Annotated in this window: 114 protein-coding genes and 1 riboswitch (1 of these 115 running past the window's edge); of the genes, 18 read left to right on the forward strand and 96 right to left on the reverse strand. The window is 47.2% G+C overall.

What is annotated here, in order from left to right; all coding sequences use genetic code 11:
- Nucleotides 1-94 precede the first annotated feature (94 nt).
- The 9 genes from D2910_RS11935 to D2910_RS11975 all read right to left on the reverse strand — a co-directional run bounded on the left by D2910_RS11935 (nt 95) and on the right by D2910_RS11975 (nt 8729).
- Nucleotides 95-1006, reverse strand: coding sequence for a DMT family transporter (locus D2910_RS11935; protein ID WP_117313655.1), 912 nt, complete (start codon nt 1004-1006; stop codon nt 95-97).
- Nucleotides 1007-1076: 70 nt separating this feature from the next.
- On the reverse strand, nt 1077-2525 hold the full coding sequence (gene panF, locus D2910_RS11940) for a sodium/pantothenate symporter (RefSeq protein ID WP_117313656.1): 1449 nt from the start codon (nt 2523-2525) through the stop codon (nt 1077-1079).
- Nucleotides 2522-2794 (reverse strand): YhdT family protein, encoded by a 273-nt coding sequence (locus D2910_RS11945; RefSeq protein ID WP_117313657.1) that lies wholly within the window; start codon nt 2792-2794, stop codon nt 2522-2524. The genes panF and D2910_RS11945 overlap by 4 nt, the downstream gene beginning before the upstream one ends.
- A 968-nt stretch (nt 2795-3762) precedes the next feature.
- Nucleotides 3763-5061, reverse strand: coding sequence for an efflux RND transporter periplasmic adaptor subunit (locus D2910_RS11950; protein ID WP_117313658.1), 1299 nt, complete (start codon nt 5059-5061; stop codon nt 3763-3765).
- Complete coding sequence (locus tag D2910_RS11955; RefSeq protein ID WP_240633620.1) at nt 5054-5746, reverse strand: hypothetical protein; 693 nt, start codon at nt 5744-5746, stop codon at nt 5054-5056. The genes D2910_RS11950 and D2910_RS11955 overlap by 8 nt, the downstream gene beginning before the upstream one ends.
- Nucleotides 5747-5943: 197 nt before the next feature.
- A complete protein-coding gene (locus tag D2910_RS11960; protein ID WP_084244292.1) occupies nt 5944-6168 on the reverse strand; it encodes a DUF2187 family protein in 225 nt (74 codons plus the stop codon).
- Between the two features lie 176 nt (nt 6169-6344).
- The gene (locus D2910_RS11965; protein WP_117313659.1) at nt 6345-7268 is read right to left on the reverse strand and encodes a S66 peptidase family protein; all 924 of its coding nucleotides are present in this window, start codon (nt 7266-7268) and stop codon (nt 6345-6347) included.
- A 530-nt stretch (nt 7269-7798) separates the two neighbouring features.
- Nucleotides 7799-8269: a transcriptional regulator gene (locus tag D2910_RS11970; protein WP_117313660.1), complete on the reverse strand. Its 471-nt coding sequence runs from the start codon at nt 8267-8269 to the stop codon at nt 7799-7801.
- A gap of 88 nt (nt 8270-8357) precedes the next feature.
- Nucleotides 8358-8729: a hypothetical protein gene (locus D2910_RS11975; protein WP_117313661.1), complete on the reverse strand. Its 372-nt coding sequence runs from the start codon at nt 8727-8729 to the stop codon at nt 8358-8360.
- A gap of 193 nt (nt 8730-8922) precedes the next feature.
- On the opposite strand from D2910_RS11975, the gene D2910_RS11980 reads away from it, so the two are divergent.
- Both D2910_RS11980 and D2910_RS11985 read left to right on the forward strand, forming a co-directional pair.
- A complete protein-coding gene (locus D2910_RS11980) occupies nt 8923-10455 on the forward strand; it encodes a hypothetical protein (protein WP_117313662.1) in 1533 nt (510 codons plus the stop codon).
- A complete protein-coding gene (locus D2910_RS11985; protein ID WP_117313663.1) occupies nt 10452-13175 on the forward strand; it encodes a DEAD/DEAH box helicase in 2724 nt (907 codons plus the stop codon). Before D2910_RS11980 ends, D2910_RS11985 begins: the two co-directional genes overlap by 4 nt.
- A gap of 331 nt (nt 13176-13506) precedes the next feature.
- Here the strand turns inward: D2910_RS11985 and D2910_RS16935 are convergent, their stop codons facing one another.
- Complete coding sequence (locus tag D2910_RS16935) at nt 13507-13650, reverse strand: hypothetical protein (RefSeq protein WP_165850181.1); 144 nt, start codon at nt 13648-13650, stop codon at nt 13507-13509.
- 30 nt (nt 13651-13680) lie between these two features.
- On the reverse strand, nt 13681-14091 hold the full coding sequence (locus tag D2910_RS11990) for a single-stranded DNA-binding protein (RefSeq protein ID WP_117313664.1): 411 nt from the start codon (nt 14089-14091) through the stop codon (nt 13681-13683).
- Between the two features lie 281 nt (nt 14092-14372).
- Here D2910_RS11990 and D2910_RS11995 point away from each other — a divergent pair, with 281 nt between their 5' ends.
- Nucleotides 14373-14810, forward strand: a complete 438-nt coding sequence (locus tag D2910_RS11995; protein ID WP_084244278.1) for a YwpF family protein — start codon at nt 14373-14375, stop codon at nt 14808-14810.
- Nucleotides 14811-14869: 59 nt separating this feature from the next.
- Here D2910_RS11995 and fabZ read toward each other — a convergent pair whose 3' ends face one another.
- From fabZ to D2910_RS12160, 33 genes are all read right to left on the reverse strand, one after another.
- Nucleotides 14870-15307 carry a 3-hydroxyacyl-ACP dehydratase FabZ gene (gene fabZ / locus D2910_RS12000; RefSeq protein ID WP_101801441.1) on the reverse strand — a complete coding sequence of 146 codons (438 nt, stop codon included), beginning with the start codon at nt 15305-15307 and terminating at the stop codon, nt 14870-14872.
- Between the two features lie 39 nt (nt 15308-15346).
- Nucleotides 15347-15616 carry a DNA-directed RNA polymerase subunit beta gene (locus D2910_RS12005; protein WP_101801444.1) on the reverse strand — a complete coding sequence of 90 codons (270 nt, stop codon included), beginning with the start codon at nt 15614-15616 and terminating at the stop codon, nt 15347-15349.
- Between the two features lie 159 nt (nt 15617-15775).
- Nucleotides 15776-16765 carry a rod shape-determining protein gene (gene mreB, locus D2910_RS12010; RefSeq protein ID WP_101801443.1) on the reverse strand — a complete coding sequence of 330 codons (990 nt, stop codon included), beginning with the start codon at nt 16763-16765 and terminating at the stop codon, nt 15776-15778.
- 270 nt (nt 16766-17035) lie between these two features.
- The gene (gene murA, locus D2910_RS12015; protein WP_084244274.1) at nt 17036-18334 is read right to left on the reverse strand and encodes a UDP-N-acetylglucosamine 1-carboxyvinyltransferase; all 1299 of its coding nucleotides are present in this window, start codon (nt 18332-18334) and stop codon (nt 17036-17038) included.
- A 364-nt stretch (nt 18335-18698) separates the two neighbouring features.
- On the reverse strand, nt 18699-18932 hold the full coding sequence (locus D2910_RS12020; RefSeq protein ID WP_084244272.1) for a DUF1146 family protein: 234 nt from the start codon (nt 18930-18932) through the stop codon (nt 18699-18701).
- Between the two features lie 226 nt (nt 18933-19158).
- Complete coding sequence (locus D2910_RS12025) at nt 19159-19563, reverse strand: F0F1 ATP synthase subunit epsilon (protein WP_101801440.1); 405 nt, start codon at nt 19561-19563, stop codon at nt 19159-19161.
- Nucleotides 19564-19586: 23 nt separating this feature from the next.
- Entirely contained in the window at nt 19587-21002 is a 1416-nt protein-coding gene (gene atpD, locus D2910_RS12030; RefSeq protein WP_101801439.1) for a F0F1 ATP synthase subunit beta, read from the reverse strand.
- Nucleotides 21003-21086: 84 nt separating this feature from the next.
- Nucleotides 21087-21944 (reverse strand): ATP synthase F1 subunit gamma, encoded by an 858-nt coding sequence (atpG, locus tag D2910_RS12035; protein WP_117313665.1) that lies wholly within the window; start codon nt 21942-21944, stop codon nt 21087-21089.
- A 48-nt stretch (nt 21945-21992) separates the two neighbouring features.
- Entirely contained in the window at nt 21993-23501 is a 1509-nt protein-coding gene (gene atpA / locus D2910_RS12040; protein ID WP_084244264.1) for a F0F1 ATP synthase subunit alpha, read from the reverse strand.
- 28 nt (nt 23502-23529) lie between these two features.
- Nucleotides 23530-24060: a F0F1 ATP synthase subunit delta gene (locus D2910_RS12045; RefSeq protein ID WP_084244262.1), complete on the reverse strand. Its 531-nt coding sequence runs from the start codon at nt 24058-24060 to the stop codon at nt 23530-23532.
- Entirely contained in the window at nt 24057-24578 is a 522-nt protein-coding gene (gene atpF / locus D2910_RS12050; protein ID WP_084244260.1) for a F0F1 ATP synthase subunit B, read from the reverse strand. The genes D2910_RS12045 and atpF overlap by 4 nt, the downstream gene beginning before the upstream one ends.
- Nucleotides 24579-24865: 287 nt before the next feature.
- On the reverse strand, nt 24866-25078 hold the full coding sequence (atpE, locus tag D2910_RS12055) for a F0F1 ATP synthase subunit C (RefSeq protein ID WP_008433003.1): 213 nt from the start codon (nt 25076-25078) through the stop codon (nt 24866-24868).
- Nucleotides 25079-25143: 65 nt separating this feature from the next.
- Nucleotides 25144-25860, reverse strand: a complete 717-nt coding sequence (atpB, locus tag D2910_RS12060; RefSeq protein WP_084244258.1) for a F0F1 ATP synthase subunit A — start codon at nt 25858-25860, stop codon at nt 25144-25146.
- Between the two features lie 27 nt (nt 25861-25887).
- The gene (locus D2910_RS12065) at nt 25888-26259 is read right to left on the reverse strand and encodes an ATP synthase subunit I (protein WP_084244256.1); all 372 of its coding nucleotides are present in this window, start codon (nt 26257-26259) and stop codon (nt 25888-25890) included.
- 4 nt (nt 26260-26263) lie between these two features.
- The gene (locus D2910_RS12070; protein WP_084244254.1) at nt 26264-26485 is read right to left on the reverse strand and encodes an AtpZ/AtpI family protein; all 222 of its coding nucleotides are present in this window, start codon (nt 26483-26485) and stop codon (nt 26264-26266) included.
- A gap of 213 nt (nt 26486-26698) precedes the next feature.
- Nucleotides 26699-27817: a non-hydrolyzing UDP-N-acetylglucosamine 2-epimerase gene (gene wecB, locus D2910_RS12075; RefSeq protein ID WP_117313666.1), complete on the reverse strand. Its 1119-nt coding sequence runs from the start codon at nt 27815-27817 to the stop codon at nt 26699-26701.
- Nucleotides 27818-28137: 320 nt separating this feature from the next.
- The gene (gene upp, locus D2910_RS12080) at nt 28138-28767 is read right to left on the reverse strand and encodes a uracil phosphoribosyltransferase (RefSeq protein ID WP_117313667.1); all 630 of its coding nucleotides are present in this window, start codon (nt 28765-28767) and stop codon (nt 28138-28140) included.
- A 167-nt stretch (nt 28768-28934) separates the two neighbouring features.
- Nucleotides 28935-31109, reverse strand: coding sequence for a bifunctional diguanylate cyclase/phosphodiesterase (locus D2910_RS12085; protein WP_117313668.1), 2175 nt, complete (start codon nt 31107-31109; stop codon nt 28935-28937).
- Between the two features lie 76 nt (nt 31110-31185).
- Nucleotides 31186-32421 (reverse strand): serine hydroxymethyltransferase, encoded by a 1236-nt coding sequence (locus D2910_RS12090; RefSeq protein ID WP_084244244.1) that lies wholly within the window; start codon nt 32419-32421, stop codon nt 31186-31188.
- On the reverse strand, nt 32408-32992 hold the full coding sequence (locus D2910_RS12095; protein ID WP_117313669.1) for a TIGR01440 family protein: 585 nt from the start codon (nt 32990-32992) through the stop codon (nt 32408-32410). Before D2910_RS12095 ends, D2910_RS12090 begins: the two co-directional genes overlap by 14 nt.
- Nucleotides 32993-33004: 12 nt before the next feature.
- Nucleotides 33005-33442: a ribose 5-phosphate isomerase B gene (gene rpiB, locus D2910_RS12100; RefSeq protein ID WP_117313670.1), complete on the reverse strand. Its 438-nt coding sequence runs from the start codon at nt 33440-33442 to the stop codon at nt 33005-33007.
- 177 nt (nt 33443-33619) lie between these two features.
- Nucleotides 33620-34057 (reverse strand): low molecular weight protein arginine phosphatase, encoded by a 438-nt coding sequence (locus D2910_RS12105; protein ID WP_117313671.1) that lies wholly within the window; start codon nt 34055-34057, stop codon nt 33620-33622.
- A gap of 24 nt (nt 34058-34081) precedes the next feature.
- A complete protein-coding gene (locus D2910_RS12110) occupies nt 34082-35074 on the reverse strand; it encodes an L-threonylcarbamoyladenylate synthase (RefSeq protein ID WP_101801427.1) in 993 nt (330 codons plus the stop codon).
- An 89-nt stretch (nt 35075-35163) separates the two neighbouring features.
- Nucleotides 35164-36021 carry a peptide chain release factor N(5)-glutamine methyltransferase gene (gene prmC / locus D2910_RS12115; RefSeq protein ID WP_117313672.1) on the reverse strand — a complete coding sequence of 286 codons (858 nt, stop codon included), beginning with the start codon at nt 36019-36021 and terminating at the stop codon, nt 35164-35166.
- On the reverse strand, nt 36014-37087 hold the full coding sequence (gene prfA, locus D2910_RS12120) for a peptide chain release factor 1 (RefSeq protein WP_117313673.1): 1074 nt from the start codon (nt 37085-37087) through the stop codon (nt 36014-36016). Before prfA ends, prmC begins: the two co-directional genes overlap by 8 nt.
- A gap of 380 nt (nt 37088-37467) precedes the next feature.
- The gene (locus tag D2910_RS12125) at nt 37468-38061 is read right to left on the reverse strand and encodes a thymidine kinase (protein ID WP_117313674.1); all 594 of its coding nucleotides are present in this window, start codon (nt 38059-38061) and stop codon (nt 37468-37470) included.
- A gap of 228 nt (nt 38062-38289) precedes the next feature.
- Nucleotides 38290-38514: a 50S ribosomal protein L31 gene (gene rpmE, locus D2910_RS12130; RefSeq protein ID WP_101801425.1), complete on the reverse strand. Its 225-nt coding sequence runs from the start codon at nt 38512-38514 to the stop codon at nt 38290-38292.
- A 150-nt stretch (nt 38515-38664) separates the two neighbouring features.
- A complete protein-coding gene (gene rho, locus D2910_RS12135) occupies nt 38665-39948 on the reverse strand; it encodes a transcription termination factor Rho (RefSeq protein ID WP_084244228.1) in 1284 nt (427 codons plus the stop codon).
- Between the two features lie 118 nt (nt 39949-40066).
- Nucleotides 40067-41032 (reverse strand): class II fructose-bisphosphatase, encoded by a 966-nt coding sequence (gene glpX, locus D2910_RS12140; RefSeq protein ID WP_101801424.1) that lies wholly within the window; start codon nt 41030-41032, stop codon nt 40067-40069.
- A 164-nt stretch (nt 41033-41196) separates the two neighbouring features.
- Entirely contained in the window at nt 41197-42495 is a 1299-nt protein-coding gene (locus tag D2910_RS12145) for a UDP-N-acetylglucosamine 1-carboxyvinyltransferase (protein ID WP_084244224.1), read from the reverse strand.
- Between the two features lie 125 nt (nt 42496-42620).
- Nucleotides 42621-43271: a fructose-6-phosphate aldolase gene (gene fsa, locus D2910_RS12150; RefSeq protein ID WP_117313675.1), complete on the reverse strand. Its 651-nt coding sequence runs from the start codon at nt 43269-43271 to the stop codon at nt 42621-42623.
- Between the two features lie 84 nt (nt 43272-43355).
- Nucleotides 43356-44213 carry a class II fructose-bisphosphate aldolase gene (locus D2910_RS12155; protein ID WP_084244220.1) on the reverse strand — a complete coding sequence of 286 codons (858 nt, stop codon included), beginning with the start codon at nt 44211-44213 and terminating at the stop codon, nt 43356-43358.
- An 86-nt stretch (nt 44214-44299) separates the two neighbouring features.
- Nucleotides 44300-44665, reverse strand: a complete 366-nt coding sequence (locus D2910_RS12160) for a response regulator (protein WP_117313676.1) — start codon at nt 44663-44665, stop codon at nt 44300-44302.
- A 70-nt stretch (nt 44666-44735) separates the two neighbouring features.
- On the opposite strand from D2910_RS12160, the gene D2910_RS12165 reads away from it, so the two are divergent.
- Nucleotides 44736-45221: a DUF2529 family protein gene (locus D2910_RS12165; RefSeq protein WP_084244218.1), complete on the forward strand. Its 486-nt coding sequence runs from the start codon at nt 44736-44738 to the stop codon at nt 45219-45221.
- Nucleotides 45222-45268: 47 nt separating this feature from the next.
- Here D2910_RS12165 and D2910_RS12170 read toward each other — a convergent pair whose 3' ends face one another.
- The 28 genes from D2910_RS12170 to D2910_RS12300 all read right to left on the reverse strand — a co-directional run bounded on the left by D2910_RS12170 (nt 45269) and on the right by D2910_RS12300 (nt 75913).
- On the reverse strand, nt 45269-46867 hold the full coding sequence (locus tag D2910_RS12170; RefSeq protein ID WP_117313677.1) for a CTP synthase: 1599 nt from the start codon (nt 46865-46867) through the stop codon (nt 45269-45271).
- A 494-nt stretch (nt 46868-47361) separates the two neighbouring features.
- A complete protein-coding gene (gene rpoE / locus D2910_RS12175; RefSeq protein WP_084244214.1) occupies nt 47362-47934 on the reverse strand; it encodes a DNA-directed RNA polymerase subunit delta in 573 nt (190 codons plus the stop codon).
- Between the two features lie 62 nt (nt 47935-47996).
- Nucleotides 47997-48158 (reverse strand): hypothetical protein, encoded by a 162-nt coding sequence (locus D2910_RS16940; RefSeq protein ID WP_165850182.1) that lies wholly within the window; start codon nt 48156-48158, stop codon nt 47997-47999.
- A gap of 266 nt (nt 48159-48424) precedes the next feature.
- The gene (gene icmF / locus D2910_RS12180) at nt 48425-51676 is read right to left on the reverse strand and encodes a fused isobutyryl-CoA mutase/GTPase IcmF (RefSeq protein ID WP_117313678.1); all 3252 of its coding nucleotides are present in this window, start codon (nt 51674-51676) and stop codon (nt 48425-48427) included.
- A gap of 6 nt (nt 51677-51682) precedes the next feature.
- On the reverse strand, nt 51683-52324 hold the full coding sequence (locus D2910_RS12185) for a TetR/AcrR family transcriptional regulator (RefSeq protein WP_084244210.1): 642 nt from the start codon (nt 52322-52324) through the stop codon (nt 51683-51685).
- A gap of 14 nt (nt 52325-52338) precedes the next feature.
- Nucleotides 52339-53478, reverse strand: a complete 1140-nt coding sequence (locus tag D2910_RS12190; protein ID WP_117313679.1) for an acyl-CoA dehydrogenase — start codon at nt 53476-53478, stop codon at nt 52339-52341.
- A 16-nt stretch (nt 53479-53494) separates the two neighbouring features.
- On the reverse strand, nt 53495-54631 hold the full coding sequence (locus D2910_RS12195; RefSeq protein WP_117313680.1) for an acyl-CoA dehydrogenase: 1137 nt from the start codon (nt 54629-54631) through the stop codon (nt 53495-53497).
- Between the two features lie 17 nt (nt 54632-54648).
- Nucleotides 54649-55500, reverse strand: a complete 852-nt coding sequence (locus D2910_RS12200; protein WP_101801414.1) for a 3-hydroxybutyryl-CoA dehydrogenase — start codon at nt 55498-55500, stop codon at nt 54649-54651.
- A 2-nt stretch (nt 55501-55502) separates the two neighbouring features.
- Nucleotides 55503-56696 (reverse strand): acetyl-CoA C-acetyltransferase, encoded by a 1194-nt coding sequence (locus D2910_RS12205; RefSeq protein WP_117313681.1) that lies wholly within the window; start codon nt 56694-56696, stop codon nt 55503-55505.
- A 471-nt stretch (nt 56697-57167) separates the two neighbouring features.
- Nucleotides 57168-59312 (reverse strand): (Fe-S)-binding protein, encoded by a 2145-nt coding sequence (locus D2910_RS12210; protein WP_117313682.1) that lies wholly within the window; start codon nt 59310-59312, stop codon nt 57168-57170.
- 253 nt (nt 59313-59565) lie between these two features.
- On the reverse strand, nt 59566-60249 hold the full coding sequence (locus tag D2910_RS12215) for an alpha-ribazole-5-phosphate synthase (protein ID WP_199172777.1): 684 nt from the start codon (nt 60247-60249) through the stop codon (nt 59566-59568).
- The gene (locus tag D2910_RS12220; RefSeq protein WP_101801411.1) at nt 60239-60724 is read right to left on the reverse strand and encodes an ECF transporter S component; all 486 of its coding nucleotides are present in this window, start codon (nt 60722-60724) and stop codon (nt 60239-60241) included. The genes D2910_RS12215 and D2910_RS12220 overlap by 11 nt, the downstream gene beginning before the upstream one ends.
- Before the next feature lie 2 nt (nt 60725-60726).
- Nucleotides 60727-61317 (reverse strand): cob(I)yrinic acid a,c-diamide adenosyltransferase, encoded by a 591-nt coding sequence (locus tag D2910_RS12225; RefSeq protein ID WP_101801410.1) that lies wholly within the window; start codon nt 61315-61317, stop codon nt 60727-60729.
- On the reverse strand, nt 61289-61717 hold the full coding sequence (locus tag D2910_RS12230) for a bifunctional adenosylcobinamide kinase/adenosylcobinamide-phosphate guanylyltransferase (protein ID WP_101801442.1): 429 nt from the start codon (nt 61715-61717) through the stop codon (nt 61289-61291). The genes D2910_RS12225 and D2910_RS12230 overlap by 29 nt, the downstream gene beginning before the upstream one ends.
- Nucleotides 61669-62199, reverse strand: coding sequence for a histidine phosphatase family protein (locus tag D2910_RS12235; RefSeq protein ID WP_240633621.1), 531 nt, complete (start codon nt 62197-62199; stop codon nt 61669-61671). Before D2910_RS12235 ends, D2910_RS12230 begins: the two co-directional genes overlap by 49 nt.
- A 26-nt stretch (nt 62200-62225) precedes the next feature.
- A complete protein-coding gene (gene cobS, locus D2910_RS12240) occupies nt 62226-62996 on the reverse strand; it encodes an adenosylcobinamide-GDP ribazoletransferase (RefSeq protein ID WP_117313684.1) in 771 nt (256 codons plus the stop codon).
- A gap of 13 nt (nt 62997-63009) precedes the next feature.
- On the reverse strand, nt 63010-63558 hold the full coding sequence (locus D2910_RS12245) for a bifunctional adenosylcobinamide kinase/adenosylcobinamide-phosphate guanylyltransferase (RefSeq protein ID WP_101801407.1): 549 nt from the start codon (nt 63556-63558) through the stop codon (nt 63010-63012).
- Nucleotides 63540-64619, reverse strand: coding sequence for a pyridoxal phosphate-dependent aminotransferase (locus D2910_RS12250; RefSeq protein ID WP_117313685.1), 1080 nt, complete (start codon nt 64617-64619; stop codon nt 63540-63542). Before D2910_RS12250 ends, D2910_RS12245 begins: the two co-directional genes overlap by 19 nt.
- Complete coding sequence (gene cbiB / locus D2910_RS12255) at nt 64606-65559, reverse strand: adenosylcobinamide-phosphate synthase CbiB (protein ID WP_117313686.1); 954 nt, start codon at nt 65557-65559, stop codon at nt 64606-64608. The genes D2910_RS12250 and cbiB overlap by 14 nt, the downstream gene beginning before the upstream one ends.
- Nucleotides 65556-67016, reverse strand: coding sequence for an adenosylcobinamide amidohydrolase (locus D2910_RS12260; protein ID WP_084244184.1), 1461 nt, complete (start codon nt 67014-67016; stop codon nt 65556-65558). Before D2910_RS12260 ends, cbiB begins: the two co-directional genes overlap by 4 nt.
- Nucleotides 67009-68010 (reverse strand): FecCD family ABC transporter permease, encoded by a 1002-nt coding sequence (locus D2910_RS12265; protein WP_084244182.1) that lies wholly within the window; start codon nt 68008-68010, stop codon nt 67009-67011. The genes D2910_RS12260 and D2910_RS12265 overlap by 8 nt, the downstream gene beginning before the upstream one ends.
- Nucleotides 68003-68980, reverse strand: a complete 978-nt coding sequence (locus D2910_RS12270; protein ID WP_117313687.1) for an ABC transporter substrate-binding protein — start codon at nt 68978-68980, stop codon at nt 68003-68005. Before D2910_RS12270 ends, D2910_RS12265 begins: the two co-directional genes overlap by 8 nt.
- Nucleotides 68981-69140: 160 nt before the next feature.
- Nucleotides 69141-69327, reverse strand: a riboswitch (cobalamin riboswitch).
- A 44-nt stretch (nt 69328-69371) separates the two neighbouring features.
- Nucleotides 69372-71033, reverse strand: coding sequence for an arginine--tRNA ligase (gene argS / locus D2910_RS12275; protein WP_117313688.1), 1662 nt, complete (start codon nt 71031-71033; stop codon nt 69372-69374).
- A complete protein-coding gene (locus D2910_RS12280; protein WP_084244176.1) occupies nt 71030-71440 on the reverse strand; it encodes a YwiB family protein in 411 nt (136 codons plus the stop codon). Before D2910_RS12280 ends, argS begins: the two co-directional genes overlap by 4 nt.
- 162 nt (nt 71441-71602) lie before the next feature.
- Nucleotides 71603-72847 (reverse strand): cation:proton antiporter, encoded by a 1245-nt coding sequence (locus D2910_RS12285; protein ID WP_117313689.1) that lies wholly within the window; start codon nt 72845-72847, stop codon nt 71603-71605.
- A gap of 292 nt (nt 72848-73139) precedes the next feature.
- Nucleotides 73140-74012 (reverse strand): agmatinase, encoded by an 873-nt coding sequence (speB, locus tag D2910_RS12290; protein WP_084244172.1) that lies wholly within the window; start codon nt 74010-74012, stop codon nt 73140-73142.
- A gap of 3 nt (nt 74013-74015) precedes the next feature.
- Nucleotides 74016-74849, reverse strand: a complete 834-nt coding sequence (speE, locus tag D2910_RS12295; protein WP_117313690.1) for a spermidine synthase — start codon at nt 74847-74849, stop codon at nt 74016-74018.
- A 548-nt stretch (nt 74850-75397) separates the two neighbouring features.
- Complete coding sequence (locus D2910_RS12300) at nt 75398-75913, reverse strand: YwhD family protein (protein ID WP_101801397.1); 516 nt, start codon at nt 75911-75913, stop codon at nt 75398-75400.
- 62 nt (nt 75914-75975) lie between these two features.
- On the opposite strand from D2910_RS12300, the gene D2910_RS12305 reads away from it, so the two are divergent.
- Complete coding sequence (locus tag D2910_RS12305) at nt 75976-76161, forward strand: 2-hydroxymuconate tautomerase (protein ID WP_033542009.1); 186 nt, start codon at nt 75976-75978, stop codon at nt 76159-76161.
- Nucleotides 76162-76239: 78 nt separating this feature from the next.
- Here D2910_RS12305 and D2910_RS12310 read toward each other — a convergent pair whose 3' ends face one another.
- The 3 genes from D2910_RS12310 to lipL all read right to left on the reverse strand — a co-directional run bounded on the left by D2910_RS12310 (nt 76240) and on the right by lipL (nt 79251).
- Nucleotides 76240-76734, reverse strand: a complete 495-nt coding sequence (locus tag D2910_RS12310; RefSeq protein WP_117313691.1) for a YwgA family protein — start codon at nt 76732-76734, stop codon at nt 76240-76242.
- Nucleotides 76735-78039 (reverse strand): HD domain-containing protein, encoded by a 1305-nt coding sequence (locus D2910_RS12315; protein ID WP_084244164.1) that lies wholly within the window; start codon nt 78037-78039, stop codon nt 76735-76737.
- Between the two features lie 396 nt (nt 78040-78435).
- Nucleotides 78436-79251: an octanoyl-[GcvH]:protein N-octanoyltransferase gene (gene lipL, locus D2910_RS12320; protein ID WP_084244162.1), complete on the reverse strand. Its 816-nt coding sequence runs from the start codon at nt 79249-79251 to the stop codon at nt 78436-78438.
- A 174-nt stretch (nt 79252-79425) separates the two neighbouring features.
- Between lipL and hemQ the strand changes: the two genes are divergently transcribed.
- Together hemQ and D2910_RS12330 are read left to right on the forward strand one after the other, a co-directional pair.
- Nucleotides 79426-80175, forward strand: coding sequence for a hydrogen peroxide-dependent heme synthase (hemQ, locus tag D2910_RS12325; protein WP_084244160.1), 750 nt, complete (start codon nt 79426-79428; stop codon nt 80173-80175).
- 563 nt (nt 80176-80738) lie between these two features.
- A complete protein-coding gene (locus D2910_RS12330; RefSeq protein ID WP_117313692.1) occupies nt 80739-81770 on the forward strand; it encodes a beta-carotene 15,15'-monooxygenase in 1032 nt (343 codons plus the stop codon).
- Between the two features lie 74 nt (nt 81771-81844).
- On the opposite strand, the gene D2910_RS12335 is transcribed toward D2910_RS12330, so the two are convergent.
- From D2910_RS12335 to D2910_RS12350, 4 genes are read right to left on the reverse strand one after another with little or no spacing between them, the layout of a single operon-like run.
- Nucleotides 81845-82222: a DUF423 domain-containing protein gene (locus D2910_RS12335; protein ID WP_117313693.1), complete on the reverse strand. Its 378-nt coding sequence runs from the start codon at nt 82220-82222 to the stop codon at nt 81845-81847.
- A gap of 19 nt (nt 82223-82241) precedes the next feature.
- A complete protein-coding gene (locus D2910_RS12340; protein ID WP_117313694.1) occupies nt 82242-82505 on the reverse strand; it encodes a YwdI family protein in 264 nt (87 codons plus the stop codon).
- Between the two features lie 60 nt (nt 82506-82565).
- Nucleotides 82566-83240 carry a uracil-DNA glycosylase gene (locus tag D2910_RS12345; RefSeq protein ID WP_117313695.1) on the reverse strand — a complete coding sequence of 225 codons (675 nt, stop codon included), beginning with the start codon at nt 83238-83240 and terminating at the stop codon, nt 82566-82568.
- Between the two features lie 12 nt (nt 83241-83252).
- Nucleotides 83253-83975, reverse strand: coding sequence for a DUF4230 domain-containing protein (locus tag D2910_RS12350; protein WP_117313696.1), 723 nt, complete (start codon nt 83973-83975; stop codon nt 83253-83255).
- Between the two features lie 72 nt (nt 83976-84047).
- Between D2910_RS12350 and D2910_RS12355 the strand changes: the two genes are divergently transcribed.
- On the forward strand, nt 84048-84302 hold the full coding sequence (locus tag D2910_RS12355; RefSeq protein WP_117313697.1) for a hypothetical protein: 255 nt from the start codon (nt 84048-84050) through the stop codon (nt 84300-84302).
- A gap of 63 nt (nt 84303-84365) precedes the next feature.
- Nucleotides 84366-85199 carry a bifunctional hydroxymethylpyrimidine kinase/phosphomethylpyrimidine kinase gene (thiD, locus tag D2910_RS12360; RefSeq protein ID WP_101801388.1) on the forward strand — a complete coding sequence of 278 codons (834 nt, stop codon included), beginning with the start codon at nt 84366-84368 and terminating at the stop codon, nt 85197-85199.
- A 54-nt stretch (nt 85200-85253) separates the two neighbouring features.
- On the opposite strand, the gene D2910_RS12365 is transcribed toward thiD, so the two are convergent.
- Nucleotides 85254-86138 carry a GNAT family N-acetyltransferase gene (locus D2910_RS12365; RefSeq protein WP_165850183.1) on the reverse strand — a complete coding sequence of 295 codons (885 nt, stop codon included), beginning with the start codon at nt 86136-86138 and terminating at the stop codon, nt 85254-85256.
- A 196-nt stretch (nt 86139-86334) separates the two neighbouring features.
- On the opposite strand from D2910_RS12365, the gene D2910_RS12370 reads away from it, so the two are divergent.
- On the forward strand, nt 86335-86658 hold the full coding sequence (locus D2910_RS12370; RefSeq protein ID WP_084244142.1) for a PadR family transcriptional regulator: 324 nt from the start codon (nt 86335-86337) through the stop codon (nt 86656-86658).
- Complete coding sequence (locus D2910_RS12375) at nt 86659-87420, forward strand: HAAS domain-containing protein (RefSeq protein WP_117313699.1); 762 nt, start codon at nt 86659-86661, stop codon at nt 87418-87420.
- A gap of 26 nt (nt 87421-87446) precedes the next feature.
- Here the strand turns inward: D2910_RS12375 and D2910_RS12380 are convergent, their stop codons facing one another.
- Together D2910_RS12380 and D2910_RS12385 are read right to left on the reverse strand one after the other, a co-directional pair.
- On the reverse strand, nt 87447-88466 hold the full coding sequence (locus D2910_RS12380) for an ABC transporter permease (RefSeq protein ID WP_117313700.1): 1020 nt from the start codon (nt 88464-88466) through the stop codon (nt 87447-87449).
- Nucleotides 88467-89330, reverse strand: coding sequence for an ABC transporter permease subunit (locus D2910_RS12385; protein ID WP_144235654.1), 864 nt, complete (start codon nt 89328-89330; stop codon nt 88467-88469).
- A gap of 140 nt (nt 89331-89470) precedes the next feature.
- On the opposite strand from D2910_RS12385, the gene D2910_RS12390 reads away from it, so the two are divergent.
- From D2910_RS12390 to D2910_RS12400, 3 genes are all read left to right on the forward strand, one after another.
- Entirely contained in the window at nt 89471-89821 is a 351-nt protein-coding gene (locus tag D2910_RS12390) for a YojF family protein (protein ID WP_084244136.1), read from the forward strand.
- A gap of 12 nt (nt 89822-89833) precedes the next feature.
- The gene (bshB2, locus tag D2910_RS12395) at nt 89834-90523 is read left to right on the forward strand and encodes a bacillithiol biosynthesis deacetylase BshB2 (protein WP_117313702.1); all 690 of its coding nucleotides are present in this window, start codon (nt 89834-89836) and stop codon (nt 90521-90523) included.
- A 459-nt stretch (nt 90524-90982) separates the two neighbouring features.
- Entirely contained in the window at nt 90983-92350 is a 1368-nt protein-coding gene (locus D2910_RS12400; RefSeq protein WP_117313703.1) for a YjiH family protein, read from the forward strand.
- A 47-nt stretch (nt 92351-92397) separates the two neighbouring features.
- Here the strand turns inward: D2910_RS12400 and D2910_RS12405 are convergent, their stop codons facing one another.
- Nucleotides 92398-93342 carry an L-threonine 3-dehydrogenase gene (locus tag D2910_RS12405; protein WP_117313704.1) on the reverse strand — a complete coding sequence of 315 codons (945 nt, stop codon included), beginning with the start codon at nt 93340-93342 and terminating at the stop codon, nt 92398-92400.
- A 233-nt stretch (nt 93343-93575) separates the two neighbouring features.
- Between D2910_RS12405 and D2910_RS12410 the strand changes: the two genes are divergently transcribed.
- Entirely contained in the window at nt 93576-94208 is a 633-nt protein-coding gene (locus D2910_RS12410) for a hypothetical protein (RefSeq protein WP_117313705.1), read from the forward strand.
- A 39-nt stretch (nt 94209-94247) separates the two neighbouring features.
- Here D2910_RS12410 and D2910_RS12415 read toward each other — a convergent pair whose 3' ends face one another.
- The 10 genes from D2910_RS12415 to D2910_RS12460 form a co-directional block, all read right to left on the reverse strand.
- On the reverse strand, nt 94248-95438 hold the full coding sequence (locus D2910_RS12415; RefSeq protein ID WP_117313706.1) for a glycine C-acetyltransferase: 1191 nt from the start codon (nt 95436-95438) through the stop codon (nt 94248-94250).
- A gap of 94 nt (nt 95439-95532) precedes the next feature.
- A complete protein-coding gene (locus D2910_RS12420; RefSeq protein WP_117313707.1) occupies nt 95533-97653 on the reverse strand; it encodes an immune inhibitor A domain-containing protein in 2121 nt (706 codons plus the stop codon).
- A 395-nt stretch (nt 97654-98048) separates the two neighbouring features.
- On the reverse strand, nt 98049-101219 hold the full coding sequence (locus D2910_RS16945) for a hypothetical protein (protein ID WP_165850184.1): 3171 nt from the start codon (nt 101217-101219) through the stop codon (nt 98049-98051).
- 167 nt (nt 101220-101386) lie between these two features.
- Nucleotides 101387-102520: a bifunctional cystathionine gamma-lyase/homocysteine desulfhydrase gene (locus tag D2910_RS12430; RefSeq protein WP_117313708.1), complete on the reverse strand. Its 1134-nt coding sequence runs from the start codon at nt 102518-102520 to the stop codon at nt 101387-101389.
- Entirely contained in the window at nt 102520-103452 is a 933-nt protein-coding gene (locus D2910_RS12435; protein WP_117313709.1) for a PLP-dependent cysteine synthase family protein, read from the reverse strand. The genes D2910_RS12430 and D2910_RS12435 overlap by 1 nt, the downstream gene beginning before the upstream one ends.
- Nucleotides 103453-103463: 11 nt before the next feature.
- The gene (locus D2910_RS12440; RefSeq protein WP_179135739.1) at nt 103464-103937 is read right to left on the reverse strand and encodes an S-ribosylhomocysteine lyase; all 474 of its coding nucleotides are present in this window, start codon (nt 103935-103937) and stop codon (nt 103464-103466) included.
- Nucleotides 103938-103962: 25 nt separating this feature from the next.
- Nucleotides 103963-104598: a class I SAM-dependent DNA methyltransferase gene (locus tag D2910_RS12445; protein ID WP_117313710.1), complete on the reverse strand. Its 636-nt coding sequence runs from the start codon at nt 104596-104598 to the stop codon at nt 103963-103965.
- Between the two features lie 82 nt (nt 104599-104680).
- Nucleotides 104681-105319, reverse strand: a complete 639-nt coding sequence (locus D2910_RS12450) for a YczE/YyaS/YitT family protein (RefSeq protein WP_452604110.1) — start codon at nt 105317-105319, stop codon at nt 104681-104683.
- Nucleotides 105320-105407: 88 nt separating this feature from the next.
- Nucleotides 105408-105899, reverse strand: a complete 492-nt coding sequence (gene ybaK, locus D2910_RS12455; RefSeq protein ID WP_117313712.1) for a Cys-tRNA(Pro) deacylase — start codon at nt 105897-105899, stop codon at nt 105408-105410.
- A 64-nt stretch (nt 105900-105963) separates the two neighbouring features.
- Complete coding sequence (locus D2910_RS12460; protein ID WP_117313713.1) at nt 105964-108123, reverse strand: DNA topoisomerase III; 2160 nt, start codon at nt 108121-108123, stop codon at nt 105964-105966.
- A gap of 152 nt (nt 108124-108275) precedes the next feature.
- On the opposite strand from D2910_RS12460, the gene D2910_RS12465 reads away from it, so the two are divergent.
- Entirely contained in the window at nt 108276-109241 is a 966-nt protein-coding gene (locus D2910_RS12465; RefSeq protein ID WP_117313714.1) for a nuclease-related domain-containing protein, read from the forward strand.
- Nucleotides 109242-109981: 740 nt separating this feature from the next.
- On the opposite strand, the gene D2910_RS12475 is transcribed toward D2910_RS12465, so the two are convergent.
- Together D2910_RS12475 and D2910_RS12480 are read right to left on the reverse strand one after the other, a co-directional pair.
- Nucleotides 109982-110545 carry an NADPH-dependent FMN reductase gene (locus D2910_RS12475; RefSeq protein WP_084244104.1) on the reverse strand — a complete coding sequence of 188 codons (564 nt, stop codon included), beginning with the start codon at nt 110543-110545 and terminating at the stop codon, nt 109982-109984.
- Nucleotides 110546-110709: 164 nt separating this feature from the next.
- A complete protein-coding gene (locus tag D2910_RS12480; RefSeq protein WP_084244102.1) occupies nt 110710-112536 on the reverse strand; it encodes a cation:proton antiporter in 1827 nt (608 codons plus the stop codon).
- A gap of 158 nt (nt 112537-112694) precedes the next feature.
- On the opposite strand from D2910_RS12480, the gene D2910_RS12485 reads away from it, so the two are divergent.
- Both D2910_RS12485 and D2910_RS12490 read left to right on the forward strand, forming a co-directional pair.
- A complete protein-coding gene (locus tag D2910_RS12485) occupies nt 112695-112877 on the forward strand; it encodes an SE1832 family protein (protein WP_084244100.1) in 183 nt (60 codons plus the stop codon).
- A 117-nt stretch (nt 112878-112994) separates the two neighbouring features.
- A complete protein-coding gene (locus D2910_RS12490; RefSeq protein WP_084244098.1) occupies nt 112995-114560 on the forward strand; it encodes an ABC-F family ATP-binding cassette domain-containing protein in 1566 nt (521 codons plus the stop codon).
- A 43-nt stretch (nt 114561-114603) separates the two neighbouring features.
- Here the strand turns inward: D2910_RS12490 and D2910_RS12495 are convergent, their stop codons facing one another.
- Nucleotides 114604-115343 carry the 3' portion of a phospholipase D family protein gene (locus D2910_RS12495; RefSeq protein WP_117313716.1) on the reverse strand. 712 nt of this gene lie beyond the right edge of the window, so only the last 740 of its 1452 coding nucleotides appear in the window; its start codon lies off the right edge, out of view — the gene reads right to left on this strand; the stop codon is at nt 114604-114606.

The raw sequence follows: 115343 nt of genomic DNA on the forward strand, positions 1-115343 counted from the left end.
TTCCTTAGTGGTTGGTCGATGTGTACCCCCACAGTGGACTTTCACCACCTAGATAGTTGCCATGCCTGGCACACCAAAAAAAAACGATCCAGCATCAGCTGAACCGTCTCCTTCTTTTATTGAGCAGATCATCTGCCGCACCGGAGCCGAACAAGACGCCGATGACAATGAGTACGAAGCCGCCCAGGTGGCCGGGCAGGATGGTTTCATTCAGAATGATGGCCGCGGCGATTAGTGAGAACAGTGTATTGAGATTCATGAAGATGGCCGCTTTCGTCGGGCCGGCCTGTCCGATCGAGTAATTATAGAGCATGTGGCCGATGGACGTGCCGATGACCGCGGAGAAGAAAAAGGCCAGCCAGAACCGCGGCGGAACTTCAGCAAATGCCGCCATGCCGCCCGGCTCCTGCACAAGCGAGATGAGGAACAGCACGATGCTGCCGGTGATGAACATATAGCCGGTCATCAGGCGCGGATCGAGATTCTTCGCCGCGTTGGCGATGACGATATAGCTGAGCACCTGGGTCAGGATCGAGATGAAGACGAACAGGTCGCCGATATTCATGCCGCTCGTCGGACCGCTGCCGACGCGCACCGTGATGACGACACCGGCGAGGCCGATGATGACACCGAGCCATTGCAGGCGCGACGGATAATTACGCATGATCAGCGACACCAGCACCGCCGTCAGCATCGGACCCGTTCCCAGGATCAGGCCTGCGTTTGTGCCGGTGGTCAAAGTCAGTGCATTCGACAGGAAATAATGATGCGAGACGACGTTCAACAACGAGCCGAGCAGGATGTATTTCCAGTCGACGCGTGTTGGCCAGCGTAGCAGCCGGAAGTTCGCAAGGATGACGAAGACTGAAACGCCTGCAAGGAGAATCCGGAAGGCGGTCAACGTGACAGGGCCGACAAATTCGACCATATATTTAACTGTTGCGAGGTTAAATCCCCAAACGATCATGACGCCTGTCAGGATCATGTATACTTTCCATTGCTTCAATCCAGTCATGCCTTCTTTCGGGTTTCGAATAAATATTCATTTTACGCCCTGTCAGCTTGATTGTAAATATCTATCCCGCATAATCATAAGCTTTCCGCCCGACCAGCAGGCTGAATGCGATGAACGCCACCAGCGACAGCAGCACCGGAAACGTCACGGTATGGACGCCGAGCAGATTGCCGTATTCCTGGTTATAGAAATGCAGCGCGACGTAGGTGCCGATCCCTGTAATCATCGAGGCGATGGCCCCGTATTTATTGCCACATTTCCAGTAAAGCCCGAGCACGACCGGCCAGATAAAGGCGGCTTCCAAGCCACCGAACGCGAATAAATTCAGGAAAATCAGCAAGTCCGGCGGGTCGAGGGCCAACAGGAAGACGCCGATTCCGAGCATCGCCGTTACGCCGAACGAAATGCGTTTGATGGTTTTCAATTCCGCTTCCGGTTTTATGTAATTCAAATAGACGTCCCGGACAATCGACGAACTGACGATCAACAGCAGCGAATCGACGGTCGACATGATGGCCGCCATGGGTGCCGCCAGTACGATGCCTGCGAGCCATGCCGGCAGGGTTTCCAGCGCAATCAGCGGAATGACTTTATCACCGACATCGATGCCCGGCAGGATCGGACGCGCAAACACGCCGATCAAATGCATATTAAGCATGATGATGCCGGTGACAAGCGTCCCGATGATCAGCGCGCGGTGCATCGAGCGCGAGTTTTTATAGGACATCGCCCTTACCGCTATCTGCGGCAAGCCGACGACGCCTACTCCGACCAGAATCCAGAAAGACGATACATAAGCCGCAGATAAATTCCCTTCGGCACCATATGGCGTTACGAGATTCGGGTTTTCATTGATTAAGTCCTGGACGATATTCGGAATCCCGCCGCCCGCGACAATGACCGCGACGAGCAGGATCAGTGTACCGATCAGCATGACCGCACCCTGCACGGCATCCGTCAGCGCCACCGCGCGGAATCCGCCGATGGTGACGTAGACCAGCACCGATACCGCAAACAGGAAGAGCGCCGAGTTATACGACAGCCCGGTCAGCGATTCGATCAGCCGCGCACCACCGATCCACTGCGCCGCCATCGCGGAGAACAGGAAAATGATGATGCTGAGCGCAGACAATAAAACCACGGCTTTGCTGTCGTAGCGTGCTTTCAGGAAATCAATCATCGTCACCGCTTTATAACGGCGCGCCATGATGGCGAATTTCTTGCCGAGGATCATCAGCACAAAATAGCCGGTGACCACTTGCGTCATCGCGAGCAGCACCCAGCCAAAGCCCATGGTATAAGCTGTTCCGGGACCACCAAGGAAACTCGACGCGCTGCCGTAAGTCGCAACCATCGTCATCGCCAGCACGAAGCCGCCGAGTTCACGGCCGCCAAGGAAATAGTCAGCAATGAAGTTCGATGACGACGAAAGCTTGCGGCTCGACCAATAGCCGATAAAAAAGATGAGGATTAAAAAGATGATCATCGGAATCAAAACAGCATAATTCATCGTTTCTCCTCCTCTTCCTCGTCAAACGGCACTTCTACAAAAAAGAATTTCACAATGACAATCACGAGTACCGCGATCACCAGGAACCCCACTACACAACTGTAGAAGAACCATGCCGGCAGCCCGAAGACATATGTATATTCTTCCACCGGCGCCGAACCCATGCCATAAGCGAAGCCAAACCACCAAACAAAATTGAACAGCGCCAACCCCACGCCAATCAGCGCTTCCCGGTGGGCAATCTTAAACCGCCAATCCGTTCCGTTCATCTTTCCCACTCCATTTCTGTACCTATCATTTTCTTATCGTACCATTATTTTCTAGAATGAATAATGGTGTGTGGTGATATTTTGTACTTTTACTTTGAATAGTTGTTTTCTTTTGATGAGAGCTTTTCGAAAATTAGATTCGTAAGATAAAATCCCCAAACCGTAAGATAGAAATGCGAAATCATAAGATACCCATCCAAAATCATAAGATAGAACTTCACCTCTATGATTTAACCCACTATCGGCCCAAATCGGGCGGCGGCCGAAGCGCCGCCCACTGGGCAGTCCGCCGGCAGCGGACTGCTTTCCATTCGAATGCACTTTTCTTTTGATGAGAGCCGGATGAAAAGTGCATTTGTAAGGTAAAAAGCTCAAACCGTAAGATAGAAACGCGAAATCATAAGATAGCCATCCAAAATAATCAGATAGAACTTCACCCTAGCATCCCAACCCACTATCGGCCAAAATCGGGCGGCGGCCGAAGCGCCGCCCACTGGGCAGTCCGCCGGCAGCGGACTGCTTTCCATTCGAATGCACTTTTCTTTTGATGAGAGCCGGATGAAAAGTGCATTTGTAAGGTAAAAAGCTCAAACCGTAAGATAGAAACGCGAAATCATAAGATAGCCATCCAAAATAATCAGATAGAACTTCACCCTAGCATCCCAACCCACTATCGGCCAAAATCGGGCGGCGGCCGAAGCGCCGCCCACTGGGCAGTCCGCCGGCAGCGGACTGCTTTCCATTCGAATGCACTTTTCTTTCGATGAAACCCGCACGAAAAATCTGCACGTTAAGTAAAATCTGCTATATGGCAACAAACCGTCGCTATACGTCACCAAAAGCAATCTATACGACACCATCCGCCAGCTATATGACACTAAAACCACACTATCCGACAACGCACCAGACCAACAACACCAAACCCAAAACAAAAAACCCGCAAGCAGCCGCTCACGGGTTCACACTATTCATCTCGCTAACAGATATTCCACATATCTGCGCCAATTGGTATTCTTCGCATGCTCGATGTCCGGCTGGATGCTCGGGAACGGCAGGAATGCCTGTGGCGAAAAGGCGAATTGTCTCAGGATTTCGCTGTCGATCACCGTTGCACCTGGGGCTACCCCTTCACTCAATACGGCTTTGCCGTCGAGGTCAAATGCAATGGTGACTGGCACCGCTTCCGCACGTCCTTCTTCATTCAACATGAAAACATTGCCTGTGCCGTTGTAGCGGTCAAAAATCCAGGCGTCTTTCAAGGCGACGGCATCCGCCGCTTCATTGACGATGATGGACGCATTGGCCGTTTTGCCATAAGGCACGGCGTCCGTAATCGGTTCTTCCGTCATGATGAGGACTTCGTAGATCGCAATCGGATTGTTCTGGTCCACCGGGTCAAGCGCACGGTAGGCGTCGAGCCATTTTGAATTGTCCGCTGGCAGCTGCGATTTGCGCAAAACTTTGCCTGGCATAGCCTGCGCGATGCCGTCGACATGCAGGAAGACCCGGTCGTCGACATTGACTTCAAGCCATTCTTCTTCGATGACATAAGTCATGAACAGTTTTTCGCTCGAGTAGATTTCAATGCTCATCGGCATGCTGCCTGCATCGATTTTGCCTACAACGCCTTCAATCGGGCTGATCAAAGCGGGTTTTGCGGTATTCTGTTCCAACTGGGCTTCGACAACCGCAAGCTGGGTTTCAAGCGCAGCGATGCGCTGTTCGGCTTCCGCAACACCGGCTGCATATGAGCCGTCCTGTGGGACTTCAACTTCCAATTGGACATTCACGTCCAGTTCAACTGTATCCCCGCTGGCAGTCGTTGTGGTGTCACGGTTGGTTGAAGAGCCCGTTGTCGGCCGCGACTGGCGGGACTGCGCGGATTCGAGATCCCTCAGAACCGTGCGGACTTCGCTCAATTCGTCGTTCAGCGCATCTTCTTCCGCTTCCCAGATTGCCCGCTGTTCTTCGCTTTCCGCTTCGTTCAACAGCGCAAGTTCAGTGCCGGCTTCAACATAATCACCTTCGTTGATGATCCATTGTTCGATGGCATCCGAATCCTGGATGAAAATTTCAGTTGCAGCAAGAGGGCCAGTGACTGCTTCTTTAGGCAGTTTTTCCGTGTAGCTGCTGGTGTATGTGCGTTCGTATTCATTTACATAGATTTTTTTCGGCACAATGCTTTTATCGCTGAACAATAAAATCGCGTTGATTGCCAAAAAAGCGGTGATGGCGACGGAGAGGCCGATCATAAAGTATTTATTCACCCGGAACCACCCCTTCCGTAAAGCCTTCGATCATGTCGGCAAGCGGTACAAAACTCAACGCGCCGATAGCCAGTGCGATCAGGACATGCAGCAAGATCAGGCCGAACAAGAGCAATTTCGGTGACATGGTCACGTAATTACGCAGGAAGCGGTACTGGATGGCAATGATGAGTGATGTGAAAATCGTTAATTGATTGAAGAAGAGTATGATAAATGAATGGTTAAAGAGCATGGCCGCTAACGGGCCAAATGAAAACATCGATAAGTATGTAGTGTAGCCAAGCACCGCAAACAGGAAGAACAGCAGCGCCTTTTCAATAATCAGGACAGCTGTTACGTACGTCTGCATGACCAGTGCCGCGCGCCAGGGAACTTTCAGAATGCGGCTGAACAGGAAGGCCGCTCCGTATGTATGGAAAGCTAAGTAGATGCCGGCCCAGATCAATGTGCCCGCGAGTGATGTCCAGCGCGCCAGCGTGTAGGTATCCATATCCCCGGCTACCAGATAAGGCGTCAGGGAAGCACTGTTCATGCCCCAGATCTCCCGCAGCGCAAAAAGAAGGACGCCAAGGGCGAAAATCCACCCGAGCCGCTTATTGAAATGGCGCATTTCCGAATTTTCCAGATTATGTATGAGTTGTCCCTGTCTGGCAAAATAATGCCAGAACTTAAAATCAAATATCATAAGGCTTAATTCCCTTCATGGCGAGTGCGCTTTCGCTTATGTTAATCTTACCTTACTTTACCAAAAAGCGATGGACTTTGGAATGCTCAGACTGGTACAATTTTCAAAAAAATATATTAACAGACTCTTTCTGACAGGTGTCAGCGAAATAAAAACCCATAAAAAAACTCCCGCACAAGGCGGGAGTTTCAGCAAACTTACTCGATCGGTGTATATTTCTTATGTGAGATCACGGTCATATTCGAAGCTGCACCGATTTCTTTTGCATCTTCTGGTGAAATTTCAACAATCACCGAGTTGTCCATGATTTTAAAGATGGTGCCATTGACGTCAACGCCATTGCGGTTAAAGGAAATCCATTCCCCGATGCGGCGAGCCGCTACGAATTCTGATACTTCTTTTTCATGTGGTTGGAATGCCATTGATATCCACGCCTCTCTTTTAGAAACAATATCTATCTATTATATCATAAAAATACGGAAATATCACCTTTTGACCCCGGTCATGTTCCTGCCAAAATGTCATTGCTATTCTTCTATTCCAGGAGAGGCGATGAGCCAATCGCTCACCCATCCATTCGAACGCCAAATTTTCCTTCTCATTCCACTCCCGGCAAGACAGTGAGCGTCATTTCAGTGGCATCAAGTCTTGCCATCACACCAAGCGGCACAGAGAAATGCGGCTCGCAATGGCCGATTTTAAAACCTTTAACCACCGGAATGCCCAGATCTTTGAAATAATGGTCGAATACCTGGTCGAGATTCAATGATTTCTCGGGATCTTCCGGTTCGCAATTCTTGAAGTCGCCGATGACCACTCCAGCAAGCCCTTCGAATTTCCGTGCCATCCGCAGCTGATTCAACATGCCATCGATTTCATAAGGCTGCTTTTCAATATCTTCGATCAATAAAATCTTGTCTTTCGTGTCGATTTCAAATTTCGTGCCGATGCTGCTGCGCAATAAGCCGAGATTGCCGCCGACCAATTCGCCTTGCGCCACCCCTCTGCTGACAGGGGTCAACGTGGAAATGCCTTCGTCGTAATGCAGCTCAAACGGCGCGAATAACTGGCCGAACATGCGCCCGCTCCGTTCGTGGAATTCTTCCTTGCCGACATCGGATGCAAGCATCGGCCCGTGGAAAGTCACCAATTCCGCATACTGGCCGATTGCCGTATGCAAAAACGTGATATCCGAATATCCCCAGAACACTTTCGGGTTTTCCTTGATCATCGCAAAGTCAATTTGATCTGTGATCCGGGCAGCGCCAAATCCGCCTCCCGCACAAATGATGCCCGCGATTTCCGGGTCTTCGAACATTGCGTGCAGATCCGCCAACCGCTCTTCGTCAGTTCCCGCCAGATAGCCTTGCTTCGCTTCCACGGATTTGCCCATCTTCACTTTCAAGCCCATCTCTTCAAGAAAAGGCAGCGCCTGTTTTAAATTCTCCAGGTCCGGCGGGCTGGAAGGCGCGACGATGCCTACAGTATCGCCTTTTTTCAATCGTTTCGGTAATGTCCGCATCTGTATCTACTCCTCTTCGCATTTTCTTTTATTCAATATAGCAATGCCCCCTCTATTCTTCAAGCTGGCGCCATCGTGCATAAATACCCAATACAATTAATACTTATTATATTTGAATTATTTAGAATTTTTAGTAATAAAGTATCATGACAAGAATTTGATTTTTTAATACAATGAAAACAAGTTATAAATCCACTAAGAATTTATAGCTTACACGCAAGATCTTCTGTACAAACTTAGAAAAGACAAAAGGAGTGAATTGGTATGAATTTCGACAAAGTACTTGAAATGGGATGGGAAGATCTTGCACTGGGAATTGGTGGCTCAGCAGTCGTTATGCTGTTCGTCAACTTTTTCACAATGATGTAGAGGTGACTCATGTATACTTACAAACCATAAAACCCCTTTTCCGGATTATCAGGAAACGGGGTTTTTGCTGTTCAAAATTATATGTATGCAAATGAAAACGCCTCCCCTGATTCTTGCCGGGCAGACGCTGTCATTTGAATATGAATTTCACGAGACTGGTATCAGGCTTCACTTGGCAGACCTCCATTAAGCTGTTGTAGCGCCATAAGCTTCTGGAACATCCCTTCGTCCCTCGACTCGAGCGCATAATCGATCATTCGTTCAAAATTCTCGTGTTCTAGGAATTCGATTGCTTCCATTGCTTCGGTCCTTGCTTGATCAGGAATTTCTGCAATACCCGCACTTTCACCTTGCAGGATGGATTGGAGATGCATATGAATATCAGAGACAAGCAGAAGTTGGTACAGCGGCAGACGGATAAACCGGTTCCCTTTCTGGAAAACAAATACTTCAGACAGATTCTCGACCTGGAATGTATTCGTGTTGACTACGATTTCTTTCCCTTCAACCGGGATGAAATGGAATAATTCATCATCTTTCATAATTGAGAGGTACTGGTAGGCAAAGACGAATTTTACAAGATGATCTTCTTTCTTTGTATAGAACGGCTTCATCATTTTGACATGCAACATGACGGTTCCCCCCTCTCTGAATTTAGAATATTCTGTTTAGTTAATCATATCATATATTCCCCATTTCGTAACTAAAAAAACACAAGAATTATCTTCTTGTGCTGAAACCTTTTATTTTTGATTTTCCTGAAGTGGCCAGGAATTGGATCCGATCTTTCTTTACCCGTACGAACAGCTGGGACAGCGCGTCAAACAAGAAACTTTCAAACTCCTTATCGTTGGACACACCTTGGACAAAAATGATTTTTTTGAGATCAAAATCAATTTGGACTGTCGCCAATAAACCATTGCATGCCTCGACATTCCTGAACGTATAGCAGCCTCCGTCACTGGAGACCTGAAAGCGGATTTTTTCGTAGCGTTTTTCAGCAGTCAATAAAAAAAGTTCCCATACCGCAATATCTTCCTGATTCAGAACTTGCTGCAAATCAGGGATTTCCAATACATATACGTTATCCAAGGTTTTGCTCCCGTCTACATTTAGTAGGTATTTTGCCTTACACTTTATCCAGTATAATCTAACTTCCCTCAAAAAAGAACTCTCTCTGAAAATATATTTACAACCGGGTTCCGGCGTCAACTTTTCTTCTTCGTTTACGGACCCGCCTGAAACTAGTATAATAGAAGGAAAGTTTTATTTTGGGGCGATGCAAATGGCTACGGTTCAATCCCTGGCACAACAATATGAAGAGACTATACACAATTATATGGCTGCTATCGAAAGGTCCCTTAATCCCGCTCGTGCGACGGATGAGGAAATGGTTCGAAAAGCAGTCTTTTTAGTGCGCCATGACGGGGTACAAATCCAGTCGTTCAATGAAGAAAGACTGCTTCTTGAAGCGATCGTCAAAGATGCCCATTCCGTTAAAGTCGTGATGAATTTCGAAAAACTGACAGCTGTCTGCGCCTGCCCGCAGGAAGATCTGTGCCGGCACCGGCTGGCGGTGATTTTTGCTTTATACCAAAAAATCGGCTCGCTGTCGCAATGGGTGGCGGATTGGCGCGCACAGGAACAGGAACAGCTGTCCACGATCGGCAATAAACGTTCGCCGCAGCAATGGAGAAAAGTGATCCAAAGTGTCTGGCGGGATCCGATCCCCGACTATACGACAAGAAATTATTTCTATTATGAACAAATGTATGAGGGACGGTTGAAGAATGCATTATCATTTGTGCCTCTTGAACGGGAATGGAAGACGCTTTTCCGCGCCTATGCCCACTTCATCTCATTATCCGAAGTTTGGGGCACCTATATCTCCGGCACCAATGATGTCCACCATTCCTTCTTCAAAACCTGGTTCGAAGATGAACTCCATGACCTCCGTGATTTGCTTGACCAGTTGCACGGCCAGCACCGGACATTCGAATCGGATGCTTTTTTTGACTACCTGCGGGATATGGTGCGGGATTTCGCTTCAATAAAAGACGGTTCTTCGTCGCAGCGTTTTACGGTCTATCAATTGTTCTGGACGAATCTTTTCACGAATGACCGTTTGCGGAAACAGGAGCTTGCAGCTTTCCCGCGGCCGGATGAGCGGATTACCGCCTTTTTTGCCATTCTGCTGAAAGATCCGCTCGAACTGAAAAAAATCACGCCGAACGAAGCCAATGACTGGATCCAGCTGGCGATCCTAGCTGAAGAAGAACAGAACCAACAGGCTCTTGAAGTGATATTGCTGGCAGTCAAGCCGCATGTGAAGACATTCCTGTTTGAAGGCTTGTACACACAATACCGCCATCAATACGTCCGGACATTAAGCCGGCTGTTTTCCCTGATCCATTTGAGTGAAAGGGACTGGGAAGATCTGTTCCGTCAATTCGGCCATTACGGATTGCCCGCCTATTCCACCTATCTAATCGAAAAAGGTTTTTTCAAGCAATGGGCGGAACTTCACCATATGCATAATTCCCCTCTCTACTTCGCAGAAGAATGCGGGTTGAAGGAAGTGCACGAAGCTGCCCCGGATTACGCGCTGCCGCTTTATCACCGCTACGCGATGGCCCATTTGGATGACCGCAGCCGCGCCAGCTACAAACAGGCGGTGCGAATCTGGAAGAAAATGAAATCCGCTTGCAAGAAAAGCGATCAAATGGAATTTTGGAAATCCTATATAAAAGAAATCCGGACACAGAATAAACGTCTCCGCGCCTTGCAGGAAGAGATTGAGAAAGGAAATTTGGTATGACTCAATTCCAGACAGAAGGAAGCCGCATCTATTATTTAAAAGTCACCAAAGGAGAAAGCTTCCGGATTCAAGCCATCAATGAAACCGGCAATCGCATACCTCCAGAAATTTGGACTCCTTTTCTTTATTTCATGGACAAAGAAAGTTTCTTCGGCTTGAAATCTGAAATGGATGGTCTCGACCTGGTGCTGTCACCTGCCGATTTTGTCAGGCTTTTCAACGGCAATGGCCATCATTATGTCACCTTCAAGGGCCAGACAGAAACAGATATCGCCTGGCTGCAGCTTGCCGAAAAAGTATCAGATTCATTGAATGATCCGCGTCTATGGGATCACGTCAGCGTGGACGGCGACGATATCATTATCGACAGTAAGTATGGTGATAACGATATCCAGGCGTTCCTGAGTGATACCATCAGCCAGCAGCTTCGCCAAAAAGGCCTGTCGACTGCACAGCTTCCGTATATCCAGCATTTCATCCAGCAAACGGGCTGGGATGGGCTCGAAGCTGCGGATGATTATGTAATCGCCGTCCAATTGAGTGAACCGGATGAATCACCGGACTGGTCATTTAAAGTAGTCCTCCGCTCCAAACGCGGCAGTGTCTACTGGACGCCTTCCAAACGGCGGATGGATGAGCCGCTTGAAAAGGTGCTGCCTGAGAAATGGCGCAGCCGCCACGCTGAAATAGCGGAAAAACAAGCCCTGATTTTGAGCCTTTGCCCATCTGTTGATGGTTTCGATGAAACGAAACTTTATCACGCTGAATGGACAGATGCCCAAGTTCTTGAATTTTTACGCAGCGATACGGAAATCCTTCAGGCATTCGGCATCGAAGTCTCCATTCCGTCCTGGCTCCAGGCTGTACAGGAATCAAAAGTGCGTGTGAAAGCCAACGTCCATTCACCCGCCAAGAAAGCATCGGTTGTCGGACTCGACCAGATCATCCGCTTTGACTGGCAGTTCTCGCTGAACGGCCACGAACTCAGCATGCAGGATTTTGAAAGGCTCGTTTCCGAGAACAAGGAATTTATCCGCATCGGCAATGAATGGGTACGGGTCGATTCCAACCTCCTGATGCAGCTCCGCAAAATGATCGACGAAGCGGATGATGCCGATTGGACGATCAAGGACATGCTGTTCCAGAACGTACCGGAAATCATGCTGGAAGAAGCCGCAGAAGAAGACGATCCACTTGTCGAATTCAATTTGAATAAATCATTGAAGGTTTTATTGGATAAACTGCTCGATAAACGGGATCTGCCGGAAACAGCGATCCCCGCAAACCTGAACACCGAGCTCCGCCCTTATCAAAAAACAGGCTTCGACTATCTCGTGTTCATGCGGGAGGAAGGATTCGGTCTTTGCCTCGCGGATGACATGGGCCTCGGCAAGACGGTCCAGCTGATTGCCTACCTGCTCCATGTTCATTCGGAAAAACAGGCGCAGCCGTCACTGATCGTCTGCCCGACTTCTGTACTTGGCAACTGGCAAAAAGAACTTGAACGTTTTGCGCCTGATTTGAAAGTCTATATGCATTACGGTCCAGTTCGCCCGAAAGCGGAGGAATTCTCGCAATACCTGGAAGCCGAGCAGCCGGATGTAGTGTTGTCCACATACGGCATCGCTTCGTCCGACGCTGAAGAAATGCAGGACATTCCGTGGACCAGCATTACGCTTGATGAAGCACAGAACATCAAGAATATGTACACGAAACAATCGCGCACCATCCGCCGTTTCAAAGGTCAGCATCATATTGCGCTGACCGGGACGCCGATTGAGAACCGTCTTTCTGAATTATGGTCGATTTTCGACTTCATCAATAAAGGCTATCTGTACCGCATCAAGCAATTCCAGGAAACGTTCATGATTCCGATCGAGCGTGATGATTCGGAAGAAGCGAAGGATAAATTGCGCCAGCGCATCCAGCCTTTCCTGCTGCGCCGCACGAAGAAAGATCCTGAGCTTCAATTGAATCTGCCTGAAAAACAGGAGCAGCTTGAATACTGCCCGCTGACACCTGAACAGGCCGCCCTTTATGAAGGACTGGTTCAGGATACCGTCGAAAAAATGGAAACTTTGACCGGCTTCGAGAAAAAGGGCCTGGTGCTGAAAATGCTCAGCAAGCTGAAGCAATTATGCAACCATCCGTCCCTTTATCTGAAAGAGCCTTATACGACAGCGGAAGAAATTCTGCCCCGCTCTCAGAAACTTGAGCGGATTGTGACCTTGGCCGGCGAAATTGCCGAACGGGGAGAACAATGCCTGATCTTCACCCAATATATTGGAATGGGCCATCTGCTCCAGCAGGCCATCAATGAGCTGTACGGACATGAAGTGCCATTCCTGACAGGCAGCATGCCGAAGAACCAGCGGGATTCACTGGTCAACTCATTCCAGCAAGGTAAATTCCCGATTTTCATCCTGTCTCTGAAAGCCGGCGGAACCGGATTGAACCTGACTGCCGCAACACACGTCCTGCACGCGGACAGATGGTGGAATCCAGCCGTTGAAAATCAGGCCACTGACCGTGCCTACCGGATCGGACAGACACAATTTGTGCATGTCCATAAATTCGTGACAATCGGCACCATCGAAGAAAAAATTGATTCACTGCTGACGCAGAAGCAGACGATGTCTGAACAGTTCATCCAGTCCAGCCAGTGGATGACGGAGCTGTCCGACAACGAGCTGAAAGAGCTGTTCACTTATTCGCTGTAAGTAGAAAAGCGGAAGCGGCCGTTCAGCTCCGACAAGCGTAAGACGATTTGGCGAAGCGGCATCTTTTCAGCCGCACAGCCAAAGTGGCTTACGACTCGAGGAGTTGGCCGCTGGAGTCTGGACAATAAAGAAAAGCGACTGTGCCCGTTCAGCTCCGACAAACTTAAGGCAAGAGATGGACCCATACTTTTTGGGTCCATCTTTTTTTGGATAAGCATGGGATAAAAATTTATTTGGACGTATTATGTAGTTTCTTTTTTATAATTTGAGCATGGTCGGGTCCCCACCCTTCCATGCTCCCCTTTTCTGAACAATGAATGAAACAACTGCTTCAAACTTTTGTAGCGGAACGGAAATGCTCCTTCAGTTCACTTAGCTCCCGTTCCGCCTCTGCCAATCGTCTATGGAGCAAAGCCGTAAGGCGGATCAGCTGCTCCATATGCACTTCCAATTGCTGTTGTACGTCTTTTGGCATGGCTAAGTGCCTCCCATTCATAAATTTGAATTACGCGTTAACCGGTTCCGCATCCGGTACAGGGAAATCAAAATCTGCTTCAGATTGAGGTTCCTTCTGCAATGGGGCGGTTTCTTCCTGCGCTTTTCTTCGGTCCAGAAAACGCACCTGATCACCAAGAATTTCGGTAACGTAGACCCTGGTTCCGTCTTCCCTGTCATAATGGCGGGACTGAAGTCTGCCCGAAATCGCTACAAGCGAGCCTTTCACACAGAACTTCGCGACATTGACTGCCGGCCTTCCCCAAGTCGAACACAGCACAAAATCACTTTCAATCTCGCCTTTCTGGTTCTTGTAATTCCGGGAAACAGCAACGATGAACGTTGTATGTACACGCCCTTCGCTTAATGTCCGTGACGATGGATCTTTGGTCAACCTGCCTACCAGTCCGACTTGATTCATGTTTTTCACCTCCTTTCGGTAAAATCAGCATACTAAATAAACTGAATTTTACGCAAAAGGCGAAAATCTGAATTTGACGAGTTTTCCAGCAGTCATATTTGATTTTTCAATCCCAGTAAAAAATAAATATCTTCTTTATTCCTTACGGATACGGCTTATCCTGCTCCTGGCAAAACAATTGCAAATAAGAATTTTAAAAGCTTTTCAAAACTATTTGAGGATTCGACCGGAAATTCCAGGCTATGCTATACTGGAAAAAAGATTGTTTGGGAGGTAGACAGATGAAGACCTTTAAAATGCTGTCGATGGGGCTTGTCGATGAAGAGGAGATTATCAATTTCCCTCTTGAAGACGGCATTATCATCAACCAGGAGAACAGCCATCGTTCATGGGTTCTCGAAATGCTGATGGACCTGTCACACGAAGAAAGATTCAAGCAAATGATGAATTCGGGGAAAATCTATGATGTAAAAGTCGTCATTTCATATCCGGAAAACGAACCGGCCACGTTTGAAGTCGGCATTTATGCCGTAAAAAAAATCGGCAATCATATTTCCGTCCTGATGAAAGGCACATTAAAACGCGCCCGCCGCAAATATGCGGAAAGCTTGCTGTCGGAACTGTTGGAAGACGGCTTGGAAGGCGAACAATTGCTGACGCGTTTTGAAAGCGATATGCGGTCGCGCCCGGTACTTCGCAAGGATGAAGCCAACAATTAATAATTTGGACATAATAAAAAGCAGCGCAGATAAGAAATTATCTGCGCTGCTTTTATCTTTTATTTTTCAGCAACCGGCCCTAACGCGAATAGGATATCGCATTCACAGGCGATTTCACCGTCCACTGTTGCGATGCCATGCCCTTTGCCCATTGGCCCTCTAAGTTTCGTCAATTCCACTTCCAGGCGCAATTGATCGCCCGGGACAACCTGGCGCTTAAAACGGCAATTGTCGATGCCTGTGAAGAAAGCAAGGCGCCCTTCATTGCCTTCCATTTTTAAAACGGCAGTAGCTCCCACTTGAGCAAGAGCTTCTACGATCAAGACACCCGGCATAACAGGATATCCAGGAAAATGGCCATTAAAGAATTCTTCGTTGGCGGATACATTTTTCAAGCCAACCGCTCTTTTGCCTGCTTCAAGCTCCAGCATCCGGTCCACCATCAAAAATGGATAACGGTGTGGAAGAATCGCTTTTATCTGTTCAGTCGTCAACATGAGTCCAACCCCTTTAAAATGATTAAAGAGCGGCAGCTGTTACTTTTTGCCGCTCATGATATCGATAATATGCTGCCATGTTTCCCACTTCAGCGCATCTTTCGGCTGTCCGTCCCCGATGATGCCATAACCGACCATCGCGCCTAACGCAGCCGCAAGTACGATTAAACCGATGACCAAAATGATGCGAAGCCAAATCGGAAATAATCTGATCTGTACCCACCAGGTCTTTTTCTCCTGCTGTTCACCAGCTGCTTCATCATTTTTATATTCTTTTCTTTTAGATACTTTTTTAGTCGGCTCAGCCATTTCAGTCGTCAACCTTTCCAATGATGCATTCTCTCATATAATCTGTTAAGAGCATTCCGCATCCACAAGTCTATTGCGATTCCGCTAACACGATTTCACTCTGTTGTCATTATACTAAAAAAATGCGGTAGCTGTACATAATTAAAAACGGAAAGACCTTTATCTTCTTTTGCGTGAAAGGCTATCCAGCATGATGCCTGTACCGATAGCTACAGAATTCATCGGGTCTTCTGAAACGAACACAGGAACTTTCAATTCTTCTGCCAGCAATTGCTCGATGCCATGCAGCATAGCACCTCCGCCAGTCAGTATGACGCCTCTATCGATGATATCCGCTGATAATTCCGGCGGCGTTTTTTCCAATACGTTTTTAGCTGAGGCCACAATCATATTGACCGATTCACGTAAAGCCAATTCAATTTCTTCTGAGTGGATGGTAATTACCCGCGGCAGTCCTGTAACCATATCACGTCCGCGTATTTCCATTTCATCTTTGCGGCTGCCTTTAAAGACTGTGCCAATTTCGATTTTGATATTTTCGGCTGTTCGCTCACCAATCAATAATTTATAATGTTTTTTAACATACTGGAGAATATCATTATCGAATACATCCCCCGCCACTTTAATGGATTCACTGGTGACGATATCGCCCATTGAAAGAACAGCCACATCTGTTGTGCCGCCGCCGATATCAACGACCATATTGCCTGTCGGCTGGTAAATGTCCATGCCGGCTCCGATTGCAGCAACCTTCGGCTCTTCTTCGAGGTAGACTTTCTTGCCGCCGGATTTCTCTGCAGCTTCACGGATCGCCTTTTGTTCGACGCTCGTTACATTCGTTGGACAGCAAATAAGAATACGCGGCTTGTTCATGAATCCTCTGACTTTCAATCGTTCGATAAAATACTTCAACATGATTTCTGTTACATCAAAATCCGCGATAACCCCTTCTTTTAAAGGTCTCACAGCAATTATATTCGCCGGAGTGCGGCCGATCATTTTTCTCGCTTCTTCCCCTACAGCAATCACTTGATTGGTTTTCCGATCCATCGCAACGACAGAAGGTTCATTCAGAATAACCCCTTTGCCTTTCACATAAATCAGTACATTTGCCGTTCCTAAGTCAATCCCTATATCTCTTGAAAACAACATCCCTGCTACCCCTTCCGGTAATGGTACTTCTATTATGTATCTCTCTCTTTAAAGACTCTCCTAACTGAATATTTTAACACAAAGATTCAGTCATCTACATAATATTTTGGAAGAATATATGCTATTTTAAGAAAACTTCGTTTAGTCTATTTAATATTCTCTGATAGGGTCAATCTTCTCAGTTTCATTTCCCGGGAAATACTTTATAAACACATAAAAACCCGGGACCGCAATTGCAGTTCCGGGTTTGATATTATGATTAAGGAATTAGACCGTTTGCTCTTCCATGACTGGTGCTTCTTCTGTGATGACGCGTTCGATATCTGCGCCAAGCGATGCAAGTTTCTTATGAAAGTCAACGTATCCGCGATCCAAATGCTGCAATTCGTTTACGCGTGTAATACCCTCAGCGGCAAGTCCAGCAAGGATCAGGGCTGCTGCTGCACGCAAGTCTGTTGCCGAAACTTCTGCTCCCTGCAATTTAGAAGGCCCTTCCATGATAACTGAACGCCCTTCGATTTTTACGGAAGCATTCATGCGGCGGAATTCTTCAACATGCATGAAACGGTTTTCGAAAACTGTTTCTGTCAGGATTCCGTTCCCTTTTGCTGTCAGCATCAATGACATCATCTGAGACTGCATATCCGTAGGGAATCCTGGATGCGGCATCGTCTTGATATCAATTGAGCGCAATGGACGTGATGCCCGTATACGAAGGCCTTCATCAGTTTCTTCGATGCGCACACCCATTTCTCCAAGTTTGGAGATCAAAGCTGCCATATGCTCAGGTACTGCGTTTTCAATCGTTACGTCACCTTCAGTGATCGCTGCTGCCACCATGAATGTGCCAGCTTCAACGCGGTCAGGAATGATGTAATGCTCAGCGCCGTTCAATTCTTCAACGCCTTCGATACGGATCGTATCCGTACCTGCACCAATCACTTTCCCTCCCATTTCGTTGATGTAAGTAGCCAAGTCAACAATTTCAGGCTCTTTCGCCGCGTTTTCGATGATTGTAACCCCATCTGCCAACGCTGCTGCCGTCATGATGTTTTCAGTAGCCCCTACGCTTGGGAAATCCAAGTATATTTTAGCTCCGCGCAATCTGCCATTCACGTCAGCTTCTACAAAGCCGTTGCCGAATGTAATCTTGGCGCCCATCGCTTCAAAGCCTTTTAAATGAAGTTCGATCGGACGTGATCCGATTGCACAACCACCTGGAAGCGCCACACGAGCAAAACCATTGCGTGCAAGAAGCGGTCCCATAACCAAAATCGAAGCTCTCATTTTTCTAACATACTCGAATTGAGCTTCACTTGATAAAGTTGAAGATGAATCAATGTGCATTTCATTCTTTTCCGGGAAGTATTCAATGCCTACGTTCAAGCTTTTCAAAACTTCCTGAATCGTGTAGACATCCGCCAAGTGCGGAACTTCCTTGATGATGCTTTTGCCTGTACCAGCGAGCAATGCTCCGGCCAGGACTGGAAGAACTGCATTCTTAGCCCCTTCCACTCTTACTTTACCGTTTAACTTGTTACCGCCTCTTACAATGATCTGTTCCACTGAAACGCCCTCCATGTGTAAAATAATCTGTAATAAAATTTGTAAAAATGTATATAAAACGCTTAAAAGTCCAATGTCATTATTTAGAAACAAAACCTTTACTATGATACCCGTATTTTATTAAAATAACAAGTATCTGGCAGATTATTTTTGTTAAATATTATCTGCTTGTTTATAAGATTCGTAACAACCTTTTGATTTGTGTCCGTCGACTAACACTTTATATTACAATTTGATTACAGTGAATATTTTCCCCGTATATAGGAAAATAAACATGGTTTTTGAAATTATTTCCCGGGAAATAGCTAAGGTTTGGCAAATTGGCCTGTTCCCACCAGGTGGAAACACGACAATTTCCCAAGTCCTAGAAGAGATAAGGCAGCTGTCTGGACCATGCGGATATGTTCAAAAAGAACGTTGAAACCATTGTACCTAAAGCAATGCTCAGGAAAATATAAAGTATTTGTGCCTGCAGCACATGATTTTTTCGGATCCAATTTTCAAATGTCATAGCGCGCAATGCGTAAAAAGCTACGCCCGTAAAAAAGATGTGGCTAAAGATAGAGATAATTGCCTGCTGGCCAATCATTTGTTCCATATGGCTCTTCCTCTCCGATTGAATAGTATTTAGAAATTATAGAAAAAGCGGGCAAAAGTTAGGATAACTTTTGTCCGCTTTCTACATTGTCTGTCGCTTTTCTGTGTCTAGACTCCAACGGCCAACTCCACGGACTTAAGCTGCCCTTCCTGTGCGGCAAAGAACGCCGCTTCGGAAATTCATCTTAAGCCTGTCGGAGCTGTGCGGCCGTTTCCGCTTTTCTATACTAAACATTACCCTCATAAACGTTGATACGATTCATCGCACGCTTCAAAGCAAGCTCAGCCCGTTTGAAGTCGACTTCATCTTTTTTCGCCTGTAGCAACGCTTCTGCACGTTTAGCTGATTCTTGTGCGCGAGCAACATCGATATCAGTCGCACGTTCTGCTGACTGGGCAAGAATCGTTACTTTTTCAGGACGAATTTCAAGGAATCCGCCGCTTACAGCAACCAATTCCGTCGAGTTTTCTTTCTTCAATCGGACAGCGCCGATTCCAAGAGGTGCTACTGTCGGGATGTGACCGGGCAGGACGCCCATTTCACCGGAAGCTGTAACCGCAATTACCATGGAGACTTCTGAATCGTATACCGGGCCGTCGGGAGTGACAATATTGACTGTAATGGTCTTCATTTTTTCCCCTCCTGGTCCCTGATTTAGACTTCTACGCCCATGCCTTTAGCTTTGGCGATTACATCTTCAATGCGACCTACCAAACGGAAAGCATCTTCAGGCAAGTGATCGTATTTACCGGCAAGGATTTCCTGGAATCCTTTGATTGTTTCTTGAACCGGTACATAAGAACCTTTTTGGCCAGTAAACTGCTCAGCCACGTGGAAGTTTTGAGATAGGAAGTTTTGAACGCGACGAGCACGGTTAACCGTTAACTTGTCTTCATCGCTCAACTCATCCATACCAAGGATTGCAATGATATCCTGTAGTTCACGGTAACGCTGAAGCGTTTCCTGCACTTGGCGGGAAACTGCATAATGTTCTTCTCCAACGATTTCAGGCGACAATGCGCGTGAAGTCGAAGCAAGTGGATCCACCGCTGGGTAGATACCCATTTCAGAAAGTTTACGCTCAAGGTTAGTTGTAGCATCCAAGTGGGCGAATGTTGTAGCAGGAGCCGGATCCGTATAGTCATCGGCTGGTACATAGATCGCTTGAATTGATGTTACAGAACCAGTGCTTGTAGTCGTAATACGTTCCTGCAATTGACCCATCTCAGTAGCAAGTGTCGGCTGGTAACCAACGGCAGATGGCATACGGCCAAGTAGAGCCGATACCTCAGAACCTGCTTGAGTGAAGCGGAAGATATTATCGATGAACAATAGTACGTCCGCGCCTTGTTCGTCACGGAAATATTCAGCCATTGTCAAACCGGACAATGCGACACGCATACGTGCGCCAGGCGGCTCGTTCATTTGGCCGAAGACCATTGCAGTTTTCTTGATAACGCCGGAATCGCTCATCTCGTGGAATAAGTCATTTCCTTCACGTGTACGCTCACCAACACCGGCGAATACAGAAAGACCGCCGTGCTCTTGAGCGATGTTGTTGATCAATTCCTGGATAAGAACTGTTTTACCTACACCGGCACCACCGAAGAGACCGATTTTACCACCTTTGATGTAAGGGGCAAGCAAGTCAACTACTTTGATACCTGTTTCAAGAATTTGAACTTCTGTGGAAAGATGCTCAAATGTAGGTGCTGAACGGTGAATCGGGTCGCGGCGTTCAGTTGCCGGGATTTCTTCACCTAAGTCGATTACTTCACCAAGTACGTTAAATACGCGGCCTAGTGTTACTTCTCCAACTGGAACAGTAATAGCGCTGCCCAAATCGGTTACAACCGATCCACGCTGCAATCCATCAGTGGATTCCATCGCAATCGTACGAACAGTGTCGTCGCCAAGGTGCAAAGCTACTTCTAAAGTCAGAGTAACTACTGCCTGACCGGGACGATCAATTTTTACAGTTAGGGCGTTGTAGATTTCTGGAAGATGGCCATCGGCAAACTTGATGTCTACAACCGGACCCATAACTTGAAGAACGTGTCCTGTGTTCATGCTATTCCCTCCTGTCTTACTTTTATTGAAAATTATTGCAAGCATCGACGGCCGAATGGGCCGTCTGCGCTTCTGTATTATTTTCTATTCGAGTGCCGCTGCCCCACCGACGATTTCAGTGATTTCCTGAGTGATCGCTGCCTGGCGGGCACGGTTGTATGAAAGTGTCAATCCGTCGATCAATTCGGACGCATTGTCGGTCGCGCTCTTCATCGCTGTCATTGAAGCCGCATGTTCACTTGCTTTGCCGTCAAGAACGGCACCAAAAATCAGGCTTTCTGCGTATTGTGGAAGAAGAACTTCCAGGATCGCTTCAGCAGATGGATCGAATTCATAAGAAGAAGTCGCTCCAGTCGGCTTGATATCCGTCAAAGGCAGAACCTTCGTTTCAGTGACTTCCTGTTGAATAGCTGAGACAAAGTGATTATAGTACATATAAACTTCGTCATATGCACCTTCTGAGAACATACCAACAGCTTTGCGCGTAATTTCTTTGATGTCAGCAAATGATGGGTGGTCTGGAAGCGCAATTGCACTTTCCAAGATGGTCATCCCTTGTTTCGCAAAGAAATCCCGACCTTTACGGCCAATGCTGAGGATAACAAATTCATCATTCGACGTATGGCGCTCACGGATTTTATTGCTTACAGTACGCAGAATGTTACTGTTATATCCGCCAACCAACCCACGGTCAGATGTGATTACAAGATATGCGGTTTTCTTCACAGGACGGGTTGTCATCATCGGATGGCTTGCGTCATTCGATCCGGCAGCTATTGAAGCTACGACATCCTGGATTTTCGCCATGTAAGGGACGAACGCTTTAGCGTTCATCTCTGCACGGTTCAATTTTGAAGCGGAAACCATTTGCATCGCTCGTGTAATCTGGCTTGTTTTCTTCGTTGACGTAATTCGGTTTTTTATGTCGCGTAAAGATGCCACTGGTATTTCACCACCTTATTATTTTTTCTTCTGATCCTGCTGAAATGCTTACTCTGATTTTGCGAATGTGCGTTTAAAGTCGTTGATTGCCGCGCCAAATGCTTCGTCAGAAGGCAAACCTTTCGTAGTGCGGATAGTTTCCAAAACTTCAGTGTGGTTTGTATCCAACCAGCTAGTCAACTCAGCTTCGAAACGGGAGATATCTTTGATTGCGATATCGTCAAGGAAGCCTTTTGTCAATGCATAGAAGATAACAACTTGTTTCTCAACTTTGATCGGGTTGTTCAAGTCCTGTTTCAGAACTTCAACAGTCCGTTTACCACGCTCAAGTTTAGCAGCTGTAGCAGCATCAAGGTCAGAACCGAATTGAGAGAATGATTCAAGTTCACGGTATGCCGCCAAGTCAAGACGCAGCGTACCCGCAACTTTCTTCATCGCTTTAATCTGCGCTGAACCACCAACACGTGATACAGAAAGACCAGCGTTGATCGCTGGGCGTACACCCGAGAAGAATAGATCAGACTGAAGGAAGATTTGTCCGTCAGTGATTGAGATTACGTTTGTTGGGATATAAGCAGAGATATCGCCAGCTTGCGTTTCAACGAACGGCAATGCTGTGATTGAACCTGCACCAAGAGTTTCGTTCAACTTCGCTGCACGCTCAAGAAGGCGTGAGTGCAAGTAGAATACGTCACCTGGGTAAGCTTCACGGCCTGGAGGACGACGAAGCAATAGTGAAAGTTCGCGATAAGCTGATGCTTGTTTTGTCAAATCATCATAGACGATAAGAACGTGTTTGCCGTCAAACATGAATTCTTCGGCCATAGTGATACCTGCGTAAGGAGCAAGGTACAATAATGGTGCCGGCTGTGATGCAGATGCCGTCACGACGATAGTGTAGTCCAAAGCACCGTTTTTACGGAAAGTTTCAACTACGTTACGTACAGTTGATTCTTTTTGTCCGATAGCTACATAGATACAGATCATGTCCTGGTCAGCCTGGTTCAAAATTGTATCGATCGCTACAGATGTTTTACCAGTCTGGCGGTCACCGATGATCAATTCGCGCTGTCCGCGGCCGATCGGCACTAATGCGTCAATCGCTTTGATACCTGTTTGAAGTGGTTCATGAACAGATTTACGTGCCATAACCCCTTGTGCAGGGCTTTCGATTGGACGGGATTTCGTTGTGTTGATCGGGCCTAGGCCGTCAACTGGCTGTCCAAGCGGATTTACTACACGTCCGATAAGTTCTTCTCCTACCGGTACTTCCATAATGCGGCCCGTACGACGCACTTCATCGCCTTCTTTGATGTCTGCGAATGGCCCAAGGATGATGATACCAACATTATTGGCTTCCAAGTTTTGTGCCATACCCAATACACCAGTAGAGAACTCAACAAGTTCTCCAGCCATGACGTTGTCGAGGCCATGAGCGCGAGCGATACCATCACCAACTGTGATTACTGTACCGACGTCGTCAACTTTCATCTCTGATTGGTAATTTTCAATCTGCGCTTTAATCAGACCGCTGATTTCTTCAGCTTTGATGCTCATGTATGTCACCCTCTCATAATTTCATTAATTAACCGATCAATTGACGCTGCAAGCGAGTCAATTTCGTGCTGATGCTGCTGTCATAGATGCGGTTTCCGATTTGAAGACGCAATCCGCCGATTAACGAAGGATCGACAATGTTTTCAATTCGTAATGCCTGTTTACCTACTTTTTGTGCAAATACAGTTGAAATCGAAGTGCGTTCCTCTTCAGTCAATGGACGTGTAGAGTAAACTTTTGCATCCTGGATTCCTTGTGCATCGTTGGAAAGGGTGATGTAAGCATCGACCAATTCCCCTACTTCATTTAAACGTCCGCGCTCAGCGATCAATTGGATCGTGTTGATCACGTATTGATTGCCTTGCTTGAACAATTCGTTGATGAGGTTGATTCTTTTTTCAGATGATAATTTCGGTGAAACCATCAGTTGATAAAGTTCCGGAGTCATAGCGAAGACTTTTTTCACTTCGCGCAGATCCTGTTCAACTTCAGCAGTAACCTGATGTTTCTGTGCCGTTTGGAACAATGCTAATGCATAGCGTTCTGCAGCCTGACTCATTGCACTTCGCCTGCCTTCGCAATCGTTTCGTTAATCAACTGGCGGTTGTCTTCCTCAGAGATTTCTTTTTCAAGCACTTTCGTAGCTGCAAGCAATGACAATGCCACAACTTCTTCACGAACTGCAGAAATCGCTTTGTCTCTTTCGTTGGCAATCTCAAGAACTGCCGCATCTTTCATGCGTCCAGCTTCAGCGCGTGCCGTCGTGATGATTTCCTCACGCGAAACTTCGCCTTGCTTTTTGGCGTTCTCTACGATTTCCTGTGCTTGTGTGCGCGCATCTTTCAGAAGGTTGCGCTGTTCTTCAAGCATTTTTTTGGATTCCAGACGGCTGTTTTCAGCAGTTTCGATCTCACTTGCGATCAAGTCTTCACGTTCCTGCATTACGCCCATCAAAGGTCCCCATGCGAATTTTTTCAGTAGCAGCATCAATGCGATAAACACGATCAACGTTGCTGCGATATCTCCAATATTCAAAAACTCCCCGGTAGCACCGAGTACGAGGTGATCAAAAAACACGATTGTTTCACTCCCTTCAAGAGCCTAAAAGTACGTTTCTTCTATAGTAAGATCTTTAATTGCTGCAAGATGATTTTTCGGTTGTAAAATGATTCATAACAAGCGTAAATGGCGAAAAACATGCCGAAGCATTCTCGCCATTTAGCTTTTTGTGTTTAGACTTTTTGTCTAGACTCCAGCGGCCCAGCTCTTCGGGTCATAAGCCAGCCCAACTGCGCGGCCAAGGCCACTTCGTTGTTCTGTCTTATGCCTTTCAGAGCTAAACGGGCGCCGTCGCTTTTCGTTGATTAACGGTTCATTACGATGAACGCGATAACTACCGCGATGATAGGAAGTGCCTCTACCAAAGCAACACCGATGAACATTGTTGTTTGAAGAACGCCACGAGCTTCTGGCTGGCGAGCGATACCTTCAACTGTTTTTGAAACGATAAGACCGTTACCAATACCTGCACCTAGTGCTGCTAAACCTACTGCAATTGCTGCTGCTAATAAACCCATTTTAAAATGTCCTCCTCAGGATAATTGTTTTTTTGTTTTTTGCCGCCGATTAAGGCGATTTTATCTCAATGGTCGTCGGCAACTTTATGCGATATATAAACCATTGTCAACATAACGAAAATGAATGCCTGGATAGCCCCGATAAAGATCGAGAATCCTTGCCAAGCCATCATTGGAAGCGCGGCTGCGGCAAATCCGAAGATACCCGCTCCACCTAAACCTGCAAGCAATCCCAAAAGGATTTCCCCGGCAAAGATGTTACCGTAAAGACGAAGACCAAGTGTAAGCGTATTCGCAAATTCCTCGATGATTTTCAACGGGAACAGGAATGGCATCGGCTTCAAATAATCCGCTCCGTAATTCTTCAAACCTTTTTGCTTGATGCCATAGTAATGGCTCAAGATGATGATTGTTGCTGCGAGTGTCATTGTGACAGTCGGATCAGCTGTAGGTGATTTCCACCAGAGATCTCCGTTGACAATGATTGAGAATGGCAATCCCAGCATGTTCGAAACAAAAATGAACATGAGCAGCGTAATTCCAAGTACATGGAATCGTCCACCGTCTCTCCAGTCCATATTGCTCTTTATGATACCCTTCACGAAATCCATGATCCATTCCATGAAGTTTTGCATCCCGGTCGGTTTCAGCTTTAAGTTCCGCGTTGCAAAGAATGCGATGAGGAACACGATAAGAGCGGCTACGAGCAGCATCATAACGTTGGATAAGTTAAACCAAATACCGAACAGCGGATCTTGCCACATTGGAGCTCCATGATCCACGATTGTTTCACCTCTCTTTCCACATTCTTAATGGTGTTTCACGTGATGGATGATCCGTTCCGCCAAAAGCAGAATGTAAGGAATCATCAATCCAATTACCGTACTGACCAAGTGAATGTGCTCTGCGAACAATATCGCTATCGCAACAGCTGCAACACCTGATGCAAACCGTAATGCCGTTCCTAGGGAACGAACTTTCGAGCCTTCAGCCACCGCCCGGTCAAATTTGTCCATCCGGCGAACCAGTATCCACATATTATAAATGCCGAACAAAGTTCCGATGATCAGACCCGCAAAGATGTCCTGGTACGGGGTGAATCCCCAACCGAGTACACATATTGCGAGGATAAAGATGATTATCCTTTTAAGTCTTGTGAAAATCTCCCTGAGTCCATCCATTTTTTTACTTGTCTCCTGATTCGAATTTTCGGACGGTCTGAAGCATTGCCCAGACGCCTGCTGAGATGCCTGCGAAAAGGCAGATGACCAGAAATAGCGGGGCGGTTCCGAACTGATCATCGAGCCACATACCTGTGAACGCACCGATGAGTACGGACCCGACAAGTTGTGAGAGGATGGCGCTGTAGAGTGCCATCGCTTGTAAGGGACTTTTTTTCGGGTGCATGATAAACCCCTCGAAATTCGTTGATTTGACATTTTACCCCTATAAAAGAGCAGTCGCATCAGGCTTTTACCATAAAAAATTATGTAAAAAAACCTTCTCATGCATACCCTTTGTAAGCATACAATAGGGGTAAAATCATGTCAATTGATAGAAGTGAAAAACTTCACAAGCAAAATTGCCCCGACATATTGTGGACAAAAATTCACAAATTATTTATTTGGCGTCGAAATACTGATGAAGCGCTTCGACAATCCGGACCGATGCCTTCCCGTCCCCGTAAGGATTTGATGCATGCGACATCGCTTTATACGCCGCTTCATCTGTCAATAATTCTTTCGCCAGCCCATAAATCGTCTCTTCATCCGTACCGGCAAGCTTCAGTGTGCCAGCATCGATGCCTTCCGGACGTTCAGTCGTATCACGCAGCACGAGCACGGGTTTGCCAAGCGACGGCGCCTCTTCCTGAATACCGCCTGAATCCGTCAATATAATGAAGGAACGCGCAGCGAAGTTGTGGAAATCCAAGACTTCAAGCGGTTCGATCAAATGGATGCGCGGGTCGCGGCCAAGCACTTCATCCGCCACTTCCCTTACGGCCGGATTCATGTGAACCGGGTAAACAACCTGAATGTCATCGTGCTCTTCAATCAGGCGTTTGATCGCGCGGAACATATTGCGCATCGGCTGCCCCAGATTTTCACGGCGGTGTGCCGTTAATAGAATCATGCGGTCATCGCCGATTTTCTCAAGGATCGGATGTGAATAAGTTTCGGTCACAGTCGTTTGTAAGGCATCAATCGCTGTGTTGCCCGTAATGTAGACAGCTTCCTCTTTTTTGTTTTCTGCCAACAGGTTCTGTGCTGATTTTTCAGTCGGCGCAAAATGAAGATCGGCAATGATGCCGGTCAACTGGCGGTTCATCTCTTCCGGATAAGGAGAGAATTTATTGTGCGTACGCAGTCCTGCTTCTACATGGCCAACAGCTATCTGGTTGTAGAATGCGGCAAGACTCGCAACAAAAGTCGTTGTCGTATCGCCGTGCACCAGCACGATATCAGGCTTCGCTTCTTTCATCACTTTATCGAGACCTTCCAGTGCCCGCGTCGTTACTTCGCCGAGCGTCTGGCGGTCCTTCATGATATTCAAGTCGAAATCCGGTGTGATTTTGAATGTTTCAAGAACCTGGTCGAGCATTTCACGGTGCTGGGCTGTAACAGTCACCAGGGGCTCGATGGTTTCCGGATGTTTTTGAAGCTCCAGTACAAGCGGCGCCATTTTGATGGCTTCCGGACGAGTACCGAAGATCGTCATCACTTTCCACTTCTTCGTCAAAAGGATCAGCCTCGCTTTTCTTTATTCTCTAGACTCCAGCGGCCCTGCTGAGCGGCCGCTTCCGCTTTTCTATTGTCCAGACTCCAACTGCCAACTCCTCGAGTCGTAAGCCACTTTGTGTCTAGTCTCCAGTGCCTAGCTCTTCGGGAAATAAGTCAAACCAGCTGCGTGGCAAAGAACGCCACTACGCTGATTTGTCTTATACCTGTCAGAGCTGAACAGGCACTTCCGCTTTTCGAGACTGTGCGGCTGGAAAGACGCCGCTTCGCCAAATCGTCTTACGCTTGTCGGAGCTGAGCGGCCGTTTCCGCTTTTCTATATTATTTTGTTCCAAATAAACGGTCTCCAGCGTCTCCAAGACCTGGAACGATATAGCCGTGGTCGTCCAATTTTTCATCAAGTGCCGCGATGTAGATATCCACGTCCGGATGTGCAGTTTGTAAAGCTTCCACGCCTTCCGGTGCTGCAATGATGCACATGAAACGGATTTTCACCGCTCCGCGTTTTTTCAGTGAATTGACAGCTTCGATTGCTGAGCCGCCAGTTGCGAGCATTGGATCGACTACAATGATTTCGCGTTCCTTAATATCCGAAGGCATTTTAAAATAATACTCGACCGGCTGGAGCGTTTCAGGGTCACGGTATAAGCCGATGTGTCCGACTTTCGCCGCTGGAATCAGTTTCAGAATCCCATCGACCATTCCGATGCCTGCGCGCAGAATCGGCACGATCGCCATTTTTTTCCCTGCCAATACGTTTGCTTTTGCAATCTGCACCGGCGTTTCCACTTCAATTTCCTGCAGCGGAAGGTCACGGGTGATTTCAAAAGCCATCAATGTTGCTATTTCATCCACTAATTCGCGGAACTCTTTCGTTCCTGTCGATTTGTCACGGATGTACGTCAGTTTATGCTGAATCAGCGGGTGATCAAATACATATACTTTTCCCACGGCGTATCTCTCCTTTTTCCACATTATCTTCAATAGTATAACAGAAATTGAAGGGCTCTGAACTCTCTGCCGAGCATTGTAATTTTTCTGAAATTTTAATTGCCATACAACTTTAGTGTAAGCCCTTGAATCCATTCCACTAAAAAAACCGGAGCATCTGCTCCGGTCTACAATAGGTTTGCATCTTCGAGTGGCATCGGGCGGTAGAAATAATATCCCTGGGCAACATGGCATCCCAGATCCAGCAGCAGCTGTTTCTGCTCTTCTGTTTCTACGCCTTCCGCAACAGCGGTCATGTCCAGATTTTCCGCCAATTGAATGATGGTCCGGACAATCGCAAGTGTATCCGTTTCGTGCATTTTGGAAATGAAGGACCGATCGATTTTGATTTCGCTGACCGGCAGCTTCTGCAAATAGCTCAAAGAAGAGTAGCCGGTGCCGAAATCATCCACCGAACTGGTAAAGCCATATTTCGTCAATTGCTTGAAGATTTTTCTGGCGGCTTCGATGTCGACAAAGCCGATCCGTTCTGTAATTTCAAGTTGGATCAAACGCCGGTCAATATTGTATTCCGCTGTCATGTCCACGAGATTCGGAACAAACGAGTGATGGAAAAAATGATCCGCCGAAATATTAACCGCCACTTGCTGGAGGTTAAGGTTATGCTCCTGGCGATTTTTCAGCCATTCCATTACCTGCTTCAAGACATTCTGTTCAAGAATGCGGATTTTGCCATTCTTTTCAGCTGCCGGTATGAAAACATCCGGAGCAATATTGCCAAGTTCCGGCGAATTCCAGCGTGCCAGCGCTTCGAAGCTCAGAATTTTGCCTGTGCGCATATCCACTTTCGGCTGAAGATGGACTTTTATTTCTTCCCGTCGCAGCGCTGCCGTCAATTCATTGGCTATCCGGAGATTTCGCATCATATACTCATCATGTTCATTCTCGTAGTAGCAGATGGATTCACCCGCCCGAAGTTTCGCTTTCGATAATGCGCTGTCTGCATAGCGGATGAGTTCCTCCACATCCTGCTGCATGGCCGTTATGATGGAGACACCCGTTTTAAGGGATAAGAACAATTCCATATCACGCACGGTAATCGGCTCAGCCAATAATTTGCCCAGTTCTTCAAGGTAATCCGGAATCTGATCCAACGGCATGAGGCTGACAAGTGCCAGCGTCGAATCGGAAAAACGCGCAATCAGCGCTTCTTTCGAAGAAGTTGCCATGCCGAAACGCTTGCCGATTTCCTGGATCAATTGATCACCAGCACGGTGGCCATATTGGTCAACGACTTTGACGTATTCGTCCACTGATAAAAACGCAACGAGCCCTTCTTTGTTTTCTTCAAGCAAAGAAGCCAATTCAATCATGAAATAGTTTCGGTTGCGCAGTCCCGTCGTCCGGTCCGTATAAGCAAGTTTCAGCATTTCTTCCTGCTGTCGCGAATACTTGACTGTCAGGGAAATCGTCGGTGCGATTCTTTCCAGGAACAGGTAGTCTTTTTCATCCGGTATAGTCGTCGAAGGGAAATAAATACCCAATGTACCTATCACATTGCCGTCTTTATCAAGAAAAGGCACTGACCAGGTGGATTTGAAACCATATTGTTCAGCCATGGACCGGTATTCTTCCCATAACTCATCTACCTGCATATTTTCCACTATGACCGACTCGCCCCGGTGATAAGCTGCCCCGCATGAGCCCGATTGAGGAGTCGCGTCTTTTCCATCAATAAATTCACGGAAATCCTTCGGCATTGATTTGCCTGCGACATCCCTGAATTTATTGTTTTCATCAATGAACAGGATGGTGCATGTCGTGCCATCCTTGAAGAACGATTCAATGATCCGGCAGACATTTTCAAGCAGCGAACCGAGCATATAGCCTTTTTCGATGCCGGTATACGCTTCCTGCTGCAGCTGGATCAATGCTTCTTCCCTTTTCCGGTCATTGATGTTCTTCATCAGCATCAGTGTATACCGATGTCTTCCGCCGTCAACGCTGATCGGCTGAACTGTGATTTCATTCCAGAAGGGGTTCTTATTCTTATGGTAGTTAACGATTTCGAATGTGTCTGCCTTATCGGATAAGGTGCATTTCCGGATTTTATCGCTGATTATCTTGTCTGTTTTTTCCCCATGCAAAAACCGGCCGTTTTTACCCAGGACGTCGTTTTCGGAATATCCCGTCATGTCGTAAAACGCCTGATTGGCATAAAGGATCGGCTGCTCATCAAGTTGTGAATTGATGACGACAAAACCTGTCTGGAATTCGACACCGAGACGGCTGAGCCAATCCACAATTATGTATTTTTCTTTTTCTATTTTACTGTTTTGCATCCGGTACCCCTTCTTTCATTATCTATGGGGAGAAAAATGCAGCTGACTGCCCTTGCGAGACAGCAGCTGCATTCCCTTATTTATAGAGCGGGAAGCTGGCTGTTAATTTAGCTGTGCGTTCAGCCGCTTCTTTCTTCGTTGTTTCATCTTCAGGGTTTTTTAGAAGCATCGCGATAATGGATGCGATCTCCTTCATTTCCGTTTCTTTAAAGCCGCGGGACGTAACGGCAGGCGTTCCAAGACGGATTCCTGAAGTCACAAATGGACTTTCCGGATCAAATGGAATCGTGTTTTTATTTGTTGTGATGCCGACTTCATCCAAAACTTTTTCGGCTACTTTTCCTGTGAGGTTCAATGAACGCAGGTCAATCAGCATCAAATGGTTGTCCGTGCCTTTTGAAACGATATCCACGCCTTCAGCCATCAGGCCTTCAGCAAGTGCGTTCGCGTTTTTCACCACTTGGTCGATGTATTCTTTGTACTCAGGCTGCTGTGCTTCACCGAACGCTACCGCTTTAGATGCGATGACGTGCATAAGCGGACCGCCCTGGATTCCCGGGAAAATCGTTTTGTCGATTTTCTTCGCGAATTCCTCTTTGCAAAGAATCAAACCGCCGCGTGGGCCGCGAAGGGTTTTATGTGTTGTCGAAGTCACGAAATGCGCGTGGGGAACCGGATTCGGATGAGCTCCTGTTGCCACAAGCCCTGCGATGTGAGCCATATCCACCATCAAATAAGCGCCGACTTCATCAGCGATTTCACGGAATTTCTCAAAATCAAGTTTTCGGGAATATGCACTTGCTCCAGCTACGATCATTTTCGGTTTGTGCTCCAGAGCAGCTTCACGCACTTTATCGTAATCGATCAATTGCGTTTCTTCATCTACGCCGTATTCCTTGAAATCATACTGCATACCGCTGAAATTCACTTTACTGCCATGCGTCAAATGACCGCCGTGGTTCAAGTTCATTCCAAGAATCGTATCGCCTTTTTCAAGAACCGCAGTATAAACGGCCATATTTGCCTGTGAACCGGAATGCGGCTGTACATTGGCGTGGTCCGCACCGAAAATTTCTTTCAGGCGGTCTCTCGCGATGTTTTCCACCACGTCAACGAATTCACAGCCCCCGTAATAACGTTTGCCCGGGTAACCTTCCGCGTATTTATTAGTCAATACAGAGCCTTGCGCATCCATGACGGCCTGCGACACAAAGTTTTCTGATGCAATCAGTTCGATATTCGCTTCCTGGCGTTCTTTTTCCGCATTCATTGCTTCATATACTGCCTGGTCTTGCGCTTTAATCAAATCCATCCTGATTTCCCTCCTGTAATTGAACAAACTCACGACTGTAGCTGGCGCGTTCACCGCCGATCAGTTTCGGGCGTGTGGTGGCTGCAGAAACAATCGCATCTCCTATTAGTTTAACAGATGTACGCACCGGAACGGCTACTCTTTTTAAATGCATGCCGATCATTGTCTGGCCGATGTCGATTCCGGCGTGCGCTTTGATTTCCTCGACTACGACCGGATCGTTCATAGCACTGTAAGCATAAGCACTCATCGATCCGCCGGCTTTGGCTACCGGAATGACAGATACTGGCTCCCAGCCGTATTTCTCAGCGGCATGCCGTTCAATCGTCAAAGCACGGTTAATATGTTCACATCCCTGGAACGCCAGAAAAATTTTATGGCGTGCCGCGAATTTCTGTAATGGTTCATACAAGCTTTCCGCAATATCCAACCCGCCTCCAGTGCCGATATGCTGTCCGAGCACTTCGGAAGTTGAACAGCCTACCACAAAAACCTGGCCTTTCCTGAAATCAATTGTCTGTTCCAGTTCACCCAACGTTTCTTCTAGCTGCAATTGCCATAAACTTTGCATGCCGACCACTCCTTATTTTTCTAAGTCTGTGATTTTTTGTACCCGTTTTTCGTGGCGTCCGCCTTCAAATTCCTCTGTCAGCCAAGTTTTCGCGATTTCACGCGCAAGTCCTGCTCCGACAACACGTTCACCCATTGCAAGGATATTGGAATCGTTATGTCCTCTAGTCGCTTTGGCACTGAAAACATCATGCACTAGAGCGCAGCGGATCCCTTTTACTTTATTTGCCGCAATCGACATGCCGATCCCGGTTCCGCAGATCAGGATACCGCGATCCGCTTCACCGTTTACTACAGCTTCCGCAACCGGAGTCGCGTAATCGGGGTAATCGACAGAGTCATCGGTGTGCGGGCCGAAGTCCTTATATTCAATGCCCATCTCGTTTAAGAGATTGACCATTTCCTTGCGAAGATTGTTGCCGCCGTGATCAGAAGAAATAGCGATTTTCATGTATAACCCTCTTTTCTATTCTGTTAGCGCTAAAAGCAATCATTTACTTTTACACTTTGGTTTCATTTTAACACCTTTGTGCGAAAAAACATATAAACGGTTAGTGTTATGGCTTTTTTGAGGTTGGGAAAATCAGCGCATAATAAAAACCACCCAAAATGACGGGTGGCAAAATTTTCATTTTCCCTGCAAAAGTTTAGTTTCCAGCCTGCCGATCAGTTCACGCAATTCGTCGAAAGTCTGTTGATACACTGTGACTGAGCCGCCGTATGGGTCACTTACATCATCAGCCGAGCCGGTCACATATTCTTTCAATGTATATAATTTCTCGGACATATACGGATGCTGCTGATGAATCAATTGCTTATGGGAAAGGGTCATGGTCAAAATGACATCGGCCCATTCCAAATCTTCCGGAGAAAGCGGCCGTGACGTATGATCGAATTCAATTCCCTGCTCCGCAAGAACAGCTCCTGCATTTTGTGAAATCGGTGAACTGCCGGCAAAAACCCCCGCTGAACGGACTTCGATGCCGGTGATTCTTTTGGATTCCAAAATCGCTTCAGCCATCGGGCTCCTGCAAGTATTTCCTGTGCAAACAAATACAATTTTCATCATGTCACCTGCTTTCGAGAATTTTCAACTGAACCATTTATGATCTGCTGCTTTTTCCAGGCGGTTCATCATGAAATCACTGTCATTCCGCTCAGCCGGCACCCCGGCTAATATCAGATCCGCGTCGGTCATATCACATTTGCGCAAACTGCTGTATAAAGTCTCCGGACTCAACGGAAAATGAAAATCGGCTTCCGGGTATTCGGTGCTGCTGAGAACAGCAATTTTCTTACCTTTGCCCTGCACGTGTTCAATCGCTTTATGGATTAATTTGCTGTCATCTTCAATCAGATAAACAGGTGCATCCGGCGCATAGTGCGCGTACTTCATACCCGGCGATTTTGGTGCATTGCCATGAAGTTCAGCGGATAACCTGATCGTTCCGATGACGCTTTCAATCTGTGCTTTCGTTACATTTCCAGGCCGGAGAATCACTGGAGGTTCGCTGGTCATGTCCAGCACTGTCGATTCAATGCCTATTTTTGTCGGCCCGCCGTCCAGAATCAACGGTATTTTATTTTCCATATCGTGATAAACATGTTCAGCAAGCGTCGGGCTCGGCTTGCCGCTGGTATTTGCACTCGGCGCTGCGACCGGCAACTGCAGCCGCTTCAATAGATTCAATGCCACTGGATGGTTCGGCACACGGATTCCGACTGTTTCAAGATCAGCGGTCACATTCCGCGCGAAAATATGCGGCTTCGATTTCATGATGAGGGTCAAAGCCCCTGGCCAAAACGCATCCATCAACTTCAAAGCCTTTTCTGAAACTTCATCCACATAAGTAACGGCTGTCTCTTTGGAATCGACATGCACTATCAATGGATTGTCAGCCGGACGCCCCTTGGCCTCAAATATTTTGCTGACCGCTTCCGCGTTGGTAGCGTCTGCTCCAAGCCCGTAAACTGTCTCGGTCGGAAACGCTACAATCCCGCCCTGACGGATGATATCCACAGCTTGTGCATAATTTGTTTCTTTATTCACATGTTTATCCACAAGAATTACTTCTGTACTCATTTCAGCAACTCCCATTCCCTCAGGTTTCTGCTACTTAATCCACAAATTGTGTATAACCATATCATTATTATACCCAAATTGTGCACAAGTCAGGTATTAATACAGAAAACCATCCGGTCATTTTTGTTGATATCTTTTTTACAATAGATTTTTGCCTGTGGAAAAGCCTTTTTCAGCATGTTTTCCACAGCTTCTCCCTGCAAATGTCCGATTTCGAGACCGATAACCCCGGGTTTATTCAGCCGTTCAGGCAAATCTTCCATCATATGCTGATAGAGTGCGAGACCTTCCTGCTCCGCGAATAAAGCAGAGTGAGGCTCGAAATCCTTCACACTGTCGGACATGGCTTCGGCTTCAGAGTAGGCGATATACGGCGGATTTGACAAGATAACGTCCGACTTCCGCCCTGCTAATGGTGCCAGCAGATCACCTAGCTTAAATTCGATATCCGCTCCAAGCTCAACTGCATTCTTCTGGGCGGTATCCAACGCCTTTTGCGAAATATCAGTAGCCGTAACTTTTGAAGAAGGCATTTCCTGTTTCATTGTAATGGCAATGATTCCGCTTCCGGTGCCGATGTCGGCAATCGTCGGGGAAGGTTCAGGAATGTGCTTCTGAATCAGTTCCAATGCTTCTTCGACCAATTCTTCAGTTTCAGGACGGGGAATCAGCACATCAGAATTCACGAGGAATTTTCGCCCATAGAACATTTCATATCCTGTCAGGTGCTGCACAGGTGTCCCGTTGGCATGCCGTTCAATAAGATCCCAAAATTTTACGAAGCTGTCATCATCCATTTCATCGCGCAGCGAAGCCAACAGGCCGGCACGGCTGAGCTCAAGCGTGTGCTGGAGCAATATACCCGCTGCGGCTTCTTCCCGCCCATTATCCAATAAATAAGAAGAAGCCCGGTTAAGGGCCTCAAAAATTTTATGCGGTTTATGCATTGTTCAAGCTTTCCATTCGTGCAGACTGCTCTTCAACGATCAATGCATCGATCAATTCGTCCATTTTACCTTGAAGAATCTGGTCCAGTTTCTGGATTGTCAAACCGATGCGATGATCTGTTACGCGGTTCTGCGGGTAATTATACGTGCGGATCCGTTCAGAACGGTCGCCGGTTCCAACAGCGGATTTACGCACTGCGTCATATTCAGCTTGCGCTTCCTGCTGGAATTTATCATAGACACGCGCGCGCAAAACCTTCATGGCACTCGCTTTGTTCTTGATCTGCGATTTTTCATCCTGACACGTCACGACCGTATTCGTCGGAATGTGTGTCAGACGCACCGCTGACATCGTCGTGTTGACCGATTGTCCGCCGGCACCTGAAGACGCATAGGTATCCACGCGAATATCGTTGTCATGGATTTCGACTTCCACTTCTTCCACTTCCGGCAGACAGGCTACTGTCGCCGTCGAAGTATGGATGCGTCCGCCTGATTCCGTTTCCGGAACACGCTGCACTCGGTGAGCACCGTTTTCGAATTTCATCTTGGAATATGCACCTTTTCCGGAAATCATGAACACGATTTCCTTGAAACCGCCAAGTCCGGTAGCAGACGAATCCATTATGGTCACTTTCCAGCCTTTCGACTCGGCAAAGCGGCTGTACATGCGGTAAAGGTCGCCGGCAAACAGTGCGGCTTCGTCTCCACCGGCTGCTCCGCGGACTTCCATGATAACGTTTTTATCGTCGTTCGGGTCTTTTGGTATCAATAAAATATGGAGACGCTCTTCAATCGCTTCCACTTTCTCTTCCAATTCATTAACTTCTTCTTTGACCATTTCCCGCATTTCAGCATCCATCTTGTCGTCGAACATCGCTTTGGCGTCAGCCAATTGTGCTTTCAAATCCTTGTATTCACGGTATGCTTCCACCGTTTCCTGCAAATCTGACTGCTCTTTCGAATATTCACGAAGCTTATTGGTGTCGCTAACAATTTCCGGGTCACTTAATAATTCATTCAAACGGTCGTATCGATCTTCAACAGCTTGCAAGCGATCAAACATCGCCGTCACCTCAATTTCCTGTTACTATTTTGGTTTTCTTCTATTATATAAGTTAAAATATTAAAATACTTAAATACCGCTTCGACGCTTAGGACAAGCCTCCCGCAATAAGCCGAAAAGAGCACTCGTCTTCTGCCCGGTCGGCATTCGCCTGCTCCATAGCCGCGGCGGCGCTAGAAAAATCTCTAGAGATATGGAGCAAAACAGCGAAGACTCCCAGGGTGCAGAGGTAAATAATCTTGCTCCTGCATCGCTACGCTAGCTTCGTCGCAAAGACATAGCCTCGCACGCGTCGGCTAATGTCTTCGGAGCTGTTTTGCGGAATATCGGTTACTATAGATTCTATGTTCTACTTATTTATGTTATATACAGTATCACTTTCATTCAGAAACGGTAACGCCTGTCGGTACTTCGTGGTGGTGGCGGCATCTTGGTTCGTATGCTTCTGATGCGCCAACCAGTATGGTTGGATCATCAGACCCGGCCGGTTTGCCGTCGATTAAACGCTGTGTACGGCTAGCGGGTGAACCGCATACTGTGCAGACAGCCTGTAATTTTGTTACTTGTTCAGCAATCGCCAGTAAAGACGGCATCGGGCCGAATGGCAGCCCTCTGAAGTCCTGGTCCAACCCGGCAACAATCACACGAAATCCGTGGTTGGCAAGTTTTTGTACGTTCTCGATGATGCCGTCGTCGAAGAATTGTGCTTCGTCGATTGCGATTACATCGAATTCGTCTGTAATGTATTCCCACATTTCTTCGGAATGCGAGATTGGCAGCGCAATCACTGTCGTGCCGTTATGGGATACGACCGCTTCTTCACTGTAGCGATCGTCGATTTTCGGTTTGAATACTGCGATTTTCTGTTTGGCGAATTGCGAGCGTCTTACACGGCGGATCAGTTCTTCCGATTTTCCGGAAAACATGCTTCCACAAATCAATTCGACCCAGCCTGTCTGTTTCATTACATACATTTTAGGGACCCCTTTCAAACACTTGGATAGTTGGTTAGTTTTCTTTATATTTTTTAAAATCACTGAAGCAGTGTAAATAATTTTGTTAATTTATATAGTATTAATAATACCTAATTCCGGCATGCATTACCGCATTTTCTTGTAATTATGTATATGGATTCATCGATAAAAAAGCAAAAAAAAATCCTGCCCGGCGATTTCGCGCAAGGCAGGTATTTTTTTACACTCTTACTCTTCAGAGTTCGGGTTTTCTTCTTTAAGACCGTATTTTTTGTTGAAACGGTCAACGCGGCCATCAGCTGCTGCGAATTTTTGACGTCCAGTGTAGAATGGATGACATTCCGAGCAAAGCTCTACGTTAATATCTTCTTTTACAGATCCTGTAGTGAAAGAGTTACCGCAAGAGCAAGTTACTGTAGCTTGTTTGTATTCTGGGTGAATTCCTGTTTTCATGTGTTTTTCTCCTCTCGCCCTGAACCATCCGGAACAGAGTTTAATCTATTTTACTATTGCCTTACACGGCTCTTTAGGCCGTATATGCAATAGCTTTGCTTTTGACTCATTGATACTATCTTAACAAGATTTAATCTCTATTGCAAGAAATTAAATCGTCTTTTTTGATGCGCGATGAGCTTTCATTTCTGCTGTCAATTGCGCGAAAAAGTCTTCATTGGTTTGTGTCTGGTTTAATTTTTTCAGGAAACGTTCCGCAAAATCGTGGGTATCCGAGAATGTTTTACGGATTTTCCATAGTTTATCAAGTTCTTCTTTGCCAATCAACAATTCTTCCTTCCGCGTTCCAGAACGGCGAATGTCGAGTGCCGGGAATATGCGGCGCTCTGCCAGGCTTCTGTCCAAATGAAGCTCCATATTGCCTGTTCCTTTAAATTCTTCATAGATCACTTCATCCATGCGTGAACCTGTTTCCACCAGTGCTGTCGCCAATATCGTCAAGCTGCCGCCTTCTTCAATATTGCGGGCAGCTCCGAAAAACCTTTTCGGACGATGGAAAGCCGCTGGGTCAATACCACCGGAAAGTGTACGTCCACTCGGCGGGATCACCAGATTATAAGCACGGGCAAGGCGTGTAATCGAATCCATCAAAATGACAACATCCCGCTTATGCTCTACCAGGCGCATCGCGCGCTCAAGAACAAGTTCGGCCACTTTAACATGGTTTTCTGGGATCTCATCAAAAGTTGAAGATACGACGTCCGCATTGACTGAACGTTCGATATCAGTCACTTCTTCAGGACGCTCATCAATAAGCAGGACAATGAGCTCAGCCTCGGGATGATTCGTCGTGATCGAATTCGCAATTTCTTTCAACAACATTGTCTTGCCGGCTTTCGGGGGTGCAACAATCAGTCCGCGCTGACCAAATCCTACAGGCGACACCAAATCCATGATGCGTGTCGAAAGATGGTCATGGCTGGTTTCAAGACGGATGTGGCGATCTGGATATAATGGTGTCAATCCCGGGAAATGGACCCGTTCTTTCGCTACTTCCGGATCTTCCCCGTTCACCGCTTCTACCTGAAGCAAACCGAAATACCGTTCATTTTCTTTTGGCGGACGCACTTTGCCTGACACTTTGTCTCCGTTCCGCAAATCAAAGCGGCGGATTTGCGATGCTGAAATGTAGATATCCTGTGAGCTCGGTGAATAATTGATCGGACGGAGGAACCCGAACCCTTCGGATTGAATAATTTCAAGGACGCCTTCCATGAAGAAGAAGCCTTCCTGTTCAGCACGGGTTTTCAGGATTGCAAAAATCAGCTCTTTTTTCGTGAGCTTACTGTAATTGACGAGCTTGTATTCTTTCGCTAAATTGTAAAGTTCTTTTAAGGTCATATTTTCCAATGCGGAAATTGTAATCGTTGACATGTATGAGGACACCACTCTTATTCTGATTTTTTTAGGAAATAAAAATTGAGGTTAACAATTGGAAGATTTTAAAGAAGGAGCCCGGCTTTTAAGCCGGACCCATTTTGAAGTTCATTCATTAATCGTTCATCACGAGATTCGGTTTTTTCTTCAGACTGTGGCGCCCTTCCACAAAGCGTACCGTGCCTGACTTCGCGCGCATGACCAGTGTGTGGCTTTCTGCAAAGCCGCCCTTTAACTGGATTCCGCGCAATAATTCACCATCAGTGACACCGGTAGCTGCAAAAATTGCGTCGTCACCTTTTACAAGGTCGTCCATCATAAGGACCTTGTCTACATCGATGCCCATATCGATGCATCGTTTTCTCTCTTCATCGTTTTGCGGCATAAGCCTTCCTTGAAGCTCACCGCCAAGGCATTTCAAGCCCACAGCAGCGATTACGCCTTCAGGAGCTCCGCCTGAGCCGAATAGAATATCGACGCCTGTTTCATCAAAAGCTGTGTTGATGGCGCCAGCCACATCCCCATCATTGATGAGTTTGATGCGGGCACCCGCATCACGGATCTGTTGGATGATTTCAGCGTGGCGTTCACGGTTCAGGACTGTCGCCACCACGTCTTCGATATCCTTGTTCTTGGCTTTTGCCACAGCACGAAGATTGTCGATGATCGGGGCATTGATATCAATTTTCCCCACTGATTCAGGGCCGACAGCAATTTTATCCATGTACATATCGGGTGCGTTGAGCAGATTGCCGCGGTCGGCAATCGCCAACACGGCAAGTGCATTCCAGCCGCCTGCCGCTACAATATTCGTTCCTTCAAGCGGATCGACTGCAACGTCCACTTCCGGACCGTTGCCAGTCCCAAGTTCTTCACCGATATAAAGCATCGGTGCTTCATCCATCTCGCCTTCGCCAATTACGACGACTCCCTGCATGGGAATGGTATCGAATACTGTCCGCATGGCAGTCGTTGCCGCATCGTCCGCTTCGTTTTTGAGGCCGCGGCCCATCCATTTCGCGGAAGCGATTGCTGCCGCTTCTGTTACACGCACTAATTCCATTGATAAACTGCGTTCCATATTCATCGTTCCTCCTGTTCGGCTAACTTTGATAGTTGATTAAAATAAATCTTTTAAATCGATATTCATTAATACCAACTCATTCAAAAAATAAAGATTTAAATATAACCAAAGTATATATATGTCCCTATGATTGTAACATATATTGTTAAGCCAAACCCGAGTTAATTGGCGTCTGAGCTAAGGTCTGACCTCGAACTTGTTACCGGGTCGATTGTCTCTCTGCGGATGTCAGCACCCAAGCCACGCAATTTTTCAATGATTTCAGCATACCCGCGCTCGATATGATAGATTTCGCGGATTTCCGTTTCGCCTTCTGCGAGCAAGCCGGCAATCACCAAAGCTGCGCCTGCGCGAAGATCGGAAGCCACAACTGTTGCGGAAGTCAATGGTGTCGGGCCAGTGATGATGGCCGCTCTGCCTTCGACTCTTCCGCTTGCATTCATGCGGCGCAATTCGTCGATATGCTTGAATCTTGCAGAATAGATTGTATCGGTGATCATCGATGAACCTTCAGCCTGTGTCATCAGCACTGAGAACGGTTGCTGAAGATCCGTCGCAAATCCTGGATAAACAAGTGTTTTCACGTCAATCGCCTGCAATTTCTCAGGTTTAGGAATATGGATCGATTCTTCGCCTTCCTGTACATCGACACCCATTTCACGCAATTTGGCTGTCAATGCTTCCATATGGAAAGGAATGACGTTGTCAATCGTGATGCCATCACCAGCTGCAGCTGCAAGAATCATGAATGTGCCTGCTTCGATGCGGTCAGGAATGATTGTATGGTTTGTGCCATGCAATTCTTCAACACCGTCGATGCGGATTACATTTGTTCCGGCACCTTTGATCTTCGCGCCCATGTTTGTCAACAGGGTGGCAACATCGATGATTTCAGGTTCTTTTGCCGCATTCTCGATTGTCGTCTGGCCTTTTGCCAAAACAGCTGCCAGCATAATATTGATGGTCGCGCCGACTGAAACGACATCCAGATAGATTTTAGCTCCGCGAAGTTCATCAGCGCGCAGGTAGATGGCACCGTGTTCGTTCGTCACTTTAGCACCCAGCGCTTCGAAGCCCTTGATGTGCTGATCGATAGGACGTGGTCCCAGGAAACAGCCGCCAGGCAAACCGATGGCCGCGTGTTTGAAACGCCCGAGCATTGCTCCCATCATATAGTAGGAAGCCCGTAATTTTTTGACATTGCCATTCGGCAGCGGCATGTCGATCATGTTGGTCGGGTCGATGCTCATCGTGCCATCTTCAAAGCTGACTTCGCCGCCGATCTCTTCCAAAATATTCTTTAATGTCCATACATCAGAAATGCCAGGCAAACCTTCAATCTGAACAGGTGAATTCGCCAAAATCGATGCGGGGATCAATGCCACCGCGCTGTTTTTTGCTCCATTGACTTTTATCGTCCCAGACAGGCGTTTTCCGCCTGTAATTTTATAAACGTCCATCAGTATTCTCCTTTATCCCACTTTCATGGCTATCCGGTGCGCCAGCTGACGCTTTTCCTGAATACCATGAAAGTCCGATTGGCCCAGTTTGCCTTAAACATTCCGGACTCGGTTTCCTAATTATATTATTTTTCAGTCCGTTTTTCCCAGTCAGCCAAAAATGCTTCGATTCCTTTATCCGTCAATGGGTGCTTGAACATTTGCTCCATTACTTTAATCGGCATTGTACCAATGTGGGCGCCGTTCAATGCCGCATCTGTCACGTGTTGAGGATGGCGGATTGAAGCCGCAATAATTTCAGAATTAATATCGTGGATCGCAAAAATTTCTGCAATCGTCGCAATCAGATCCATGCCGTTATGGCCAATGTCGTCAAGACGGCCAAGGAAAGGCGATACATACGCTGCTCCCGCACGTGCCGCAAGCAAAGCCTGGTTTGCGCTGAAGATCAATGTAACGTTGACTTTTTTGCCTTCGCCCGCAAGAACGGCACATGCTTTCAAACCGTCTGGAGTCATTGGCAATTTAACTGTGATGTTTGGTGCAAGTGCAGCCAGTTCACGGCCTTCTTTGATCATGCCTTCAGCATCAAGAGCAATAACTTCGCCGCTGATTGAACCATCAACCAATTCAGCGATTTCTTTCAAGCGATCGTGGAAAGAAACGTTTTTCTCTTTTGCCACCAGCGATGGGTTTGTTGTAACACCCGATAGGATGCCCCACGAATGTGCTTCTTTAATTTCGTCAAAGTTTGCAGTATCAATAAAAAATTTCATATTTTTTTCCTCCTGTAGTACGGAAAAAAGAGAAGGCGCCTTTTGTCGCTTCTTCTCTCTTCCATCTATTTGCATTCTGTCTGATTACGCTTTGCCTGAGCTTCCGAATTCACGCATTTTACCGATTACAGTATTTTTGATGGCTTCGCGTGCCGGGCCCATGTATTTACGTGGATCGTATACGACTTTATCGTTGTCCAGAACTTCACGGACCGCTTTCGCTGAAGCGATCTGGCTTTCTGTATTTACGTTGATCTTCGCTGTTCCAAGCGATACAGAACGCTGAATATCCTTTACAGGGATTCCAGTACCGCCGTGCAGGACAAGCGGAAGATCGCAAAGCTGTGAAATTTCTTCCATCTCTTTGAATCCAAGATTCGGCTCACCTTTATATGGTCCGTGTACTGAACCAAGGGCAGGAGCCAGGCAATCGATTCCAGTCTTCTCAACCAATTGCTTACATTCCTGAGGATCGGCATAAATGACGCCGTCAGCGATGATATCGTCTTCCTGTCCGCCGACTGTGCCAAGTTCCGCTTCCACAGATACATTATGTTTATGTGCATACTCGACAACTTGTTTTGTTATCTCGATGTTTTCTTCGAAAGGATGGTGGGACGCGTCGATCATTACTGAGGTGAAACCAGCATCGATTGCTTCCTTGCATTTTTCAAAGCTCGAACCATGGTCCAAGTGGATTGCCACTGGCACTGTGATCTTATAATCATGCATTAGGCCTTTCACCATGTTCACAACTGTTGTGAATCCACCCATATAACGGGCTGCACCTTCTGATACTCCACAAATGACCGGAGAATTCTCCTCTTGTGCAGCTTGAAGGATCGCCTGAGTGAACTCCAGGTTGTTCAAGTTGAACTGACCGATTGCATATCCTTCTTCTTTACCTTTTATCATCATTTCTTTCATTGAAACCAATGCCATGACAAACTTCCTCCTCAGCGGCTAAATAAAGCAAATACCTTCCCTATCATAACAAAATCTGTATCTATCCGCCACTTCCTAGTGTATCAGTCCTCTAACAATTTCTTTACAGTCTCGCGCAATTCAAATACATCAAACGGTTTTGTGAAATGGCGCACCGCTCCCCAGGTCTTTGCTTCTTCAATCAGATTCAATTCACCATAGGCGGTCATCATGACGACTTGGACGCCATCACATTCCTTTTTCATGTGTTTCAGGATTTCAATGCCATCCATTCCCGGGATTTTCATATCCAGCAGGACCAGCTCAGGACGCATCTTTTCGAAAATGTCCAACGCCTCACGCCCGTTGCCGGCCGATACGGTCTCAAATCCTTCTTTCGAAAATACTTCTTGCAATAACATCCGTATACCCGGCTGATCGTCCACAATCAAAATCGTTTTCAATAAGATTCCTCCTACATTCTGCCTTCAGCATTTTTCAAGCCCTGCTTCTGCTATACTTTTGCTTGAGGTGAGAGAATTGAAAATATTGTCTGCACAATTATCCGAAATACTCGAGCGCATCGCTGTCCACGAACCGACACTCGAAGAAATTGCCCGCCTTCTTGCACAGGCTGCCATTGGTGAAGGAACCATTTTCATAGCTGCCTTCGGTGAAATGAAAGCTGTGGCCGCTGCCGCACTTGAAAGTACGGAGCCGCTGCTTTCGGCAAGCGAATGGAAACCGGACAGCATTCTAACAAGCGCCGACCGTGTCTTCATTTTAGCAAAAAAAGATGAAGGGGATGAACTGGCAGGCAGATTATCCGATGCCGCCATCCCATTTGCCATGATATCGGCAGAATCCCATAGCACGGATCTTCCGGAAGTATTCCTGTCGCTCGGCATCGACGAAGGTATTTCTGCAGGTGGCCGCACTGTCATTCCCCATGCACTGGCCGCTTTATACGCCTACTACAACATCAAGTTGATGATGGGCGAGATGCTGGATGAAGAAAACTATTAAATAGAAAGGCCATCCCGATTGAAATTGCCGGGATGGCCTTTGTTTTATTATTTATTGTCGATTGAAGCTCTGACAAATTCACGGAACAACGGCTGCGGCCGGTTCGGACGCGAGATGAATTCCGGGTGGAATTGGCAAGCCACGAACCATGGATGGTCAGCGACTTCAATGATTTCAACCAGTCGGCCATCCGGGCTAGTTCCAGAGAAGATGAAGCCGGCTGCTTCGAACTGTTCACGGAATTCGTTATTGAATTCGTAGCGGTGACGATGGCGTTCGTATACTAAACTTTCGCCGTACGCTTCATGCGCTTTCGAACCTTCTTTCAATTTCGCAGGCTGAAGTCCGAGACGCAGCGTGCCGCCCAGATCTTCGATGTCTTTTTGCTCCGGCAATAAATCGATGACCGGATAAGAAGTCTTCGGGTTCAATTCGGATGAATGGGCATCTTCCATTCCCATCAAATTGCGCGCGAATTCAACGGATGCCAGCTGCATGCCCAAGCAAATGCCGAAGAACGGCACTTTGTTCTCACGGGCATATTTCGTAGCGACGATTTTCCCTTCAACACCGCGATCCCCGAATCCACCAGGAACCAGGATGCCGTCGCAATTGCTCAATTTCTCTTCAACGTTTTCGGCGTTGACGTGTTCTGCGTTGATCCAGTCCACTTCAATATCCGAATCGAAAGCAAAACCTGCGTGTTTCAAGGATTCCACTACTGAAATGTAAGCATCCTGCAACTCGACGTATTTACCGACTAGACCGATGCGTACTGTGTTCTTCAGTGATTTCACTTTTTCCACAAGCCCTGTCCATTCCGTCATGTCCGCTTCTGGCGCTTCGATGCCGAAGTGATCCAGAACGATCTGGTCCATGTGCTGCTCCTGCAAACGAAGCGGCATTTCATAGATCACATCAACATCACGCGACTCGATGACTTCTTCCGCTTTAATGTCACAGAATAACGCAATTTTATCTTTCATATCCTGCGGTACCGGATGCTCCGTACGGACGACGATCAGGTTTGGCTGGATACCTAAACTGCGCAATTCCTTGACGCTGTGCTGAGTCGGTTTTGTTTTCATTTCTTTTGCTGCACCGAGGTACGGAATCAGCGTACAGTGGATGTACATGACTTCTTCGCGGCCCAGGTCGGATTTCATCTGGCGAATCGCTTCCAGGAATGGCAAGGACTCGATATCCCCTACTGTTCCGCCGATTTCTGTGATGACAACATCCGCTTTCGCCGTTTTCGCTGCACGCAAAAGACGATCTTTGATTTCGTTGGTGATGTGCGGGATGACTTGGACCGTTCCGCCAAGATAATCGCCGCGGCGCTCTTTTTGAATGACCGTCGAATAGACTTTCCCCGTTGTCACATTCGAATATTTGTTCAGGTTGATATCGATGAAACGCTCGTAATGGCCCAAGTCCAAATCCGTTTCCGCGCCGTCATCGGTTACGAAAACTTCTCCGTGCTGGTACGGGCTCATCGTACCCGGGTCAATGTTGATGTATGGATCGAATTTCTGGATTGTGACGTTCAATCCTCTGTTTTTCAATAAACGCCCAAGTGAAGCTGCTGTGATCCCTTTACCAAGCGATGATACTACGCCGCCGGTTACGAAAATATACTTTGTCATGCTTGTTTCCTCCTCGATTTTTGAAGACGTGCTTTGTGAGAAAAAGCTTTAATAAGCGAGATATTCCGCAAAACAGCTTCGCTTGAAACACAGTTGGAAAGCCAACTGCGATTCTGTTCCCCTGGGAGTGATTGCTGTTTTGCTCCATATCTCTAGAGTTCCTTCTAGCGCCGGCGCGCCTATGGACTGAGCGGAGCAATAAGACGAGTGGTCTTCTCGGCTTATTGCGGGAGCTAAGGAGTGCCATACGAAGATGGCCCTCCTTTGCGACGAGCAATGCGCAGGAGCATAATCTTCGCACTGTCCTAAGCGCCGAAGCGACTTGTTGAAGTATTTTATTATTAAACTATAACCCGGGAAAAAATAAAAAGCGCCCCTCCTGCTAAGTGCAGAGGGAGCGCATAAACTGTACAAATCATTTCTCCTGTTTTTAAGGAGCCCAGTAAAATCTTATCCAGTCCTACGGTTAAAGTCAAGGTAAAAAAATGTTCTGATTACTTCAACTCTTCGTCTTCTTCTTCATCTTCTTCGTCTTCATCATCAATTATGTTGCCATCGATGTCTTCGACCAGTACGTCAACATCCTCTTCATCCTCGTCTTCGTCCGTTTCCGCATCGAAATCGATCACTTCCACTTCGTCGCCGAGTTTAGGCGTTACGTCTTCATCGTCTTCTTCATCTTCGTCGTCAAAGTCATCGAAGTCGAGTTCATCTTCCATTTCAAGATCCATGTCTTCGAATTCTTCATCGTCCGCAACTTTCGCTTTCTTCTTGCGTGCTTTGACAGTCGGCGCAGATTCTTCTTCAATCTGTTCCACCGGATACCATTCACGAAGGCCCCAACGGTTTTCCCCGAGGATGAGGAAACGTCCATCAATGTTCATGTCCGTATAGAATTGCACAAGACGCGCTTTCATGTCTTCTTTTGAAAGGCCCAGCAAGTTCTCAATGTCCTCGACGATTTCAGGATATGTTTTTGTTTCATGGGTTTCAGCCAATAATGCGTATGTTAAGTCTACAAACGACTCTTCGATTAGTTCTTCTTTGGATAATTCACGTAATTTCAATTACCGCACGTCCCTTCTTCTCTCTTAACTTAATTCATTATATACAAAGTCTCTTCAGTCCGCTACCGTGACTTGTTTTTTCTTTTCCCCAATTCCTTCCACCCATAATAAAACAGGTACAGCGACAGGATGATCAATGGAACGGAGCCCAGTGCTCTATTGTACAGGAAAACGATCAATATGATGCAGACAATGATTATCAAATAATTTACGTACTTCGGCATAGTCAATCATCCTTTATAGCCCGCGTGCAATTTCTTCTATTATAACTGAGTTTCCTGAATATATCGAATAGCTGAATGTGATCAATAGGCTGAACAGATGCTATCGTTTCCAGCAAAGTCAGCTCCATGCAGATTTTTGCTGAACGCACGCAAATTTTTTTAATCGACCATATATCTACTTAATCGCGCATAACTTCCAAAACTCAGCGAATCCAATCATGAAAAACCCGCCTGCAAAGAATGCAAACGGGTTCTCACATGAAATTTTACATATTCCGGCGATATTGGCCGCCGACTTCGTATAATGCAGTCGTAATTTGGCCAAGACTTGCCACTTTTACAGTTTCCATCAACTCTTCAAAGATGTTGCCGCCAGTTTTCACGACGTGTTTCAAGCGGTCAAGCGCTTCGTCCGAATCGTTGCGCTCCTGGAAGGCACGCAAATTGGTGATTTGCGTTTCTTTTTCTTCTTTTGTGGCGCGGGCGATTTCCATCGCGTTGATGTCGTCGTCCGATTGCGGATTCGGGTTCAGGTAGGTATTGACTCCGATAATCGGCAATTCGCCTGTGTGTTTCTTCATTTCGTAATGCATCGATTCTTCCTGGATCTTGCCGCGCTGATACTGTGTTTCCATAGCGCCAAGTACGCCGCCGCGGTCGTTGATACGGTCGAATTCCTGCAATACAGCTTCTTCCACCAGCTGCGTCAATTCTTCGACAATAAATGCCCCCTGCAGCGGATTTTCGTTTTTCGACAAGCCATGCTCTTTCGTGATGATCATCTGGATCGCCATTGCGCGGCGCACAGATTCCTCAGTCGGAGTCGTGATGGCTTCATCGTAAGCGTTGGTATGAAGCGAGTTCGTATTGTCCTGCAGCGCCATCAATGCCTGAAGCGTCGTGCGGATATCGTTGAAGTCGATTTCCTGTGCGTGCAGGCTGCGGCCTGAAGTCTGAACGTGGTATTTCAGTTTCTGGCTGCGTTCATTGGCGCCATATTTATCGCGCATAACGATAGCCCAGATGCGTCTTGCGACACGTCCGATAACCGTGTATTCCGGATCCAGGCCGTTCGAGAAGAAGAACGACAAGTTCGGTGCGAAGTCATCGATGTTCATGCCGCGGCTCAAATAATATTCCACATAAGTGAAGCCGTTCGACAGCGTGAAGGCCAATTGTGAAATCGGGTTTGCGCCCGCTTCCGCGATGTGATAGCCCGAAATCGATACAGAATAATAATTGCGCACTTTATGGTCGATGAAGTATTGCTGGATATCGCCCATCATACGCAATGCGAATTCAGTCGAGAAGATGCATGTGTTCTGTCCTTGGTCTTCTTTCAGGATATCCGCCTGAACCGTTCCGCGGACCACTTGCAGTGTTCCTTCACGTACTTCGGTGAATTCTTCGACTGTCAATGTGCGGCCGAGTTCTTCTTCACGTTTCTTGACTTGCTGATCGATTGCCGTATTCATGAACATCGCAAGGATGATCGGTGCCGGCCCGTTGATTGTCATGGAAACGGAAGTGGACGGTGCACAGAGATCGAAGCCGTCATACAATTTTTTCATATCGTCCAGCGTACAGATGGATACACCCGACTCGCCGACTTTACCGTAAATGTCGGGACGGTGGTCCGGATCTTCCCCGTAAAGTGTTACGGAGTCGAATGCCGTGGACAGACGTTTTGCGTCGTCGTCTTTCGACAGGTAATGGAAGCGGCGGTTCGTGCGTTCCGGCGTCCCTTCACCTGCGAATTGGCGTTTCGGATCTTCTCCAGCGCGTTTGAACGGGAATACGCCAGCCGTATAAGGGAATGAACCCGGTACGTTTTCAGCGTAAACCCAGCTGAGGATTTCTCCGTAATCGACGAATTTCGGCAATACGACTCTTGGAATCTTCAGGCCGGACAAGCTTTCCGTGCGCAAAATCGTACGGATTTCCTTGTCGCGGACAGTGGTCACGAATTCGTCGCCTGTATAGGCTTCTTTCAATGCTGACCAGTTTTCAAGAATGCGTTTTGATTCATTCGTCAGCTCATCGCGAATGCCATCAGCAAGAGATTGGAGTGAGTTGACCAGAGCATCGTCCGGTGATTTCTTCTTCACTTCGTCGATGGCGCCTTCCAATTGGAAGAGGCGGCGGGCGAATCCTGCCTGCTCTTTGGACTTGGCATGGTAGCCGCGGACAGTATCCGTCAACTCACGCAAGTAATAGCGGCGGTCATTCGGAATGATGAGATTCTCTTTTTGGGTTTTCGCGAATTTTTCATAATCCGTTTCCCAGTCGGTGCCGCATTTTTCATTGACGGTCGCAACCAAAGCTGCGAACAAAGAGTTTGTCCCTTTATCATTGAACTGGCTGGCGATCGTGCCATATACCGGCATTTTGTCCAATTCATCATCAAAACGCATGTGGCTGCGCTGGAACTGCTTTTGAACCTGGCGCAACGCATCTTCAGAGCCTTTACGCTCGAATTTATTGATGACAATCAAATCTGCGTAGTCAATCATGTCAATTTTTTCCAACTGAGAAGGTGCTCCGAATTCACTAGTCATGACGTACATTGAAACGTCCGAGAAGTTGGCGATTTCAGCATCCCCTTGTCCGATACCGCTGGTTTCCACGACAATCAGGTCGAAACCGGCCGCTTTGATGACGTCAAGCACGTCTCCCAAAGCTGCGGACAATTCTGTGCGTGAGCCGCGGGTTGCCAGACTTCTCATGAAAACGCGTTTATTGAAGATGGCGTTCATGCGGATCCGGTCACCAAGCAAGGCTCCGCCTGTCTTTTGTTTAGTCGGGTCGATTGAAAGGATTGCAATGTTTTTACCCGGCAGTTCAGTAAGGAAACGGCGGATCAATTCATCCGTCAAAGAACTTTTCCCTGCTCCACCCGTTCCGGTAATGCCCAGGACAGGTGTATTTTTAGACTGGTTTTTCACTGCATCCATCAATTCGCTTGTATCGCCGCCTCGTGTATGCGCTTCTTCAGCGGCAGTAATCAAGTTCGCGACAGTAACCGGATTTTCCGGTGACAGGTTTTCGACAGAAAGGTCCTCTTTGACCGTCGAAAAATCACATTCTTCCACGATTTCCGTGATCATTCCCTGAAGGCCTTTTTTGCGGCCGTCTTCCGGCGAGAAGATGCGGGCTATGCCGTATTCGTGAAGCTCCATGATTTCGCGCGGAAGGATAACACCGCCTCCTCCGCCGTAAATGCGGATATGCGGAGCGCCTTTTTCCTGCAATAGATCGTACATATATTTGAAATATTCGACGTGTCCGCCCTGATAGGACGAAATCGCGATTCCTTGCACATCTTCCTGAATTGCCGCGTTCACCACTTCTTCAACCGAACGGTTATGTCCGAGGTGGATTACTTCCACGCCGCTCGACTGGAGGATACGGCGCATGATGTTGATTGATGCGTCGTGTCCGTCGAACAACGCTGAAGCCGTAACAAAACGGATATGGTTTTTCGGCTGGTACGTTTTTGTTTCCTGGATTGTAGCCATGTATGTTTAGCCCCCTGATATCGAGATTTTTTCTCCTGCCATCCCCTGCAGAAGGAACTTCGTTTGCATTGCGATGAATTCCTGGATGGTGAAATCGCGCAAGGCCCAGCGGCGGAATGCCCACATCTGGCCTTGGACGAATAAATGATGGGACGCCAAAACGATTTCCTTTGGTGTCAGATCCACTTGCCCGCGTTCTGCGCACTCGGTCAATAAGCGCTCGAAAAGGGAAACCATTTCCGTTTCCTTTTTCAGCACGTATTGAAGCGCGTCCTTTGGCAATGACTTCGACTCCTGGTACATGACGACGAATTCATCCTGCATATCGTCGATCAGCCCATAATAATGTTCAAGTGCCGTAATCAGCACTTCCAATGAACCGTTTTCCATGTCAATCGTCGCCAGGCGTGAATGCACTTCATCATAAATCGAGTCACAGACCAAATAGAGCACATCTTCTTTTGTCCGGATGTATTCATATAAAGTGCCGATGCTGAAGCCCGCTGCTTTGGCGATTTCTCTGGTAGTCGTGCGGTGAAAGCCCTTTTCTTTAAAAAGCGTGACAGCGCCGCGGATCATCTGCGCTCGGCGCTTTTCGATCAGGGTTTCATCTTTCACGGAAGACTGTATTGCACGCTTTTCATTCATAGGCCTGCCTCCGATTATTTAGTGACCATACGGGAAATGACCAGACGCTGGATTTCCTGTGTGCCTTCATAGATTTGAGTGATTTTCGCGTCGCGCATGAAGCGTTCAACCGGATAATCTTTCGTGTAGCCGTAGCCGCCGAATACTTGCACCGCTTCAACAGTGACTTTCATCGCTGTATCGCCGGCCATCAATTTAGCCATAGCTGATTCTTTGCTGTAAGAGTATTTATTCGACTCAAGCCAAGCAGCCTGGTAAGTCAATAAGCGTGAAGCTTCGATTGAAGTCGCCATATCCGCCAACTTGAATGAAATCCCTTGGTTTGCAGCGATCGGCTTGCCGAATTGCTCGCGCTCTTTCGCATAATCGATTGCAGCGTCCATAGCGCCTTGTGCGATTCCGACTGCCTGCGCAGCGATGCCGTTGCGTCCGCCGTCAAGCGTCTGCATTGCGATTTTGAATCCTTGGCCAAGTTCACCAAGTACGTTTTCTTTTGGCACACGGCAGTTATCGAAAATGATTTCAGTTGTAGGGCTTGAACGGATGCCGAGCTTCTTCTCTTTCTTGCCGACAGAGAATCCTTCGAAGTCTTTTTCTACGATGAACGCAGTCGTCCCTTTATGTTTAGAAGTCGGGTCCGTCACTGCGAACACGATATAGATATCCGCGATGCCGCCATTTGTGATGAAGATTTTAGAACCGTTAAGGATCCAGTGGTCGCCGTCTTCTTTGGCGTTTGTTTTCATGCCGCCTGCGTCAGATCCTGAAGCCGGTTCAGTCAAGCCGTAAGCGCCGATTTTCGACCCTTCCGCCATCGGACGAAGATATTTCTGCTTCTGTTCTTCCGTTCCGAATGTGTATACCGGCCATCCCGCCAGTGAAGTATGTGCAGAAAGCGTTACGCCTGTAGATGCGCAAACGCGCGACAATTCTTCAACCGCGATGCAGTACGCCAAATAGTCGGATCCGATTCCGCCGTATTCTTCAGGCCACGGAATCCCTGTCAAACCAAGTTCAGCCATCTTGTCGAATAGTTCGCGGTCAAAGCGTTCTTCTTCGTCGCGCTCTTCTGCTGTCGGCGCCACTTCTTTGTTTGCAAAATCGCGTACCATTTTACGGATCATTTCATGTTCTTCGCTTAATTTAAAATTCATTGTCATTTTCCCCCTGCTATTTTAATAGTTGCTTGCTGATAACGATTCGTTGAATTTCACTTGTGCCTTCATAGATTTCCGTCACTTTGGCGTCGCGGAACAAACGCTCTACCGGATAATCTTCTGTGTAGCCGTAGCCGCCGTAAACCTGGATTGCTTCGATCGCAACATCCATGGCAGCTTTCGATGCGAACAACTTCGCCATCGACGCCTCTTTATTGCAATCCTTGCCTTCGGAATAAAGGCTGGCAGCATTGTAGACGAGCAGTTTCGCAGCTTCGACTTGTGTCGCCATATCAGCAAGCTTGAACGCAATGCCTTGCTGCTGGGCGATCGGCTTGCCGAATTGCTCACGCTCTTTGGCATAGGCAACTGAATACTCATAAGCAGCTTCTGCAATACCCAGTGCTTGAGCGGCGATGCCGATGCGGCCGACATTCAAGTTGGCCATGGCGATGCTGAAGCCTTTATTTTCCTGGCCCAACAAGTTTTCAGCCGGGACACGCATATTGTCGAACGTAAGCTGTACAGTCCGCGAACCGTGCATGCCCATTTTCTTTTCGTCCTTGCCGATGATGAGGCCAGGATAATCTTTTTCTACAATAAACGCGGAGATGCCGCGTGAACCGGCTTCGGGTTTTGTTGACGCGAAGACGATATAGGTATCCGCCTCGCCGCCATTCGTAATGAACACTTTTGAACCGTTCAATACATAATCGTCGCCGTCACGGACAGCTCTTGTCTTCAAGCTTCCTGCGTCGGAACCGGCAGCCGGCTCCGTCAGGCAGAATGCGCCAAGATACTCGCCGCTGGCAAGTTTCGGCACATATTTAGCAATCTGCTCTTCCGTCCCGAAATGCAGAATCGGATTTGTTCCGACCGAAGTATGGACGGAAAGAATGACGCCGATGACGCCGCTTGCTTTCGATAATTCATGGATAGCAGTGATATAGGAAGTGAAGTCCATTTCCGAGCCGCCGTATTTTTCAGGAGCTGTAATGCCCATCAGGCCAAGTTCGGCCATTTTTTTTATAATTTCACGAGGAAATTCGCCTTCTTCCATCTTTTCGATAAAAGGTGTAATTTCTTCTTTTGCAAAATCACGCACCATATTGCGCATCATAATTTGTTCGTCTGTGAAGTGTAAATCCATTGCGGGTTCCCCCCCGGTTAATTGTATTCGTAGAATCCGCGTCCTGTTTTCTTGCCAAGCCAACCGGCTTTCACGTACTGGCGCAGTAATGGGCTCGGGCGGTACTTGCTGTCGCCAAAGCCTTCATGAAGAACTTCCATAATGTAGAGGCAAGTATCGAGTCCGATGAAATCAGCCAGCTCAAGCGGCCCCATCGGATGGTTCATGCCCATTTTCATGATGCTGTCGATCGCTTCTTTCGTTGCCACACCTTCTTGAAGCGTAAACACGGCTTCATTGATCATCGGCATCAGGATGCGGTTGGACACGAAGCCTGGGAAATCATTGCATTCCACCGGTGTTTTCGATAGTTTCAATGTCATTTCTTCGATTGTTTTATAAACTTCGTCAGTTGTTGCGAGGCCACGGATGATTTCAACCAGCTTCATGACAGGCACTGGGTTCATGAAATGCATACCGATCACCTGCTCCGGACGGTTCGTCACGGCAGCAATTTCCGTAATCGGAAGTGAAGAAGTGTTTGTCGCCAGAATCGCATGTTTCGGCGCCACTTCATCAAGTGTCTTGAATATGCTGTGTTTGATTTCCATATTTTCAACAGCCGCTTCGATGACGATATCGACGTCATGTGCATCTTTCAAATCAAGCGAAGACTTGATGCGGCCAAGAGTTGCTGATTTTTCATCTTCTGTCATACGGCCCTTTTCCACATTGCGGGAAAGGTTCTTCGTGATATTCGCGATTCCGCGATCATACGCTTCCTGCTTCATATCATTCAGTTTCACATTAAATCCTGCCTGTGCGCAGACTTGCGCGATGCCTGAGCCCATTTGGCCGGCTCCGATCACCATTACGTTTTGAATTGCCATTCTTATTTTGCCTCCTTAGGTACTTCGATCATGATTGCATCGCCTTGCCCGCCGCCTGAACAGATTGCTGCGATACCGATTCCGCCGCCGCGGCGTTTCAGCTCATACGCTAATGTCAGGATGATGCGTGTACCGCTAGCCCCGATCGGGTGTCCAAGTGCTACAGAGCCACCGTTGACGTTCACTTTTTCCGCGTCCAATCCAGCGATTTTCGAGCTCGCCAGTGCTACAGCTGCGAATGCTTCGTTGATTTCGAACAAATCGATGTCATCCAATGATTTGCCTGTCTTCTTCAATAATTCGTTGATGACAAGACCCGGTGTTTCCGGGAAACGATGCGGTTCAACAGCTACTTCTGTGTGGGAAAGCACATAAGCGAGTGGCTTTTTGCCATCTTTCTGCGCGCGTTCTTCACTCATCAGGATAAGTGCAGCCGCACCATCATTGATTCCTGGAGCATTTCCCGCAGTGATCGTGCCGTCTTTGCCGAATGCCGGTTTTAATTTGGATAAGGATTCTGCTGTCGTGCCTTCACGCGGCGCTTCATCGACTTCCACTTTAATTGGATCGCCTTTACGCTGCTTCACTTCGATCGGTGTGATTTCTTCAGCGAACATATCTTTCGCTTTGATTGCGCGTTCATGTGAACGGACAGACCATTCATCCTGTTTTTCACGCGTCAAACCGTGCTCTTCTGCCGTCGAGTTTCCGTATGTGCCCATGTGGACTTTATCCGGATGGAATGAACACGACAACCCGTCATGAACCATGCCGTCAATCATTTGCGCATCGCCCATGCGTAAGCCCCAGCGCGCTTTCGGCAAATAATAAGGCGCGTTCGACATGGATTCCATTCCGCCCGCAACGATCACTTCTTCGTCACCAAGGCGGATGATCTGATCAGCCATCGTTACTGAACGAAGACCTGATGCACACACTTTATTGATAGTTTCTGATTTAACGTTATATGGAATGCCTGCTTTATAAGCGGCTTGTCTTGAAGGGATCTGTCCCTGGCCAGCCTGCAGCACGTTGCCCATGATCACTTCCTGGACATCTTCCGGCTGGATATTTGCACGGTTCATCGCTTCCTTGATTGCTGCAGCTCCGAGGTCACTTGCTGTCAACGAGCTCAGCCCGCCTCCGAATTTCCCGAATGCTGTTCTTGCACCATCAATGATAACTGTTTTTGCCATGATAAATTCTCCTCCCATGTTGTAAACGTTTTCAATTGAAATAAAAAAATAATGGATGTGGCTTATTTCCTGGAATCGACGATAAACGGTTGAAAACCGACGATAAATGATGAAAAATCGACGATAAACTTCTGAAAATCGACGATAAACCTTCGAAAATCGACGATAAATATCCGAATCGCTGATAAACCTTTAAAAATCGCTGATAAACCCAAAAAAATCGCTGATAAATTTTTAAATGCCTCACTAGCTTCAGAGGGTTACCGTTTCTAAAGTTCGATCCAATTTAAACTTTGCTCCTGCATCGCTCTGCTCCGCCTCGCTAGCTTCGTCGCAAACCAAATCGCCGGATGATGTCCGGCGTTTTGGTTGACTGAACGCTCGCTCGACAAGTTCTCGTGAAAAAAGGGAGCTTTTACACTCCCTCCTCTTGTCTTTCATATTATAGAATTTTTCCGCTTTTAGCAATCTTTATTGAACAAGCTGTTCTTCCGGCATTTCAGTTTCTTTGCCGAAGATGGACATTTCAAGCAGTTCGGACACGTCATAAGTGCCTACTGTTTCTTCAACTTCTTTCGCTTTCGTTCCATCTGACAGCATTGTCAGGCAGTACGGACAGCCGGAAGAAATCATTGTAGGATTCACTTCGAGTGCCTGTTCGGTGCGGGCAACGTTGACGCGGTGTCCAGCGTCTTCTTCCATCCACATCAATCCGCCGCCGGCGCCACAGCACATCCCGTCCTGGCGGTTACGGACCATTTCAACCAGTTCGACGCCTTCGATCGATTTCAGGATCTCACGCGGTGCGTCATATACATCGTTGTAACGGCCAAGGTAGCAGGAATCATGGAACGTGATTTTTTCATGTACCGGGTATTGCGGTTTCAGCTTGCCTTGCTGCAATAGTTCAAACAGCATTTCGGTATGGTGGTAGACTTCAGCCTGGAAGCCGAAATCAGGGTATTCGTTTTTGAAGATGTTGAATGCGTGCGGATCGATTGTAACGATTTTCTTGATGTCCGCTTTCTCGAACTCTTTGATGTTCGCTGTCGCAAGTTCCTGGAACAGGAATTCGTTGCCGAGACGACGCGGTGTATCTCCGGAGTTCTTTTCTTTATTGCCAAGAATCGCGAATTTCACTCCTGCTTGATTCATCAGACGGGCGAATGACAACGCAATTTTTTGAGAACGGCTGTCGAATGAACCCATTGAACCAACCCAGAACAGGAATTCGAATTCTTCGCCGGCTTTGTTCATTTCTTTTACAGTCGGGATATGAACGTCTTCACGCGCATCTCTCCAGTTTTCTTTATCTTTACGGTTAAGGCCCCATGGATTACCCTGCTTCTCGATGTTTGTCATCGCGCGCTGAGCGTCTTTATCCATTTTCCCTTCAGTCATGACAAGGTAACGGCGAAGGTCGATGATTTTGTCGACGTGCTCGTTCATAACCGGACATTGGTCTTCACAGTTACGGCAAGTTGTACATGCCCAGATTTCTTCTTCTGTGATAACGTCTCCGATAAGGCTTGGGCTGTAAAGATCATCGATGTTTACGCCTTCAGCACCAGCAGCCATTGCCAGCTGGTTTCCTTGCGTGTTGCTGAATGCCATTGCCGGCACCCAAGGTTTTTTCTGGGTCATCACTGCACCCGTGTTCGTCAAATTATCACGAAGTTTTGTAATCAGGTCCATCGGCGACAGCATTTTCCCTGTACCTGTTGCTGGACACATATTCGTGCATCGACCACATTCCACACATGCGTAGAAGTCGATCATCTGCCCCTGGTTGAAGTCTGTGATCTTTCCGACACCGAATGAAGGCATGGCGTCAGGATCATCTTCATCCGCTTCTTCCATCTCTTCAAAGTTGATCGGCTTCAAGCGGCCGACGTGATCAACGCGGTGGAACCAGGTGTTGACTGGTCCGAAGATCAAGTGAGCGTGTTTTGATTGTGGTACATAAACAAGGAATGTTAGCAGGAACAATAGATGTGCCCACCACATAATATAGAAGATCGTTGCAGCAGCTGTTTCAGGAAGGCCTGCGAAAACCATAGCGAATACAGATGCTACAGGCTCGGTCCAAGCTGTCGGGTGATCTTGCCAAACCATTCCGGCGCCATTGCCGACTAGGACTGTAACCATCAAACCGCCGATGAAAATCAGCACAAGACCGGATTTCCAGCCGCGTTTCAAGCGAACCAATTTTTCAATATAACGTCTGTAGAACGCCCACACGACGGCAACCAGAATTGTCAAAGTCACAATCTCCTGGAAAAACGTAAATGCTGGGTATAGCGGGCCCAACGGTAAATGTGATCCTGGCGATAAGCCTTTGATAATAAAATCGATAGCACTTGCCTGAACTAATAGGAATCCGTAGAAGAACATGACGTGAATTGCTCCACTTTTCTTATCCTTCAATAATTTCTTTTGACCAAATACATTGACCATGACTTTGCGGACACGTTCGTTGAAATTGTCCTCAAACTCCACTTTTTTCCCCAATTGGATATAGTCATAGCGTGACTTCAGCAAATAAACGAATAGGTAAACCGCGTATATCGTCACAGCCAGGAACAAAATCCAGTTTGCAATGAGCAATGGCTCCATTGGTACTCCCCCTTAAAAAATATATTCCAAAAAATCCTTATTCAAAGTTTACGTGAACTCCCATCGAATGTCGATGCTTAGTTCTATATTAAAATATGAATGAGCATTCAGTCAATAGTTCTATTGAAAGGGTTTTCATTCTATACATATTTAATTTCACTATTTTCTTCTTAATTAATAAAATAAAACCCGTGGAGCAAGGCAAGAATTCCACCTTACACCACGGGTACAGTTTATATGTTCATGTCTCGTTTCATATCTTATCGAAATATACCGGGTAGACCGGTGACTCCAGAAAATCCATCACCGTTTTAGTGTTTTGAGGCATAGTGCCCAACAGCACCGATGTGGCCGGTCCACCAGATGCGAGTAAATCGGGCCCCTTTTCAAGCACTTTAATTGTCCTGTTGAGCATCAGATCCACTTCAGCAGCAATACCTTTTGAACCCACCGGCCAAATCCGATGGATGAGTTTCCGCTTCATCAAATCATTCAGCTTTTTCAGATCTGCTATTTTAGCGGGATTTTCCAGCACATCTTTTCCGGTTAGCGGCTCACCATAGACGACCCATTCAAGATTCGATTCCTCTCTTTCACCTTCCTGCCTGCCAATCATGGTCACAGCAAGAGCCGATTGCAAGGTTTGCATATTCGTTTCAGAACTGCCGGAAATTGATGGCTTGGGCAAACCGGCTTCATAAAACAGTTCTTCAATGCCGGCAACGTATGGTTCCCAGTGTTCCGCTCCACTGAAATTATGCAGTAAAACGGCCTGTGGTTCGCTGCCGGCTGCCCATTGTTCCAAAAGAGCCACCCGCGCTGCGAATTTCGCTGTAATAGGATCGGGTGCTTTAACTGCATCCAGACGTTTTTGACCAATTGCTGCTGAATTATCTGTGGTAATGACCATTCCGTTCAAAATGATTTCATGACGCATGGTTCGTTCTCCCGGCTTTTATGCGCAATAAATAGGGCATAGCAGCCGCTGCGGCAGCAGCATTCACTGTTGCTGCCAAAAGAAGTGCCGGTACCGTCGCGTAGAAGAAAGCGGGCGACATCAAAAAATAGAATGGCACAGCTGCTATGACGCCATTGAAAAAGATGAAGGCTAACCATTTTATCCGATCCATTTCTGCTGCATGCAATTTTGCAAACAGCCAGACGATCATGCCCATTTCAGCAGCTATCATGAGATGGAATGGGCCGAGTGGCATGCCTCCCAGAAATGCTGACATCATATGTCCGAAAATCGCAATCAACGCTGCAAGCGGTGCTGAAAAAAACAGCACCGCCAGCAATGCAGGCAACGAATCCAGCGCAATCGATGCAATGCCGAGCGGTATCTTAATCATGCCGCCTACTGCAGATAGACTGATGAATAAAGCTGCCAATGCCAATTTTCTAACACCCATTTTTATTCCCCCTGCTTTTTGGCGCGACCGCCGCCTTTGAAAACTTTTGCACTTCTGACATATTCATTATCCGGTACACCGTTGCGTGAATTGACTACACGCGCTGCCGCAAACAGATAATCCGATAAGCGGTTCAAATAGCGCTGCACCACTGTCGGGAATTCTTCGCCGGATTTCATCAACGTAACCGTCTGCCTCTCTGCACGACGCGTGATGGTACGTGCTATATGAAGAGTGGCAGCTGCCGGAGAACCTCCTGGCAGGATAAATCGTTCCAGTAAGGGTGGCTCATCCATCAAATCATCGATTCTTTGTTCCAGAACTTCAACCGGTGCTTCTGTCATTTTAAATTGAGGATTCGGTCGAACGTCGGCCAAATCACCGCCACAGTCAAAAAGTTCATTCTGGATGGCTTCGAGATCTGTCAGCAGGTCTTCGAATAATGATTTGTCCAATTCAGTCATGGCTTTCCCGATAAACGAATTCACTTCATCGATGGTTCCATACGCTTCGATGCGCGGCGCATCTTTATCTGCTCGTGCCCCGATCAGACTGGTTTGTCCCTTATCCCCTGTTTTCGTATAAATTTTCATCTTGATCCGCCCCTTTGATTGTTTGTGGGATGCCATACCAAATGCGGATGACACCTTTTGCTTCTTTGAAAAGGAATTGATAGATCCTGCCAATTACATCGCGCATTTGGCGCTCCAATGCATCCATCGGTACAATTCCCCTATTCATATCCGTGAGAATCCATATATAGTTTGAACTTGTGCTCCGAAGACAGATTTCATTGATTTGCTGCATGATCTGCACTTCCGATTTCTTTAAAAGCAATTGCTGCTCCACCCATTTTTCCAAGCCTGCAATGACTGCAGACTCTGCTGAAGTATCCGGCAGCGTTCCTTCACACCAGCAGTAATCGCCTACTGTCAGATTTTCTTTTACATATTGCCTTTTGCCGTTAAAGGCACCACCGAATATGATTTGCATATTCTTTCCTCCTCGAATGCTTGCCTGCTTTGCCAGGAAATTGAATGACAGTCTCCGTGGAATGCTTGTTGCTCACGAAAAGTTTCTTTTTTGGCACGCGCCAATAAATAACGGATCGGGCCGCCATGCATGATGATTGTAAATTCATTGCCTGCCGGAAGTTTGCTCAAAGCCTGAGAAATCCGCAGCTCAACCTGGTGAAGGCTTTCGCCGTCCGGAGGTGTCACTGAATAAGGATCATCAATCCACTTCCGGTAAAGCGGTTCACTTTTTAATTCTTCATAGGTTTTCATTTCCCATTCCCCGAAATTGCATTCACGAAAGTCCGGGTCTGCCCGGTAGGCAGCGTTCGGAAAAAGGATGGAAGCGGTTTGGCGGCAACGCAGCAAATCACTTCCCCATATTTCTCCGCTTTTCAGCTGTGCCTCAGTTTCAAACGGTAAAACAGCTTCGTCTGTCCAGCCGATATACTTTTTTTCCAAATTTCCAGCCGTCGGCGCATGCCGAATTAAATGAAGAACAAAAGGAGTATCCATAGGAGCAGTTCCATCCCTTCGATATAGGTGCCGAACAAATCACCTGTGACGCCTCCAAAATGTTTCATGCACCATTTCCGATAACATAAAGAAGCAACTGTAAATGTCAGTATAATCACAAGTGTCAATTGCCAGCCCACCAGCATTGCTGCGGCTGCCATAATCAGAACGAACCACAAGTAGCCCCAGCGTGCAATCTTCCGGTGATCGGTTTTACTTTGGAAAAAAGCGGCGAGTCCAGAACTTTTGGCCGATTGTGTCGAACTGAAAATCAACAAGAGACCGATCCGGGAAGTTGCGGGGATGAACAAAATCATCCATAGCGAGACTGTCAGTGCAGTTTCTGAAACGATGATCAGTTTCCCGGCAATCATTACGATGAGTGCCATAGCACCGAAAGCGCCAATGCGGGGATCGCCCATGATTTCCAGGCGCTTCTCTTTTTCCTTATAGGAGAAAAAGGCATCTGCCACATCAGCCAGCCCATCCATATGAAGTCCACCACTCAATGCCAGACTTAAAACCACCAGTATTAAAGCCAGCAGCAAAGATCCGCTTGAAGTCGTTTCCCTGATCAAAAGAGCTGTCATCGCCAAAATGCCGCCAAACAAAAGTCCGAGCATCGGCAAAAGGATATACATGGCGTTGAGCTGCGCTTTTTTCATCGGTAAATTCTTTTTCACTGGAAAAGTCGAGAAAAACTGCAAAGTCAGCAATAACCCTATCCCAATATGCTTTGCCATCGTCTCTCCCTCCTCATTTCCGCTTGAATGCCAGACCATTCTCCATCTCAAAAGCATGATCAGAGTGTTGCACCAGCCATAAGTGAATCGTTCCCAGCCACTTCATATAAAGCTCATCCCGGATAAAATCGTCCAATACTTCGTTTGAAACAACAACCAGCAACTCTGCTTTATCATTCAACTCAGTTAAAGTCCGCTGAAGATGCGTCCACTTCGCCTCCATGCATCCCGGCTGATCCGCGCACATATCGTTCTGTTCCCAACCATTATACAGCTCATTCGCCAGCCAGGTTGTCACACAGTCCCATAGGACCGCATCACCTTCGCCTATATTCAAAAGTGCCTCCTCAAAACGAATCGGCTGCTCGATTGTGTGCCAGCCATCCAGCTTCCGGTCTTCACGGTGGCGTTCTATGCGTTCTGCCATCTCACTGTCATTTGCCCGTCCGCTTGCAAGATATACTTTGCGGCCACAGGCGGAATTTCGGACCAGCATTTCTGCATAGGAACTTTTTCCGCTGCGCACGCCGCCGCTGATGAAGATCAGTTTTCCCTTAGCCATAAAACCATCTCCCTTCGAAGATTTTCCATAGCTTTTTCTGATTTCATGCCAACCCTGAACCATTGCCCATCCATCCCTTTAAACGAATAGGTGTGGCGTAAAACCATGCCTTTTTTCAGCATATCCCGAAAAAAATGATCAGGATTTTTGCCGCTCGGCAACTTGAATGTGAGAAAATTCACCGCTGCATCCGTAAAATGGCAGCCTTGCTCTTTCAGGAATGACGTCATTTTCTGCCGCTCTTTGTTTACTGACCGAATTACTTCCTTACGGTACTTCTCTTCCTGCAAACAGGAAGAACCGATTGTGGCAGACAGCGCATTCACGTTCCAATGGGCTGCCCCCGCGGCAAGCTGTTTGATCAATTCAGGCATTGCTAAAACGTACCCCAGCCTTAAGCCTGCAATGGCATACATCTTAGTCATCGAACGAACAATGATGACATGTGGATAGGCGGAAAGATGGTCAACGAAAGATGCCTCTTCCCCGATGAAGTCGATAAAAGCTTCATCCACAACCAATTCGCAGCCGGCTTCGGAACTAAGCCTGGCTATCTCCTTCATTTTCTCCGCTGACAATAAATTTCCAGTCGGGTTATGCGGATTGCATATGTACAATGCGGCGCAGTCAGTCAATTTGCCATTAAGGAATTCGACATCCAGCTGCCAATTATTCGCCTCAGTCAATTGAATCTCTTTTATGCTGGCATTTTCTGCTTCCAGTGTTTGCCGATATTCGGAGAACGCCGGTTCCACTAATGCCACCTGCTTTCCTCGATAGCGTCTGGCAAGCCATGTGAAAATTTCCGCTGCACCATTGGCAACAGCGACTTGGCTCTTTTCCACCTGATGAAATGCTGCAGCTGCTGTCCGGAACGGTTCAGCTTCTGGATCCGGATACTGATCTATCAGCGAAAAATAATTCTGCCAATTATTTTGGATGAAGGCTGGCGGTCCCAAGGGATGAATATTCTCACTGAAATCGATAAATGCTGCGGGTGGTTCTACACCAGCCTGCTGATAAAGACGGATTGGATTCGCTCCATGATTAGGTAAGGCCAAGCAAGATTCCTCCCAGAGAAAATAATATGAAAAAGGCCCATGTTGCAATTTGCATATGGGTGACCGCTTCTTTGATATGCAATGCTTCCAGTTTATGTATCGGTTCACCCATTACTGCCCTATATGATGAAACTCCATTATAGGAATTCACGCCGCCAAGCTGGATACCCATTTGAACGGCTGTCGCTGCTTCAAGCCACCCGCTGTTCGGACTGGGATGTTTGGGGGCGTCGGTGAACCAGAGCTTCAAACGCTCTCCTAATGTCATAGTTTGCCTGTTCTTCGTCAACAACAAGATTAACAATCCCGTTATCCTGCTGGGAATAAAGTTCAGCAGATCATCCAGCTTTGCAGAAGCAAAACCGAAGTGCTCAAATTTTTCATTTTTGTATCCCACCATGGAATCACATGTATTGACTGCTTTATATAGCCACAAGCCGGGCGCCCCGAGCAAAAAAGCCCAGAAAAGAGGAGCAGTAATACCGTCACTGGTATTTTCAGAAACAGTTTCCACCACTCCACGGGTAATTTCGCTTTCCTCGAGATGGTCAGTATCCCGGCCAACAATCCAGGACAATTTCTCACGTGCTATTTCTAAATCCTTGTTGATCAGCGGTTGATAAACTTCTTCAGCAGCGACTTTCAAGCTTTTTTGCGCCAAACCGGAAGCAATCAGCAACGCTTCCACCGCTATCCCACTGAATGGGTGGACAGAATACGCACATGCCACAATGCCGAAAACTACCAAAAAAACAAGGGACATCAAAGAACCGGTCAAAATGAAGCCATTCCGGAAAGCCTGCCGCCCTTTGTTCAATTTCTTTTCCATCAGCATAATGTATCGGCCGATCCACCGCACAGGATGTGGCCATCCAGGCGGATCACCTATCAGCCGATCCAGCAACAAACCGATGCCGATCGCTAAAATATGGAAAGTCATCTCCTTTTAGCCTCCCGATATAGTTTGATGCCTTCAACAGTGCATTCGAAAACACCCAGTCCGATCAATTTTCCGACTTCTGTGACAGGACCGGCATAAGGCAGCTGTTCCCCTTGCTGCGTTGCGGCCACTAAGCAGCTGTCCGTTGAAGTTCCGGTTGCAATCGTGCCTGTCAGCGGATCTAATACTTGTTCATGCTGCAGCGCCTTCGTCTTTGCTTCAGTCGCAGTGATCATAGCCTGGATAAAGGCTTCTTCGGATAATATGCCATTGACCATGATCCACGTATTGATCGTGCCGACTTGCATTGTCCGCTCCACTGCTTTTGAAACGTCGACACCATTGCCGACACCTGCTGTAACCGCAATGATTATGGTCCCGAACGGCCCTTCATATTCTTTTACGATCGCATGCTCGGTCTGCACAGCCGTCATCATCCCGATAGTATCCGTCGACTTGATGCCCTTCTGTTCAATATATGATTTCATCTCTTCCACACTGTCATCAACATTATAATTGGCGTCAACATGGCGATTCATGAAATTCCGATACCAGCCGGAACCTGGATTGACAACCGCAGAAGACACTGTTTTCAATGGAACTCTGCTTCTATATAAGACTCTTTCAGCAGTAATGGAAAAATCTTCAGCCTTTATATTATTAATTTCTGTCTTTCTTTTTACATTCGGCAATAAAGTGATTTGCGGTTTCGGCAACTCAGGATGCGGATGATTAATGACCCTTGTCTGATAAACTGCTTCTATGTCCTGTTCCCGGATCACCTCGTGAGGCTCACCGATCTGGAAAACTTCCCCTTTGTCCAAAAGCAGGAGTTGGTCGCAATACATAGCCGCTAAATTGATGTCGTGAAAAATCGACACGACGGTCAGATCTTTCTCGATTGCCTGTTTTTTTATTGTATCGAGCAATTCCTTCTGATGATTGATATCCAGATGGTTGGTCGGTTCATCCAGCAAGAGGATCGAAGCATTTTGGGCTAATGCCTGCGCAACGAAGACCCGTTGCTGTTCCCCACCTGATAATTGATCAATCTGTGTTTTTTCGTAATGCAAGATATCCATCAGGCGCATAGCTTCGACCACTGCATCTTCATCTTCAGTTGACCATGACGAGAACCAGCCTTGTTGATGTGGATATCTGCCAAGCGATACGGTTTCACGGACTGTATGTGAAAATGCATGCACGTGGAGCTGGGGGAGCACGGCCATCTCCCTTGCCAGTTCTTTGGCAGGATAATCACCTATTTTTCTGCCGCTTATCTTCACTGATCCAACGTTAGCTGGCAATACTCCGCTGATTAGCTTCATCAACGTCGATTTACCGCTTCCATTAGGACCGAGAATTCCGAGCATAGCCCCCTTCTCAACTCTAAAGCTGACATCAGAAATAATATTTTTTTCTCCGTAGCCACCTGACAGGTTAGTAATTTCAAGCATTTGAAGTTCCTCCTTTACGCTGGCGGAAAAAAATGAAAGCAAATACTGGAGCCCCGATAAAAGCTGTTATAACGCCGATCGGCAACTCTGTCGGCGAAATGATCGTTCTTGCTGCAAGATCACAAACGATCAATAAAGCTGCACCATTCATGAACGACAATGGCAGAAGATGACGATGGTCCGAACCCCATACCAGCCGGGTCATATGCGGAACCACCAGTCCCACGAACCCGATGGTGCCGGACACTGCAACAGCTGCACCCGTTAAGACCGACCCACCAATCAATATAGCCAGTTTCCTTTTTTTCACATCCACACCCAAGTGTTGGGCTCTTTCTTCACCAAAAAGCATTGCGTTCAATTCCCGCCGGTTCAACCAGAGCACAAAAGAACCGATGATAATGAAAGGCAGCGCCATCTGGACATACGGCCAGCCGCGCATCGATACACTGCCGAGAAGCCAACCGATAATTTGCCGAAGTTCCTCTCCTGTCAAAGCGATCATGAGAGAAATGAGCGATCCAAGAAAAGAACTGAAGATGATGCCTGTTAAGATCACAGTTTCCATTTTCATCGACCGATCGACCAATTTTGCAAAACCCATCACCAGAAACATTGTCATTAATGCACCAGCCATGCTCATGACCGGCAAAGTGAACGACCCGAGAAAAGGGAGCGAAATGCCGAAAAAAAGTGTCATCACGGCGCCAACAGAGGCACCGGAAGACACTCCCAAAGTGTAAGGATCAGCCAACGGATTTTTCAGGAGACCCTGGAATGCCGCACCGGCAATGGCAAGTGCTGCTCCTACAAGTCCTGCCAGAACCACACGTGGCATACGGATATTCCAAAGGATATTGGCTGCCGCCGCATCCGATGCCGGATTCCATAATACGACAGGTGAAATCGTCACAGTGCCGATCGTTACACCCAGCACGATCGCTCCGCCCAACAGCAGCAGGGAAACGATATATGCCAGTAAATTTTTACTCACTGAAAACCTCCGGATAAACTGAGCGTGCGAGCTCCAGCAGACCTTCAGTCAAGCGTGGACCTGAACGTGTCACTGCATCTGAATCGATACTGTAAACCGCATCTTCCTCAACTGCTGTCACTTCAGCAAAACCGCTCCGCGATTTGATGGCTTCTTCTGCATTTTCAATATAACCGCCTTCTGTCGTCACGATGACATCCGGATCGGCTGCTACTATAGCTTCCGGATCCATGCTGACCCAGCCTTCTTGATCGCCGGCTACATTCTCGGCATTGATAAGTTCAAGCATTTCGTGCATGAATGTACCGGAACCGGTTGTATAGATTTCCGGATCACTGCCCACTTCCACAAACACAGATTTGCTTTCTTCTACATTGCTTGCCTGCTCTGAAATTTCTTCAACCTGCACTTCCATTTCTTCTACAAGTGCATTGGCTTCTTCTGTAGATCCGGTAGCCTGGCCAATAACTGTGATCGTATCATAAACTTCTTCAAAGCTTTCAGCGTTATCAACAACAAATACAGTGAGGCCTGCATCAGTCAATTGCTGAAGACCTTCTGTTCCCATACCCAGACCAGACTCGTGAGCCAGTACAAGATCCGGTTCAAGGCTGATGATTTTTTCAACGTTAAATTCCTGACCGCCTATTTTTTCCACATCCGCCGTTTCTTCCGGGTAGTTATCAAAATCGGATACACCCACAATTTTTTCGCCCAATCCCAGTTCATAGGCAATTTCAGTGTTGGAAGGAATCATAGAAACGATTGCCTGCGGCTCTTCTTCAATGACGACTTCTTCACCCAAGGCATCCACGAGGGTCACCGGAAATTCCGCTTCCGCAACTTCCTCAGGCGGTTCGGCCGGTGTTTCGATTTCCTGTTCTTCATTCGCCGCGTCTTCTCCGCCGCAACCTGCGAGCAGCATTGCTGCGAATCCTGCACTCATACCAAATTTCCAAAATTTCTTCATGTTGTTTTCCTCCAATGTGTTTGTTTGCGGTTCAGCACCGAATCAGCGGAGGGGGTACCGCTGATTCGAAGTTGAACCAAAATAAAATCCCCCGCAGCTATGCGAGGGATTGAAAGGACGCCATAAAAAGACATGCGCATCCAGCCTGTCCTCGCAAGCTTATGGGTGTTCCATAAAGGCAGGTCTCCTGGCTCATGATCATCGCATTCTGCACCTTCCCGGAATCATGTTCCAGTGGCATATTACAGATAGCTCACACTTACAGTGGCGGGACCGCGCCGGAATCGAACCGGCTTCCCTTTTAACTCATGTTCTTAGACATAAGCACCTTTATGATTGATATGAAATTTACTTTTCCATTTCATTATACAGAAAAATTCAGAAATGTCGCTTACATTTTTTCCGGTGCAGATACACCGACTGTTTTCAATGCGTTTGCAATCGTCGTTTTAACGGCTGTGATCAACGCAAGACGCGCACGGGTCATGTCTTCGTTCGACGTATCCAGAACTTTATTGGCGTTATAGAAACTGTGGAATTGTGAAGCCAATTCCTGGATGTAAGTCGTTACACGGTGTGGCGCGCGCTGTTTTGCAGCATCCGCGATGACTTGCGGGAAATCACCGATTTTCTTCAGAACATCAATTTCCTTTTCATCTGCCAATAAATCCAGGTTGTCAGTTGAAGCCGTATAACCCTGCTCCTCTGCCTGGCGCAAAATCGAAGAAATGCGGGCATGGCCATATTGCGCATAGTATACCGGGTTTTCGTTGGACTGTGAAACTGCCAGATCCAAATCGAAATCCATATGTGAATCGCCTGAACGCATCGCGAAGAAATAACGCACAGCATCCAGTCCGACAAGTTCGACCAATTCGCGCATCGTTACTGCTTTACCGGTACGCTTGCTCATCTTCATCTTCTCGCCGTCTTTATACAATTGAACCATTTGGATGATGCTTACTTCAAGCGTGTCACGGTCGTAGCCAAGCGCTTCGATTGCTGCTTTCATCCGCGGAATATATCCGTGGTGGTCCGCTCCCCAAATGTTGATCAATTTGCCGAAGCCACGGGAAATCTTATCTTCGTGGTAAGCGATATCCGGCATCAGATATGTGTATGATCCATCGTTCTTGATGAGCACACGGTCTTTGTCGTCGCCGAAAGTCGTCGAACGGAACCAGGTTGCGCCGCCTTCTTCATAGATATGGCCATTGTCGCGCAGTTTTTGCAACGCCAAGTCAATCTTGCCATTTTCATATAGTGAAGTTTCCGAGAACCAGACGTCGAACTCGACGCGGAAATCAGCCAAATCTTTCTGAAGTTTCGCGAGCTCCACTTCAAGTCCGTGCTTGCGGAATTCAGCATAGCGCTCTTCGTGTGTCATGTTCAGGAATTTATCGCCGTGTTCAGCAACGAGGCCTTTGGCGATGTCGATGATGTCCTGGCCGCGGTAGCCGTCTTCAGGCATACTGTCGCCTTTGCCCAGCTCTTCGAAATAACGTCCTTCAATGGACAGCGCCAGGTTATTGATTTGATTGCCGGCGTCATTGATATAGTATTCACGGGATACATCATAGCCTGCAAAGTCCAGCACGTTGCACAGTGAATCACCGACAGACGAACCACGCGCGTGGCCGAGGTGAAGATCTCCCGTCGGATTCGCTGATACGAATTCGACCTGGATTTTTTCGCCTGCGCCGGAATTGGTACGGCCATAATTTCCCTGCTGGTCCAGCACCGTTTTCACAACGTCCAGAAGATAATCTTTTTTGATTGTGATGTTGATGAATCCTGGTCCTGCAATTTCGATTTTCTCGATGTTCGCAGAATCTTTGTCGACGTTCGAAACAATCGCTTCCGCAATCACTTTCGGCGCTTTACGTGCGATACGCGTCAATTGCATCGCGATATTCGTCGCGTAATCGCCGTTAGCTTTATCTTTTGGCGCTTCCAGGTGGACATCCACCGCTTCTGTCGTCAATTCCGCTTTCTCCACTGCTTCCGCTATCGCCTGTTTAATGGCGTGCTGAACTTTTTCAACTGCATTCATTCTGTAGCCTCCATAAATTGAATTTCCATCTCATACTCGCCGACATGTTCAGCGCCGAGCGCCAAATCATAGCGGACTTTAAAGTGAGTCCCGCTCACCGATAATTCATGCGCGGTCGTCGTCAGCATAAAAGAACCTTGCGCATTCGTCAGGTTCCCCGTCTGCTCTTTATGCAATAAAAACGGTAGCCTCATCTGAAGGCCGCCGCTTCTCATAATTACCGCTTCTTCTTCATTGAATTTCACAATGGTCCGAATCTCAAGCTCGTCCTGCTGCTCCCGGTACTGGAGATACTGGCGGTTGTTCTTTACCGTCAATGTCCCGTGGGATTGCAGTTTCATCACTTGTTCTTCCATATCCGGCTGGCGGATGGTCGTCGTCAGTCTGATATCCACTGATTTTTCCAAAATTGCCGCCTCCCCGTTCAATAATAACCTTTATATTATAGCCCGAGTCCACTGGATTTTTCAATTAAGTTTCTATTCCGAAATAAACAGAAAAAAAGCCGGACCGCTGACCGCTGCATGAAGCAGGGTTCAGCCAGCAGACCGGCAGAAGTGATCAGTAAGTTAATGTACGTCGTTTTCCTGCTCTTTTTGGTTAAGTCCGAGTTTCGCGATCAGAGGTTTTATTGTCAGCCCCTGAACAATCAAGGAAAACAGGACGACCGAGAATGTCAGCAGCAAAATCGTCTCCCTGCCTTCGAAACTAAGCGGCAGACTGAGCGCCAGCGCAATTGATAAGCTGCCTTTCAGACCGCCCCAGTTCAGCAGGATCCGTTCTTTCCGGTTCAGGCTTTTCGCCGGCATCGTCGAGATGAACAGAGCAATGATCCGTGCACCGATGACAATCAGAATGGCGAATACGATGATATTCCATTGCCCCATAAAGTCGATATTGCGGATTTCCAGTCCGACAATCAGGAAAATCAGTGAATTGGCAATCAATGTAATGACGTCCCAGAATGAATTGATATTCCGTTCAGTCGTCGCAGACATCCCGATTTTCCCGCCGTAGTCGCCGAATACGAATCCACCCGCCACAACCGCGATGACACCGGAGACATGAAGATGCTCTGCAATAAAATAACTGCCGAAGAACAGCAGAGCGGAAACAGCGATTTCAAATGGATAATCGTCGTAGAAGCGGATGACCTGAGAAAAGATGAAGCCGAGGATGACACCGACCAAAACACCGCCCACAGCAAACCGCAGAAACAGCCACACGCCGCTTCCGACGCCTGCCCAGCCCATTTCAATATAAGTCAGAAGATAAATGGATGAAATCTGGAACAGGACAATGGCAATCCCATCATTAAAGAGCGACTCGCCTTCCATGATCGTCGAAAGTTTCTGCGAAACACCGGCAGATTTAAAAATGGAAAGGACACTGATCGGATCCGTCGCGCTCATCAATGCCGCAAACGTGAAAGCTACAGCAATCGGCATGCCAATCAGGTAATGTGCTGAAAAGCCGATGATGATGAATGACAGGAAAGTTCCGCCGAGCGCCATGCCGATCACTGTGTTTTTCTGCTGGTAGAGGTGATGGAATGGCAGCTTGAGCGTCGCATCCCCCAACAGAATCGGCAGGAACAAAGAAATGATTATGACCTGAAACACTTCCGATTGTGTGATGAATTCTTCCGCGTGGTCAATGAGCGGGAATGGCAGATTGACCACACCCAGCAATAGGCCCACCAGCACCAGCGCAATCGTATCAGGCTGATTGATCTTTTTGGCTATACCGACGACTGCGATGGCAATCGCCAATAATATGAGGATTTGAATAAAAACTTCGTTGAAATCATGCATTCGGCTCCCCCCTTTTAACTCGTTAGGTAACCATTTCTCTAAACAGACGGGAGTAAACATAAATATGTCTTCTTGTACGGATGAATGGGGAGGGTTTTTGGGTTTATCCGCGGCTGGAGGCTGTTTATCCGCGGCTAGAATGGTTTTATCCGCGGCAAATGACATTTTATCCGCGCCTAGACGGGATTTATCCGCGCCTAGCTGGCTTTTATCCGCGGCAGCCTGAAATTGCCCGCAAAAAAGCCGGTCCGGGAAAATTTCCCGGACCGACTTTTTATAGTTTCGCTTTTCTTTATTTCACCCAACCCAAAATCATTTCACGAATAAGCTTGCTCGCTGTGTTCGCTGTCTGGTCGGAATGGTCGTAGACGGGTGCCAGCTCGACCAGGTCGAAGCCGACAACATTGACGCCGGATGCAGCGATTGCGTGGATGGATGCCAACAACTCGCGCGATGTGATGCCGCCAGCGTCTACAGTTCCTGTGCCTGGCGCGTGCGCCGGATCCAATACGTCCATATCGATCGTCACGTAGACATTGCGTCCTTCAAGCGTCGGCAATACTTCTTTCAACGGCTCGAGAACTTCGAATTTTGAAATGTGCATGCCCTGCTCTTTCGCCCATTCGAATTCTTCTTTCATACCGGAACGGATGCCGAATGAATAAACATTCGTCGGTCCGATATGGTCTGCGATTTTGCGGATCGGCGTCGAATGGGAATATTCTTCGCCTTCATAGTTTTCGCGAAGGTCCGTGTGCGCGTCGAAATGGATGATTGCCAGGTCGTCGTATTTGCTGGCGACAGCTTTCATCACCGGCAATGACACCAAGTGCTCGCCGCCCATGCCAACAGGAATTTTGTCATCGGCTAAAAGCGTGTGGACATACGTCTCGATTTCGAGCAATGATTTTTCAGGATTGCCGAACGGCAATGGAATATCGCCTGCATCGAAGAACTTCACTTCGTGCAGTTCGCGGTCAAGATACGGGCTGTATTCTTCCAGACCGATCGACACTTCACGGATTTTATTTGGGCCGAAACGGGATCCCGGACGGTAGCTGACGGTCCAGTCCATCGGCATGCCGTACAGCACCGCTTTCGACTCGTCGTAATTCGGATGGCTGCCAATAAATACTTTGCCTGAATAAGTTTCGTCGAATCTCATATTTTATTCGCCTGCCAAATCTTTCACGAATTTAGGGAGCGCAAATGCTGCGTTGTGCAGCTCTTTCGTGTAGTATTTTGTATCGATTTCATGGAAACGCTCAGCCGGAACAGCAAGCGGGTCGTATTTTTTCGAACCGATCGTAAATGCCCACAGGCCGCTTGGGTAAGTTGGAATGTTTGCCAAATACAATTTCGTAATCGGGAAAATTTCCCGAACGTCGTTTTGCACCTGCTGGATCAAATCACCTTTGAACCAAGGGTTGTCCGATTGAGCGACAAAAATGCCGTCTTCTTTCAACGCTTTGGAAATGCCGGCATAAAAGCCTTTGGAGAATAAATTCACCGCTGGTCCGACCGGTTCAGTCGAATCGACCATGATCACGTCGTATTCGTTTTCCGATTCCGCGATGTGCATAAAGCCGTCTCCGACAATCACTTCTACGCGCGCATCTTCAAGGCCTGACGCAATCGATGGCAGGAATTTCTTCGAGTACTCGATCACTTTGCCGTCGATATCGACCAGCGTCGCTTTCTTAACAGAAGGGTGCTTCAGGATTTCACGGATGACACCGCCGTCACCGCCGCCGACAACCAGTACGTTTTCCGGGTTCGGGTGCGTGAACAATGGCACGTGCGCCACCATTTCATGGTAAACGAATTCGTCTTTCTCAGAAGTCATGACCATGCCGTCAAGGAACAGCATATTGCCCCATTCCTCGGTTTCAGCCATCTCCAAATATTGAAAATCCGTCTGCTCCGTGTGAAGCGTTTTGTTGATCTTCATTGTAATACCGAAATTCTCAGTCTGCTTTTCTGTATACCAGAATCCTGCCATCTATAATCAAACTCCTTTATCTTATATAGTAATCACTTAAAAAAGTATAAGTGTTTTGGTCAAAAGTGCAATACAATTTTTCACACAGTCTCCTTTACCCGACTGTCACAATATTATTCAGGAAATTAAAAAGGCTTTCTGCACAGAGAATTTTTCCCTGCACAGAAAACCTTTTTAATCCTGATTGGCGAAGAAAGTGACATGAGGCATTGGGCTTGGGTTTGATCCAATCGCTCACGCCACTTGCTTGCCGACAGGTGTCCTAGCTTTCTATTCAAAAGCTGTATTCCTAGTGTACTTCCTTTTTCCCGCAACTTCAACTGCCTGTTATACCCATTTTGAAAAGTCATATTTTGTTCAAAAATAATAAAAAAATACGGTCGACAGCAGATAAATGACTTTTCATTTCAGTGAATCTGTGACTTGGATAAGTGACAGGATATTATATCAGTCAAATGATATGTTGCATTTGTCCATGCGGATTCTTTAAAGAGCTTTATGAAAAAAGAGCTTCAGCCCGAAACGGCCAAAGCTCTTTCCCACTCTATTTATACATCCAGCTCGGTGTGCAGCTGTTCAGAACTCCGCTGCCACATTTCAGCGTTGTGGCTGCGCAAGTATTCCGCAAGCACGCGTTTAGACGGTGCATCCATGTTATCGACTAAAATTCTGCGTTTCATCGATTTGTCCATGCGGTTGACATGGTCGGCCAGGATTTTATAGCCGCGGCGTTTTTCCCGGTTCACTACCATTTCACAAGCAGTGACACCTGCATAATAAGGGCCTTCCGGATTGAAATCGATGGTGATCCAGATCAGCCAGTAATCCTTGCCGCCTGCTGAATCTTCACGGTTAGTGGTGAATTTTATCCCGCGTTCCACTTCACTGCGCGCATGCATCGCACCGATATCGATGAACGCTTCCTGCTCGGCAACATCGATAAACAGCGGCGAGACGTTTTCCAGCGACAGTGATCCGATACCGTAGCCTTTATGGCCGTCGGTTGGATCATCTTTTATAATGGTGAATCCGACTTTTTGTTTTGGTTTTTCATTGTTCGACATGTGTACATTCCCTCCATTCTGCTATGATAAGGCTAACCCAAAGAAAAGGAGCTGTGTCCATTATGCCATACGTAACTGTTAAAATGCTCGAAGGAAGAACGGAAGACCAGAAACGCGCGCTTGTCGAGAAAGTCACGGAAGCTGTTTCCGAAACAACCGGTGCACCAGTCGAGAACGTTGTCGTTTTCATCGAAGACATGAAGAAAACCGACTACGGCACAAAAGGCAAACTTTTTTCAGATCAATAAACGAAAAGCGGAAACGGCCGCTACGAAAAGCGATTGCACTCCCAGCTTCCTTCAAGGAAGCTTTTTTATTGTCTGGAATTAATTCTTCAATTCTTCTATAAAAGCAAAGGCTTCCGTAATCTCTTCCGCTGTAAAATTGAGCTTGCCTTTGACGCTGTGGAGTTTGGCAATCTGCTCATCCCGCCCCAAATCATCGAAAAACAGCAATGTCGCCGTCAATTCCAGGAATCTGGCACTTTTCCCGTTCAGCTGGATAGCGTGTTCACTGTTCTCAAGCACCGGCTTGCCGAGGGCATTGCGGAATTCAAGCCCTTCCGCCGTTACTTCGTAGCGATATTGGACATATGAACTTTTATCTTCTTTTTGTTCGAGAATAAAACCCATATCACACAATTCTTCGATGCGCGCAGTCAATTCCTCTGAATACGGTCCATAGATATGGAATTCGTATTTTTCCTGAAACGGCACGCCAATTTTCTTCAATATGTATATCATCTTCTGCAATTTCTTGCGTCCGGTTACACCTTCCGCCGTGGAGATGAAATCCACTATTTTTGCGTGTTCCTGGAGCAATCAAACCCCTCCTTCTCTTAATAACTCAAGTATTTGCTGTTTTATTTCCTTCTTCTTGCCATCAATCAATAATTCCGCTGGGAAATATAATTTATAGTCTGTGCGGCGTTTGCCTGAAATGCCGTCAACGATTTGGGACAACCGCGACAATTCCTTGATGTCGCCATTCGGCATCAAAAGATGGATCGGCAAGCGCTCCTCTTCCTCGCCCGGCCGGTAGAAATCATAGGGCAGATCCGATGTCGAATCATCTATTAAATAGTATTCCGGATCGATGCCGGCTTTTTGGAACAATTGCGCCAGTTCGCCCAGTTTCTTATAATCCTTGCCAGGATCAAAATCGACGTATTGGAACAGACGGCGGTTGACGAAGCGGTCGCAAAGATCTGAAAGAATCGGGTCGCGTTCTGTAATCCACAGCTGGAAATACGTCATCAGCACACCTTCATCAAGTGCCAGATAATCTTTCAACGTGAAAGATCTATCGAAAAATGCGAGAAAATGCGTCGGCGGCTGCTCGAATTTATAGCCATGGCCGCTCAGATACTTGGCTCGCTGCAGGATTTTCCGAAGAATCACTTCGGCACTGCGCGCGACCGGATGGAAATAAACCTGCCAGTACATCTGGTAGCGGCTCATGATGTAATCTTCAACCGCATGCATGCCGCTCGATTTGATGACGACCTGATCTTCGAACGGGCGCATGACGCGGAGAATCCGTTCCATATCAAAATGGCCGTAAGAAACCCCGGTGTAATAGGCGTCGCGCTGCAAATAATCCATCCGGTCTGCATCGATCTGGCTGGATATCAGGGAAACCACTTGTTTATTGGCATAAGTTTTGCCGATTACTTCCGCCACTTTCTTCGGAAAGTCCGGTGCGACTTTTTTCAGGATGCTGTTGACTTCCGTATCGCCCTGCAGGATTTCACGGGTGAAGTCCTCATGGTCGACATTGAATACTTTCTCGAATGAATGCGAAAACGGGCCGTGGCCCAGGTCGTGCAATAAAGCGGCACAAAGGACGACGAGCCGTTCACTTTCATCCCATTCCGGACGGCCGTGGAAAATGTCGTCGAGGATCCGGCGCACAATTTCATAGACGCCGAGCGAATGGCTGAAACGGCTGTGCTCCGCCCCGTGAAATACGAGGTAGGATGTGCCAAGCTGTTTGATGCGGCGCATACGCTGGAATTCGCGTGCATTGATCAAATCCCAGATGACTTGGTCGCGTACGTGGATATACCGGTGAACCGGATCTTTAAACACTTTCTCTTCCGCTAATTTCTGATTTGCATAATCCACACACGCACCTCCAGATTTTTCTGTTTAAAATTGTTTATATATAGTAGCCGATATTCCGCAAAACAGCTTCGCTTTCGGGCCCACAGGATGTGGGTCATGCAGTCAGCGCGACAGGAAGTCGCGGTGCCGACTGCCGGGGCATTGAAACCCGTGCTCCTGCATCGCTACGCTGCTTCGTCGCAAAGAGTTGACCTCGCAGGCTTCGTTCAACTCTTCGCCGCTTTGCTCCATATCTTCAGTGTCTTCTCTCAGCGCTGACGCGTCCTAAAACTAAGAGAAGCATTAAGACGAGTGTCATTCTAAGTTTATGGGAGGAACGTTGTCCAAAGCGGCCGAAGCGGCATGCAAAGGCAGCTTCTTTATTAAAATCAGTTTACATCAGTCTGCTTCAACCATTCAACTCGTGCTCAGCATTTTCGCATTGCGCTCAACTACACGCTCAAGGTAATAACCGTAGCGCTCGGTTTCTTCCGGCTGGAGCGGTTTCATCTCCGGTTTTTCTAGCAGGTTATACAGATCGACTACCACTTCTGCTACGGTGATATTGCGGCCGAGCAGCTCACTGAGTGAAGCCATGGTTTCAGGCTGGATGGAAGGATAAGCGAATTTCGTTTCTTCTCCTTTTAATCCCTTTTCATAAAAATCACGGATCAGTTCCGCACGTTCAGAACCGCTGCCTTCGACACAAAGATAGACTTGAACGGCGATGCCTTTGCGGATGCGGCGCTGGGAGATTCCTGCAAATTTCCGGCCGCCGATGCTGAGGTCATATGAGCCCGGGCAATAGGAGCCCACGATTTCATAAGCATCGATTTCCGCTTCCGGGAACAGCAGCCGGACAAGATCGAGCATCATTTCATAGCCTTCCGGAATGTCGATGGCGCTTTCCTTTTCAGACAACACGACAGAAATATTCAATACACCTTCGTCGAGAACCACCGCGAGTCCGCCTGAATTCCGGACAATCGGGTTGTAGCCCCGCTCTTTCAGCAATTCGATTCCTTCATTGATATGCGGCAGCCGGTGGTCCTGGATACCGAGTACGACGGTATTGTCATGGACCCATGTACGGATCGCCGGGACGCTTGCACCGGAGCCGACCAATTCACATAATAAATCGTCCGCCGCAAATGATTCGAGCGCGGATCTGTTTTTTGCGCTCAGGGACTGGTCCCAGAAACGCCATTCTTTTTGATCTGTAAATGACGGCATGATTTTTCTCCTCTTCAAAGCTGTTGCTTGGTTTCATTTTACATTACAGCCTGTCCTGTGAAAAGGAACGATGGTCATGTCAAATTGGTGACAGCCATTTCTTTTGAAGGAACTTGCAGGATGGGTATGATAAACTGGTTTTGAGAGATTTTAGATTAGAAGGAGTGTTTACAGATGAATGAAGCAGCAATCACTTTAGACGGCTGGTACGTCCTCCACGATTTCCGTTCGATGGATTGGGTATCATGGAAAATGCTTGAGGAAGACGAACGCCAATTCGCGATCGACGAATACCAGGCATTCATGGACAAGGTAAACCAGGCCGATGAAAATAAAACCGGCGCACACGCATTGTATTCAATTGTTGGCCAAAAAGCTGACTTGATGCTGATGCTTCTGCGCGAAACGATGGACGAATTGCGTGAGCTTGAAACGGAATACAACAAGCTGACATTGGTAGCTTACACGGTCCCGACATACTCTTACGTATCTGTTGTGGAACTTTCGAATTACCTTGCAGGTAAATCAGATGAAGATCCATACCAGAACCCGCATGTCCGTGCGCGTTTGTATCCGGAGCTTCAGCGTTCGCAGTACATCTGCTTCTACCCGATGGACAAGCGCCGCGACGGCGATGACAACTGGTACATGCTGCCGATGGACGAGCGCAAAGATTTGATGCTGTCACACGGCAAAATCGGCCGCAGCTACGCAGGCAAAGTAAAACAGATCATCTCCGGCTCTGTCGGCTTTGACGATTACGAATGGGGCGTAACTCTGTTCGCAGATGACGTTCTTCAATTCAAGAAACTGATCTACGAAATGCGCTTTGACGAAGTCAGCGCACGTTACGCTGAATTCGGTTCGTTCTACGTCGGCACGCGCCTTGATAAAGAAAGAATCGTTAAGTTTTTGGAAGTTTAAATTGTTCGATGAAGCAAGCCGCCTTTTTTGGCGGCTTTTTTCGTGGGGGTTTATTTTTGAGGAGGGCGGCGGAGATTTTTTCGTGAAAATTAAACAGAAATTTTCTGACCGCACCTCATAATGAGATTTCCGCACCTTCTAGCCGATTTTCCGCACCTCAAATGTCTTTTTCCGCACCTCAGAAGCAAATTTCCGCACCTCAATTTGTGCGGCTAAAAATTATGGATTTTATTGGTTAAATTAGCGCTTGAATCTCGGACTTTTCAAGACTGTTTCCACTCAAACACCAAATTTCGCTCTCTCTATTTCCATTTTTCTGGATACACTGTCCGGAAACGACCATATACTGTCCGGAACCATTAATATACTGTCCGCAAATTAAAAATACTGTCCGCAGCGATTCCAATCCAATCCAAACCCCTGATTACCTACAGTTTGCCCCGGCAAACTGCTTAGGTCCGTGAGCGCTGCGCCGCTCACTGCCAACTGTCATTTTTCTGCCATATTCAATTCGTTATTTTCTGACATCTTTCGGTATACTAAAAGAAAAACGGGGTGTTTGTATGTTCGTGATGCGTCAGACAAACTATGCAAAATGGGCTCTCTTTTTCCTTGTACTCGTGTTGGCCAGCAACTTCATCCTTTACCGATCTCCTCTGTCTTCAATGATCATTCCGGAGGAAGCATCTTTGCTGGTCCTTGGCTCACTGCTCGACTTCGCGGTGGTGGCGCCTTTGCTGCTGCTTGCCACATTCCGCCTGACCGCCAAACAGTTTATCGGCTTCGTCGCCGGCGGTTTCATCCTCGCGCGCCTGCTTGTGCCGTCACTCTATTTTGAGCCGTTCGCTGTTTTTTTCTATGTCGGCATTGGTTTGGAGGCACTGGTTTTATTCGCGGAAATTGCACTCCTTGGGCTATTGATCATACATATTCCGAAAATACACCGCTCGATGAAGAACCAGACGGGCAGCCCGCTCTTCACCTTATTCCCGGCAGTTTTCGAAAAAATAAAGCCGAATCCGCTCATCGCCATCATCCTGTCAGAAGCCCTGGCATTCTATTATGCGCTGTTCAGCTGGAAAAAGAAGGCGCCTGAAGGGCCGGCGACGGTGTCGCTCCATAAAGACAGCAGCGTCATCGCGATGAACATCATGCTGATCCATGCAGTGGTGATCGAAACCATCGGCCTCCACTGGTGGTTCCATGAAGAATCCCCGCAGCTGTCGTTGATTCTTTTGATACTTAACATTTATACCGTGGTTTATTTCCTCGGTGAAATCCAGGCAATCCGCTTGAATCCACTGACAATAAAAGACGGCAACCTGAACGTTTCGATCGGACTGAGCAAAAGAATCAGCGTGCCGCTGGAAGCTATCGAATCTGTCCGCTGGGGAGGTAAAGTGGATAATGAGGTTCTCGCGTTCATGGCGAAGGATTTTGAAGAGCCTGTGCCGCAAGTTATCATTGATTTTAAAGCGCCGCAGCAAGCAACACTTTTCTATGGACGAACCAAATCGATTTCGCAAATCGCTTTGAAAGTGGATGATCCGGACAAATTAAGAGCATTATTGGAATCGAACATCGAGCAGACTTGATTGGTTACACTAAACAAATATTTCCCCATCAAAAAAGCTGTCCGCATCTAACCCACGGACAGCTTTTCCAATTCTTATAATGCTTTCATCGCAGCGATGATCAGCATGATCCAGCCAGCTATGAATGCTACACCGCCGATTGGCGTGATGGCACCGAGGATGCTGATGCCAGTCAAACTTAAAACATACAGGCTCCCTGAAAAAATGACGATGCCAGCAAGCATCAGATAACCTGCCCAGCTCAATGATCCCAGTGGACCGAGCAACGCCGAACTCATCAATATGGCAACAGCCACCAGCCCGATTGAATGGAACATCTGGTACTGGACAGCTGTTTGCCAAGTGTCCAAATATTTATCAGCGACGCGGCCTTCCAGCATATGCGCGCCGAATGCGCCGAACGTTACGCTCAGTAATGCGTTGACAGCTCCGGCAATCAAGAAAAATTTCATGCTCTATTCCTCATTCCCATTAAAATTCAAAAAGTGAATCACCGTTCGCTCCGTCTTCTTCCAGTTTCTTTTCAGACAGTACAGGCTGCGGCGCGGGGGACGCTGACAACGGAATCGCGCGCGGTGCCGGGGCAGCGGACTGCTGGTCATCAGTTTCAAGCAGCAGGTCGCATAGCGCACGGATTGCCGCCACAGATTCGCGCATCTTTGCGTAATCGCCTGAACGGGCCTGACGCGCATGCTTTTCAATTTCAGTAATGACACGTTCCTGTCCAATCGCCATTTTAAATCCCCCTTCCTTTTTCATATCGTCCTTTATTTTAACACGCTCGCCTTGAGCACGTCAGTCCAAACAGAAATCAATCGGCTCTTCGCCGCGCTTTTGTAACAGGCTGTTCACTTTTGAGAAAGGCTTGCTGCCGAAAAAGCCGCGGCTTGCACTGAACGGACTCGGATGCGGCGCTTCGATGACATCATGGCGCTCCAAATCGATCAGCCCTTTTTTCGTCTGTGCCGGCTTGCCCCATAAAACGAAGATTACCGGTTCCTTGCGAGCTGACAATTTGCGGATCACTTCATCCGTGAATTCTTCCCAGCCTTTCCCCCGGTGGGAATTGGCGTCCCCTTTCCGAACCGTTAAAACGGTGTTCAGCATCATGACGCCCTGATCGGCCCATTTGGTCAACGTGCCATCAGAAGGCTGTTCGCAACCGATGTCATCGTTCAGTTCCTTAAATATATTGCGCAGACTCGGCGGAATCCTGACGCCGGGTTTGACTGAAAAGCTCAAACCATGCGCCTGCCCCTGACCGTGGTAAGGATCCTGTCCAAGAATGACAACTTTAACGTCTTTGAAAGGCGTATGTTCAAATGCCGACCAGATTTCATCTTGCGGTGGATAAACGGTTTCATTGGCATACTGTTCTTTCAGAAACTCACGAAGTTCTTTGTAATAAGGTTTATCAAATTCCTCCCCGACTACATCCTGCCAATCGTTGGATAAGATTTTTTTTGCCATGACCATCACTCCTTAGTTTTCAAACTCTACCGTTACATCATAGTCCACCAATTGGAACATTTCTTCAACCGACCGCGCTGCATTCGTTTCCGCCAGCTCCAGCACGCCCTGGCCGCGGGTTTCTTCGAGCATCATCTGTTTGGCCTCTTCAGCGAGTTCGTAGGCTTCGGGGAAATCTCTCCCTCCGCTTAACAGACCTTCATTCGTATAAATCTCCACTTTATCCATGAACAACTCAGGACCGCCCAGGAAATCTGCGTTCGGCAATGTCAGCGTCGCGGTTTTCGCTTCTTCATCCACTTCGATATCATCTTCCGTAATTTGCGAGAAATCGATTCCCGCGCGGACAGAGCCAGGGATTACGACAAGCAGCTCGCGTTTCGTCCCTGGAATATCCAATCCGATATCCTGCCCGAATATCTGGTTGTCTTCCCGTTTGATGATGACTTTTGAGTAGGCTTCGGCGGTCGATAGTTCGTTGAGATCCTGCATTCTTTCAAGAAAAGCGCTTTTGCTTTCAGTTGCTGTGCTGCCCTGTGAGATCATCCACCAGGTGCCGAGCGGCAATGCGACCAATAAAAGCAGAGCTATCAGAAGTAATACGAGAAACGAATTACGGAAAACGCCCATCATCACTTTCATTGATTTCCAGAATCCCGATTCTTCGGTCCCTTTTTTGCCTTTCATCTCTTCGAGCAAGCGTTCCATTTCCGTGATTTTCGGATCCTTCGCCAATTAACATCCCTCTTTCTATTTTTTTTCAGCTGATTGTCGTGTTACGATATTTCTATAAAAGGAGCGTTGCCCATGGCTGAATGGCTTAATAAAATCAAAACCGTTTCCTCAACCAAAGGCGAATCTGCGCCTGAAAGCGCAAAAAGCGCAGGTGTTGGCTGTCTTGCTGTCGTAATTGCAATTGCTACCATTTTAACATTCCTGATAGCATTTGGTCTTTTCAGAAGCGGCCACTGGATCATGGGAAGCTTCGCTTTATTGTTTGCGGCAATCGGCGCTCTCACTTCAGTACTGCTGCTATGGCCTCAAAAGCCCAATAGATTGTAAAAGCAGAGCTTTTTGTTAAAATGAAACATAGCAAACATTCTATCTATTAAAGGGGTTATATACATGTCACTCAAAAAGACTTTAACAATTGCAGGATCCGATACATCCGGCGGTGCCGGCATCCAGGCTGACCTCAAAACTTTCCAGGAGCATGGAACATACGGTATGAACGCTTTGACGGTCATCGTCACCATGGACCCGAATAATAATTGGAGCCACGGTGTCCACCCGATTCCGGTTGATACTTTAAAAACGCAAATGACCACTGCTTTTTCCACAGGCATTGACGCGTTGAAAACCGGCATGCTGCCGACTGCTGAAATCATCCAGGCAGCGGGAGAAGCGATTGCCGCTTCCGGCATCAAAGATGTTGTCATCGACCCGGTTATGGCATGCAAAGGCGAAGCGGAAGTCATGTTCCCAGAAAATGTCGATGCCATGATCAAGTATTTATTGCCATACGCAAAAGTCGTTACACCAAACCTTGTCGAAGCTGGCGAATTATCACGCCTTGGCCGGATAAGTACGGTCGAAGAAATGCAGGCGGCCGCTGAAAAAATCCATGAAAACGGCGCTAAATTCGTGGTTGTTAAAGGCGGCAAACAATTGAAGCATGAAAAAGCGGCAGATTTGCTGTACGACGGTGAGAAGCATTATTTGCTGACTGCACCGAAGACAGATACGAACTACAACCACGGCGCAGGCTGTACATTCGCCGCTGCCATCACAGCCAATATCGCTAACGGGCAATCTGTGAAGGATGCCGTATTGAACGCTAAAATTTTCGTCTCGGCTGCCATCGAACATGGCTGGAAGCTGAACGAATACGTTGGCCCCGTCATGCACGGCGCTGCCAATAAATTCCCGAAAACAGAAGTGGAAGTAGTGGAATTGTAATTTCCTGATTTCACACATGAAAAAGGAGGACGCTGAAAAATGCGTCCTCCTTTTTTATTCCTGCAACTCTTTTTTCATAAACACCTGCGAAATATTCTTTTCAAACCCTCTGTCCCGAAGGACCTTATAAGTTGCAGCATTTGCGGTTACCGGAACATTGACCGCTGTCCGGCTGATTGGATCTGCGAAATTTTCAAAGACGCTGTTTAAAAGTGCATTTGTAATTTCTTCCCGCTCCATCTTATCAGGCGCCGTTTCGCATTGATACAGAATTGTTCGGGTATGATTCCCCTGCTCATCGGTCAGTTTCCTGAAAAACGCATAACCGGCGGCTCTCCCTTCATCATTGAAGGCGATCATCCCTTCACCGTCCCGAACGCTTTGCCACTGGGTCTGCCACGGAAAATCACCACGGTAAAATGGCAGCCGTCCGATTTCTTCCGGATCCGCTTTTCGGATATTATATTCTCTTGTGTCACTTGGTACTTTCCTTTCAACCGCGCCGTCCAGCTTCATGAAATGAAGTTCATCCACAATTTCATAACCCAGTTTTTTATATAATTCGATTGCTTTTTCATTGCCTGAGATCGCTTCAAGAGTCGCCACTTCAACATCCTGTTCGTTCAGGATTTGAAGCGTCTTTTCCATTAACAGCTTGCCGACCCCTTTTTTGCGCCAGGACATTGCGACCCCCGTGCCGCCGTTCCAGCCAATTTTTCTGCCTGCTGATTCCCGTGTTCCGTTAAGCACAAGGCCCACAGGTTCCTCGCCGTCGAACGCCACGACGGACAAGTCTCCTGAAAGGCCTTCCTGATCCATTCTCTTTTTAAAAGCTTCGGGTGTTGTCGTCATATCAAAATGATAGCCTTCAAACCCTTTATTCCATGCTTCCACCCCTTGTTCAATCGTGCATTCTGACAACCTTCTGATTTCTACCACGTTCATATCCCCTTTGTTTCGATTCTTTTCATTTTAAATAAATTCGCTGCGATCCTTAAAAGTTCCTTCTTCCAAAACACTATCTTGTTTTACAAAGTAGTTGACTCTGGTTTCGGCGTTATGCTATATTGTATTACAAAGTAGTAACATCACAGCTGAGTATCTTGCTAAACAATATAGCGGAAGAGGTGAAGGAATGTCATCCAGTCAGATGCTTAAAGGAATTCTCGATGGCTGCCTGCTGGCCATTATCAGCAAAGGCGAAACATATGGTTATGAGATGATTGAGAAACTGGAGCTTTACGGCTTCAGGATGGTCAGTGAAGGCAGTATTTATCCCGTACTCCTGAGGCTGCAAAAAGAAGGGTTCGTGAAATCGGTCATGAAAGAATCCCCCAGCGGGCCAAAGCGGAAATATTACACACTCACTCCAAGCGGTGAAAATGAATTTCATGAATTTAAAGAGCGCTGGGAAAGTCTATCTGAATCTGTCAACCGACTGGTAAAGGAGGAAATTTAAATGAGGTTATCAAAAGAAAGTGAAGAATTCATCGCCAACTTGAGGTTGTATTTAATGACTTCAGGAAAAAAAGATTCGGAGATCAAAGACATTGCAGAGGAATTGCGTGCACATCTTGAAGAAGCTGAAAGCCGCGGCAAAAATTTGGACAGTGTTACAGGCGGGTCCCCAGAAGCATATATGAAAAATGTCAGCAGCGAGATGATCACAGATTTTTACGGGCTCATCAAATTCATGCCGATGTTCATCCTTCTGTTAATCGCCTATTTCATCACCGGTTCAGCCATCAGAGGGGAACTGAGCTTCTCGTTATTGAAACTGGCCGCTTTTCCTCTGATCGGAGTGGCAAGCATCGCAGCATATATCGTCACTTTCCGAAAGATGGCAGTGAAAAAATGGTCCAAGAAAAAGGAATTTATCATCTTCATCAGCATTCAATTGATTACGGTCGGATTGATGTCTGCTGTACTGTTACTTGATATCTTCTATTTCGAGCCGTTCTATATCCCATCCAGAGAAGTGATGTGGATCATTGCCGCCCTGGGAGTCCTTATTTTCATTATCGGGGCCATCTGGTCCAAAACTTGGATTACAATCATTCTTCCCCTGTTCTTGTTCGGCCCTGATTTTGTCATGAGTTTTATGGACATTGATGAAATGACTGCTTTGTATGTAAGTATGGGAACTTTCGTAGGCGGTTTCGTCCTGTTTATGCTGTACTTGCTGATCCAAAATAAAAAACAAAACCCTCGCTATTCGTGAGGGTTTTGTTCTGCCTAATTTTCATCTTACTTTTCAGCTTTTATCATTTCCTGCTCTTTGATCCTCACCATATTATTGCGTAGCTGCTCCCGGTTCCATTCGACTGCCGGTTCCTCGACTTTCGCTTTGCGCAATTTTTTAACTTTCGGATTTTTGGAACGCAGATAGCCTTCCATCATCATCGACACGGCGAAAATCGTCAGGCCGATGAAAAGTACCGGGGCAAGCGGAAGCCAAGGGGCACTCTGAAGATAGCGGAAAGTTGATCCGAACAACCCTGCCCATTCATAGGAAATTGACATTGGCGGATCGCCGAACATCGGATCATAGCTGACCTTTGTTCCTCCCAGGAATAATTTCAGAAGACCAAGATGGGCAAAAACGATGAATGTCTCCATGACCTGCTGTCCATATAATACGGCGATTTTTTCCCGCATCTGCGGATACAGATGCTTACGGATGATACGCAACCGTCCGGCTCCGAGCGTTTTCGCCGCCAGGATGAATTCCTTATCACGCAGCAACGCGGCTTCATTGGCAATCAATATAGCAACGATCGGAACCGTCAACAACGCCATAATAACAACTTGAATGCCGATCCGTTCCCAAATGGTATTTGTAAAACCTTCCTGCGGCATCCACAGGACTGGCGTCAAAACAAATGCTGCGAACAGCGTCAGCGGAATATAGTGCATCGAGTCGGCAAGGCTTGAAATCCATTTACGGTGCTTATCCAGATAGGTGCCCAGTATATAACCAAGCGGAACAGCGATCAGCATACGCAATGCTCCTACCGCTAAAGCGGCAAGGATCGTATATTTTGCCCCAAGCATCAGCTTGCCGACAAGGTCATATCCGAATTCATCGGAGCCAAGCGGGAATTGCCAATTCGGCGAGATTGGCGCGCCTTCCACCGCACGCCCGCCTTCCATGATGTAATAAATCTGGCGTGGAACATTACCCCAAATCCATTCATAGACGAAACTGCCTGCAAGGAAGAAGGCGATAATGCTGAACCCAATAACGAAATAAGGCTGTTTCCACATTTATACCTCCCCCTTTCCGCGCATCCGGCGCACAAAATACCATTCGCCGAAGCTATACAAAAAGAACATCGGCAGGAAAAAACTGAATACAGTAACCAGGAACCCGGCTGGGTACATATTATCGCGAAGAAACAGCATGATGCCAGGCAAATTGAACATCAGTTCCAGGATGAAGAGATTCGACAGCATGAACCACATCGTTTTCTTGGACTGGAAAAAGACGCTGATGATGGCATTGCGGAACATGTGGACCAGGACGATATAGACTTTTGAAAAGCCGAGTGCACGGGCAAGGTCCACATACATCTGGCGTTCTTCTTCCTGAAACGTCAGCATCGCCAGACGGTACAATTGGATGGTCGGCAGAATGGCCAGGCACAGCACCGGAAGCCAGTAAATCCGGTCGTCCCCTACTGCGGCTATTTGGGAAATCAGAATTCCTGTCTGCTTGAAAAACAGGACAACCGCCAGCTGAGCCAGCATGATGATCAAAAGGTCTGGAACCGACTCCAGAAAATAGAGAGCCATCTTCACTCTTTCCCGAGCTTTTTCTGAAAGCAGCATCGTAATGATCGTTAACCCTAAAGAAACTATCACTGCCACCAGCAAAGCCAAAAACAGGATCTGCAGTGAGTAAGTTATGTATTCAAAAACATTCGGAAATAATGGCATCGGCCTTTGTGCACGGTAATTGAAAAAAGCGATTTCATTGATCGGCCACAGTTCCTGCAAAGTTGTCTGAATGGATTCGAAATATATCTTCCATCTCCATTCCTTTTGTAGCCAGCCGGCTATCAGAACCGGCAAACTGCTGGCAAGGATAATTCCTCCGACAGCAATAAAAAACTTCAGCAATAATTTCATATGCCCCATCCTCTTTTGTTGGAAAATTCTCTCTTTCATTATTCTACCATTATTTCGGAATCCGTAGAGCTAACTAATCGCAATCTCGGTATTTTTTCCATATACTTAAAAGATACGGATTGTTTGAGGAGGATTTTATCGTGGAATTAGTCGAAGTGAAGAAATTGCAGGTCCAATTGGACGCGTTCGCCGGGAAAGATGTATATCTTCACCTGGAGACCACGAACGGATCTTACGCCAGCCATTTTAATGAAGCATTTTTCAATGCCGGAGCTTTCATCCGCAATGTTGTCATTAATTATGAGTTAGGCAAAGTAGTCGGGGACAGCCCGCACCGTGTCGGCTTGAAACTGCCGCATGGCTGGGTTTACGCGCAAGGCATCACCCATTATGAAATGGATGATCAGGGACGGCTGCTGCTTGCAGGGCATGACGGAACAGGGAAATTGGCGGTTGCGCTGCAGATCAGCGAAACACCGTTCAGTTATTAAGGGGGACTCGAAATGACAATACCAAAAGAGCGACACGTATTGGTGGTGTTCCCTCACCCGGATGATGAAGCGTTCGGTGTGTCCGGAACAATGACTACACATATCAACCAGGGTACGCCGGTTACATATGCCTGCCTCACACTTGGTGAAATGGGTCGGAACTTAGGAAACCCGCCGTTTGCGACTCGGGAGTCACTTCCTGAAATACGCAAAAAAGAATTGAAAGCTTCTGCTGAAGCCATCGGTCTGACCGATTTGCGGATGATGGGGCTGCGTGATAAAACGATTGAATTCGAAGACGACGAAAAAATGGTTGGCATGATGACGGAGCTGATTGAAGAATTGAATCCTTCCCTGATCATCACCTTCTATCCGAAATTCGCAGTCCATCCGGATCATGAAGCGACTGCACGTGCGGTAGTAAGGGCTGTTCGCCGGATGAAAGACCGTCCGAAACTCCATTGCGTGGCATTTGCCAATAACACACTTGAAGTTCTGGGCAATCCGGACATCGTTTACGATATTACACCTGTCAGAGACCATAAGATGGCGTCCATGAAAGCGCACATTTCACAAACAGCCTGGATGCTTGAAGAGATGGAACACAAACTGGCGCAAGGTGATACCGAAACTGAAAATTGGCTCACGAAAGAGCGATTCTATAATTACCGCTGGGAAGATGATTTCGAATCGTCTTTCTGAGTAATTTGCACCCTTATTTTCTTAATTGAAAATAAGGGTGTTTTTTTTTTCGCTTCTACAATAGTATGGACTTATGAGTTTATTAAATCTTTGCAATCAGAATAGCTGTGTCCAGACTCCAGCGCCCAGCTCTTCGGGTCATAAGCCAGCCCATCTCTGCGGTCAGGACCGCGCCGCTGTTCTGTCTTATGCCTTTCAGAGCTAAACGGGCGCTTGCGCTTTTCTAGTGTCCAGACTCCAGCGCCCAGCTCTTCGAGTCGCTTCAGCCTTGCCGTCAATGGCAAAAAACGCCATTACCGGCAAGGCTTCCAGCGCTTGTCAGGGCTAAACGGGCGCTTGCGCTTTTCTATTGTTATCAGATAAAATAAACAATATTACTGAAAGCGTTCTCGCGGGGAAGAATGCTGTATAATCAGTAGTTATAATGTGTTTTTATGCACAAAGAAAAGGGGAAAATCAATGAAGAAGTTTTCAACATCAACATGGCTCTTATTTTTACTTCCTTCCTTACTTGGTATCCTGCTGTTCCTGATACCTATACCAACCACAAACGCGGATGGAGATACGGAATGGATGGTTACCATCGCAGTGCTGGCCAACTGGCTGGCAGATAACATTGCGTCATTGGTCCCATGGATCATGCTGGTCCTATTATCGATTGCAGCTATCGGGTCATTGGTATACATAACCAAAAAACCGAATACAGATGAAGACGTTCCATTTTTCGACAAGCTGTTCAATGTAAGCCTATTTTGGACCATTACACGTGTTTTGGCCGCCATCTTCGCTTTCATGGTTTTATTCCAGGTGGGGCCAGAAGCAGTGTGGAACGAGAATACAGGCGGACTTCTCCTATCAGGAGACGGATTGTTGTCATTCCTGTTCACAATCTTCCTGTTTGCGGGACTGTTATTGCCGCTATTGATGAATTTTGGACTTCTGGAATTCTTCGGCTCCATGATGGTTAAGATCATGCGTCCGCTATTCCGCTTGCCAGGCCGTTCTTCTATTGACGCTCTTGCTTCGTGGGTTGGAGACGGAACAATCGGCGTACTTTTAACCAGTAAACAGTATGAAGACAATCGTTACACTCAGCGCGAAGCCGCTATTATCGGAACAACATTTTCAGTCGTATCGATCACATTCGCAATTGTCGTAATCGGCGAAATCGGTCTGGCTAGTTATTTCCTTCCGTACTACGGAACTGTAATTCTTGCAGGTATCATCCTTGCATTGATCATGCCGCGCATCTATCCGTTATCCCGCAAACCGACGACGTTCATCGACGGTTCTGAGCAGGAATCCCAAACGGAAGATGTTCCTAAAGGATATAATGTCGTTTCACACGGCATGGAAAAAGCGCTTGAAAAAGCAGATCGCAACCGTTCAATCAGCAAATTCTTTGAAGACGGCTTTAAGAACGTCCTGGATATGTGGATCGGGGTTGCCCCAGTAGTTATGGCATTCGGTACGATCGCTTTGATCCTTGCTGAATATACACAGCTGTTCGTCATCCTTGGTGCACCATTCGTCCCTTACCTGAACTTGCTCGGCATCCCTGAAGCAGCAGATGCGGCACAATTGATGGTGGTCGGATTTGCGGACATGTTCCTTCCGGCGATTCTTGGTTCAGGCATCGAGTCTGAATTGACGCGCTTCGTCGTAGCAGCGCTGTCCGTTACTCAGCTGATCTACTTGTCGGAAGTCGGAGGAATCTTGCTTGGTTCGAAAATCCCGGTCAATATCCTTGATTTGATCATCATTTTCCTTCTTCGCACAATTATCGCATTGCCGATCATTGCCGGAGTTGCCCATCTTTTATTCTAATGAAATCAAAAAATGCCATCCGCGATTGCGGATGGCATTTTTTCGATTCAGGCATTTTGTAATTTCGCTTTTAATTTCTCCAACATATCCGCTGTCATTGCATCCAGATCATAGGCTGTCTTGAAGCCCCATTCTTTTTTCGCTGCGGATGCATCGATGCTGTCCGGCCAGCTGTCAGCGATGGCCTGACGCGCTGGATCTACATCATAATTCATTTGGAATTCAGGAATGTGCTTGCGGATTGAAGCCGCAATCCCTTCCGGCTCGAAACTCATAGCCGTCACGTTGAACGCATTGCGATGTTCAAGTTTTGCAGGATCCGCTTCCATCAAGTCAACGATTGCCTGAAGGGCATCCGGCATATACATCATATCCATGTATGTGCCTTTATCGATATAGGAAGAATAGCTTCCTTGCTCTAGAGCTTTATAGTAGATATCAACCGCGTAATCAGTCGTTCCGCCGCCGGGCTGAGCCACGTAAGAGATCAATCCCGGGAAACGCACACCGCGGGTATCGACGCCGAACTTCTGGTAATAATAATCGCACAGCAATTCGCCCGCAACTTTATTGACGCCGTACATGGTCGTTGGGCGCTGCAATGTGTCCTGCGGTGTATCCATTTTTGGTGTCGAAGGGCCAAATGCACCGATCGAACTCGGTGTAAAGAATTGCATGCCCAGTTCTCGGGACGCTTCCAAAGCATTGACCAGGCCGCCCATATTCAGATTCCAGGCGAGCAGCGGCTTTTCTTCTGCCGTAGCCGACAATAACGCCGCCATGTGCATCATCGTATCTGCACCGAAATCCTTGGCAAGGTCGTGCATTTTCTGCGCATCGGTTACATCCAGGATTTCAAATGGGCCGCTTGTATCAGTAGAAGGACGGATATCCGTAGCCAACACGTTTTCAACTCCGTATATTCCACGCAATTTCCCGGTCAATTCCGACCCGATTTGTCCCAAAGCACCCGTAATCATAATTCGTTTCATTTTATAAGCTCCTCTCGAATAAAACATATGTCCTCTGCAAAAACACAATAAAACCCTTAAAAACATTGATTTAACAGTATTCACTATACCGCCATTATAAATTGTTCCCTTAAAAAACACAACGACTTTAGAGATGTCCAGCCGTAAATGTTTTTTGCTATACTGTTAGAAAGCCTGTATGGAGCGTGTTTCAGTTTAAGTTGGATTATTTTATTTTTCAGTGGAGGTGGATAATGAAGTCATTGCGATTGTTAGTGCTTTTTCTTCTGGGCATGGGCGTCACCGGTTTTTTATTGTCCATCGATACACCACGCTGGCTCGTATTTGCCGTCGTAATAATTTTCTATCTGATTTTGATGGTGCTCCCGGGAATTTACATTACTTATTTCTCCAACTCACTGCGGCAAATTGAACGTTATGTTCACCGTAATCGGCATAAAGCCATCTTCGCTTTCCCTTATGCGCTTGGACATGGTGATGACCAGGATGTCGAAAGGTCAATCGAACGGATCTTGACGCTGCATAAACAGCAGGTGATGCAGTCAATCTATCGTACTTTGTTGGCGATTTATCGTGGACAGCCTGCGATTGCGGCACAGCATGCGGCAGCGATTGACCGTGAACCATTGCGAAGTTATTATCTTGCCCACATTGCTGCATCTTCCGGAGAATTCCAGCGTGCAGCTGAGCTGAGCAGCCGGATTCAGGAACCTTGGATGAATCATTCGATTGATGCGCTAATTGCTTTTGAAAGCGATGACAGCAACTTTCCTGTCTATGTGGAGAAAAGTGTGAAGGCAGCGCGCGGCATTCAAAAATACACCTTGGAAAAAAGCTTTAATCGGATGAAAAAACCTTTGCCATAGAAAATCGCCCCGCCGGAATTTCCGGCGGGGCGATTTGTATTATTTTATGATGTTAAGTTCTTTGCCAACTTTTTCATAGATGGCAATTGCGTCATCAAGCATTTCTTTTGTATGGGCAGCGGTCGGCATGTTGCGGACGCGGCCTGTGCCTTTTGGAACTGTCGGGAAGACGATGGATTTTGCATAAACGCCTTCTTCGAACAGGCGTTTTGAGAATTCCTGAGTCGTTTTCTCTTCGCCGATGATGCACGGTGTAATCGGCGTTTCGGATTCCCCGATATCAAAGCCGAGTTCTTTCAAGCCTTTTTTCAAGTAATCGCCGTTTTCCCACAGCTTATCATGCAATTCAGTCGAATCGATGATCATCTGGATTGCCGCTGTAATTGCCGCAACGTCACCAGGTGTCACTGCAGTCGAAAACAGGAACGGACGTGAACGGACTTTCAGCCAGTCGATCAGGTTCTGTTTACCGGCTACATAGCCGCCGACAACTCCGACAGCTTTTGATAAAGTACCCATTTGCATGTCGACTTCTTTTTCAAGTCCGAAATGCTTCACAGTTCCTTTACCTTTTCCGGTAACGCCTGAGCCATGCGCATCATCCACATACGTGATCAGGTCGAATTCTTTTGCAATTTCCACGATTTCCGGTAATTTCGCAATATCGCCGTCCATCGAGAAGACACCGTCTGTAATGACCATTACTTTATTGTATTGGCCGGATTCAGTCGCTTCTTTCGCTTTAGCGCGAAGATCTTCCATGTCCGAGTGTTTATAGGCAATGATTTTTGCTTTAGACAAACGGCAGCCGTCGATGATCGACGCATGGTTCAATTGATCCGACAAAATCGCATCGTTTTTATCCATGACAGCGGAAATGGCAGCCATGTTGCAGTTAAATCCTGATTGGTAGGAAATCGCCGCTTCTGTCCCTTTGAATTCAGCCAGTTTTTCTTCCAGCTTCACATGAAGGTCCAATGTTCCGTTGATTGTGCGGACTGCGCCTGCTCCAACACCGTATTTATCAATTGCTTCTTTAGCAATTTTTTTCAAATCTTCGTTTGTTGCCAAACCAAGATAATTATTCGATGACAGGTTGATCAGATCTTTTCCACGCACCTGGATTATCGGTCCGTTCGGTCCTTCAACCGGATCGATTTCATTATATAAACCCTGCTCTTTAAGTTCGTTAAGATTCTCGTTAAGGAAAGCATCCAATTTTTTCGACAAGTTAATCTTCCTTTCGTATACCTGAATTCTTCTACCTTCCTATCATAACGCAATTTTACCCAAAAGAAAAAGCGGACCGCAGTCCGCTTTTCAATCAGTTTTTGCTTTTTCCGTTATTCTTGCCTTTGCCTTTGTTCGGGTTGTCCACTTTGTATTGCACTTCATAAGTGAACTCTTTCGCTTCACGCTGACCTTCTGCAGCTGCGTATGAAGTGATCATTTTCACATTGCCTTCGCGCAATACATTTTGCAGATCCAAAGCTTCTTCTTCCGTTACGTTGAATGGATCAACATGGAATACATGCTGCTGGCCATTTTTCTTCGTTTGGATGAATGTCGTTGTGAAATCGACATACTCACCTTTTAACTGGCCAAGTGACTGGAATGCTTCTGTTGAAGATCCATCAGCAGAGAAATCGCCAAGCTGAACATTTTTGATGAACCAGCCTGTATCGTTGTAGCCCCAGTCCGTCAAGTTACGGAATGAAACCAATACATCTTGTCCAGCGTAAGCTGAAAGGTCGAATGTTTCAGTTGACCAGTCTAATTTATGTCCAGTGAATCCTGGTACATTTTCTTTGATAGTTGGATAGCCTTCTTCAACTACATCTGTACGTGTATTCTCGTTTTCAAGTGAAGTCCAAGTTTCACCGTTGTCAGTGGAAACTTGCACCACTGCATAATCCCATTGCTCTTCGATATCATAGTAATGATCGAAAGTAAGAGTTGGATTTTCAGTTGGAACAGTTGCTCCAAAGATTAGAGCCTGATCAGCCTCGTCACCGTTGTTCGCATGCAAGACTTGCTCAGACGCATCCAGCGGATTTGCTGTTGTGCTCCATTGCAATGGAAGGAAATCTACGCCGTCAAATTCAAGGCCGCGCACATCTTTTCCGAAGTCGAATTCTTTAAAGTCGCCGCCCCATGCCGGAACGCCTTCTTTTTCAAATGTTAATGCTTTTTCGAAATCGACAGTTTTTCCGCGTACGCCATCACCAACTGGAAGTTCGCGCAAGTCGATGCTGTCGAAATTGTAGTCGCTGCTTACGTCAGAGTTGTCCAAAGCCAGTGCTGCCATGAAGTTTTGGTAAACTTCTGTGAACGTTTTGCCTGTGCCGTAATCCTGAAGAACTTTATCTACACTCGCCATACCCTGGCTCGTGCCGTCAGTTGCGAGTTCACGGATAAACTCTTTACCGAATTTATCGTACATATAAAGAGTGAACAGGTAAGTCTGGCCGTAATCTGCGATTGTTTCCGGACCTGTTGCTGCTGTTCCATGCTCATCCCAGTTTACAAGTGAGTTTTCCGGGTGATCCAAATAGAAGTTGATAGATCCTTCACCGTGTCCGTATCCTCCAAGATATTCAGAGAACGTTGACATCCCTTCGTTCAACCAGGTTTCTTCAGATCCATCGTTATCGGCTTGGATCAAATGCTGAAGCTCATGGATTGTTGTCCCGAAGAAAGTATTTTCAAGGCGTGTTTCCCAAGAATTTGTATCGATTGTAATGATGTTGCGGTCTGTATAGTTTTCAAGCGTCTGCCAGAAGAAACCTGCGACAAAGAACGGATATGATGGATTGTTCCAGCCTTCATCCTGCACGTTATCAACGAGCATGATCACTTTATCAGAACCTTCGTAATAGCCTTCCGGAAGCCCAACCATACCAGGCAGCGGTGAGTTCGATCCATCCAAGGAGTCCGGTGTGCCGAAGAATTCCGTTGCTACCGGGTAGATATTGCTGTCAAATTCCGCTTTTAATTTATCCACTTGCGCTTGTGTTACAACATCAGCCGGTTTCGGGTTATTTGGTCCGTAAGCCAAATCATTAGCTACCCAAATTTCCACATTGTCACCCACGCTGCGAAGTGTAAAATCTTTAAATTTCAAATTACGGTTAAGGAATTTCTTTGTTCCACCATCATAAGTAAATGTACTATCTGCTGCTGCCTCTTCGCCTTCACCAGCAGTTTCGTCATCCAAAGCACCAGCTTGCGCTTTGATCTTAGCTTCTGCTTCTTTCTGGAATTCAGCGTCATTTGAAAGCTCGTTCAAACTTTGGTCGATATCGATTCTATCGCCGTAGCGCGCTTCATTCCAGTCGGATGTTGACGGTAAAGCTTCTGTTGGTGCCGCCATGGCCGCCGGCGCCATCAGTGATAGTGTTAAAGCACTTGCTGATAATATTGAAACCCACTTGCTTTTAATCATTCTTTTTTCCCCTTCCAAACTTATCAGAATTTTATTACTTGTGAAAATCTTAACACGTCTGATAATTCAGAAGAATAGGGTATATAGATTATTTCGGTACCCGAATCATTAGGTATATAGTATAGGTATTTTTCCCAAAGATACCTAAATATTACCTACTTACCCATTTATGAATAAATTAAAAAAACCGTCATATAGGTGCAAATCCCACTTTCAGCAATATCCGCTGACAAATATATGCTATCCTTCTGACCGTGCCTATAACAATGATGATGATGGTCGAAAATCTTTCAGTTATTTCAAGCCGACAGTCAGCATATAAACAGTTTTTGATAAAAGTGCTCAATACTATATTCGAAAGCACAAGAAAAAGGACCCCCTCAAGGGCCCTTCTTTCATTCTGCCTCTTCAAATAATTCCTGAAGAATATAATAGGACTGTTTTAAACGCTCTTGCGTTTGCGGCAGAGCCCATTCTTCCCACGAATAAATTCTGGTATCATCAAAGCCCATCGTTTCGGACTCGCCGCCTTCCCTTGCGAGAACAGCAGCCATCTCAATTCCTTCAACCTTCCGGCTCGCTTCGATGCCATCTTTTAAAAGATCTCCTGTAAATTCTTTTTTAGCAGGGTCCTTGGCATTCAGGAGCATCCATGGAATACGGATTTCCAGGACACCGGTTTCAGCTGAATAATAATAGTCATTCAATGAATCGTAGCCTTCATGATCAGGGCTGGCTATACCAAAACGCATTTTGCCTGTTTCGTAATAATCGAACGGCACCACTTCACCTGTATCCGGCCGTGTAAACGCCTTGTTCAAGGCAAGTCGGATGGGATGGAATGTCTCTTCGATATCCGCCTCTGCCGGAATCATGTCCAAGCGGGTATGATAATCATAATAGAAGGTATCATAGTCGCCAGCCACCTGCATGGCCGCCTCTTCCCCTTCGATTGCCAATTCGAAATCCGCCAGGAACTCATCTGCAACGGTGATTCCTTCGTCTTCACGGACACTGAAATATAAACGGAATGCATCTTCTTTCCACCAGTTTTCATCTGGATCGAATTCAGCTTTCACATATACATAACGTTCATCAGAATCCATCGACAGCGAACGCAATGCACCTTCTTCTTTCTCATAGAGCACTGAATCTTCCTGCCAGTCATCTACACCGTCCACCTTCACTTTGTGGCGGTCAAAGCTGAGCAGCCCGAATTGCTGTTCATTTGTCTGTGCGTTCGACCAAAACGGACGTTCATTCGGATTATCGTAATCCATCGTGTTCCAGGTCCGCTTGAACCACTCATCCTGCCATGTAAATACCAGTCCGCCAAGCAGACCTTCCTGCAGAATATCCTCATACAAATGACTGACAATCTCTCCCTGTTCCCGCTCGGAAATAAATCCTTGATTCCAGCCGAACGGGTTTTCATGGGTCATGCCGCGGGATGAAGGAACACCAAACTCAGCGATTAATATCGGCATGTCATGGGATTCGTTCAGATCTCTCAGGTAACCTGCGTAATTATTCCGCTCTCCCCGGTGGTCGATGAATTCGGTATATTTTTCTTCCAGATTAAGAAATTCAGGATAGTATGGATAAACATGATAAGAAGCGAACATTCCCACTTCTTCCAATCCCCCTTTTGTTCGGATGTGGTTTGGATCAACCGTCGCCATATCTTCTTCCTCATCCGGTTCAGCAGGCTGCTCGATATTGTCTGTCGTCACCCAGTTTGTAAAACTGAGCGGCCGCATACTTGAGTAATTATCGTATTCATACACTGCCAGCGTGTCCAATTGCTGGGCAAGCCAATGTTCCATCGGGTTGGCGCCGGCAGTTTCGATGTAAGTACCGGAGAATTCACCGAGATCCGGATAGTTCAGTTCCATTTCGTGGACAGTAGCCGGATACCATTCAATGCCGATCATCCAGCCGATGACATAATCAGATATATCTGCTGTATATGTGCCATAGGAATGTCCCGGTTGCTGTTCAATTTTCGCATCGCCATGGACGACATCCACCACAGTTTTCATTTCCCGCTGGAAAGTTTCCGTAATTTCCGGTGTAAAGGCATCCAATGTTTCTGCAAGCGGACCTTCATCAATCCAGACTCCGTGATATAAATACAATGGTGCTTCCGCTGTTTTATTGTATTCAGCAAATGCTTCATAAAAAGCTGGCGGGTGAATCGTGTATACTCGAATGGCATTGGCGTTCATTTCCCCGATCGCCTCAAACCACCTGTCATACTCGTCCCGTGTAATCGCCGCTTCTCCAGGGAACGTACCAGGTTTGGCCATTCCCATATTGACCCCTTTAACGGTGAAATCCTTCCATTCGCCATCTTCGAACACTTCAAACCTGTCGCCTTCCACTCTTGCCGGATACTGGATGCCTTCTTTCGAAGCGGCAGTCGAAACTTGCTCAGTCTCCTGATTTTCTTTCCCATAACTTTCGGCAAGTATTGTCTGCATGACAGGTACATAGGTCCGCCAGTAAAAACTGTCGGCTCCGTCAAACGCATCTGAAGATAAAAAGGCCTTTACCTTTGCAAGACCGCTATATTGATAGAAAGACGGGACATTTTCCACGTCTACGAAGTCGCCTGCAAAATAATACACATCAGAGCGATTGACCGTGTTTTTCAATATAGCTGGAAAGTTTGCCGGAATCCCTTGCTCCGCGAGAATTCCCTGCCCCTTATCTGATAGCTGCCAATCATATTCCGCAAGAACTTCAGCTCCTTTGGCTTCGTTGATATCGAACCAATAGCCGAAAGCCGGGCTGTCAGACAGCTCAAAAGCCGCTTTTCCCGCCTTCGTAAAACCGACCTGCAGACCTTCTTCCATAATGTCACCCTGTTCTTCGGAAAGAACGACAATTTTGCCGCTTTCATCTTCGACCAGTACAAATCCACCGCCAGTATATTGCCATTCATCGTCTTGTTCATAATTATCGACAATCCAAGCCGGCACTTCTTCACCAGCTGTCAAATCAGGAAAATACCTGCCTGTCCAGCCGCTCCATTCAAGTCCCAGGAATTGTTCCATGTCAGCACTTACAGCCTTTTCTGTAGGTGAAGCCAGTGTGTTGAACTCCACGACCAGGTCACTGCCGGCGTCCATCACACGCTGCTTTACAGCCTGCCATTCATCCATCTGCAAGCCACCGTAAATCAGTTCGGACCTTTCAACTTCACCTTCCCCTTCCTGCCAGGGGAGATCTCCTTTATACACTCCATATGTATCCGCCAGGTAGATCAAGTCGTAATCGGAATCCAAAGTGTTTATTTCATTGATGCGATAATCTGCAGCCTTTTCGTCCGGCATAAAGCCATAATAATCCGAATCAGCCTCGTATACTGTTCCATCTTTTTTCTTATATCCGTCATGGTTCAGCACCCATGACAACCCTTTATGTTCACGATAGTTTTCAACAGGTACAGTTTTGTCTATGATCGCCACTTTTAATTGTTTCTGTTCTTGAGCTGCCCAGATTATCAGTGGCAAAGCGAAAATGGCAATAATAACGATCGCTCCTAGAAGCGTTTTTTTCATGATGTCCCTGCTTTCATGCTTATTTAATTTCCTTTGTCATTATATAACAATAAATAAATGATTTGATAGCAATTTATGTTAGTTTAAATGTTATTTTTTTGAAAAAGCTTTCCATAAGAAAAAACAGCATCCGACAATTCGAATGCTGTTTCCTTCATTTAATGATTTTAGCTTAAAGCCTGTCCCAGATCTTCAATCAGATCTTCAACATCTTCAATACCGACGGAGATCCGAACCAGGCCTTCAACGATGCCAAGCTCTCCGCGGCGATCCACCGGAATCGAAGCATGCGTCATCTGTGCAGGCACCGAGATCAAGCTTTCGACCGCTCCAAGACTTTCCGCTAACGTGAAGTATTTCAGTTTCGCCAGAAGTTCTCCCGCTTTTTCCTTGCTGCCTACATCAAAAGAAATCATGCCGCCAAAGCCGGTGGCCTGTTTTTTCATCAAATCGTGGCCCGGATGGTCAGAGAGCCCCGGGTAAATGACTTTCCCGACAGCGTCATGGCCTTTCAGGAACTCAGCGATTTTCTGCGCGTTGCTGCCCGTTTCTTCCATACGGATGCCGAGTGTTTTCAATCCGCGCATCAAGAGCCATGAATCCTGCGGCCCTAAAATTGCGCCAACCGAATTTTGGACGAAATGCAGTTCAGAAGCCAGTTCCTCTGAATTCACTACAACAAGTCCGGCTACCACATCACTGTGTCCGCCGATGTATTTCGTTGCACTGTGCAAGACGATATCAGCGCCGAGTTTAATCGGGCTCTGCAGATAAGGCGTCATGAACGTGTTATCAACGATCGTCAAGAGATTCTTCGTTTTAGCGAATTTCGCCACTGCTTCAATATCCGTCACTTTCAACAATGGATTTGTCGGTGTCTCGATGAAAATCGCTTTTGTATTTTCTTTGACTGCCGCTTCCACTTCTTCCATGTTTCCAGTATCCACAAAAGTGAATTCCAGCCCGAAACGGTTCAGGACTTTATTCATGACACGGTAGGTTCCGCCATAAACATCATCAGTCAGGATGACGTGGTCTCCAGCTGAGAACAGCATCATGACAGATGAAATAGCCGCCATACCTGAGCCGAATGCAAATCCCGCATGGCCGTATTCAACATCAGCGATCAACTCTTCAAGCGCATGGCGCGTCGGGTTGCCTGTACGTGAATATTCATAGCCTTTGAATTTACCGACTGCTTCCTGTTTATACGTACTTACCTGGTAAATCGGCGTGGAAACGGCGCCTGTGGCTTCGTCCCCAAAAATGCCGCCGTGGATCAATCTCGTTTTGGCTCTCATCAATTTTCCTCCTCGAAGGTTCTGTTATAAACATCCTGGCTCATATAACGTTCGCTGGAATCAGCGAACACCGTAACAATATGGCTTCCGGGTTCAGCGGTTTCGGCCTCTTTTAGTGCTGCAACAAATGCGGCGCCAGAAGAACCCGCCACCAATAAGCCTTCCCGTTTTGCCAATTCCTTGAAAGCGGCAAAAGCTTCACGGTCTGTGATCGTATGGATGGCGTCAAAATAGGAGGCATCCATATAATCCGGCAAAAACTCCATGCCGATGCCTTCTGTCAAATGCGGACCTGATTCACCGCCGTTCAAAATGGAGCCTTCCGGTTCCACGATTACCGTTTTAATAACAGCGTTTTGCGATTTCAAATAGCGGGATGTCCCCATAAACGTGCCGCCGGAACCTGCTCCTGCGACAAAGATATCGATCTTGCCATCGAGCGCTTCCCATAATTCCGGGCCGAGCGTCCGGACATAAGTTTCCGGATTGGCCGGATTCGAAAATTGTGACGGTGAAAAAGCCTGCTCGTCTTTTGCAAGCTGCTGCGCTTTTTCAATGGCGCCTTTCATCCCTTTTTCAGTCGGTGTGTTGATGACTTCCGCGCCAAGTGCGCGCATCAGCCCCTGTTTTTCCTGGCTGAACTTCTCAGGAACGACAAACTTCACTTTATAGCCTTTGCCGATAGCGGCAATAGCTAAGCCGATGCCAGTGTTTCCGGCAGTCGGCTCGATCATGGTGCCGCCGGGCTTCAATACGCCGCGGCGCTCGGCATCTTCTATTAATGAAACACCCAGGCGGTCTTTAACGCTTCCGCCCGGATTCAAATATTCAAGTTTTGCGAAAATCCTGCAATTGTTCGGAATGTCCATATTCGTCAATTCCAACAGAGGCGTATTGCCGATCAATTGCTGGATGCCGGTAGCATACTTCATGTCCATTCCCCTTAGACCGTTTCTTCAGCGAACACCTGGTGCCACTCATCTTTTTTAGCCAGCATTTCACGCGCCAATTCTTTTGCGCCTTCTAAGCTGTGGCTAGCTGCCCAGCCGCACTGTACTTCATTGCAGGCCGGAACTTCGTCTGCTTCAATTACATCTTTCAACGTATTTTCGATGATGTTCAATACATCTTCGTAATCGTCATGGTTGATCAACGACAGGTAATAGCCAGTCTGGCAGCCCATCGGCCCGATGTCGATGATCTGGTCGGAATGGTTGCGGCTGTGTTCCGCCATCATGTGTTCAAGTGAATGAAGGCCGGGCATTTCCATGTGTTCTTTGTTCGGCTGTTTGAAACGGATATCGTATTTGCGGATCGTGTCCCCGTTCGCCCCTGTTTTTTCTCCTGCAAGACGCACGTAAGGTGCAGCAACTTTTGTATGGTCGAGGTTAAAGCTTTCAACGTTCATTTTTTTCAATGGAATCGTCTCCTTCTGCTTATACTTATTTTTTAATCGCGTCAATCAGCCAGACATAATTGTTCAGCTGGGTGAACTCTACTGTGAATCCTGCCTGTTCAATCAGCTCTTTCATCACAGGCAAAGTCGTGTAATATTCACGGTTTAAATCTTCTACAAGGTTATCATGACCGCGGGACTTTTCAAAGTCAATCACTTCCTGCTGCGATTCTTTCGACTGGAATAACGTATCAGCGAATACTACACGGCCGCCTGTCGGAAGCAGTTCGGCATACTTTCTAAACGCCTCGGCTTTTTCAGCATCCGTCAAATGGTGGAACGCATATGAACTAACTAAAGACTTTGGCTGGACCGGCAGATCAAATTCCAAAAAGTCTCCATCTATGATGGTTGCATCCGTCAATTTCTCTTTTGTCACGTCGCGCATTGCCGCATTCGGCTCGATGCCGGCAACTTCAAATCCTTTGGCAAGCAATTTTTCAGTCAGGTTGCCTGTTCCTACACCAAATTCAATTACAGGACTAATTGCCGCGTCGGCAACTGCCTGCAGTATATCTTCATATTTAAAGAACACATCTCTGTATTCCGCATCTTTACCACTAACTGATTCATCATAGGTGTGAACCCATTCATCAAATATCGCTACGAACTCGCGTCCCATGTTTTTGCTCCTTTTCGGTTTCATTGTACATAAAACCAATAGTTTTACTCGGCTTTATTTATAACATAAAGAAGCGCCGGTTTCAAACTTTCAAAACCGGCGGCAGCTCGTCTTTCTTTTCAATGATCCTTTTCAATAAAGCTTCGGCCTGCGGCAAGGTGAATTGAACGATTCTGCCGGTTATAAGAGCGACCGCTATCGTACCGATTCCGACCGGCCCGCCAAGTGCCCAGCCGATCAGCGCAGCGGTGATTTCGATTCCGGCACGCACAACAGTGACACTTAGCCCGGTTTTCTGCATCAGCACGAGCATAAGGCTGTCTCTCGGTCCCGCTCCGATTTTCGGCGCTACGTAGATACCGACACCGAAGCCCGAAACGATGATTCCGCCAATCAGGATCATCACTTGACCTGTAATGGATGGGATATCCGGGATCAGGAAATAATAGATGTCGATGAACACACCGATCAAAATCATATTCAGGAATGTTCCGATTTGCGGAATCCTCCGCTGCGAAACAGTGGAAATGACGATCAATATGAATGAAACGATAATCGACCATGTCCCGATTGTCAGTCCAAAATTCATGAACAATCCGACATGCAGCACGTCCCAAGGACCGATGCCCAGCTTATTGGCCTTGATGATCATCGTGAACCCGAGTGCCAATATGATTAATCCGCTGAGAAAAAACAGCCAGCGGTAAAACAGCGTTCTCATCATTAAGCCCCTTCTTTCACTGAGTGTTCGTCTCTTTTTTAAGCTTAAGAAAAATCCACCCATTTAGCAAAATGGGTGGAAAACCGGATTAATCGTCTTTCACTGTCAGGTTGGCATATTGGCCATCAGTGACTTTCAGCAAATTGACGGGATCCAATTTAATCTGCATGCCGATTTTCCCCGCGGATACGATGATTTCTTCCTGCATTTCCGCGTGCCTGTCAATAAACGTCGGGAACGGCTTTTTCATGCCGACCGGCGAACAGCCGCCTTTGACATAGCCGGTAAGAGTCAGGATTTCTTTGACCGGGGCCATCTCGACTTTCTTTTCACCAGCGGCTTTTGCAGCTGCCTTTAAATTCAATTCTTCAGCAACCGGAATCACAAACACATAATGCTGTTTGGATGCCCCTGCAGCTACAAGCGTCTTGTAGACCACTTTTTCCGGATGGCCGATTTTGGCAGCGACAGATACTCCATCTACCAGACCGTCTTCAATGTCATAATGAATGATGTCGTAGGGAACATTTTCTTTATCCAGGATTCTTGCAGCATTGGTTTTTGCAATCTTTTTTCCCATGGCGGCGCTCCTTATCTGATAACTGTAATCATAAAATCAGCTTACCACCATTTTCAAAATATTTCTAATCGTTCTGGTTCATCAATTTTTTCAGCGCTTCGGCCATTGCCGTGTTTTGCGGCGGCTCGTCCTGCTGTTTCAGGTATTTGTTGACGTCTTTTTTGGTCGCTTTCGACTGGCCGGATTTTTTGCGTTTTTCAAATGCCGACAGTTTTTCACGGTGCCCGCATTTGCAGACGAAAATCTTGCCGTCGCCTTCACCCTGCATCTCCAGTTTCTTATGGCAATTCGGGCAGCGCGCATTCGTCAGCATCGCCACTTGTTTCTTGTAGCCGCATTCGCGGTCCTGGCAGACGTTCATCTTACCGCGCTTGCCGTTGACTTCAAGAAGCGGCTTTCCGCAATCCGGGCACATTTTACCCGTGACGTTGTCATGCTTGAATTTCTTGTCGCTTTTTTTAATATCGGAAACCGATTTTTCCGCGAATAAAACCATTTCTTTCATGAAAGTTTCTTTCTTCATCTGGCCTTTGGCGATTTTCGTCAGCTGCTGTTCCCAGTCAGCTGTCAGTTTCGGTGACTTTAAATCTTCGGGAACGAGCTCAAGGAGCTGGCGGCCTTTGGACGTGATTGTCAGGTCCTTGCCTTTTTTCTCGATCAGGAAGGTATTGAATAATTTATCGATGACATCTGCGCGGGTCGCTACTGTACCGAGTCCGCCTGTTTCGCCGAGTGTCCGGATGGCTTCCTTCGATTCACCCGCCATGAACTGCGCCGGATTTTCCATCGCGCCGAGCAGCGTCCCTTCATTGAAGAAAGCAGGCGGCTTGGTTTTGCCTTCTGTCAGGGAGATGCCTTTGATTTTTAGCGTCTGCCCTTTTTCGAAAGGCGGCAAAGTCGTGTCCTTGTCTTCATCGTCCTCCAGATAGATGCGTTTCCATCCTTCATTGCGTACCGTATTGCCCTTGGCCTGGAATGTTTCACCGCCGGCAGTCAGTTTGACCGTCGTCTGGTCATACTCATATTGCGGATAGAATACCGCCAGGAAACGCTTGACGATCATGTCGTATAATTTATGCTCGTTCGCCGACAATTCGTGCAGCGGCGGATTTTCTTCTGTCGGGATGATGGCATGGTGGTCGGACACTTTGGCATCATCGATGACACCTTTCTGCGCCGACACCGGTGATTTCAGGATTGTCGCTGCCAGCGGGCGGTAAGGACCCGTCTGTACGGCTTTGATGCGGTCTTTCAGCGTCTCTTTCATATCGGACGTCAGATGTTTCGAATCCGTCCGCGGGTACGTCACGATTTTATAGCGCTCATACAGGTTCTGCAGCGTATTCAGCGTCTCTTTCGCCGACCAGCCGTAGCGTTTATAAGCCTCTTTCTGCAGTTCGGTCAAGTCGAATAAAGGCGGTGCCGGCTGTCGCTTCGGCGTGATTTTGATATCTGTCACGGTGCCTTCGTGTGTGTTGTCGAGCTTCGCGAATAAACGATCGACTTTCTCCTTATCGAACGACTGCGTTGAATTGCCGTCCGTCCACGTGAATGCAGCTGCGTCCGTTATGGCTTGCATGCCGTAATACGGCTTCGGCTGGAAGTTGCGGATCTGCTGCTCGCGCTCCGCGATCATCGCAAGCGTCGGCGTCTGCACGCGGCCCGTTGATAATTGCGCGTTGTATTTTACTGTCAACGCACGCGTCGCGTTGATGCCGACGACCCAGTCTGCTTCGGCGCGCGCCACTGCCGCCTGGTAAAGGTGTTCGTAGGCTTTGCCGTCTTTAAGGTTATTGAAGCCGTCTTTGATGGCTTTGTCTGTGACCGACGAAATCCACAGGCGTTTAACCGGCTTTTTGGTGTTTGTCTTTTCCAAAATCCAGCGCGCTACAAGTTCCCCTTCGCGCCCGGCATCCGTCGCGATGATGACGTCTTTGACGTCGCCGCGGTTTAGCTGCGATTTAACTGCGTTATATTGTTTCATTGATTGTTTGATTGGCACGAGCTTGAACGGTTTCGGAATGATCGGCAGATTCTCCATCTTCCATTCCTTGAAGTCGTTGTCATACTGCTCCGGCTGCGCATGCGTCACCAAATGGCCCAGCGCCCAAGTCACAATATACTGTTTGCCTTCCAGATATCCGTTGCCTTTCTGATTGCATCCCAGCACTCGCGCAATGTCGCGTGCCACCGATGGCTTTTCCGCTATTACGATTGATTTCATATTATTCATCCTCATTTCTCATTTGGCTATTATAACATTTTCTGTTTTGCGGGTGGTGTGGAGTGATTGATTCACATAGTTTTCGAGTAGTCGGAATTTTCTTGCCCCTTCAATTTATATAAGCTATATTTAAATGAAGGAGATGATAATTATTGATACTTAAAGAGCGTCACCAACCGCCCGAAATTTTGCAGCTCGAAAGTCTGCTGCAACGTGTACCCATCGTCCATCCCCGATTTCCCCACTGGACGGAACAGCTTCGCCGAATGTCTGCCGGCTTCCACGGCGAACAGCGCGTCGACTCCCTCTTCTATGAAATTCCCATTGACAGTCCTCATTACTTTATACAAGATCTTTTCATTCAAAAGCCCAAGTCCTCCCACCAGATTGATAGCGTGCTCATCACCAGCCGCTTCGTGCTGCTGCTTGAAATCAAATCCATTTCAGGCGAGCTGAATTTCGATCCGCAGCTGCGCCAATTCTCCCGTACCAATAAAGACGGCAGCGTCGACGGTATGACCAATCCCGACGACCAGATCCGCCGCCATGAAAAATGGATGCAGCAATTTTTGGCATCGCAAAAAATATCGCTGCCTGTCATTGGCGTGATTGTATTCACATATCCGTCCTCTATTGTAAACAGCCGCCCGAAAAACCGCATCATCATCCAGTCGTCTGGCCTGCCATTTTTAATGGACCAGCTGTTGTTGAAATATCCTGACGAGTTGCTGAATACGCGGAAAACTCGGCAACTTGCTGATCGGCTGCTCAAGTTGCACAGCCTCCGGCAATTGCGGCAGATAGAGGTTCCGGCGGGATTGAGGAGGGGTGTGCTTTGCCCGAAATGCCCTGACTCTAAACTGACATATCGCTACAAAAAATGGACATGCCAAAAATGTTCTTTGATTGATCCACACGCTCACCTGCGAACACTCCAAGAATATCGGGTGCTAATCAATCCGCTCATAAGCAACCGGGAATTCAGAGACTTCACTGGCATTGAATCGGTTTCTATAGCTTCCAAACTTCTAACAGATTCAAAAATGACTTTCCAGGGTAGTTTCAAGGACCGAGTTTATATGATTCCGGAGTCATTTGATGCTCCGGACAGTATTTGATCTGCTCCGGACAGTATTTTTAATCTCCGGACAGTATTTGGTCTGCTCCGGACAGTATTTTTAATCTCCGGACAGTAAGCTCTTTTAATGGAAATCACATTTTTATAACTGTTAATAAAATCCAGCAAAACCCTTTACATTTCCAATTGCATCATAGATTCTCCCGGATTTCAGCTCATAATCTCATCCGCCATTCAAATCTCGACTTCCAACCGACTTTTTCACGACCAAATCACACCCAAATCACCCAATTCCCAACACTCACAACCAACCCAACCCCAATAATTGAAAAAATCTTCGCCAAGGCGAAGATTCCCTCAAAACCAGGACGTTTTCGCCATGCGAAAACGTCCGCTGGGGTCTTGATCTTCCGGTTTTTCGCTTTTCGCCTGGGCTAAAGCGAAAAGCATCCATTTTTCTTTTGAACTTAGCATTGCATGACAGTTGCGGCATCAACCGATCACAAATTTAGAGAGCAAGACAAAAATTAGCCTCCAAAACTGCAACCCAAACAACCTTTCTCCGCAAGAGCCCCCCACTTTTGCCATTGACCTGAAGGTTTTCCGCTTTTCACAAGGTGAAAAGCATCCGACTGGGGTCTTGAACTTATGGTTTTCCGCTTTTCGCCCAAATTCGGCGAAAAGCATCCATTTTTCTCTTGAACTTAGACCCTGCACACAGTTCCATCCATCTCAGCCTAAAACAAAAAGCCTCCCGCAGGAGGCTTTTTACAGTGAAGCTTAGTGTTGATCCAGTGTTTCTTTTGACAGGTGCTTGCTCATTTCGGCGTACTGGACGAAAACGCGGGCCAATTCGCGAAGGCGGTCGTGGACGTCTTCACTGATGATGGTGTTGTCGGCATCGAAATGGCTGGTGTGCGTATAGACGTAATTCGGTGTCACCAGGCAACGGAAATAATCGAGAATCGGCTTGAGCTGGTTCTCGATGACCAGATGGTGCTGGTAAGTTCCGCCGTTTGCCACGATCGATACCGGTTTGTAGCGCATCGTATGCGGATGCAGCAAGTCAAACGCGTTTTTCAATACGCCAGGGATGGAGCCCTGGAAAATGGGTGAAGCGATGATGTAACCATCCGCTTCGCTAAAGCGGCGTGCAAGTTCCTGCATGCTGCTGTTGTATTCGCCAAGCGGACGCCCGTCGACGAATTGATGTTCATAATCCGCCAGGCTCAGGATGTCCAACTCCATATCAGGCTGGAATTCCTGGATATACATCTTGACTTGCTCCAATACGGCGCCTGTCTTTCTTCCCACAATTGTGCCGTCCACTAATAATACCTTCATAAAACTGTTCCTCCTCGAGTCCATATATACTGGGCAGCCAGGCTGCCTCTCAATGATTTTTTATTCGGATTTAAAAGGTAAGCTGCATATCAAACCCGACTTTATTCCATCATAACAAACAGCGTATGCGGATACGTATCGAAAAACCTTATGAAGCCGAGATTTCATTCTTTAGGCTGAGGTGAGTTGTTTTTGGCGCGTTTGTTTTCCAGACGTTCCTGGATGCGGTCGGATTGACGGGCCGGTGATGTAAAGCTGACCACAGTATCGCCAAGCTTCGGCTCAGGAAAGTTGTCGCTTGTGAAGAATTCGATTTTCCCCTGCTCACGGTAAATGAAGAGCAGAATCGTATCTGCACTCCACTTTTTCTTGTAGTCCTCATATGTGTATTGTTCGGTCAATTGTGTTTTGCGGATCGTATAGCCTTCTTCGGCTTTCATGTCGAGTTCATGGATGTTCCATTCATGGCCGAAGAGGGTCCTGCCTTTCAGAGAAGAATGGTAGTCGCCGGGATCGCCTTGGTGGATGGCTGTTTTATAGAGATTTTCCCTGCCGAACTCCGGTACATAATTGTTCATGACCAAAGCGTTATAGGAATCAATTTCCCCTGCCAGGATCATGGTTTCGTAAGGAGTCATGTCCAGTTCGTATTCAGTATGCTCGGAAAGGATTTCACCTGTGAATGTTTTCATTCCCGCAAGGCGCGCAGGCTGCAGTCTCCCCCACGAAGCGTCCATGATCAAAAGGTTTTTATTGTATTCAGAAAGGGCTTCTGCCAGTTTCAGCGCAAAGCGGCCGACCCCGACTATGATGATGCCTGGGTCATCTCCGGTTGCCAGACCCAATTTACGGCCAAGCCATCCGATTGTGAAGCCATGCACGACAACGGTTGAAAATACGAGCGCGAATGTCAGGGCTGTGAGCAATTCAGCATCATCAAACCCTGCTTCCAGAAGGACACCGGCGAAATAACCCGATACGGTAAGGGCCACAATTCCGCGCGGCGCGATCCAGCCGATGAGTGTCTTTTCCTGATTAGTGAGATCTGTACCGATCGTCGACAGCCAGATCGACAAAGGACGTACCACGAATAAAGTTGCCAGTACGAAGGCGACAATACGCCAATTGAAGATTTCAATCAGCACATCCAGGCTTAGAGATGCTGTCAGCATGACAAAGATACTTGAAATAAGCAGCACTGAAATATTTTCCTTGAAATGCCGCATATCATTGATGGAAGCGATATGCATATTGGCCATCACCATTCCCATAGCGGTGACCGCCAGCAAGCCCGTTTCGTGCATGACGATATCCGACAGCACGAATGTGAGCAGTACGACACCGAAAACGATCGGTGCTTTCAGGAATTCCGGCACTTGGCCTTTTTCGAACATCCAGCCTAGCAGCCAGCCGACTCCAGCTCCCAGCGCTACAGCGAACAAGGAAGCCAGGAAGAATAACCCGAATGCACCGGCTGTTTCATCACCAATCGCAAACAGTACAAACTGGAACGCGAATAAAGCCAGCAATGCGCCGAATGGATCTACGATGATCCCTTCCCATTTCAGAATTGCCGCTGGACGGGCTTTGAGTTTAGCCTGACGCAATAAAGGCAGGATAACGGTAGGACCTGTGACAATGAACAGCCCTCCGATGACAAATGCCACTGCCCAGGAAAGGCCGGCTATGTAATGCGCTGCAAGCGATCCGGAGATCCATGCGATAAAGGCGCCGAATGTTACGATCCGCCACACCGGTTTATTGAACCCCCGGATTTCCTTGAAGTTCAAGTTCAAACTGCCTTCAAACAGGATGATGGCAACGGCCAATGATATGACGGGCTTGAACAACTCCCCGAAACTTTCTTCCGGATGGATGATGTTTAAAATAGGTCCGACCAGCAGGCCGGCTATGGACATCAAAACAATTGCGGGCAGGCGAAAGCGCCAGGCAAGCCATTGCGAGATCACCCCAAGAAAGATGATTAACATGAGATCAAATAATAAAGTATCGATCGGCCTTCGCCTCCTTTTAATCTTTTTTCAACATTATACGTTTTTTATTCCCTCAATTAAAAGCCGTAAGCCAATCGAAATGATTTTAATTCCATCAATTTATGCTATAATGAAGGAAAAATGCAGGTGATTATGTGAACAGGCAGGAAATCGAAAACGAAATTGCCGAATTGAAGATGGATTACGTGCGCCATCAAGGCGATATCGAGAAGCTTGAAACGACTGGACACGCCAAAATGGTGGAGAAAGCGGAACAGCGCCTCGAACGGATGGAACAACAATTAGCGGAATTAAACAAAAAACTCGCGGATTTGTAACCGCGGTTTTTTTTTGAGTGTTTTCCTGATACCGATTCAGGGATACTGATATATCGAACACTGTGGACGGTCGCGTAAAGATCTTGTTCTACAGCTATAAATGGAGGAATTACTTACATGAGTTTATTGACAGTAGAAAATTTAAGCCATACATTCGGCGACCGGACATTGTTCAACGATGTGTCTTTCCGGTTGGTTGAAGGTGAACACGTTGGCCTGGTGGGCGCGAACGGTGTCGGCAAATCGACGATGATGAATATTTTGACAGGCAAATTGATCCACGATAACGGACGTGTCGAGTGGCAGCCGAAAACGCATTACGGCTACCTCGATCAGCACACCCAATTGGAGCCTGGCCGGACAATCCGCCAGACGATGCAGGATGCTTTTTTGCCATTATATAAAAAAGAAGAAGAACTGAATGAAATCGCTATGAAGATGGGCGAGGAAGATGCCGACCTTGAAGCATTGATGGATGAGATGGCCGAAGTGCAGGATGCACTTGATGCCGGGGATTTCTATACCCTGGATGTAAAAATAGAAGAGATTGCACGCGGTCTCGGACTTGATGCCATCGGACTCGAACGTCCGGTCGAAGCATTATCCGGCGGACAGCGCACGAAATTGCTGCTGGCGAAATTACTGTTGGAGAAACCGAAAGTCCTGCTGCTCGATGAGCCGACCAACTATCTGGACGAAGAACATATCCAGTGGCTCGTCAATTATCTGAAGAACTATCCGCATGCATTCCTGTTGATCTCGCATGATACAGAATTCATGAGTTCGGTGACAGATGTCATCTTCCATTTGGAGTTCTCACGCCTGTCGCGTTACACAGCCACTTATGAGAAATTCATCGAACTTGCAGAACTTGCCAAGAAGCAGCACCTGGATGCATATGAAAAACAGGAAGAAATGATCAAGAAAACAGAGACATTCATTGCCAAAAACAAAGCTCGCGCTTCGACAACGGGACGCGCGAAGTCACGCCAGAAACAGCTTGACCGCATGGACCGCATCGACAAACCCGAAGTTGCGGCAAAACCGCAATTCGCTTTCAAGGAAACACGGAGCCCAAGCCGCTATGTGGTGGAAGCAGAATCGTTATCCATCGGCTATGACAAGGCCCTATTGCCGCCTCTGTCCTTCATGATTGAACGCGGCGAAAAAATTGCTCTTGTAGGCATGAACGGAGTCGGTAAATCGACGTTGCTGAAAACGATGCTTGGAAAAATCAAACCGCTTGACGGTGATGTGATCCGCGGCGAATATTTGACTCCGAGTTATTTCGAACAGGAAGTCAAAGCGCCAGACCATACACCGCTTGACGAAATCTGGTCAGCTTACCCGAGCATGGACCAGGGCCAGGTGCGCGGAGCATTGGCGCGTACAGGCCTGAAGAACGAGCATATCTCCCGTTCGATGAAACAATTGAGCGGTGGCGAACAGGCGAAAGTCCGTTTGTGCAAATTGATGCTCGAAGAAAGCAACTGGCTCTTGTTCGATGAACCGACAAACCACTTGGACATCGATGCAAAAGCTGAATTGAAGCGCGCTATGCAAGCTTATAAAGGCACGATCGTATTGGTCAGCCATGAACCTGAATTCTATGAAGGACTTGCCACAAAAGTCTGGAATGTTGAAGAATGGATTGCAGCTGGCCAGGAACCGCAAATTAAGTAATATCAAAAAAGATCTCTTCCCAGCTTCGGGAAGAGATCTTTTTTTAGTAGGTGGTCAACTTGAAAATCTTCTGGAATCCGTAGATGCCGCGCTGCCAGAATGTAAAGGTATCCTGGTAAGCGTCAACATGCAATGTGTAGAGTGCATCTTCGTTGGTCCATAAGCGGTCGAAGTATGTTACCATGTCCCCCACCAGTTCGCTGTCGTTTGGCGCAATGATACGGATGTTGCTTTCCAGATTATAATTCTTGAAAGCCCGTTCGGTGTAATTTGTTGAACCGCCAGAAATATAACTTTCTTCAGCTGTTTGGATCATGATTGATTTTGTATGGAATTGCCCAACCACCGCGTTATACCAGCGGACTTGGATTTTGTCGTTGCTTTCTTCAAGCATTTCGTGCACAGCCGGCCGGTTCGGCAAGCCTGTCTTTTCGGTGCCGAACGCATTCTCGTTAGGGTCCAGTACCAATTGCACCTCAACTCCGCGGTTTGCAGCATCAGTCAAGGCCTGAACCACGTCCCCTTCAGCAATATAGAACATAGCCAGATGGATGCTGTCGCCTTCTTTGGTCTTTTCAATATCATCCAATAGCGAATTCAACACTTTCTTTTCCGTTACGTATTGAACCTGGTAATCGCCTTGCTGTTCGCGGGCTTCAACCCTCGGAAAGTCAGGACCACCGGAAAATCGTGAAACTGCCTCTTCCGATGCCAGCATATCATTGATCACCGGCCCGCTCACTTTAAATGCCATATTGCCATGTAAGCCGCTGGCATTATGGG

Origin of the sequence: Planomicrobium okeanokoites (assembly GCF_003428875.1) — a bacterium.
GTDB lineage: Bacteria > Bacillota > Bacilli > Bacillales_A > Planococcaceae > Planococcus > Planococcus okeanokoites.

Excerpts from the sequence above, each read along its gene's own strand:
- D2910_RS12085 (WP_117313668.1), bottom strand. The coding sequence starts at position 31,109 with ATGCAAAACAGTAAAATAGAAAAAGAAAAATACATAATTGTGGATTGG.
- fsa (WP_117313675.1), bottom strand. The coding sequence starts at position 43,271 with ATGAAATTTTTTATTGATACTGCAAACTTTGACGAAATTAAAGAAGCA.
- icmF (WP_117313678.1), bottom strand. The coding sequence starts at position 51,676 with ATGGCTACAATCCAGGAAACAAAAACGTACCAGCCGAAAAACCATATC.
- D2910_RS12270 (WP_117313687.1), bottom strand. The coding sequence starts at position 68,980 with ATGAAGAAATTTTGGAAATTTGGTATGAGTGCAGGATTCGCAGCAATG.
- D2910_RS16945 (WP_165850184.1), bottom strand. The coding sequence starts at position 101,219 with ATGAAAAAAACGCTTCTAGGAGCGATCGTTATTATTGCCATTTTCGCT.
- D2910_RS12220 (WP_101801411.1), bottom strand. The coding sequence starts at position 60,724 with ATGGGTGTTAGAAAATTGGCATTGGCAGCTTTATTCATCAGTCTATCT.
- D2910_RS12460 (WP_117313713.1), bottom strand. The coding sequence starts at position 108,123 with ATGAAATCAATCGTAATAGCGGAAAAGCCATCGGTGGCACGCGACATT.
- speE (WP_117313690.1), bottom strand. The coding sequence starts at position 74,849 with ATGGCAGGATTCTGGTATACAGAAAAGCAGACTGAGAATTTCGGTATT.
- prmC (WP_117313672.1), bottom strand. The coding sequence starts at position 36,021 with ATGCATAAACCGCATAAAATTTTTGAGGCCCTTAACCGGGCTTCTTCT.
- D2910_RS12430 (WP_117313708.1), bottom strand. The coding sequence starts at position 102,520 with ATGAGAGCCAAAACGAGATTGATCCACGGCGGCATTTTTGGGGACGAA.
- D2910_RS12230 (WP_101801442.1), bottom strand. The coding sequence starts at position 61,717 with ATGCAAATCATATTCGGTGGTGCCTTTAACGGCAAAAGGCAATATGTA.
- D2910_RS11945 (WP_117313657.1), bottom strand. The coding sequence starts at position 2,794 with ATGAACGGAACGGATTGGCGGTTTAAGATTGCCCACCGGGAAGCGCTG.
- hemQ (WP_084244160.1), top strand. The coding sequence starts at position 79,426 with ATGAATGAAGCAGCAATCACTTTAGACGGCTGGTACGTCCTCCACGAT.
- D2910_RS12020 (WP_084244272.1), bottom strand. The coding sequence starts at position 18,932 with ATGGAACAAATGATTGGCCAGCAGGCAATTATCTCTATCTTTAGCCAC.
- D2910_RS12355 (WP_117313697.1), top strand. The coding sequence starts at position 84,048 with ATGGCTGAATGGCTTAATAAAATCAAAACCGTTTCCTCAACCAAAGGC.
- D2910_RS12190 (WP_117313679.1), bottom strand. The coding sequence starts at position 53,478 with ATGAATTTTAAATTAAGCGAAGAACATGAAATGATCCGTAAAATGGTA.
- D2910_RS16940 (WP_165850182.1), bottom strand. The coding sequence starts at position 48,158 with ATGCCGAAGTACGTAAATTATTTGATAATCATTGTCTGCATCATATTG.
- D2910_RS12110 (WP_101801427.1), bottom strand. The coding sequence starts at position 35,074 with ATGAGTACAGAAGTAATTCTTGTGGATAAACATGTGAATAAAGAAACA.
- D2910_RS12185 (WP_084244210.1), bottom strand. The coding sequence starts at position 52,324 with ATGAATGAAAAGCGTGCAATACAGTCTTCCGTGAAAGATGAAACCCTG.
- fabZ (WP_101801441.1), bottom strand. The coding sequence starts at position 15,307 with ATGTTGACGACTGAACAGATAAAAGCGATTCTTCCACACCGTTATCCA.
- D2910_RS12300 (WP_101801397.1), bottom strand. The coding sequence starts at position 75,913 with ATGTCGAACAATGAAAAACCAAAACAAAAAGTCGGATTCACCATTATA.
- atpD (WP_101801439.1), bottom strand. The coding sequence starts at position 21,002 with ATGAACACAGGACACGTTCTTCAAGTTATGGGTCCGGTTGTAGACATC.
- D2910_RS12370 (WP_084244142.1), top strand. The coding sequence starts at position 86,335 with ATGTCATCCAGTCAGATGCTTAAAGGAATTCTCGATGGCTGCCTGCTG.
- thiD (WP_101801388.1), top strand. The coding sequence starts at position 84,366 with ATGTCACTCAAAAAGACTTTAACAATTGCAGGATCCGATACATCCGGC.
- D2910_RS12125 (WP_117313674.1), bottom strand. The coding sequence starts at position 38,061 with ATGTATGTAATGAAACAGACAGGCTGGGTCGAATTGATTTGTGGAAGC.
- D2910_RS12195 (WP_117313680.1), bottom strand. The coding sequence starts at position 54,631 with ATGGATTTACACTTCACAGACGAACAAATTATGATGCGCAATATGGTG.
- cbiB (WP_117313686.1), bottom strand. The coding sequence starts at position 65,559 with ATGACTTTCCATATTTTAGCGATCGGCATCGGTTTGTTGCTGGATCGG.
- D2910_RS12345 (WP_117313695.1), bottom strand. The coding sequence starts at position 83,240 with ATGGCAAAAAAAATCTTATCCAACGATTGGCAGGATGTAGTCGGGGAG.
- D2910_RS12045 (WP_084244262.1), bottom strand. The coding sequence starts at position 24,060 with ATGAGTCAGGCTGCAGAACGCTATGCATTAGCATTGTTCCAAACGGCA.
- D2910_RS12475 (WP_084244104.1), bottom strand. The coding sequence starts at position 110,545 with ATGAAGGTATTATTAGTGGACGGCACAATTGTGGGAAGAAAGACAGGC.
- D2910_RS12200 (WP_101801414.1), bottom strand. The coding sequence starts at position 55,500 with ATGGCAATTCAAAACGTAATGGTGATCGGAGCCGGCCAAATGGGCTCA.
- D2910_RS11960 (WP_084244292.1), bottom strand. The coding sequence starts at position 6,168 with ATGGCATTCCAACCACATGAAAAAGAAGTATCAGAATTCGTAGCGGCT.
- D2910_RS11970 (WP_117313660.1), bottom strand. The coding sequence starts at position 8,269 with ATGTTGCATGTCAAAATGATGAAGCCGTTCTATACAAAGAAAGAAGAT.
- rho (WP_084244228.1), bottom strand. The coding sequence starts at position 39,948 with ATGTCAACGATTACAATTTCCGCATTGGAAAATATGACCTTAAAAGAA.
- D2910_RS12335 (WP_117313693.1), bottom strand. The coding sequence starts at position 82,222 with ATGAAATTTTTCTTGATTGCCGGAGCTGTCAACGCATTACTGAGCGTA.
- glpX (WP_101801424.1), bottom strand. The coding sequence starts at position 41,032 with ATGGAACGCAGTTTATCAATGGAATTAGTGCGTGTAACAGAAGCGGCA.
- D2910_RS11980 (WP_117313662.1), top strand. The coding sequence starts at position 8,923 with ATGGCTACGGTTCAATCCCTGGCACAACAATATGAAGAGACTATACAC.
- D2910_RS12420 (WP_117313707.1), bottom strand. The coding sequence starts at position 97,653 with ATGATTAAAAGCAAGTGGGTTTCAATATTATCAGCAAGTGCTTTAACA.
- D2910_RS12400 (WP_117313703.1), top strand. The coding sequence starts at position 90,983 with ATGAAGAAGTTTTCAACATCAACATGGCTCTTATTTTTACTTCCTTCC.
- D2910_RS12405 (WP_117313704.1), bottom strand. The coding sequence starts at position 93,342 with ATGAAACGAATTATGATTACGGGTGCTTTGGGACAAATCGGGTCGGAA.
- D2910_RS12090 (WP_084244244.1), bottom strand. The coding sequence starts at position 32,421 with ATGGATTTGATTAAAGCGCAAGACCAGGCAGTATATGAAGCAATGAAT.
- D2910_RS12105 (WP_117313671.1), bottom strand. The coding sequence starts at position 34,057 with ATGAAAATTGTATTTGTTTGCACAGGAAATACTTGCAGGAGCCCGATG.
- D2910_RS12215 (WP_199172777.1), bottom strand. The coding sequence starts at position 60,249 with ATGCGTCATGAAATCATTTTGAACGGAATGGTCATTACCACAGATAAT.
- cobS (WP_117313684.1), bottom strand. The coding sequence starts at position 62,996 with ATGGCAAAGCATATTGGGATAGGGTTATTGCTGACTTTGCAGTTTTTC.
- D2910_RS11990 (WP_117313664.1), bottom strand. The coding sequence starts at position 14,091 with ATGAATCAAGTCGGACTGGTAGGCAGGTTGACCAAAGATCCATCGTCA.
- D2910_RS12155 (WP_084244220.1), bottom strand. The coding sequence starts at position 44,213 with ATGGCATTGGTTTCAATGAAAGAAATGATGATAAAAGGTAAAGAAGAA.
- speB (WP_084244172.1), bottom strand. The coding sequence starts at position 74,012 with ATGAGATTCGACGAAACTTATTCAGGCAAAGTATTTATTGGCAGCCAT.
- D2910_RS11955 (WP_240633620.1), bottom strand. The coding sequence starts at position 5,746 with ATGATATTTGATTTTAAGTTCTGGCATTATTTTGCCAGACAGGGACAA.
- D2910_RS12450 (WP_452604110.1), bottom strand. The coding sequence starts at position 105,319 with ATGAGAACGCTGTTTTACCGCTGGCTGTTTTTTCTCAGCGGATTAATC.
- D2910_RS12225 (WP_101801410.1), bottom strand. The coding sequence starts at position 61,317 with ATGAAAATTTATACGAAAACAGGGGATAAGGGACAAACCAGTCTGATC.
- D2910_RS12065 (WP_084244256.1), bottom strand. The coding sequence starts at position 26,259 with ATGGATGGACTCAGGGAGATTTTCACAAGACTTAAAAGGATAATCATC.
- D2910_RS11995 (WP_084244278.1), top strand. The coding sequence starts at position 14,373 with ATGAAGACCTTTAAAATGCTGTCGATGGGGCTTGTCGATGAAGAGGAG.
- D2910_RS12205 (WP_117313681.1), bottom strand. The coding sequence starts at position 56,696 with ATGGCAAAAACAGTTATCATTGATGGTGCAAGAACAGCATTCGGGAAA.
- D2910_RS12340 (WP_117313694.1), bottom strand. The coding sequence starts at position 82,505 with ATGGCGATTGGACAGGAACGTGTCATTACTGAAATTGAAAAGCATGCG.
- D2910_RS12435 (WP_117313709.1), bottom strand. The coding sequence starts at position 103,452 with ATGAAGTATGCTACCGGCATCCAGCAATTGATCGGCAATACGCCTCTG.
- D2910_RS12380 (WP_117313700.1), bottom strand. The coding sequence starts at position 88,466 with ATGTGGAAACAGCCTTATTTCGTTATTGGGTTCAGCATTATCGCCTTC.
- bshB2 (WP_117313702.1), top strand. The coding sequence starts at position 89,834 with ATGACAATACCAAAAGAGCGACACGTATTGGTGGTGTTCCCTCACCCG.
- D2910_RS12410 (WP_117313705.1), top strand. The coding sequence starts at position 93,576 with ATGAAGTCATTGCGATTGTTAGTGCTTTTTCTTCTGGGCATGGGCGTC.
- panF (WP_117313656.1), bottom strand. The coding sequence starts at position 2,525 with ATGAATTATGCTGTTTTGATTCCGATGATCATCTTTTTAATCCTCATC.
- D2910_RS12210 (WP_117313682.1), bottom strand. The coding sequence starts at position 59,312 with ATGGAGCCATTGCTCATTGCAAACTGGATTTTGTTCCTGGCTGTGACG.
- ybaK (WP_117313712.1), bottom strand. The coding sequence starts at position 105,899 with ATGGGAAAAAAGATTGCAAAAACCAATGCTGCAAGAATCCTGGATAAA.
- prfA (WP_117313673.1), bottom strand. The coding sequence starts at position 37,087 with ATGTTTGATCGCTTGCAAGCTGTTGAAGATCGATACGACCGTTTGAAT.
- D2910_RS12245 (WP_101801407.1), bottom strand. The coding sequence starts at position 63,558 with ATGGCTAAGGGAAAACTGATCTTCATCAGCGGCGGCGTGCGCAGCGGA.
- D2910_RS12445 (WP_117313710.1), bottom strand. The coding sequence starts at position 104,598 with ATGGGACGCGAGTTCGTAGCGATATTTGATGAATGGGTTCACACCTAT.
- atpA (WP_084244264.1), bottom strand. The coding sequence starts at position 23,501 with ATGAGCATCAAAGCTGAAGAAATCAGCGGTCTGATTAAAGCGCAGATT.
- D2910_RS12145 (WP_084244224.1), bottom strand. The coding sequence starts at position 42,495 with ATGGACGTTTATAAAATTACAGGCGGAAAACGCCTGTCTGGGACGATA.
- D2910_RS16935 (WP_165850181.1), bottom strand. The coding sequence starts at position 13,650 with ATGCCAAAAGACGTACAACAGCAATTGGAAGTGCATATGGAGCAGCTG.
- lipL (WP_084244162.1), bottom strand. The coding sequence starts at position 79,251 with ATGCCGTCATTTACAGATCAAAAAGAATGGCGTTTCTGGGACCAGTCC.
- D2910_RS12260 (WP_084244184.1), bottom strand. The coding sequence starts at position 67,016 with ATGCTTGAAATTACTAACCTGTCAGGTGGCTACGGAGAAAAAAATATT.
- D2910_RS12095 (WP_117313669.1), bottom strand. The coding sequence starts at position 32,992 with ATGCAAAGTTTATGGCAATTGCAGCTAGAAGAAACGTTGGGTGAACTG.
- D2910_RS12285 (WP_117313689.1), bottom strand. The coding sequence starts at position 72,847 with ATGCATGATTTCAACGAAGTTTTTATTCAAATCCTCATATTATTGGCG.
- D2910_RS12330 (WP_117313692.1), top strand. The coding sequence starts at position 80,739 with ATGTTCGTGATGCGTCAGACAAACTATGCAAAATGGGCTCTCTTTTTC.
- argS (WP_117313688.1), bottom strand. The coding sequence starts at position 71,033 with ATGAATGCAGTTGAAAAAGTTCAGCACGCCATTAAACAGGCGATAGCG.
- D2910_RS12170 (WP_117313677.1), bottom strand. The coding sequence starts at position 46,867 with ATGACAAAGTATATTTTCGTAACCGGCGGCGTAGTATCATCGCTTGGT.
- D2910_RS11965 (WP_117313659.1), bottom strand. The coding sequence starts at position 7,268 with ATGCGGACATTACCGAAACGATTGAAAAAAGGCGATACTGTAGGCATC.
- D2910_RS12490 (WP_084244098.1), top strand. The coding sequence starts at position 112,995 with ATGAGTTTATTGACAGTAGAAAATTTAAGCCATACATTCGGCGACCGG.
- D2910_RS12375 (WP_117313699.1), top strand. The coding sequence starts at position 86,659 with ATGAGGTTATCAAAAGAAAGTGAAGAATTCATCGCCAACTTGAGGTTG.
- D2910_RS11985 (WP_117313663.1), top strand. The coding sequence starts at position 10,452 with ATGACTCAATTCCAGACAGAAGGAAGCCGCATCTATTATTTAAAAGTC.
- D2910_RS12305 (WP_033542009.1), top strand. The coding sequence starts at position 75,976 with ATGCCATACGTAACTGTTAAAATGCTCGAAGGAAGAACGGAAGACCAG.
- D2910_RS12025 (WP_101801440.1), bottom strand. The coding sequence starts at position 19,563 with ATGAAGACCATTACAGTCAATATTGTCACTCCCGACGGCCCGGTATAC.
- D2910_RS12385 (WP_144235654.1), bottom strand. The coding sequence starts at position 89,330 with ATGAAATTATTGCTGAAGTTTTTTATTGCTGTCGGAGGAATTATCCTT.
- D2910_RS12070 (WP_084244254.1), bottom strand. The coding sequence starts at position 26,485 with ATGCACCCGAAAAAAAGTCCCTTACAAGCGATGGCACTCTACAGCGCC.
- atpE (WP_008433003.1), bottom strand. The coding sequence starts at position 25,078 with ATGGGTTTATTAGCAGCAGCAATTGCAGTAGGTTTAGCAGCACTAGGT.
- D2910_RS12480 (WP_084244102.1), bottom strand. The coding sequence starts at position 112,536 with ATGTTAATCATCTTTCTTGGGGTGATCTCGCAATGGCTTGCCTGGCGC.
- rpiB (WP_117313670.1), bottom strand. The coding sequence starts at position 33,442 with ATGAAAATCGCTATTTCTTCTGATCACGGCGGCAACAATCTTCGCAAG.
- D2910_RS12005 (WP_101801444.1), bottom strand. The coding sequence starts at position 15,616 with ATGGCTGAGCCGACTAAAAAAGTATCTAAAAGAAAAGAATATAAAAAT.
- rpmE (WP_101801425.1), bottom strand. The coding sequence starts at position 38,514 with ATGAAAACAGGAATTCACCCAGAATACAAACAAGCTACAGTAACTTGC.